Below are 112,562 nucleotides of genomic sequence, written 5' to 3' on the forward strand. Positions count from 1 at the left end.
GGTCGCTGCTCAAGAACGGCGACGACGTCTACGTGTACGGACGCAAGCCCGGCACGTGATCGAGTGACGAGCTTCACGGTCCGTTATGTCGCTCGGTGGGGCTTTGCTCACATCATCTTCACGTCAAGGGCCGTATGCTTCACGACATGAGCACCACTCTTGACAACGACACTCAGCGATCCGCTGCCGAAGTCAACGAGGAGATCCGGGCTCTCTGGTTCCGGGCAGGTGGGTCGCTGAACATGGACGAGCGGCGCGAGTACCAGCGCCTCGTCCTCGAGTGGGCGAAGGTCGCCCCGTCGTCCTCAACGACCCGGGCCGCCTGACCTTCCGCGTCCGGCAGGGCTCCCCGATCCAGGGGAGCCCCCGCCTCGGACCTCGGCACCGGATCTCCGGCGCCCCGGAGCCGGCTCCGTTCACCCGGACCCGACTCCGAACCGCCATCCATGACCACGAACGGCCGGGTCCCCGCTCCATGGAGCGGGGACCCGGCTTCGAACCGCTCGGCCGCGCTCCGTGAGCCCGGTACCGGCCTCGCGGAGCGCTCAGCCCCAACTCTGTGAGTACTGCCGCCGGTAGGCGTTGCGGTCCTGCTCGGTACGGATGAACCGGGTCGCCACGAACGCGATGACGCTTCCTCCCATGATGAGCAGACCAGGGCCGACATTGCCCGGGTCGGTGAGCGCGGAGACGAACGTCTGGGCCGCCCCGCTCTCACCCCCCACCGCCTCCACCGCGCCCGGAGCCGCCGACCCCGGCGCGCCTCCCTGCGAGGCCATCGCCGAAGCCGCCGCCGAGGGGGCCTGGGACGACTGGGCCGCACCGCCGGCGGAACCCTGCGCGGGCTGACCCGCGAGCGTCACCCCCAGCGCCGTCAGCGCCTTCGTGACGGGCTGGAAGAACGTCGTACCGCCGCTCTTGCAGTCGCCGTTGCCGCCCGAGGTCACCCCCAGCGCGATGCCCTCGGAGAACAACGGGCCGCCGCTGTCGCCCGGTTCGGCGCACACCGTGGTCTCGACCAGCCCGGTGACCGTTCCCTCCGGGTAGTTGACCGTCGCGTTGAGCGCGGTCACCTGGCCGTCGTGGAGACCGCTGGTGCTGCCGCTGCGGAACACCCGCTGGCCCACGGTCGGATCGGCGACGCCGGTGATCCGTACGCCGTTGCCGCCGCCGATGGAGACGACGTTGGTCCCGGCCCCGGCCTGCTGCGCGCTGTCGTACTGGATGAGCGAGAAGTCGCTGCCGGGGAACGCCGTGGTGATGGTGCGGCCCACCTGCTGCCGGCCCGTGTTGTCGGAGAACCAGACCGATCCGGCGGGGCCGCAGTGTCCGGCCGTGAGGATGAACGCGCCCTGTGCGTTGGTCACGTTGAACCCGGCCGAGCAGCGTCCGCCGGTCGAGAAGATCGCCTGTGCGCCGTTCACCCGCGTGGTGAACGTGCCCTGGGTCCGCTGCATCCGGACCGAGTCGCCGATGCCGTCGGCCAGCTTCGTCATGCGCTTCCAGTCGGTGGCCGAGACCGTGCTGTCGGCCTGCACCACCACCTCGTTGTTCCGGTAGTCCACCGCCCACGCCGTACCCGGCACCCGGGGCGCCGAACTCAGCTCCTGGGTGGCTGATTTGAGGTCCTGCATGCTGTGTGTGACGACCTTCGGGCGGGCACCCGCCCGCTTCACCGCGTCCGCCGCGTCCGCGTCGGTGACCGCGACGACGGGACGTCCGTCGGCGGCTATCCAGTTGCCGGCCGTCCGTGAGGCACCCAGTCGGGACACCAGTCCGGCGCCCGTGTCCGCCGCGGCCTGGGCCGAACTCGCCGTGGCGCGCGACGCGTCGGACGGTTCGCTCGCCATGGCGCGCGTCACCATGAACCCTCCGCAGAGCAGCCCGCCGACGGCCGCGAGACGCGCCCCTCGTCGGACGATCCGTCGTCGTGCGTGCCTCATTGCATGGGCTCCCGAAGCCGTACGGAGCGGCGTGTCCGCCGCGGAAGGCCCCGGTCGGGGGCCCTCCCCTCATACGTGTGCTCCGGCCCGCGCGTTCACCGCCGGTCACGGCTCTCGCGAAGGTGGCCGGTTCGTGCCGGGAGCGGCCGGGACGATCAGCGCATACGTGTGCCGATGCCGCCTCCCGGCCGCGGCTCCGACGCCGGCGAAGGAGCGGCGCGTCCTGATTCCGCCGGGCAGGGGCCGGAGCCGCTCAGGGTCTGAGCCGCTCAGGGTGTGAGCAGCGCGGCCATCACGGCCGCCACGTACGCGGGGTCGGCCCGTACCGAACCCGGGACGGCGTGGGCCAGTTGGGCGTGGCCCACGTAACTGGTGTAGGCGAGGACGCCGCGCCGCCGGGCCTCGGGCGGCGGGAAGCCGAGCAGTTCGAAGAGGTGGGCGAGGTAGCCGATCCGGCGCTCGGTGACGCGGGCGAGCGCCGCCGCGACCCCGGGGTGGTCGGCGGCGGCGAACAGCCGTACCTCCAGGGGGTCCTCGGTGGCCGAGGCGGTCGCGCCGCGCAGGAGCGCGCCGAGCCGGGCCGCGGGGTCGGGCTCGGTGGCCTCCATGGCCTGGATGATCCGTTCGGTGGACAGCTCCTCCCAGCGGGCGAGGGCCGCCGCGACGAGCGCGTCCCGGTTGGCGAAGTGCCAGTAGAAGCTGCCCTTGGTGGTGCCCAGGCGGACCGCGAGCGGTTCCACGGAGATCCCGGCGAGACCGCGCTCGGCGAGCGCGGCCAGGGCCGCGTCCGCCCAGTCGTCGGCGGTGAGGCGCTTGCGGGCTGGCCGCTTCGGGCGGGCCGACTGCTCGTGCATGTTTCCATACGCTACCGTATGGTCGAACATACGCTCCCGTACGGAGGTGCGGTATGCGCGGCACGCGCACGCTACGCAACGTTCACGAGCGGATCGTCCAGGCCCCGGCCGAGACCGTCGGCGCACTGGTCGACCGGCTCGCCACACCGGACGACGCCCTGTTCCCCACCCCGGTCTGGCCCGGGATGGTTCTCGACCGTCCCCTCGCCGTGGGCGCCGACGGGGGCCACGGCAGGATCCGCTACCGGGTCACCGCCTACGAGCCCGGACGGTCCGTCCGCTTCGACACGACCGGCGACGGCCTCGGCGCCGGCTGGCACCGGTTCGACGTCGAACCCCTCGGCCCCGGCCGCTGCCGGATCTCCCACGTCCTCGAAGTGACCCTGAGCGCGGGCAGGTTCGCCTTCTTCAAGCTGGCGATCGAGCCGGTGCACGACACGATGGTCGAGGAGATCTTCGACAACGCCGAGCGTGCCGTCCTCGGCTCCCTGCCGCACCCGCCGGCCCGTCGGCCGCGGCGTGCCCTGCTGGTCAACCGGCTCCTGTGGGTCCGGCCGACCGGGGTGCCGGTCCCGGCGGACGCCCGGCTGCTCCACGCCGCCTTCGAGCGGCCCGACTTCACCGACGCCTGGCGCATACCGCTCGCCCCGGGCATGCCCCGCGATCCACGGGCCTGGCGGCACCTCCTGCCCTTCACCGAGCGGGGTGCCGAGGGCGACGAGCTGATGCTCGGCGAGGACGCGTCCCACCTGGACTTCCGCGCCTCGGTCCTGGTCGACGACGACTCCGTGACGCTGGCCACCGCCGTACGGCTGCACAGCCCCTACGGTCGGCTCTACTTCGCGGTGGCGAGCCGCGTCCACCCGTACCTGGCCCGCCGCTCGCTCCGCCGGGCCCACCGCCGCGTCGCGTTCGCGGTCCGTCCCGCCGGGGAACGGAACGCGCGGGCCGCCGCCCAGGACTCCTGAAGACCGCACCCGGCACCCGGCACTCCGCGCGCAAGCGCCGCCCCGACCGGCGGCGACGCACGTCAGCGCGGCCCCGACCGGCGGCGACCACTGATCGGCCGTCGCGACACCTCGTCCGCCGGACCTGCGCGTTCGCCGCGGGCCGAGGGACGATCTCGCCATGACGGGCGGGCTCCGGACGCGCCGTGCCGTACCGGGCCGGCACGGTGGCGAACAGTTCTGCGGCCCGGGTGCTCAGGCCGTGGCCGCGCCTCTGACGCCGACGACGCGGTCGGGTCGGCCGAGCCCGCTGGTCTGGATCCAGCCCCGGCCGTACACGTGGCCGGCATCGGTCAGGGCCTGCGCCTGCCCCGGCGGGGCCAGCGTCCGGTCGTAGCTCTGGACCAGCCCTTCCCCGGTGTCCGCGAACAGGTAGCGGCTCGCGTAGACCCGGCCGCCGTGCTCCCACTCATGGCGCACGACCGGTTTCCGCAAGAGGGTCTCGAACCACGCGGCGGTGTGTTCGGCGAGCTCCTGCGGTGACCCGACCGCCTCCATCGCCAGGCCGGTCGGCCGGTCCGGGAGGAAGTAGAGCTGATTGTGGAGGCGGTCGCCGCGGACGGTGGAGCCGACCAGATGCACACCGACGTCGATCAGCGACACCCTGTTGTCCTCGTCCCCCAGGCTCACGCAGGCCAGGAGCGACGAATCGTCCTCGGGCCGGCCGACCCAGCTGGGGGCGTAGGGGACGTCCCAGGACTCGGCCTGCTCGCGGAGGGCTTTCGCGAAGGCGAGTTCGGCCGCGCCGAAGCCGAACTCGTCGTCGGGGCCGTCCATCTCGAACCACGGATTCTCGGGCATGACGATCACAGTAGGGCAGGCGGACGACGGCGTTCGCCCGTGCGCGGACGGCGGCGGAGCCCGCCGCCGTCCGTCTGCCCGTCCGGCCGACCGCTCGAAGCGACGGGCTCAGGCCATGGCGCGGGTCCGGGCGGTCACCTCGTCCCGCGTCAGATACACATCCGTACGCTCGAAGTCCCGCAGGGTCCCCTTGCGGTCCGCGAGGAAGCCGGTGCGGACGAAGTCGTCTCCCGCGACGGCGTTGAGGAGCCAGTTGGCCCCCGTACGGAAGCGGGCGGCGCCCGTGCGCAGGGCGTACAGGTGGTATCCGCGGGCCACCAACTGCGCGGGCGCGCCCTTCAGGTCGATGCCGAGCGGTTTGGACACGGCGTCGTGGCCGCCGAGGTCGACCACCAGACCGAGGTCCTTGTGCCGGTACGGCAGGGTGGGCTGTCCGCGCAGCTTCGCCGCCAGGACCTTGGCCGCGTGCCGGCCCTGCCGGGCCGCGTGCTGGGCGGTCGGCGGGCAAGGGGAGCCGTCGCCCTTGGCCAGGTCGGGCACCGCCGCCGCGTCGCCCAGCGCGAACACCCCGTCGAGCCCCGGGACCCTGAAGTCGGGCTCGGTGACGAGCCGCCCGCGCACGGTCTCCGTGCCCAGCGAGTCGACCAGCGGACTCGCCGCGACACCCGCGGTCCACACCAGCGTCCGTGACGGCAGCACCCGTCCGTCGGTGAGGGTGATCTCCTCCTTGGTGGCGGAGGCGACGGAGGTGCCCAGGGAGATCTGCACTCCGCGGTCGCCGAGCATGCGCAGCGCGCTCTCGCCCAGTTTCTCCCCCAGCTCGGGCAGCAGCTTCGGGGCGACGTCGATCAGATGCCACTTGATGAGACCGGGGTCGATACGGGGGTGGTAGCGCCGTGCCGCGGCGGTGGTCAGGCGTTGCAGACAGGCCGCCGTCTCGGTGCCCGCGTATCCGCCGCCGACCACCACGAACTGGAGTCGCGCGGCCTGCTCGTCGTGGTCCGACGTGGCCGCCGCCAGGTCGAGTTGGGCGATCACGTGGTCGCGCAGGTACGCGGCCTGGGCGAGCGTCTTCATACCGCGCGCCTCCTCTGCCAGACCGGGGATGTCGAAGACGCGGGTCACGCTTCCCGGAGTGAGCACCAGGTAGTCGTAGCGCATGTCGACGAGGTCCCCGGTGATCTTCCGGACGACGCACACCTTGGCCCCCGGATCGACACCGATCACCCCGCCCGGCACCAGCGCGGTGCGGCGCAGCATCCGGCGCAGCGAGGGTGCCACGGACTGCGGTGTGACGACACCGGCGGCGACATGGGGCAGCAGCGGCAGATAGAGCTGGTAGTCGGTGGGGCTGATCAGGGTCACCCTGGCCTCGCCGGGGGTGAGCGTCCGTTCCAGGCTTCTGGCGGCCTCGACCCCGGCGAAACCGGCGCCGACGACGACGATGTTCGGTCCTTGCATCAGAGCAGCCTCTCTCCACTGGTGCCAGCCGCGAGCCCAGGCTCACACGGGTCGCGGACACGTGCCACTGCACCGCGCGTACCCCGATGGAGGGGAAACACGTGTGCCGCGCGCACCCCGAAGCATGTGAAAGTCGATCTCTACCGATCAGTAACTGCCTCTTCCCCCTCCGTACACGCGCTGCCAGGATCATCTCTGCCGTGGCGACGGTCCCGGACACCGTCGCCGTCGTGATGTGTGGGCTCGACCAACTCATGCGATCCGACCGACAGATGTGAAAAGGGGACAGGAATGACGAGACACGGTGTGGCGCGGCGGACGGTCGCGGTGTCGGCGATCGTGGCACTCGGGATCGGGGGGACGGTCACCGCGGCCGGGTCCGCCGCCGCGGCCCCGGCCCAGGCGGTCGCGAGCGCCTCCGCGACGGCCGGCGTCGACTACGCCACCTGGCAGAGCGACGTCCAGGCCGTCATCGACCAGGCGGTGCCGTACGTCGGGCAGCGCACCGCGAACGCCGGCGGACAGAAGCTCGCGGTCGTCTTCGACATCGACAACACCACGCTGGAGACCGACTTCCACCCCTGGTACGAGCTGCCCACCCCGGCGGTCAAGGCCTCGCTGGCCCTCGCCCGCTACGCGCGCTCCCGAGGCGTCGCCGTCTTCTTCGTGACCGCCCGTCCGGGCATCATCGCGAGCGAGACGAAGTGGAACCTGAAGAGCGTCGGCTACCCGGTCGACGGCCTCTACGTGCGTGACCTGCCGGACCTCTTCGACGAGGTCAGCGCCTACAAGACCGGCAAGCGCGCGGAGATCGAGTCCCTCGGGTACACGATCATCGCCAACGTCGGCAACAACACCACCGACCTGGTCGGCGGCCACGCGGAGCGCACGTTCAAGCTGCCGGACTACGACGGCAAGCTCTCCTGACCCGGACGCCCCGGGCGCCGGGGACCGGCCCGCTTACACTTCGGCCATGGACGAGGGCTCGCTGGACGCGCTGGGATCGGGCAAGTACCTGCTGATCACCAGCTATCGCAAGAACGGTACGGGGGTCGCGACGCCCGTGTGGGTGGTGCGGGACGGTGCGGCGCTGGGCGCCTGGACCGTGGCGGACAGCTGGAAGGTGAAGCGCATCCGCAACCGTGCCGACGTCCTCGTGGGTCCGTGCGACGTGCGCGGCAGGCCGACGGGGGAGCCGGTCCCCGCCACGGCCGAGATCGTCGACGCGGCCCGGACCGCCCACTACCGCAAGCTCATCGCCCGTAAGTACGGGGTGATGGGCCGTCTCACCCTGTTCGGCAGCCGTCTGCGCCGCGGCGAGACCGGCACGGTCGGCATCCGCATCACCCTTTCCTCGTGACGCGGCGTCACCACCGTCGGCGGGCCTCGCCGCGAGCCGCCTCACCGTGCGTCGGTGTGCCGTCCTCCGCGCCGCGCGCCGTGTCCCGGGAGGGTGCCCGCAGCACCCTCCCGTCGGCGGGCGCGCGACGTCGGCGGGCATCCACCGGGCGCGTCTCGGCGCGACGGAGTTCAGGGTCGTCCGTCCCGCCCGGCCACTGGTCCGCGCGGTTCTGCTCGACCGCGACCGGTACCTCGACATCCGTCTCGACGAGGACGCCGCGCGGCGGATCGGCGGCCTGTGGACGCTCGCCGCCGCCTCGCCCCGTTCGCTGGTCCACCTGCCGATGCGGGGCAACCGGTCACCGTCCGGTGAGCCGCCGGAGAGCGGCACGCGCCCGCTCGATCTCGTGCTGCTGCACCATTCGCTCCAGTTCGCGCCCTCGCGCTGGAAGGAAGTCCGCGGACGGCTCGGTCCGGGGCGTCCGGAGACCGTGACGCTGTCCGGTCCGGCGGAGGGGGACGGCCTCGTGATCGACCACGAGGCCAGGCACCACCGGGAGAACCGCGATCTGTTCCACCAGCACGTGCACGCCGAGACCCTGTTCATGACCGGCAGCGCGAAGGTGTTCCGGGAGACCGCGCGGCACTTCCTCGACGTCGCCCGGCACGGTCCGGGGCACGCCCCCGCCGGCCCGGAACACCCGCACTTCTGCACGGAGTTCCACTCCTGCGACGGCACGCTCGGCGACGCGCGCGAGCTGCACGTCGAGTACTGCGACCGCTGGGACGCCACGGCCTGAACGGCGGGCCGCGGCCGGGTCCGTCCCGTCGTGCGCCGAGGGGCGGGCGGGGCGAGGGGCATGGGCGGGGCGAGGGAGCGCGTTCGGGCCAGGGGTGGGAGTTGGCCGGATGCGTGCTGCGGCAAGCGTTGACTAGAAAGCGCTTACCGTTTACGTTCCCGTTCAGCAGCGTGACCCGCGTGCGACATCTCGTATACGAGACATCAGCTCTCTGAGCCGCATCACCTGGGCAAGTCGCCATATCCAGCTCATGCTCGGTCCGCAGGTGTCGTGTCACGTACCTTGCGATGTTCAGATACAGGTACGGCGTCTGCGTACATGCCCATGGTCAACTCTGAAGGGACACATCCGCATGTCTGCTCGCCCCCCACGCAAGCGCTCCCGTCTCGCCCTGCTGACGGCCGGCGCCGCAATCTTGGCGGTCACCACGGCACTCGTACTGCCGCAGTCGGCCGGGGCCGCCGAGACCGCGCCGGTCGGCTTCGGCGCGGGGACCACCGGAGGCGGCGGCGCGACCGCCGTCACCGTCACGACACTCGCCGCCTTCAAGACCGCCGTCACCGGTGACACGGCCAAGGTGGTGAAGGTCAGCGGCCTGATCCCGCTCAGTGGTCAGGTCGACATCGGCTCCAACACCACGGTCCTGGGCGTCGGTTCGGCGTCCGGGTTCACCGGTGGCGGACTGCGCCTGAAGAAGGTCACCAACGTCGTCGTCCGCAACCTGAACATCAGCAAGCCGGTCGCGCCCGCCGACGGCATCACCGTGCAGGCCTCGACGAAGGTGTGGATCGACCACAACTCCTTCTCCTCCGACCGCGACCACGGCAAGGACTACTACGACGGTCTGCTCGACATCACCCACGCCTCCGACTACGTCACCGTCTCCTGGAACACCTTCAAGGACCACTACAAGGGTTCGCTCGTCGGCCACAGCGACAACAACGCCGGTGAGGACACCGGGCATCTGCGGGTGACGTACCACCACAACTGGTTCGACAACGTCAACTCCCGCATCCCCAGCCTGCGTTTCGGTACCGGGCACTTCTACGACAACTACGTCGTCGGCGCCGACACCGCGGTGCACTCCCGCATGGGTGCCCAGATGCTCGTCGAGAACAACGTCTTCCGGAGCACGGCGGTCGCCGTCACCACGAACCGCGACAGCGACGTGGACGGCTACGCCAACCTCACCGGCAACGACCTCGGCGGGGCCACGACCGAGATCTCGCAGGTCGGCACGTTCACGAAGCCGTCCTACGGCTACACCGCCGAACCGGCCTCGACCGTCGTCGCCTCGGTGACGTCCGGAGCGGGCGCCGGAAAGCTCTGACGGCCCCGGGCCTTCGGGCACGCCCGCCCGACCGGCCCACCGGGAGAACTGTCACTTCGCCGGAGGACCGGCGACCCCCCACCCCACCCCACCCCACGGGAAGAAGGCATCGGGACATGACGTCATCAGCACGCCCGCGCGCCAGGCGGCGCGCTCTCACCGGCACCCTCGCCGCACTCGGCCTCTCGGCCGCCATGGTGATGGCCGACGGCACCCTGACGCCGGCGAGCGCCGCCACCTGGCCCACCGCGACCGGCAGCCAGGCCGTCTCCTCCACCATCTCGGTCTCCGGCACCAAGGACTACGGGATGAAGCGTCTCTACGGCACCGGTGATCTGGGCAGCGACAGCCAGGACGAGGACCAGGGGCCGATCCTGGAGCTGGCCGCGGGAGCGGTCCTGAAGAACGTCATCATCGGCGCACCGGCCGCCGACGGCATTCACTGCCTGGGCAGCTGCACGCTGCAGAACGTCTGGTGGGAGGACGTCGGCGAGGACGCGGCGACGTTCCTCGGCTCCTCGTCGTCCAACGTCTACACCGTCAGCGGTGGTGGCGCGAAGGCGGCCAGCGACAAGGTGTTCCAGTTCAACGGCGCCGGAACGCTGAACGTCTCGAACTTCGCGGTGCAGACCTTCGGCACGTTCGTCCGCTCCTGCGGCAACTGCAAGACGCAGTACAAGCGGACGATCAATCTCAACACCATCGAGGCGACCTACAAGGGCAGCAAGCTCGTCGGCATCAACACCAACTACGGCGACAGCGCGACCCTGAAGTCCATCAGGATCGTCGGGGACAGCAGCAAGAAGATCGTCCCCTGCCAGAAGTACATCGGCAACAACACCGGCGCCGAGCCGACCACGAACGGCAGCGGCCCCGACGGCACCTACTGCAAGTACGCGACGTCCGACATCACCTACGGCTGACGGTCGTCGCCCGGCGGCCGGACGGTCCGGTCCCGCGTGCCGGTCCGTCCGGCCGCGCACGGCCGTCCGGTCCCGGCCCGCCGCCGCGTGGTCCGCGCGGACAGCGGTCGTGTGCGGGACGCCCGCCTCAGTTCCAGCCGCCGTACGGGCCGTCGGTCAGCTGGAACACCGGCTGCCGGCGCACCGGGTCCTGGGCGGTGGAGAGCTGGACCCGGTCGCCGCTGTGGATGGTGGCGGGTGAACCCATGACCCGGCCCCGGACCGTGAAGCCCTCCGCCATCTCGACGAGGGAGACGTTGCGGGCCGCCGGGGTGTTGCGGTGGATCACCGTGGAGTGGCGCACGACGCCCGTGCCGACGCTCGCCTCCGTACGCAGGTCGCTTCCCCCGCACACATGACACAGGAGACGGTTGTACATGGCGGTGGCGCACCAGTTGCACCGCTGGAAGAGCAGGACGTCCCCGGCGCGTTCCGCCGAAACGGTGTCGAGGCGCTCCACGGAACCTGCGCCGAGCACGTCCGTCGCGGCGTCGAGGCCCGGGTGAAGGGCGATTCCTGGGTGGTACACGATGTCATCTCCCTGCGCTCGGCCGGAATCTGATGTGCGCGGGTCGCCGTGCACGACCACAGGTTATGGCACTGAGTGCCACTCGTAAAGGCACTCCGTACCCTCAAAATAAAGACGGGTGTCGCGATCGGCCCGCGCTCAGTCCCGCGCGAAGGCCGACTCGATCTCCTGGACCACGCGCCACATGGGTGCTCCGCGCCGCGAGACGACGACCACCACGTCCTCCGCCTCGGTGCGCGCCGGTTCGGCGGGCGCGGAGCCGAACGTGCTCTGCACGTACCCGAGGGCCTGGTCGACCGCCGCCTCGGCGTCCTTCGTCCCGTCCGAACGCAGCCACGAGCGCAGGGCGTTGTTGTGCGCGGCGACCACGGCGGCGGCGACGACGTCGGCGCGCAGCGTGTCCGCGCGGGCCCCGGCGGGGCGCCGGCGCAGATACTCGGCGAGGGCGCGCTCGTACCGCCAGACGACCGACAGTTCGTACGCGCGCAGGCCGGGCACCTTCTTGGTGAGGCGGTAGCGCTGGACGGAGAACGTCGGGTTCTCCGCGTACATGCGCAGGACGAGCCGGGCGGCGTCGCAGACGCGCTGCACCGGGTCCTGGACGTCGGCCTCCTCCTCCAGGAACGCCGTCATGTCGGCCAGGCAGCGCTCGTGGTCGGGGAAGACCACGTCCTCCTTGGACGGGAAGTAGCGGAAGAACGAACGCCGGCCGACCCCGGCGAGCGCCACGATGTCGTCGACGGTGGTCTCCTCGTACCCGCGCTCCAGGAACAGCTGGAAGGCGGCTCCCACCAGGGCGTCCCGCATCGGCGGTCTGACGGCGGTCGCGTCGGCGGGTTCGCGGCGCCCCGGTGCCTCGTTCATGGTCGGAAACTAGCATCGAAGCCGGGACGGTGGCACTCGGTGCACATGTGGCAGGGAACTGAGTTCCCTGTTCGATTCGCGGGTGGTCCCGTCGGGCCATGCTCGCGACACCCCCAGGGTCCTCGCCGGACCGACCTCGCCGTACCGCCCCGGAGTGCCGGGCTCCTCATGTGGCCGAAATGTGTTGACGTATGAACTCCGTTTGCGAACACCCGAGTTGACAGCCCATGGGTGGTGATCGACTATGAGGTCGAGCCGTGGCCCGCATGACCGGGGGCCCGGTGTTCTCGGCCACTCGTCCAGGGGCGGGCGCGTCCGCCGCCCCTCACCGGACTGCGGTGGTGCGACCCCGTCGGCGGCCTCGCCGGGACCGGCGGAGGAGGCACCCCGTCGATCGCGGGCGCGGCCGTCCTCGTCGCCGGTGCCGCCATCGCTGTCGCCGCAGGCGTCGGTGTGCGACGGGCGGCCGCTCCCGGCGCACCGGGTCGTCACCCCCGGACGACCCGGTGGGAAGAGCCTCGGCACTCGTTCCCGCACGAGTGCCGAGGCTCGATGTGTTCCCGTCGGCGTCCGCCGGTCCGTTCGGTGGTCGTTTCAGTGGTCGTTGCAGGTCGCGGAGAAGATGTCGTCGCCCGCCATGTGCCCGTTCTGATGGGCTTGCAGGGCGACGCTCACCAGGGTCAGCAGGAGGTCGATGTCCGAGTCGACCTCGAGATGGATGGTCACCCAGCGGGAACCGGGCACCATGCGGACGGCCGTCGAGGTCTTGAGATGGTCCTCGAAGCGCCGGATGGCCCGGTCGGTGAGGTGCAGATCGACGTCGCGATCGGAATGGAAGTGGACGATCTCGCACTGCGCCGCGCACAGTGCACGCCCCGTACCGCAGCTCGGCAGGGACTCCGCGAGGTCCGGCCAGCCGGCCAGGCGCGTCATGGCTCTGGAGGCCAAGGTCATGCGCCCATCATGACGAGCACACCTCCCGGCCACCAGGACTTGGCACGGATGTCATCCCTCGACCGCCTGGGAATGTCCGGTTTTCACCTGGTAATTGAAGACGCTTCAACTTTCCGCACCGCACGGGAGAGAGGAGTGCGGCCCCGGACCCGAGGGTCCGGGGCCGCACTCGGCACCGGGGCCGCATGGACACCGGGAACCGGCCGGAGCCGGTCCGGGTCACGCCATCCAGAAGAAGACGGCGGTCATCCGTTTGTCCTCCATGGTGGTCCCGCAGTAGCCGGTGGCGCTGTGCATCAGGTTGGCGTTGTAGAGGAGCAGCCGGTTGTGGCGGTGCGGGACGCGGATGTCCTCGACGAAGGAGTCCGGCGGGACGAAGCGCGTACCGAGGGCCCCCACCAGGTTGTCGTGCGGCGCGACGACGACGTTCCCGCCCAGCCGCCCGCCGGGCAGGGCCTGCCGGAAGAAGCTCGTTCCGCAGTCCTTGGGGACGTTCGGGTTCAGGTAGAGCACCGCGGCGTAACGGCACAGGGCGCGGGAATCCGTGTGCGGGCGGGGCTCGCCCTCGTCCTCGCCGACGACCTGGACGCAGTTGTGGTTGAGCGTGGCGCCCGAAGGAGCCGACTGCTGCCACAGTTTCCGGGCGCCGGTGGCCTTTCTCACCAGCCGTTCCACGCAGGCCAGTTCGTCCGGTTCCAGCCCCGGCATCGTCCGCAGCCCGGGCCAGCTCTCCGAGGTGTACGGATGGCCCCTGGCCCAGTCGTCCCTGCCGACGCACCGGGCCCGTACGGCATCCGCGTCGGGCAGTACGTCGTCGAAGACCCAGTAGTCCCGGTCGCGGGTGGGTTTCCGGTAGGGGAGCACCGGCAACGCCGGTGACCTCGGGGAGTGTGCGGGCATGTGGTCGACCATATGGACGCGTCCGTCAGCGATCTCCAGGGAATCGGTCAACCTTCCGCCAACTCGCTTCATGGATCCCCCAAGACCGGCCCGGGAGAACCGAGTTCACCCTGCTTCGACGCGGGGGGTGCGGCGGCGCGGTGAACGCACCGGCCCGTGTCCGCGTATCACTGCACAGGGACGGCGGGAGACCGCGTGCACGGAAGGAGAGCAGTGTGCCGACACGGCCCGAGCGCGGGAGGTCCACCGGGCGCTCCGTGATCGAACCCACGCACATCGAGCGTAGCCGCCGCTCGGAGTCCCTGGCGGAGCTGCTCCGGCAGGTGCGCGAGAAGGAGGGGATGACCGACGCGGACGACGGCTACGGGCCGGTCTCCGCACCGACGCCCCCCGTACGGCTCCTGCCCGTCCCGGAGGAGGACGAGACCGAGGAACTGCCCCCGGTCTTCGAAGGGGAGGACTACACGGCCGACACCCCGTCGCCTTTCGTGGCCGCGGCGTCCGACGAGTCGCCCGCCGAGGGCGGACACCCGTCCGGGAAGAGACCCGCAGGCGTCCACGGCCCGGAGCGCGGTGCGGGCCTGCGCCGCGCCGCGATCGCGCTCGCCGTCGTGGCGGCGGGTCTGACCGGCTTCGCCCTCGCCCTCCTGGTGCCGGGCGCGGGCCGACACGACGCGTCCTCGGCGGGAGCCGGGGAACACCGCTCGACGGCGCCGGCCGGTCCCGCCGATCCGGACGGTGCAGGCACCCTCCGGGAGGGCGACAGCGGTCCCGAGGTGACGGACCTTCAGCAACGCCTGCTCCACGTCCCGAACGTGTACGAGAACGGCAGCACCAGCGGTACCTACGACGCCACGCTCGCCGCGGCCGTCGCCCGTTTCCAGCTCTGGTACGGCATCCGGGGCGACGAGTCCGGCGTCTACGGCAACGACACCCGGGCCGATCTGGAATCCAGGACGGCGGCCCCCTGAGACGGCCGGGGCGGCGGCGCGGTGACGGTCGCTCCCTCCGCCCCGGCCCCCCATCGCGCCGCCGCCGGCCCGCGCGTCCACAGCGATCCCGGGCGGCCGACGCCACTTCGTCCCCTCCACGGCCCGTGAAGCGGACCCCGTGCCGGGAGCCCTACTCTCCGTCGGCCGCCGTCCCGTCGGCCGGTGCCGCGACGACCGGCGCCGCGACCACCGCCGGTCCGACGACCAGGTCGGCGCGGTCCCGGGTCGCGGCGACCAGCTCCGCGTTGCGCTGGTCCGTTCCGAGCACCCACGCCACCGCGGTGTCGTGGTCCTTCCCGAACTCCTCGTGGCGCGCGACCAGCCGCCGGACGCGGTCGGCCTCGTCGAGCTCGCAGAACCACACCTCGTCGAGCTGGGCACGGGCCCGCGCCCACGCGTCCTCGCGCAGCAGCAGGTAGTTCCCCTCGGTGACGATCAGACGCGCGGCCCGGGGAACCGCGAGGGCCCCCGCCAGGGGCTGCTCGAGGACCCGCTCGAAACCGGGCGCGTAGACGAGGTCCTCCTCGTCCTCGCGCAGCCTGCGCAGCAGCGCCGCGTACCCCGCCGCGTCGAACGTGTCCGGAGCCCCCTTCCGGTCCCGCCGTCCCAGCCGGTCCAGCTCGGCGTCCGCGAGATGGAACCCGTCCATCGGCACATGGGCGACCCGGAAGGACCCGTCCCCGTCGAGCCTCCTGACCAGCCGCTCGGCGAGCGTCGTCTTGCCCGCCCCGGGAGGGCCGGCGATCCCGAGAAGGGCGCGCCGGCCGGGTCGCACGAGCGCGGCGGCCCGCTCCACCAGATCGTCGAAGGACGGACCGGTCCCGGTCATGCGAGCCCGGACAGGGGCGCGGGGGCGGCGATCTCCATGTCCCCAGTATCGGCGACGCGGGGCACGGGGGAAGTCCCGTCGCCGGACGGGCCGAGGGGCGGTCCGGCGACGGGCGTGGACGGCCCCATCGGCCAGGACGGTGATGTGGCGCTCGCCACCCGGTGGAGACGGCCGACGGGGGCAGACTCCCGGTATGACCGATCTCGGCCTGCCGAAACAGATCCTGGCCTGCCTCTTCGACCTCGACGGGGTCATCACGAAGACCGCCGTCGTCCACGCGGCCGCCTGGAAAAGGACGTTCGACGAATTCCTGCGGGAACGCGACGGCGACGGATTCCGCCCCTTCGACGACGCCGACTACTCCGCGTACGTCGACGGCATGCCCCGCGCCGACGGCGTACGGTCCTTCCTCGCCTCGCGCGGCATCCACCTCCCCGAGGGGACCCCCGACGACCCGCCGGAACGGACCACCGTCCACGGCCTGGGCAACCGCAAGAACCAACTGCTGCTCGACATGATCCGCACCGACGGCGTCGAGGCCTACGACGGCACGCTGCGCTACATCGAGGCCGTCCGGGCGCACGGCCTGCGGACCGCGGTCGTCTCCTCCAGCGCCAACTGCCGGGACGTCCTGCGCTCGGTGGGGGCGGAGGACCTCTTCGACGTACGCGTCGACGGTGTCGTCGCCGCCGAACGGCGCCTGCCGGGCAAGCCGCGCCCCGACACCTTCCTGGCCGCGGCGAAGGACCTCGGGGTCGACCCGTCCGAGGCGGCCGTCTTCGAGGACGCGCTCGCCGGCATGGACGCGGGCCGCTCGGGCCACTTCGGGTACGTCGTCGGCGTGGACCGCGTGGGCCAGAGCGCCGCCCTGCGCGCCCACGGCGCCGACGTCGTCGTACGGGACCTGGACGAACTGGGGGAGCGCACGTGATCACACACACGTCGTACGGGGTCGAGCCCTGGACCCTGCGCGAGAGCGAGCTGCACCTCGGACTGCTGCCGCAGAGCGAGTCCGTGTTCGCCCTCGCCAACGGCCACATCGGCTGGCGCGGCAACCTCGACGAGGGCGAACCCCACGGCCTGCCCGGCTCCTACCTGGGGGGCGTGTACGAGACGCACCCGCTGCCCTACGCGGAGGCGGGTTACGGCTATCCGGAGTCCGGGCAGACCGTCATCAACGTCACCAACGGCAAGATCGTCCGGCTGCTCGTCGACGACGAGCCCTTCGACCTGCGCTACGGACGGCTGCGCTCCCACGAGCGCGTCCTCGACCTGCGCACCGGGCTGCTCACCCGCACCTGCGAGTGGACCTCACCGGCCGGATCCACGGTCCGGGTGCGCTCCACCCGGCTCGTCTCCTTCACCCAGCGGGCGATCGCGGCCGTCGCCTACGAGGTGGAACCCGTCGACAGCCGGATCAGGGTGGTCGTCCAGTCCGAGCTGGTCGCCAACGAGCAACTGCCCGGCCGCGACGGCGATCCGCGGGCGGCGATCGCCCTGGAGTCCCCGCTGGAGGCGGAGGAGCACTTCGCGGCCGGAGGGCGGCTGCGGCTCGTGCACCGCACCCGCCACAGCGGCCTGCGGGTCGCGGCAGCCGCGGACCACCTGGTCGAGGGACCCGAACGGACCGCCCTGAGCAGTGAGAGCAGCGACGACCTCGCCCGCCTCACGGTCACCTCCGTGCTGGAGCCGGGCCGCACCCTGCGCCTGGAGAAACTCGTCTCCTACGGCTGGTCCGGCAACCGCTCCCTGCCCGCCCTGCGCGACCAGGCCGACGCGGCCCTCGCCGCCGCCCGGCACAGCGGCTGGCGGGAACTCGTCGACGAACAGCGCGCGTACCTCGACGACTTCTGGGCCCGCGCCGACGTCGAGGTGGACGGCGACGAGGAGATCCAGCAGGCCGTCCGCTTCGCCCTCTTCCACGTCCTCCAGGCGGGCGCCCGCGCCGAACAGCGCGCCATCCCCGCCAAGGGACTGACCGGTTCCGGATACGACGGCCACGCCTTCTGGGACACCGAGACCTTCGTCCTGCCGCTGCTCACCTACACCTCGCCCGGCGCCGTCGCCGAGGCGCTGCGCTGGCGCCAGAGCACCCTCCCGGCCGCCCGCGAACGGGCCGTCCAGCTCGGCCTGCGCGGGGCCGCGTTCCCGTGGCGGACCATAGCGGGACCGGAGGGTTCGGCGTACTGGCCGGCCGGCACCGCCGCCTTCCACGTGAACGCCGACATCGCCGACGCCGTCGTCCGCTACACCGCCGCCACCGGCGACACGCGCTTCGAACGCGACACGGGCGTCGAGCTGCTGACCGAGACGGCACGGCTGTGGCGCTCCCTGGGCCACCACGACCACCAGGGGAGGTTCCACATCGACGGGGTGACGGGACCCGACGAGTACAGCGCCGTCGCCGACGACAACACGTACACCAACCTGATGGCCCGCGCGAACCTGCTGGCCGCCGCCGACGCCGTCGAGCGGTACCCCCGGCGGGCCGCCGAACTCGGCGTCGACGAGGAGGAGAGCGCGGCCTGGCGCGACGCCGCCGACGCCATGCACGTCCCCTACAACCACGAACTGGGCGTCCACGAGCAACACGCCGGGTTCACCCGCTACCAGCGCTGGGACTTCACCTCCACCCGCCCCGACCAGTACCCGCTGATGCTGCACTTCCCCTACTTCGACATCTACCGCAAACAGGTCGTCAAGCAGGCCGACCTCGTGCTCGCCCTCTACAAGTGCAGCCCCTTCTTCGACGACGAGCACAAGGCCCGGAACTTCGCCTACTACGAGCCCCTGACCGTCCGGGACTCCTCCCTGTCGGCCTGCTGCCAGGCCGTGATCGCCGCCGAGACCGGCCGTCCCGGACTCGCCTACGACTACCTGGTCGAGGCCGCGCTGATGGATCTGGAGGACCTGGAGCACAACACGCGCGACGGTCTGCACATCGCCTCGCTCGCCGGGACCTGGACCGCCCTGGTCGCCGGCTTCGGCGGACTGCGCCACCACGGGGACACCCTGGAGTTCGCGCCCCGGCTGCCGGAACGGTTCAGCCGTCTCGCCTTCTCCCTGGAGGTCCTCGGCCGCCGGCTGCGCGTGGAGATCGGCCAGGACACCGCCACCTACACGCTCGCGTCCGGGGAGCCACTGGAGATCCGCCACCACCGCGAACCCTTCACCGTCGACGCGGACAAGCCGCAGAGCCTGCCCATCCCGGCACAGAGGCTGCGTCCCGCCCCGGACCAGCCGCCGCACCGGCGGCCGAACTCCCGGGGCTGAGACGCGGAGCGGGCCTTCGGCCCGTCAGTCGAGGGTGACCGAGGGCGCGATGTCCTCGTGCCGCTCCAGGGGGGCCGTGTCGGGCGCGACGGCCCGTGCCGCGGCCCTGGTCGCGGGCTTGCCGCAGAACGCGGGCTCCAGGGTGCGGTACATGGTGTTGAGCACGGTGGTGTTGTTGGAGGTGTTGGCCAGGGCGGTGAGACTGCGCTTGCCGTCCTTCGTGGTGAAGGCGTACGTGTAGTAGCCCTGCACGGTGCCGGTGTGCCCGTACACGGAGATCCCGCACGACAGGTCGCGGCGGCGCAGTCCGAGGCCGTAGGACGTGGTGCTGTTGACCCGGGTCCACTTCGTCATCTGGGTGAGCTGAGCGGCGGACACGAGCTTGCCGCGCAGCAGCGCGGAGAAGAAGACGTCCAGGTCGTGCGGGGTGGAGATGATGGCGCCCGCGCTCTGGGCCCAGGAGGCCGTCTGCTTGGTGGAGTCGACCAGGGCCCCTCCCGCGGTGTCGGGCGTGAGGTAGCCCTTGGCGTGGCGGCCCGGGATCGCGGTGGCGGGATGGACGTAGAAGGTGTCGGCCAGGCCCAGCGGGGTGAAGACGCGCTTCTGGTACTCGGTGGCGACGGTGTGCCCGGTCAGCTTCTCGATCAGCATGCCGGCGACGACGAAGTTGGTGTTCGAGTACGCGTAGGCGGCCCCCGGCGCGTTGGTGCGCGGCTTCCGCAGCGACAGCTTCACGAGGTCGCGGTAGCCGAACACCTTGTCGCGGACCGCCTCGAAACCCGAGACGGACCGGGCGAACATGTCGTCGGTGTAGTCGTACAGACCGCTGCGGTGGCTCAGCACGTGCCGCACGGTGATCCTGTCGTCGGGCAGCAGGCCCGGCAGATAGGTGTTCACCGGCTTGTCGAGTTTCAGCCTGCCCTCGTCGACCAGTTGGAGCAGCACCACGGTGGAGAAGGTCTTGGTGACGCTGCCGACGCGGAACCGGTCGTTCGTGCTGATGGTCCGTCCGGTGGCCCGGTCGTCGACGCCCTCGACCAGCCGGTGCACGGTGCCGTTGTCGTCGATCCTCGCCATCGCGCCGGGTGCCCCCTGGGCGCGTGCCGTCCGCAGGATCGCCCGCAGGCCCGAGTCGTCGGGCGTCGCGGCGGCGGCCACCGTGCTCCGTCCGGCACCGGCGCGTGCCGTGCCCGCCGGTGTCACGGCCTGGGCCGGGGCCGTCAGCAGGGACACCATGACCGCGCCCAGCGCCGTCCCCGTAACCGCCGTTGCTGAGACCATCTGATTCTCCCGAGTGCCATCTGCCGGTTCGACGTCCCGGCCCGGACCGCGCCGCGGACGCGGGCGACGGCACCATCTGTACGCGCTGGAGGGGCGCGGGGGTCGCATTGCCGGGAGGTGGAACGGAAACGGCGGGGCGGAATCGGTGAATTGGCGGAAAGACGACGTGCCGGTGCCGTCCGGCCCGTCGGCGGCCGAGGGCTGACGCCGGCTCAGCCGCCGAAGAGCTGGGTCCAGTACGTACCCGCCCTGCCGCCGCCGGCCAGGCCGATGCCTATGTGGGTGAAGTCGGGCTTGAGGATGTTGGCGCGATGGCCGGGACTGTCCATCCAGCCCCGGACGACCTCGGCGGGGGATCGCTGTCCGCAGGCGATGTTCTCGCCGATGGCGCGGTGCGTGCAGCCCGCGGCGGCGGCACGGTCCCACGGCCGGCCGCCCTCGGGGGCGGTGTGCGCGTAGAAGTCGCGGGCCACCATGTCGGCGCTGTGGGCCTGGGCCGCGGCGGTGAGCCTCACGTCCGCGGTGAGGGGCGCGAGCCCGGCCGAGGCCCGCTCGGTGTTGGTGAGCGCGATGACCTCGCGCGCCGTCCGGTCCAGGCCCGCCTGGCTGAACGGCGTCGCCCACAGCGCCGTCCAGTACGGGTCGCCCGTGCGGGGGTCGGGGACGCGGGCCAGTCCCGCCTGGTCGAAGGCCGGATCGCACAGCGTGCGCCGTGACCGCTCGGCGGAGAGGCAGTACTCGACGAACTCGCGCGGGGTGCGCGGGCCGGAGACCAGGTGCTCGCCGATGGTCAGATAGGAGTAACCGGCCGCGAGGACGCGCTGGTGGACGGAGACGCCGTCCGGGCTCTCGGAGGCGAGGACGCCGTGGGCCGCCATGGCGCCGGCGTGGGCGTGCGCCGCAGCGGTCAGCCGGGCGTCGAGGCGGACGGGCGGGGAACCGGCGGCGGCGCGCGCGGAGTTCACCGGTCCCAGGAATCCGTCGGGGTCGGGGCCGCTTCCAGGCGTCCCCGGTGACGCGCCCCGCGCGGCCGCGACCGGCCCGGTGCCCGGCTGGACGGCCGGCACTCCGCCCGGCGGCGTGCCGTCCTCGGTGACCTCGACCCCGAAATCCCGCGCGACCCCCGCCAGTCCGTCCGCGTAGCCCTGTCCGAGGGCGCGGAGTTTCCAGGCCGTGCCGCGCCGGTACAGCTCGGCGAGGAGCAGCACGGTCTCCCGCTGCGGCCGGGGCGGGGTGAACCGGGCGAGGGCGCGGCCGTCCGCCGCGGTGACCTGGACCGTGGGGGAGGGCCCCCGGCCCAGGGGGGTCGTGAGGTCGGCGGGGCTGACGACGAGGGTGACGCGGGACGCTCCGGGCCGCAGCCGCGGCGGATCCACGGTGAGACGGTCGCCGTCGAGACGGACGCCGGGCGCGGCCGGCTGGTTGTAGAACACGAAGTCCCCGTCGCCGCGCACCTTGCCGCCGTCGTCGGTGACGAGCGCGGACACGTCGAAGGGGCCCGGGACCCTGAAGGTCAGGATCCCGTCCGGCAGGGGCGTGTTGCCCCCGGGAACCAGCTCGCTCATGCCGCCGCCCGTCGAGGTCGTGAACCGTGCTCCCCGCCCGGGGGGCGGAACACGGGCCGTCGACCGCTCAACGGACCACCCGCGTCCTGCGGTTCCCGGGACCTACCGCTTCTGCGCCCTGCCCGTGACCGGGCGGGTGCCGTGCGGGGCGGGAGCGGCGGGCGGCCGGAACGGCACGGGGGGCACGGCCGCGCGCAGCGAGCGCAGGGCGAGCAGCAGGATGCCGATGTCGTCCAGGTAGACGGGGTCGGGCAGCAGGTCGACCGGCAGCACGAGATAGGCGACGGCGCCCCAGAACACCCAGCGGGGCCCGGTCGGCAGTCCGGCCCGCCGCAGGTCACGGCGGGTACGGACGAGCCTGCGCAGCAGTACCGCCGCGGCCACGAGCGCGACGGCGGCGAGTACCGCGACGATGACGAGGACCAGGGTCCACGAGGTCGAGTCCATGCTTCCGTCCAGAGAGGTCGTCGGGTGCGCTTCCTTCCCGTGTGCCCGCCCGCGCTCGGCTTAGAGCCTGTCCGGCGGATCCTGCCGGAGAGGCGAGGCTACACGGCACCGTGGGCTTCCTCCGACCTGATCCGCCGGACAGGCCCTGTCTCCCCGGGCGGGGCCTGTCCGGGTGTGCGTTTTCTCACCGGTGCGGGTCGCGGAGGCAGAGGACGAAGTCGTCGAAGACGTGCCGGCCGGGTCGTGGACCGACGGACTCGACGGCCCGGCGGATGTCCAGGAGCTGGGCCGTGGTCATCTCGAGCGGCGGCTCGTCGGGCTGGTAGGTGGTCCGCACGGGGTAGTCCCGCCCCGGTTCCCGGGTCATCTCGATGTGGCAGCCGAGGACGTGGGTGACCGGGCGGCTCCCGCAGAAGTCGATCAGCCGGTCGACGGTGCGGGCGAAGGCCGGCCCGTCCTCGACGTACAGGCGTCCGGGATAGACCGTGTCACCGGTGAACAGGATCCCGGTCCAGGGGTCGTAGAACGTCACCGAGGCCTCGTGGTGCCCCGGTGTGGCCAGGCATTCCAGCACCCGGCCGCCGAGATCGACCCGGGCGACGGCGTCGGGATCGGCGTGGAACCCGAAGAAGTCCCAGGCGCTGTCGAGGGCGGCGTCCACGACCTCGGTGCCGGGACGGCCGGTGAACTGGCCGTCCCCGGCGATGTGGTCGCCGTGCGGATGGGTGTGCAGCACCAGCAGCCCGTAGTCGTCACGGGGGTGTCCGGCCAGCCAGGACTCCATCACCTCGTCGACGACCCGGCGCAGCGGGAAGTGGTCGGCCGAGGCCGTGGCGCCCGTGTCGATCAGGACGGCCCGCGCGGTCCCGAACAGCAGGAACATGAAGGGCGCCTCGTAGTCGATCGCCATGTTCTGGCGAAGGATCACCGTGTTCTCGTCGTAGGCGTGGACCTGGACGTCGGGGTCCGTGTTGTGCTTGGCCGAGGACGAGCCGTGGATCCACCGCACGTCGAGCGGTGCGACCGGCGCGCGGTCACCGCCCCCACGGGCGCGGTCGGTCTGCTGTCCGGCACTGTCCACGCCGTCTCCCTCGGTCTGGGTCCCACCGGTCCGGTGGCGGGGCCCGGGACCTCAGTGTCGCGGATGCGCGTGACCCGCGAGCGCCTGGGACACCGTACGGATGCTCCGGGCTATGTGCTGGAGCTGCATCACCTCGGCGGCGTACATCTTGATCGAGTGCTCGATGACGCCCTCCGGCAGGCCGAGACCGGGCAGCTCGGAGCGGGCGGTCTGCAGGGCCGTGCGCGCGACCCTGATCTCCTGCTGCACCTGGAGGTGCGCGTGGCGGGCGAGCAGGACGGGGTGCTTGTGCAGGACGGGGTAGCTCGCGTAGCGGCTCGGCACCAGCTCGCGCAGCCACTTCACCGCCGACCGCTCCCAGTCGAAGCTGCCTGGGGTCTTGACCTGGCACGGCCAGTCCGAGGTGATCGGTGAATACGTCAGGGCCATGTTCATCGCTTCCGGGTTACGTCGGCGGGGGACTCTGGGGCGGCCCCGGCATAGGGGTACCGGGGCCGCCACCACAGGTCTCGCGGGCGAGACCCGTTCGAACACACGGGACCCGATGCGGGTAGGAGCGGACGGCCCCGGGTGTTCATGGGTCGTGACCTGGAAGCCTCCGGGGCACGATCCGAAAGAAGTATTTATATATGCCGCCAGAAGCGCAAGGACATGAAAACATTCATGCGTGCTTTGTTGTGAATGATCCCGTGATGCCGGGGTGACAGTGCGTGTGGGTGTAACGTCCGCGTGATACAGGGCCCCCGTTCGTGACAGGGGTCCGTCCGCGGGACGGCGGGGCTTCCTGCGCCCGCCCCCGGTGCCGGGGGCGGTGCCGGGGGTCAGTCCCTCAGGAAGAACTGGTGCTGCTCGGCCACCTGCTCGTACTCCTCCAGGCGCGCCTGCGTGCGCTCCGGATCGGCGTCGGTCATGGCCTGGAGCAGTGCCGCCGACAGCACCACGGGCGCCGCGTAGGAGTCGAAGACCAGGCGGGAGCCGGTGCCGGTGGCGAAGGTGACGTCGGCCTCGTCGGCCAGCGGGCCGAGCCCGAGGTCGGTGACGAGGGCCACCCGGAGACCCGCGCTGCGCGCCACCCGCATGGCCGTGAGCGTCTCCTGCGCGTGCCGGGGCATCCCGAAGGCCAGGACCCAGCTGCCGCCCGCCTCCCGGGACTGGAGCAGCGCGTCGTAGGCGACCGAGCCGCCACGCGTCACCACCCTCACGTCAGGGTGGATACGGCGGGCGGCGTACGCGAAGTACTCGGCCAGCGAGCCGGAGATCCGCAGCCCGAGGACCGTCAGCGGCGTCGACTCCGACAGGGCCCGGCCGACGCGGATGATCTGGTCGGGATCGGTGAAGTCCCGCCGCAGGTTCTCCAGGTTCTCGATCTCGGCGTCCACCGCGGCCTGGAGCTCGTTGCTGGTGACCTCGGCCGGGGTTCCCGGCGTGCTGCCCAGGGTGCTGAGCGCGATGGCCTGGAGGCTCTCGCGCAGCGCGGGGTAACCGCTGAAGCCCACCGCCGCCGCGAAGCGGGTCACGGAGGGCTGGCTCACGCCCACCCGTTCGGCGAGGTCGGTGATCGACAGGAAAGCGGCTTCGGTGATGTGCTCGATCAGGTACTGGGCGATGCGCCGCTGGCCCGGGGAGAGCCGGGGGCCGTCGAACAGCTCCCTGAGCTGGGACGTGGGCGCCACGCCCGCCTCGGGCGCCGTTTTTCCCGAGGTGATCGCGGATGCCTGTGCGCGTGCCTGCTGCGGCGATGGCACCGGTGTGCCTCCTTCACGTCCCACGAGAACTCAACATAGCTCACGGACCTTTCTGACCTGGGCCGGTAAGGGCGCAACCAATGCGTGCGTTCCTCGTTTCGCGCCTGATCGCTGGGTACTCGCACCATCGTCGCGGCGTGCTCGTCCGCGGGCGCGTCCGTCTGTTCGCCGACGCGAGGGAGAGGGTTTTCATGAGCGTGCAACAACTGCCCGCGTCAACGGTTCACGTGATGCTCGGTGACTGTTCCGCGGCCGACGCCAAGAGCGTGCTCGGTGTCCTGTGCGGCCGCTTCACGGCGGACCGGGAGGGCGCGGACGAGCCCCACGAGTCCGGGAGCGGGAGGCCGACGGTGTGGACCGTGCTGTTCGACACCGCCGGTGACCCCGGTGGGACTCCCGGGCCTGTCGTGGAACTTTCGGGGCAGCCGACCGTGGAGGCGCAGGGCGGCCCCCTGGCGACACGACGTCTGCGGGAGGCCCTCGACGCCGTCTTCACCGTGCACGAACTGGGCACGGAGGCCGGTGACCAGGAGGTTCAGATGAAGCTGAGGCTGGATTCGCGTACCGCGCACGAGACGCGGCCCGTGTGAACGCCGGGGCGGCGGTCCGCGACGGGGAGATCGGCGCCCGCCGCGCGGCGACCGGCTCGGCGCGTGAGGGCGCGGCCCGTGCGGGGCTGGCCGCGCGGGGGGTGATCTACGTCCTGGTCGGCCTGCTGGCCCTGCGCATCGCCTTCGGCGACAGCGGCGGGCGGCAGGCCGACCGGGGCGGGGCCCTTCAGGAGATCGCCACGAAGCCGTTCGGGGCGGTCCTGCTGTGGGCACTCGGCGCCGGGCTCGTGGGCATGGCGCTGTGGCGGCTGTCCGAGGCCGCCTTCGGCTCGGCCGGGGAGGACGGCGGCAAGGCGGGCAAGCGCCTGGCGGCGGCCGGGCGGTGCGTGTTCTACGCGTTCGTCGCCTACTCCGTGCTGGCCTTCGCGGCCGGCGCGCGCGGCAGCGGTTCGGGCGACCGGCAGTCCCGGGACGTCACGGCCAAGGCGCTGGGGATACCCGGTGGCCAGTGGATCGTCGGCGCCGCCGGAGCGGGTCTGGTCGTCGCGGGTGTCTGGATCGCCGCCCGGGCCGTCATGCGCAAGTATCACAAGCACCTCAAGCTCGGTGAGATGTCGCGGCGGGTGCGCAGGACGGTCGACACGGCGGGCGTGGGCGGCGGGGCCGCGCGCGGCGCGGTGTTCGCGGGGGCGGGAGTCTTCGCCGTCCGGGCCGCCGTGAAGTACCAGCCCGACCAGGCCAAGGGCATGGACGGCACGCTGCGGTCCTTCGCCGGAACGCCGATGGGCCCGTGGCTGCTGGCCTGCGTCGCCGCCGGTCTCGTCCTGTTCGGGCTGTTCTCCTTCGCGATGGCCAGGTGGCGGAAGGTGTGAGGCCGGGCCCTCGCGGCCGCGCGACGACGGACGTCCGGGTGTCTTTGCCGCACGTGCGGCAAAGACACCCGGACGTCCGCGCGCCTGTCAGGGCCGCGCGGCGAGCGCGAAGCTCTGGGAGGCCGACCCGTCACAGCCGCGCTGGGTGAGCTGTACGCCGTTCGCGGCGGAGCCCGCGGAGCTCAGGCACTTGCCGCTGTGACGGGCGACGAAGTGATAGCGGCCCGTGCTCTCCCGCACCGGCTGCCACTGCTGGTTCTGGCCGCTCGACCAACTCCACAGCTGTAGCGGGGCGTTGTCGGCCGTCGAGCGGTCCGTGACGTCGACGACCTGCTGCGGGTTCAGCCGCAGCGCGATCCGTGTGTAGCCGCCGTCCGTCGGGCGGAACTGGAACTGCTGCGCCTGCGTGCCGTTGCAGGCGTACTGCTGGATCGCGGTCCCGTTCGCCGTGCCGGCCGAACGGGCGTCCACACAGGTGCCGTTGCCCGCGGCGGCCAGCGTGTACCAGGCGGTCTCGGAGATCGGGTCCGCCGGCGGCACCGACGTGTCCGCCCCGCCGAGCCATTTGATCCCGTCCAGCAGGAACCGGTTCTGCGTCGCGCTGGCGAACGTCGACGACAGGGTGGTGTTCGTCGCGTAGTCCATCGCGTTGTGGCCGAAGTTCGCGTACAGCATGCGGTACTTCGTGTTGGTCCACAGGATCGGGTAGTAACCGCTGTTCCACGTCTGGGCGGGATCCGTGCCCAGCGGGAAACTGCTCGGGTCGACCGATGCGAGGACCTTGATGTCCGGGTTCTGCCGCAGGTCTTCGGACCAGCTGTACCACTCGCTGACCGACGAGGTGAAGGTGGCGGGCAGGTTCGCGGTGGCGGGGTGCGTCCGGTCCTCGACCTTCAGGACGGCGGTGGTCGGTCCCCAGGTGTTGGACCTGAAGTTCCCGCTGCCGAGGAACTGGTCGTGGTACCAGGACCAGCTCTGCGCGTCGGTGGTGAAGGCGGAGACGTGGAAGCCCATCCATCCTCCGCCCCCGCGCATGTACTGCTCGAAACCGGCGCGTTGGGCCGGAGTCTGCGGCAGGTCGTCGAGGAACAGGACGACCTGGTACGCCTTCACTCCTCCGTCGGCCAGCAGGTCCCAGTCGTTGCTCGCGGTGTAGGTGAAGCCGTTCGCCGCGGCCTGGCGGGGGAACCAGTCGTTGGCCTCGTGGACGAAGCTGATGTGGGCGGCGTCCCAGGTGCCGCTGTAGAGGGCGAGCACCTTGAACGGGGCCGCCGAGGCGTTCGCGTGCGCGGCGGGCGGCGCCGCGAGGCCGAGCAGGACCGCCAGCAGGACGAGGACCCGCAGGACCCCGCGTGCCGGTACGGACGGGCTGATGCGCATCCGGCTCTCCTTTCCGTACGTGTCGGGGCCGGTCACGGGTAGCTGACGAGGTCGGCCACGTTGGTGGAGGAGTTGGACGGACCGCCCCGGTCGTTGACGACGTGCCGGATGGTGCCCGTACCGCCCAGGGAGACGGTCACCATGTCCTTGAAGCGCACGTTCGCGTTGTTCGGTGCCTCGATGGCGTGCTCCGCCGCGACGGAGGGGTTCACGTTGAAGTAGCAGTAGCTGCCGAAGCCGTACACCTGATGGCTCGTCACGGACGGCGCGACCTTGTAGGCGGCGTAGCCCTGGGTCGAACCGCTCGTCCAGGCCGCCTGGTCAGGCGGGTCGTAGGGCATCTCGTTCTGGTAGAAGTACGTGCGGCCGCCGTTGCCGTTCCAGACGGTCTGGTACTTCTGGTAGTGCTCGACGAACAGGCCGTACATGGTCACGTCGTCGCCGTTGACGACCAGCCCGGTGTCGGCGGTGTTGCTGGTCCAGCCGACCCCGCTGCCGTGGTCCGCGCGCCACAGCCACAGATGGTCGCCGATGACGTCGTCGCTGTTGACGGTCAGGCTGGTGGTGGCCTTGCCGACGCCCGCGCCGCCGACGCGGAAGAACACGTCGTGCAGGGAGCTCGGGTCGGCGCCGTGGTCCGCGGAGGAGCCGCTCGGTCCCATCTCCAGCAGCTGCGCGGAGTTGGTGGTGCCCGCGTCGATCAGCAGCCCGGCGAGCTGGACGCCGTTCACGTCGGCCACCGTCATGGCGGTCACGCCGTTGTCGGGGACGAGGGTGGCGAGACCGAGTCCGAGGACCACGGTGTCGGCCCGGGTGACCCTGAGCGTCCGGTCCAGGTGGTAGACACCCGGCGTCACCAGCAGGTTCTTGCCCTGGGCCAGCGCGTCGTCCATCTGCGCCGCCGTCGCGCCCGGCTTCACCACGAAGAAGTCGGAGAGCGGCAGGGAGGTACCCGCCGGGGCCCCCGAACCCCAGCTCGTGCCGCTGGAGTCGGTGCGCACCGACGGCACGAACACCTTCCAGGCGCCCGCCGTGTCGACGTACAGGAAGGGCTTCTCACGGGAGACCGGTGTCCGGTCCACCGTCGTGTACGGAGGGTTGGGGAAGCTGTTGCCGGGCGCGTTCCTCGCGCCGACGAACACCATGTTCCAGTTGGACCCGGTCCAGCTCGACCAGTCGGTGTTGCGCGACAGCCACTGCTGCTGCGAACCGGAGTTCACCTGACCGTCGATCCTGGTGTCGGCCATGTAGCCGCCGCTGGACCAGCCGCCGTCGTCCAGCGCCAGGTTGCCGCGCAGGTGCACGCGCCGGTAGGGCGCCGCCTGCGACACCGCCCAGCGGTCCGACCCGGACGGGGGAGTGACCGACAGGTTCTCCGCCGAACGCCAGAAGTTCTGGGTCGCGTTGCCCTGGAACCAGTCCGCCTCCGCGTGCACGGTGCCCCGGATGGTGACGTCGTCGGGGGACAGGCCGAGTCCCGCGACCTGGGTGTAGAAGCCGACGTTCGCGTCGGCGCTGTAGGTGCCGGGTTTGAAGAGGAAGGCCTTCCGGGCCGTGCCGAACTGGTTGGTCTCCTGCTGGGCGAACGCCGAGTCGAGGCTGCTCCGGATGGTCGCGGCCGGGGTCGACGGGTCGAAGACGGTGACGTTCGGGCCCAGGTCCGGCGTCCCGGGCGGCTGTTGGGCGCCCACCGTGTCGACGCGGAAGGACTGGGCCGCCGTGCCGTTGCAGGCGTACTGCTGGAGCTGCACGCTGTCGGCGGTGGAGGCGCTCGGCACGTCGAGGCACTTGCCGCTGTTCCGGTTCACGAAGTGGTAGGTGCCGCCGGCCTCCGCCACGGGCTGCCACTGCTGGTTGGCGCCGCCGCCGTACGTCCACAGCTGTACCGGCGCGCCGTCCGCGGTCGAGACGCCGGTGACGTCCCACGCCTCGGTGGAGTCGGCCCGGTTGCCGACCTGGGAGTACCCGCCCGACGTGGCGGCGAACCGCCACTGCTGCGCCTGGCTGCCGTTGCAGGCGTACTGCTGGACCGCCGTGCCGTCGGCCGTACCGGCGGCACGGGCGTCGACGCACTTGCCGCTGCCCGCGTTGACGACGGTGGCCCAGTCGGCCGGTACCGCGGCCGACTGCGCGAGAGCGCCGTTCCGGGCGGCGTCGTCCTGCGCGGCGGCGCTCTGCGGGGCGGCCGTCAGGCCCGACACCGTGGTCGCCACGAGAGCGGTCACGGTCAGCAGCCCGGCCGTTCTACGGCGCCCGGAATCCCTTCGGGATCCGGGCAGGGGAAATCTGGACATGCGGGACACTCCTGAATCAGTGGGGGGTTCATGTCCGTGAACATCGAATGCATCCATGGAGTCATGGCGATCGGTGAACCTAAAGGTCTGCACCACAGGCGTCAAGACGTGAAGCAGAGAACGCTTCCAAATCACCTGCGGTTGTTAGGAGTTGAAGGGTTCTGTGAGGAAGTGACGTTGAACTCAGCTGTATCGCGGTGCTGTTCACCTGGGTGAGGTCGAAGCGGCGTGACCTCGCTTCGCGGTTCGCGTTGTGAGGGTCAGTCACATGCCGTGGAAAGGAGGGGAGTTTGTGTTGATCATCGGGTTGCGTGGAGGTGACCCGGCATGGCCGACCGGCACTCCGACGCTCTCGGACGGCGTCTCCGGGCGCCGTGCCGGATGTGCTGTTCCTTACAAGGTGATGACATGGCGGCGAATCACACACGCCACACCCGCCTCGGAGGGCACTCTGGTTCCGGGTCGGTGGCTCCTGCTCTGGAGAGGCACGGAGTTCCACCGGCCACCGCGCCGACCGGCACCGCCGGTTCGTGTCCTGCGGCGAGGGAAGCGGCTGCCGCGGAACAGCGCCCCGGAGCACTCCGGGGCGCCGTGCGTGCCGCCGCTCCCGGAGCCAGGCGGCACGGCCGGGCGCCCGGGCCGTTGCTCCGCCGGAGGGACCCGGCTACTTCCAACGGCCGAGCGGGGCGGGTCCGCCGTCGCCGACCTCCGGCGGGAGTGGTTGCCTCGGTGCGGGGCCGCCGAACCCGAAGCCGCCCCGACCACGGCGGACGGGAGACGGCAGTGACCTCAGGCACGGACACCGCCGCGCAGCTGGCGGCACTGCCGCTGCTGCGGGGCCAGAAGGCACTGGTGACCGGCGCGAACTCCGGCATCGGACTGGCGACGGCGGTCGCGCTGGGCCGGGCGGGCGCCGATGTCGTCGTCAACTACGTCTTCGGCCAGGAGGCCGCCGAGGACGTGGTCCGGCAGATCCGGGGCTTCGGTGTGCGGGCCTTCGCGTGCGAGGCGGACGTGTCCGACGAGCGCCAGGTCGTCGGGATGTTCGCCCGCATGCTGGAGGAGTTCGGCACGATCGACATCCTGGTGGCCAACGCCGGTCTGCAACGGGACGCGCCGGTGACGGAGATGACCGTCGAGCAGTGGCACAAGGTCATCGACGTGAACCTCACCGGTCAGTTCCTGTGCGCCCGGGAGGCGACCAAGGAGTTCCTGCGGCGCGGGGTCGTGCCCGAGGTCTCCCGCTCCGCCGGGAAGATCGTCTGCATGAGCTCCGTGCACCAGATCATTCCGTGGTCCGGTCACCTGAACTACGCCGCGTCCAAGGGCGGTGTCCTCATGCTCATGCAGACGCTGGCACAGGAGCTGGGTCCGCACGGGATCCGGGTCAACGCGGTCGCGCCCGGCGCCATCCGGACCCCGATCAACCGCAGCGCCTGGGAGACCCCCGAGGCGGAGGCCGAACTGCTCAGACTGATCCCCTACCGCAGGGTGGGCGACCCCGACGACATCGCCGCCGCGGTGACCGTACTGGTCTCGGACCTCATGGACTACGTCGTGGGCACGACCTTGTTCGTCGACGGCGGGATGACCCTCTTCCCCGGCTTCGCCACCGGCGGCTGAGACGGTGGGCGCCCGCGCCCCACCGCCCTTCCAGGGCACCACCGCCACCGCCGACACCCGGGCCGGCACGACCTCCCTGCCTCGTGCCGGCCTCCCTGACCCTCCAGGAGGCGGATCGCGACGGACCAGCCGTCGGCCGACACGACCGGCAGGAGACAGCCATGACGGAGAATCAGATCCTCCAGGGCCTCGGACTGATCGCCGTCCTCGCCGTCGGCTCCCAGCTCGTGGCGAGCAGGCTGCGGATCCCCGCCCTGATCATCCTGCTGCCGGTCGGCTTCGCCGCGGGCGCGCTGACCGACATCGTCGACCCCGACAAGCTGCTCGGCGACGCCTTCTCCCCGATGGTCTCGCTCGCCGTCGCGGTGATCCTCTACGAAGCCGGACTGGGCCTGGACATCAACGGGCTGCACGGACACATGCACCGGGTCGTGGTGCGGCTGATCTGGATCGGCGTCCTGCTCACCTGGGGAGCCACCGCCGTTCTCGCGGTACCGCTGCTGGGCATGTCGAAGAGCTCGGCGGTCATGCTCGGCGTGATCCTCGTCGTCTCGGGTCCCACCGTCGTCGGACCACTGCTCCACTTCGTGCGTCCGACCGAACGCCTACAGCGCATCCTGATCTGGGAGGGGTCGCTGATCGATCCGGTCGGCGGCATCCTCGGCGCGCTCGCCTTCCACGCCGTCGTCGCGAGCGGCAGCAGCGACCTGCGCGGCAAGATCGGCCAGTTCGCGGCGAGTTCCGTCGTCGGACTGATCGGGGGCGCGGTGGGCGCCGCCGTCCTGTGGCTCCTCCTCAGCCGCCTGCACCTGGGCGAGGTCCTGGGCACGACGGCCCAGCTCGCCGCCGCGGTGGGCGTGGCGGCGGCCTGCGACGCGATCCGGGACGACACCGGGCTCATCGCCGCCATCGTGATGGGGATGGCCCTCGCCAACCTGCCGGGCGTCTCCCTCCCGGCGCGCCGCCCCTTCCTGGAGACCCTCGTCTCCCTGATCATCGGACTGCTGTTCATCTCGATCTCGGCCACGGTCACCCCCGCGTCCCTGCGGCATGTCGTCCTGCCCACGCTCGCTCTCGTCGCCGCCCTGGTCCTGGTGGTCAGACCACTGGTCGCGCTCCTGTCGACCCTGCGCACGGACCTGCTCCGCGGCGAGAGGGCGTTCATCGGCTGGATGGCACCCCGCGGGATCGTCGCCGCGTCCACCGCCTCGACCTTCTCCGCCGCCCTCGTGGCCGACCACGTCGACGGTGCCCAGAAGATCCTGCCCGCCACCTTCCTGGTGATCGTCACCACCGTGACGCTGTACGGGCTGAGCGCGCACCCCGTCGCCCGGCGGCTCGGCGCGCTGCGCCCGGCGCGGGCCCGCCCGCTGCTCGTGGGCGGCGATCCCTGGGCGATCGACCTGGGCAGCGCGCTGCGCTCCGCCGGCCTGGACGTGCTGATGTGGGCCGGCCGGGAGGACCAGCGCGCCCTGATCCGGGCCGCCGGACTGCCCCTGGCACCGGGGGCACTGCTCGCCGCGGCCACCGGCGAGGGAGCCGAACTCGAAGGGATCACCGGCGTCCTGCTGCTCACCGAGGAGGACGACTTCAACGCGCTGGCCGCGGAGACCCTGCGCGGCACGGTCGACGGGTTCGTCCACCGGCTGGGGCCGCCCGGTCTGAGCCACGGCGTGGTCGCGCCCTACGCGGGGGGCGACACCCTGTTCGGGGCCGAGCTGAACAGACCCGGGCTGGCCCGCCGTTACGAGGACGGCGCCCGGATCGTCCTCCGCCCCGTCGCGGACGGCATCCCGGACGGACACGCGCTGCTGTTCCTCGTGCGCCCCGACGGGCGGCTGGACCCGGTCACCGGCACCCGCACCCCGCGGCCGGAGGCCCGTGACGCCGCGGTCCTGCTCTCTCCGGTCCGGGCACCGGGTCCGGTGCCGGCGGGCTGACGGCGTCCGGTGCCCCGGCCCCGTCCGGTCCCTCCGACACCAACGGTCCAGTGCGGATTGCGGTCCGCCCTCCGGCTGGATCTCATGGTTCTCATGCAGCGACAAGTTTCCGATCCGGACGACCTCGTACCGCCGATGGAGCGTTCGCACTGGGTGGCCTTCGCCGGGATCCTGCTGATGGTCAGCGCCCTGTTCAACCTCCTCACCGGCTTCGTGGCGATCTTCAACCACGGCTACTACTCGAAGGTGTACTCCCAGGGCAACCGGCTGCTGATCCTCAACTACACGGCCTGGGGCTGGATCTTCGTCGCCATCGGCATCGTCATGGCCCTGCTGGCTCTCGGCGTGCTCGTGGGCTCCAGAGGAGCACGGCTGGCGGGCATCTGCCTGGCCGCGTTCTGCCTGGTCGCGCAGATGATCTTCCTGCCGGTCTACCCGTGGTGGTCGCTGTTCACGATGCTCGTGTCCCTGCTGGTCGTCTACGGCCTGCTGGTCGAGCCGAAGCACGTGCACGGGGTGCGGGTGTAGCCCGTCCGGCGCCCGGCGTCTTTGCCCGGCCGCGTCTTCGCTCAGCCGCGCCGGCGGTCGAGCGCCTCGTCGAGCGTGGTGGCGGCCATGATCAACGACAGATGGGTGAACGCCTGGGGGAAGTTGCCCAGCTGCTCGCCGCTGGGACCCACCTCCTCCGCGAAGAGCCCGACGTGGTTCGCGTAGGTGTGCATCTTCTCGAACGTGTAGCGGGCCTCGGCCAGCCTGCCGGAACGGGCCAGCGCGTCCACGTACAGGAAGGTGCACAGACTGAACGTCCCCTCCGAGCCGCGCAGGCCGTCCGGGGAGGCGGCGGGGTCGTAGCGGTAGACGAGGCTGTCGGAGACCAGTGTCCGGCCCATCGCGTCGAGCGTCGACAGCCAGGTCGGGTCCTTGGCGCCCAGGAAACCGACCCGGGGGGCGAGCAGGAGCGAGGCGTCCAGGACACCGCCACCGTAGTACTGGACGTACGCCTTCTCCTTCTCGTTCCAGCCGCGCTCCATCACCTGCTCCAGGACGGTGTCCCGGGCCCGGGTCCAGCGCTCGGTGTCCGCCGGCCGGCTCCAGTCGCGGGCCAGCCGCAGGCCGCGGTTGAACGCCGCCCAGCACATCACCCGGCTGTACGTGAAGTCCTTGCGTCCGCCGCGGGTCTCCCAGATGCCCTCGTCGGGGCGGTCCCAGTTGTCGGCGAGCCAGTCCAGGGTGCGGGAGACGGCCTTCCATCCCCTGTGGTCGGCCTGGATGCCGATCTCACGGCTCTCCGAGAGGCCGTAGAGGGCCTCGCCGTAGATGTCGAGCTGGAGCTGGTCGGCGGCGGCGTTGCCGACGCGCACGGGGAAGGAGCCGCGGTAGCCCTCGAAGTGCTCCAGGATCTCCTCGCCGTCCAGCGGGGTGCCGTCCACCCGGTACATGATCTGGAGCCGCTCGCCGTCCTGGTCCAGGCGTTCCATCAGCCGTTCGCGCAGCCAGTGGGTGAACGCCGTCGCCTCCTCGGTGAACCCGAGGTCCAGCAGGGCGCGCAGCGACAGGGCTCCGTCCCGGACCCAGGTGTAGCGGTAGTCCCAGTTGCGTTCGCCGCCGATCTGTTCCGGCAGTCCCATGGTGGCCGCCGCGACCGGGGCGCCGGTGGGGGCGTAGGTCAGGAGCTTGAGGGTGATGGCGGAGCGGTGCACCATGTCGGGCCAGCGGCCCCGGTACCGGGAGTTGCGCACCCAGTTCTGCCAGAACTCGACGGTTTCCGCCAGGTCCTCCTCGATCTCCGGCGCGGTGGGCGGCGGCGGCGCGCCGGCGTCCGCGCCGTCCACCGTGAACACGGCCGCGGCCCTCTCGCCGGCCCTCAGGGTGACGGTGCCGCGGACGTCCTGGCCGTCCCGTTCCAGGGGGAAGGCGCTTTGCAGGAACGCGGTGATCCCCGGGCCGCGGAAGGCGGCGCCGTCGGGGCCGAGGACGAGTTCGTGACGGGCCCGCCCGTAGTCGAAGCGCGGCCGGCACTCCAGGGTGAACTCCATCGTCCCCCGCACCGTCCGCACGGTCCGGACGAGGCGGTGCCGGGCGGAGGCGGTCCCGGAGCGGTCCGGCGGCATCCAGTCGAGGACCTCGCCCACCCCGTCGGGCGACATGAACCGGGTCACCAGCACGGCCGTGTCCGGGTAGTAGAGCTGCTTCCAGGTGCCTTCCGTGCTGGAGGGCGCCAGCCGGAACCAGCCGCCGCGGTCGTGGTCGAGCAGCGCGGCGAAGACGCTGGGGGAGTCGAAGCGCGGGGCGGCGAACCAGTCCACGACGCCCTTGGCGGACACCAGGGCGGAGCACTGGAGATCCCCCACCAGGCCGTGGTCGGCTATGGGCGGATAGCGGTCCATGCTGATCCAATCTCGAGGATCCAGGCATCTTCACTATCCGACATGGCGGGCATGTGTGCTTGTTCGTCCCCGGGGGGAACCGTTCCATGCCGGCGAGGCGCGCGGGGCGGGGACGTCCGGTCCGGCCCGGGGGAAGTGACAGACTGACGCCATGGACGAGCGCACATTCGACAGGTCCGGCCAGCACGCTTCCGTCGTCGGCCTCGGCACCTGGCAGCTGGGAGCCGACTGGGGCGACGTGAGCGACAAGGACGCCCTGGCCGTGCTGGAGACGGCGGCGGAGTCGGGAGTGACCTTCTTCGACACCGCCGACGTGTACGGCGACGGGCGGAGCGAGGAGACCATCGCCGGCTTCATGCGCGGCAGGCCGGACCTGCACGTCATGGTCGCCACCAAGATGGGCCGCCGCGTCGACCAGATCCCGGAGAACTACGTTCTCGACAACTTCCGTGCCTGGAACGACCGTTCGCGCCGCAACCTCGGTGTCGACCGTCTCGACCTGGTGCAGCTGCACTGCCCGCCGACGCCCGTGTACTCCTCGGACGCGGTGTACGACGCCCTCGACACGCTGGTCGAGGAGGAGCGGATCGCGGCGTACGGCGTGAGCGTCGAGACGTGTGACGAGGCACTGGCCGCCATCGCCCGCCCGAACGTGGCGAGCGTCCAGATCATCCTCAACCCCTTCCGGATGAAGCCCCTGCGCCAGGTCCTGCCGGCGGCCCGGGAGGCGGGCGTCGGCATCATCGCGCGCGTCCCGCTGGCCTCCGGGCTGCTCTCGGGCAAGTACACCAAGGACACCGTCTTCGCCGCCGACGACCACCGGACGTACAACCGCCACGGGGAGGCCTTCGACCAGGGCGAGACCTTCTCCGGGGTCGACTTCGCGACGGGCGTGGAGGCGGCGGCCGAGTTCTCCGCCCTCACCCCCGAGGGGTACACGCCGGCCCAGCTCGCGCTGCGGTGGATCGTCGCGCAGCCCGGAGTGACCACGGTCATCCCGGGAGCCCGGTCACCCGAACAGGCCCACGCCAACGCGGAGGCCGCGAAGCTGCCGGAGCTCTCCCGCGCGACGCTGGACGCGATCGACGAGCTCTACGAGCGGCGGATCAAGGAGCAGGTGGAGAGCCGCTGGTGACGGCGGGCGGGACCCGGCGCCGCGTCGGCTCCCCCGGAGCGTCGCCCGGCCGGGTCCCCTGACCCGTCCGGTGGCGGCGCCCGTCCGGCCCGGGGACGTGCCGCCGGGGCCGCGGCCGTCCGGTGTCACCGGGCGGCGATCCGTCCGGTGGCGGCCGTCCGGGCCCGGTGCCCGCCGTCGGGCGGTGCCGTCCGGGCCGCCGCCGCGTCCCGGATCCGGGCGGGCCGTGCCCCGGACCGGGTCGTGCCCCGCCGAGGCCCGGCGCCGCGAGGTCCCTCCGCCCCGGAGGGCCACGCCGCCGGCGGTCTCAGTCCCCGGAGGGCCGCGCCGCCAGGGCGTCGAGCTGGCGGTCGTGCACGCGGCTGAGCACCAGCACGGAGACGGTCGCGCCGATCAGGGCGCAGAACATGTCCCACTGGGTGTCCCACACGTCGCCCTGGGTCGCCAGGAAGGCGTCCGCGCCGTGGCCGCCGATCACGGCGGCCGCCCACTCGAACATCTCGAAGAGGGCGCTGAAGGCGAGGCAGGCGCACACCGTCAGGGGCGCCAGCCACCTGCTGCCGCGCAGCGGTGACGTCCTGCCGAGCAGTTCCCGCACCAGGACGGCCGGCACGAAGCCCTGCATGAGATGTCCGAACCGGTCGTACGGATTGCGGGCGAGCCCGAACGTGTCGCGCACCCAGTCGCCCAACGGCACCTGTGCGTAGGTGTAGTGGCCGCCCACCGCGAGGACCAGCGCGTGCGCCGCGAGGAGGCAGTACAGCAGGCTCGTCAGCGGGAACCTCCGTCGGCCGAGTACCACCAGCGGCAGCCCGACGAGCACCCACACGGTCTCCAGCAGCCAGGTCGTCCCGTCGTGCGCGTGCCACGCGGAGAGCGCCATGCCCGTGACGACCACCGCCACGAGCACGGCCGGGAGGGCCTTCCGCGGGGCGCGCCCGGGGAGGGCGCGGCGCGGGTGGTGCGAGGGCTGATCCGTGCATGGCGGGCTCCTTCGTCCAGGTCGCCCCATCGTGGTGGAGCGCCGGGGACGGTGGCATGAGTACGCGTACTCACCCGGTCACCGCGGCTTCACTCCCGACGGCCTTCCGCGGTGGCCGCGCGGCCGTGCGGGAGCACCCGTTCCGCGCGGCCGCGCGGCCCCTCACTCCCGGCCGGCGGCACCGCGCAGCGCCGTGATGGCGGTGCCGATCGCCTGCTGGAGCTCCTCCAGACGCTGCACCATGTCGTCCTCGTAGATGTCGTCGGCGTCGTCGAAGGTCAGCTCCTCGAACACCTTCGTGGCCTTCTGCAAACTGCTGTAGAACTTCGTCCGGCGTTCCTGGACGCGCAGTTCGGGGTCCGCCTCCACCGTCTCGACGACGAGGTTCTTCATCGTGTCGTACGCCTCCGCGGCCCACTCGCCCGCGTCCTCGCCCTCGTCGAGCTCGTCGAGGAGGGACAGGTGCCGCTCGGCCTCGGAGCGCAGCCGTGCCGGAGCGTCCAGGGTCTGTCCGGCCGGTGTCCTGATCTGGCCCTTCTCCGCGATCTGGCGCACGTAACCGATGCGGTCGGCCGCCCTGTTCTCGGTGGCGACCGCCTTCTTCAGCTCATCCGTGCGGGCGATGTCACGGGCCAACTCGGTCTGGAGCGCCGGGTCTTCCTTCACGCGGTCCAGCAGGGCGGCCCGCGCCGCCTTCGCCGTGGAGGGGTCGGCGAGGATCGCCGCCCGCAGGGCGGTCGGGTTCTCGGCCACCTCCAGGGCCTTGGTGGGGCGGATGCCCTCGGCCTCGGCGGCCTCGGTGATGGCGGTGCCGCGCTCGGAGGCGGCGCTGGAGCGGGAGGCGTAATAGGCCGACCAGGCGTCGGAGTCCGGCAGTTCGACGTCCGCGCCGGGGAGCAGGGTCTCGAAGTGGGGGACCAGGCCGTCGTCGGCGGCCCTGTCCCAGGCCTTGTAGTAGCGCATGACCCGCTCGGGCGAGCATCCGGCCAGCTCCGCGAACTCCTTGGCGGACACCTTCCGCATGTCGTCGGGGGACTGGCCGCCCGGACGGACGCTGCGCGCGACCTTCAGCGCGAAGGCCCAGCCGCCGTTGCGCGCGTAGGCGCCGAAGTCGTGCGCGTCGCGCTCGATGAGGTCCGGAACGCCGGGCCGCGTGGCGGCGTCTTCGGATGAGGTGATGGCTGCGCTCACCGGGAACTCTCCTGGGATGGTGGGGCGTTGATGTCACGGAGGATGAAGCTATGGCCTAAGGTCTGCGTGGAATCAAGGTGACACTCGGAGACCGCGGCCAAGCGGACATCCCAGTAAATCCGAAATGTGCAAGCCCAGAAACAACGCGATGTGATGACCTTCACCCCGATGTGGCAGAAAGTGATGAATTCCTTACGGCCGTGTCACGTACGGGTGTGTGTTGGCCATCACGCGACCGCGGGAGGATCTTTCGTGCGACCGTTCACTCTCAACTACGCCCGGCCCTCAGGGCAGTCGGCCGCAGTACCCCCGTACCACTTCGACGTGTCCCTGCAACTGAACGTGCTGCCCGACGGCAGACCGGCCGTCAGCGACCGCGCGCTGCTGATGGCCACCGGCACCACGACGTCGACCGCCGGCTCCCAGACGCACTTCGACGACTGACGGATGCCGCGCGCATGACGGTTCTCATACTCACGGCCGAACAGGACGTCACCGCCGACATGGTGGTGGCCCGACTGCACGAGCGGGGCGTGCCCATGGTGCGCCTCGATCCCGCCGACGTGCCCGGCAAGGCGGTGCTGTCAGCCGACTACGCCCACGGCGACTTCGACGGCTATCTGTCGGTCAACGGCCATGTGCTCAGCATGGGGGGCCTGCGTTCGGTGTGGGTGCGCAGGCCGGGCGAACCGGCGGCCCACGCCGCCGAACCCTCGGCATGGCTCACCGCCGAGACCAGGCAGGCCCTGTTCGGCATGCTCTACTCCGCCTCGACCCGCTGGATGAACCACCCGCGCCGCGCCGAACAGGCCCGGCACAAGCCCTGGCAGCTGCGGGTGGCCCACAACAGCAAGTTCGCCGTGCCGCCCACCGTCATCACGACCGCTCCCCGGGTGGCCGAGCAGTTCGTCCGGGAACACGGTGAGGTGGTGGTGAAATCGGCCTCGGGGCCGCCGCCCGGCGAGCCTCCGGCGGCCCTGCCCACCACACTGGTCGGACCCGGCACGGACTTCTCCGGTGTGGCGGCCGGTCCCGCGCTGCTCCAGCGCTACATCCCCAAGCGGGCCGACATCCGGCTCACCGGCATCGGCACCCGGATGTTCGCCGCCCGCAAGGCCGCCGAGCCCGGTCAGGTCGACGGCCGGTTCGGCGAGACGGGGAACGGCTGGGAACCCACGCCGGTGCCCCACCGCATCGCCCGTTCGGTCCACGACTACCTGGCCTTCACCGGACTCGCCTACGCGGCCTTCGACTTCGCCGAGGACGAGGACGGCATCTGGTGGTTCCTGGAGTGCAACCAGGGAGGCCAGTTCGGCTTCATCGAGCTGGAGACCGGACAGCCGATCGCCGACGAGGTCGCCGTGTGGCTGGCGCAGCGGAGTCCGGGTCTGCGCATCCCGGAAGGGCACTGACATGAACACTCGGTGACGGACAGTCACTCCTCGCCCGTCCGGAAGGAGTCGAGGAAGGCCCTCAGCGCCTGCCGGTTGGCGGCGGTGTCCCAGTCGTCCGCCGGGGTCGTCCAGCGCAGCGAGAAGCCCCGGTGGCCCCCGATGAGGAAACCGCGGCCGAGGGTGCGCACCCGCACGCCCCCGACCACGGAGTACCACTCCATGTCGGCGCCCTTCATGCCGTGGTAGGTCACCGGCCGGATGGCGCCCACGCGTTCGTAGCCGGTGGACACGGCCCGCAGGTTCGGCTCCTTGGCGCTCCAGACGGCGACGGGGTCCGGTCCCAGCCGGGTGCTGTAGGTGACGGCCAGGGTGCGCGGATCCCCGCTCGCCCCGAAGGTCACCCGGTAGGCGAGGTCGTCGGAGGACTGCGTCTCCAGGGGCTTCCAGCCCGACGGCAGGGCGACGGCGAAGCCCTGGGGCGCCCGGTAGAGGGAGAAGCCGGACGGCAGCGTGGAGCCGGCGGTGGGCGAGGGGGAGGGGGACGGCTTCGAGGACGCCGTGGGCGTCCGGCCGGCGGGCGTGTCGGCGGTGGCGGCCGCGGACGGCGCGCCGGCGGCGGCCCGTGACGGCGCCGGGCCGGACGCGGCGTCGCCGTCCCCGCCCGGCAGCCCGGCCGTCACGGCGAACACCAGGGCGGTGACGACCGTGACGGCGAGGGCCGCGCCCAGCAGGACCGGACGGCGGACGGGCGGACCTCCCGGAGCGCGTTCCGCGCTCCCGCCCTCCGCGCCCCCGTCGCGGTGGTCCCCGGCGGGACCGAGGAGGTCGGGCAGCGGCTCGGGGGGCGTGACCTCCTCGAAGTTCTGCCGGAGGATGCGGGTCAGCGCCTCGCGCACGACGGCCTCGGGCACCCGCTCCACGGCGTCCCAGCGCAGCAGGCCCAGGATCGCGGGCGCGAGCGGGCCCGCGTTCCGCGGCGCCCTGACCGGCAGCCGGTCCACCGCCCGGAACGTGGCCTCCGCCTCGCCCCGGTCCCGTACGGCCGGCCGGCCCTCGACCAGCGCGTACATCATCGCGCCCAGCGCCCAGAGGTCCGCCGCGGGCGTGCCGCCCTCACCGCGGGCCTGTTCCGGGGAGGCGTACGCGGGGGCGGTGACGCGGGGTGCGTCGGCGGACGCCGCCAGGCCGAACCCGGTCACGGTGACCGTGCCGTGCTCGTCGGCCCACACCTGGCTCGGGCCGAGTTCGCCGTGCGTGACCCCCTCGTGGTGCGCGGCGCTGAGGACGTCGAGGACGCCGAGCCCGATGCCGGCCACCCGGACGTGATCGACGGGGCCGTGCGGAAGGAGCTCGGACAGCGGGTCACCCGGCGGCCGCTCCGTGACGGTCCACAGGAAGCCGGGTTCCTCGACCACGTCGAGGACCGCGGCCACCCCGCCGTGACAGGCCGGACCGAGGATCCCGGCGATGCGCAGGATCCGGTCGGCGGCGGGCTCCGACGCCTCCTCGCCCGGCTGCCCGGCGGCGCGTGAGCGGGTCAGGACGACGGGCCGTCCGAAGGCGGTGTCCTCGCCGTGCCACAGGGCTCGGCCCTCTTCGCGCAGGAGGACGTCGAGCAGCCGGTATCTCCCGGCGATCAACTCGCCCGCGGAGTCATGTGCCTTGGCCATCGTCATCCCTCGTCGTGTACCGGACATTCGCCTTTCCCAGAAGTACGCGGGAGGTGACGAAGAGTGTTCAACGGGAGACGGCTGGAGATGAATGTTTTTATTCGGTCACGTCGTCTTCGGGCGCCCGTACGAACAGTTCAGGCCGGTGTTCCCCGTCGGTCCACCGCCCGGCCTCCTGGCCGGGGTGAAGGCGCGCCCCTTGTCGATTCCGTCAACTCGCCGTTCAGTAAAGGCAGTTGGCGCAAAGGTGAGGGTCCCGGGGCGTCGAGGCCGAGAACCGGGGGTGCCGTCGCCGCCGGGACGTGGACACCGGAGGGCCGGCCGGGAAAGATGCCAGATGCACCCAGTGCCCCGTCCACCGTTCCCAGCCGCCAGCCGCCAGCCGCCAGCCGCCAGCCGCCAGCCGCCAGCCGCCAGCCGCCAGCCGCCAGCCGCCAGCCACCAGCCACCAGCCACCAGCCACCCGAGCCACCCGGAGGCCGCCCGTATGAGTGCCCGACCGCTGCCCCAGAGCCCGCCCGCCGAGCAGGGAGTCGACGCCTCGGGCATCAGCGCGTTCCTCGACGCCGTCGAGGCCGACCCGGACATCGAACCGCACAGCCTGATGATCCTGCGCCACGGACACCTCGTCGCCTCCGGCTGGTGGGCGCCGTACACCCCCGGGCGGCTCCAGCTGCTCTACTCGCTCAGCAAGAGCTTCACCTCCACGGCCGCCGGGTTCGCCGTGGCCGAGGGCCTGTTGGACCTCGACCGCCCGGTGATCTCGTACTTCCCCGAGTTCGAGGCCGACATCACCGATCCGCGCAGCCGTGCGATGCTCGTCCGGCACGTCGCGGCCATGGCCAGCGGTCATCTCACCGAGACCTGGGCCGACGCGCTGCGGCTGGACCGGGCGGAGGCGGTGCGCGGCTTCCTGCTGATCCCGCCGGACCGCGACCCCGGCACCGTCTTCGCCTACAACCAGTCCGCCACCTTCACGCTCGCCACGATCCTCCAGCGGGTGACCGGTCTGTCGCTGACCGCCTACCTGCGGCCCCGTCTGTTCGACCCGCTGGGCATCGGGGAGACCGCCTGGACACGGAACCGGGCCGGCCGGGAGATCGGCTTCAGCGGGCTGCACGCCGCGACCGACGCCGTCGCCCGGCTCGGCCAGCTGTATCTGGACGACGGTGTCTGGGAGGGACGGCGGCTCCTGCCGGCCTCCTGGATCGCGGAGGCGACCCGCGCGCACGTCGCGAACGCCGACGGCACCCCCGAGGGTGCCCGCTCGGACTGGCAGCAGGGCTACGGACTCCAGTTCTGGCGGGGACGGCACGGATACCGCGGCGACGGGGCGTTCGGACAGTTCTGCGTCGTGCTGCCCGGACACGACGCCGTGATCGCGACGACGGCGGCGACCGACCGGATGCAGGAGCTGCTGGACCTGATGTGGCGCCATCTGCTGCCCGCGTTCGGGACGGCGCCGTCGGCGGCGGGCGAGCGCGACGAGACGCTGCGCCGACGGCTCGCCCGGCTCGCCCTGCCGCCGGTCGAGGCCGCGGCGGAGCCCCCGGAGCCCGCGGACGCCTGGTCGCGGGCGGAGTTCGTTCCCGCCGGAGGCGTCTGCGCGGCCCAGCGGACGCTGACGGGCGTGGTCGTCGCCGAGGACGGCAAGGGCACCGGCGTCACCCTGGTCGAGGACGGCCGACGACTGGAACTGCGGCTCGAAGGAACCGGCTGGAGCGTCGGTACCGGTCCGACGCCGACGGCGGTGAGCGGAGGCTGGACCGACCGGGACACCCTGCGCGTCGACGTGCTCTTCCTGGAGACCCCGCACCGGCTGACCGTGGAGTGCGCCCTTCCCGGCCGTACCTTCACGGCCCGCTGGCACACGACCCCCCTCCACGCCCGCTCCCTGGAGTCCCTCCGCGCCCCGTCACCACGGCCGTCGACCGGCCGGCGGAAAACGCCACACCCCGCCACCCCTTCCGCCACGTAGAGATATCCACCACCATGCGTATGCCGAGGTCCTGACGGACGACCGCGGGTCCTTCGGTCTGTGCCTCCCGCGTACCTGCCGGGCGGAGGGAACCATCTCCGGGGTGATGCATGACGAACCTGATGTGGGCGCGGAGCGTGGAGTGGCTGGCGGCGGCCGCCACGAATCCGGGGGCGTGCAAACGCCAGTGGGACCAGGGGAGCGGCAGTGCGCTCCTGGAGGCCGGGCGTTACTGGGACGTGCTGAGCGTGCCCGAGCAACTCGGCCTGCTCGCGCTCGACATCCTGTGGTCCGACCCGCTCCAGGTGCCGGGTCCCACGCTGGCCGACTGCGCGGCCCGGCGCGTGGGCTTCTTCCTGCCGCCCGACCCCGCGAGCCGGTGGGAGGGTTCGGGGCTCCGCCACCTCGGCAAGGGCTCCTGGATCGCCGTACCGCCCCCCTACCGTTCGGCGGGACCGCTGGAGTGGATCGTCCCGCCCGACGGGACGGGCGTGCTGCACCCCGCCCTGTCACTGGAACTGGCGTTGCGCCAGGCCAACGGGACACTCGTCGTCCTGGAACCGCCGGCCGGGGAGCAGCCCCCCGCGGCCCGCCGGCCCGGGTGAGCACGCCCCGTACGGAGCGGCACCGGGGCCCGGGGATCCCGGGGAGTCCCGCCCGCTATCCGGTGCCGTAGAAGTGCGCCTGGCCCCCGCGCCACTTCACCCATGCCGGATCGTCCAGCAGATCCTCCGCGTCCGGCAGTCCGGCCCGGCCGAGGAACTCCAGGAGATCCTCGTCCGAGAACGCCACGCCGAGGTTCTCACCCCGCGCGGTCACCTCGCGGCCGCTGGTATCCAGGGCCGGATGCACAACCAAAGGAGCCCGTCCGGACATGTATCCAGGATCGTCCCTCGCGCCGCGCCGCGCATCCCGGCGGGCGGACACGGGCGGACGCCGGCCGCCGGACGGTGTGAAAGTGGTTGTATTCGGTACTGAGCACGTCGACGGTTCTCCAGGTGAGGAGCTTGTGATGGGTGCGACGGACCTGCCTGCGATCGAAGCGGAGCGTCAGCGGATCAGGGACGCCCATCTGAACCCGGAGAGGCCGGAGAGCACGGCCCGCGGCGTGCACCACGTCGCGCTGCTCTCCTCGGACGTGGAGCGGACCGTACGGTTCTACCAGGGCGTCCTGGGCTTCCCGCTGACCGAGATGATCGAGAACCGGGACTACAAGGGCTCGACCCACTTCTTCTTCGACCTCGGCAACGGCAACCTGCTCGCCTTCTTCGACTTCCCCGGCCTCGACCTCGGCCCCTACGCGGAGGTCCTCGGCGGGCTGCACCACCTCGCCATCTCCGTCGACCCCGGCACGTGGCGCCGACTGCGCGAGCGGCTCGACGCCGCCGGGGTCGAGTACATGGAGGAGAGCGGCACCTCGATCTACCTCCGCGACCCCGACGGCGCCCGGGTCGAGCTGCTCGCCGACCCGCTCGGCGAGATGTACGGCAACAAGGTCCTCTGAGGCCGCGGCCGGGCCCCGGCCGGGGCCTCAGCGCAGCGTCTGGGCCCAGTCGGCCGGAACACGTCCGGCGGGGCCGGGCGCGGGCTGGTCGAGCGGACGGCTCACCGGGGGAGCGAGCTCGGGACCGGCCTCGTAGAGCTCCGAGGTGTCGTAGTCCCAGAACCAGTCCTCACCCGGTTCGAAGCTCTGGATGACCGGGTGCCCGGTGCTCCGCGCGTGCGCGGTGGCGTGTTTGGCCGGGGAGTCGTCGCAGCAGCCGATGTGCCCGCACCGGGCGCAGCGCCGCAGATGGACCCACCATCCGCCGGCGGCGTCGCACTCGGCGCAGCCGGTGCCGCTCGGCGGTACGGACGGGTCGATTCCGTTCGGCGTGGTCATGACGGCTCCTCGGAGGATTCCGCGGTGGTCAGGGGCAGGCGTACCTGGAAGCGGGTGTCGCCGGGCACGGAGTGCACCATCAGACTGCCGTGGTGCTTGTTGACGACGATCCGCCAGGAGATGTCCAGGCCGAGCCCGGTCCCCTCGCCCACCGGCTTGGTGGTGAAGAACGGGTCGAAGATCCGGTCGCGGATCTCCTCGGGCACCCCGGGCCCCGTGTCACGGAACTCGACGAGCAGATGGTCGCCGTCCGGAGCGGTGCGCACCGTCAGCGTCCCCTCGCCGGCCATCGCGGAGGCGGCGTTGTCGATGAGGTTCGTCCACACCTGGTTCAGCTCACCCGGATAGGCGGGGATGCGGGGCAGCGTCCGGTCGTACTCCTTGACGACCTCGATGCCCGAGCCCATCTTGCCGGCGAGCATCATCAGGGTGCTGTCGAGCAGGTCGTGCACGTCGGCGACCTGGTAGGGCGCGCGGTCCATCTGCGAGTACTGCTTGGCCGCGTCCACGAGGTGCGAGATACGGGTGGTGGAGTCCTCGATCTCGTTCATCAGCAGCTCGGTCTCGACCGTGTAGTTCAGCCATCGCACCGCGCCCTCGAGGGTCGGCCCGTCCACGGCCGCCGCGACCTGGTCCAGCCAGGCGGTGTCGAGCCCCGCCTGCACGAACGTCGGGGCGAGCTGCCAGCCGCCCGCGATGTCGTGGTCGTCGAGCCAGTCGGCGAGCGCGTCCTCCCGGTCGGAGGCCTCCAGCGGGCTCAGCGGCGTGGCCTTGGCCACCTGCTCGGCGGTCCGCTCCTGGATCTCGACCAGCGTCTCCAGGGCGTCGCGCGCGTACGGTCCCGCGGCGATCATCCCCAGCTTCTGCCGCATGTGGGCCACCCGGTCGCGCAGCGCGGAGGTGGCCCGCACCGCCGCCGCGGCCGGGTTGTTCAGCTCGTGCGTGAGCCCGGCCGACAGCGAGCCGAGCGCCAGCAGCCGCTCACGCTGCCCGACCGTGCGCTGGGCGTTCTGGCTGCCGAAGAACATGCCCTCCAGCAGATGGACGGCCATCGGGAACCAGTCCCGCAGGATGGCGGCGAACGTGGCCGCGGGCAGGATGAAGAAACGTGACGGCTCGGTGACCCGCATGGAGCCCTTGTACCGCGCGTCGTCCGGGCTGCTGAGATACGCCTGCATCGCGCCCGCGTACACCCCGCGTTTGGAGGTGCGGCTGATCTCCACGTCGTCCCCGCCGACCCGGCGCGACATCACGACCGTGCCCTCCAGGAGCACGTAGAAGCAGGTGGCCGGATCGCCCTCGGTGTACACAGGTCCGGGATCGAACTGTTCCGTCCGGCCCTCCCGGCACAGCCGCTCCAGCTGGTCGCCGTCGAGCTTCTCGAACAGGAACAGCGTGCTCAGCTCCGCCGCGTCGCACGGCACCGGCCGCCCGCTCACGACTGCTCCAGGTAACGGTGGACGAGCATGACGGCCATGGCTCCCTCTCCGACCGCGGACGCGACCCGCTTCGCCGACTCGGCGCGCGCGTCCCCGGCCACGAACACGCCGGGCACATTGGTTTCCAGGTGGTACGGAGGCCGGTCCAGCTCCCAGCCGCGGGGAGGCTGCCCGTCGGGTGTCATGTCCGGGCCCGCCAGGATGAATCCGCGGTCGTCCCGCAGGACCGTCTCGCCCAGCCAGTCGGTGAGCGGGGCCGCGCCGATGAACACGAACATCCACTGCGCGTCGACGAGTTCGGTGTGGCCGCTCTCCACGTCGCGCAGCGTCAGCTGCTCCAGATGGCCGTCGCCGTGCGCGGACTCCACGACCGTGCCCGTGCGCACCGAGATGTTCGGCGCCTCGCCGATCTGCTCGATCAGATAGTGCGACATCGAGGCCGACAGCGAGGAGCCGCGCACCAGGACGGTGACCGACTTGGCGCCCCTGGCCAGGTACATCGCGGCCTGGCCGGCCGAGTTCGCGCCGCCCACGATGTACACGTCGTGGCCCTGGCAGGCGGCCGCCTCGGTCAGCGCCGAACCGTAGAAGACGCCGCAGCCCGTCAGTTCGGCCAGACCCGGTGCCTCCAGCTGCCGGTACGACACGCCGGTCGCGAGGATCACCGCGTGGGCGGAGATCGCGGAGCCGTCGGAGAAGCGGATGGTGCGCGAGGCCCCGGTGACCTCCAGCCCGGTCACCTCGCGCGCGGTGAGGATCTCGGCGCCGAACTTGGCCGCCTGCCGTCGCGCCCGGTCGGTGAGCTGTCCCCCGGAGACGCCGTCGGGGAAGCCGAGGTAGTTCTCGATCCGGGAACTCTGGCCCGCCTGTCCGCCGGTCGCGGACCGCTCCACGAGCACGGTGCGCAACCCCTCGGACGCGCCGTACACGGCCGCCCCGAGCCCGGCCGGCCCGCCGCCGATGACGACGAGGTCGTAGAACTCCGAGGTGGGGGTCGTGGCGAGCCCCACGTGCGCCGCGATCTCCGGGTCCCGGGGCTCGACGAGCGGCGTGCCGTCCGGGGTGACCACCAGCGGCAGCCGCTCACCGTCCTGCCCGGCGGCGCTCAGCAGACGCTGTCCCTCGGGGGTGTCGGACGAGTACCACCGGTAGGGGACCTGGTTGCGGGCCAGGAACTCGCGGACGCCCGACGATCGCGCGGACCACCGGTGCCCGACCACCTTGCAGGCGCCCACGGGCCGGTAGTCGCTGACCCGCCAGGCGTCCAGGAGGTCGTCGACGACCGGATAGAGCTTCTCCTCCGGCGGGTCCCAGGGCTTGAGCAGATAGTGGTCGAGGTCGATCACGTTGATCGCGTCGATCGCCGCGTTGGTGTCCGCGTACGCGGTCAGCAGCACCCGGCGCGCGCCGGGATACACGTCGAGGGCCTGTTCCAGGAACTCGATGCCGTTCATCTGCGGCATCCGGTAGTCGGCGAGGATCACCGCCACCTGGTCACCGCGCAGCTTCAGCTCGCGCAACGCCTCCAGCGCGGCCTCCCCGGACTCGGCGCGCACGATCCGGTGCCCCTCGCCGTAGCGGCGCCTGAGGTCCCGGGCGACGGCCCGCGAGACCCCGGGGTCGTCGTCGACGGTCAGAATGACGGTCCGCGCCGGACTGGCGGCCTGGGTCATACCTCTCCCACCCCGAGCAGGTCAGTTGCGTTCCGGCCGAGCGGACGCCGCGGGCGCCGCAGGGCGGATACAGAGCCAATCGTATGTACGATCGGTCACCTTTGCTCGGGAACCGGGCACCCGTCGGGCGCTCCGGCGCGTCCCGGGGACCGGCGGTGGGGCGCGGACCTCCGGGGGACGTCCGTGCCGTGGTCCTGCACGGCCGCGGCCGGCGTGCGGTCGTCCTGGGAGGCCGTCCGGTTCCGCGGGCCGCTTCCGGCGGGCCGGACGCCGGTCGGGGTCCCGGCGGCTACGGACGGCCGTCCAGCCGGAAGACGCGCCGGGCGTTGTCCGACAGGAACAGCCCGGCGGTCTCCTGGTCCAGGTCCAGCTCGTCGAGGTGTTCCAGGGCCCGACTCGGCTCGATCATGGGGTAGTTGGAGCCGAACAGAACCTTCCGCCGTCCCCGGCCGCGCAGATACGCGACCAGTTCCGGGGGGTAGCGGCGGGCGGTGTAGGCGCTGGTGTCGATGTACACGTTCTCGTGCTTGTCGGCGACCGCGATCATCTCCGTGGTCCACGGGTAGCCGATGTGCCCGCAGACGATGGTCAGTTCGGGGAAGTCGAGCGCGACCTGGTCGATGTAGGGGATGGGCCGGCCGGTCTCGGAGGGGCGCAGCGGCCCGGTGTGCCCCACCTGGGTGCAGAAGGGGACGCCGAGCTCGGCACAGGCGGTGTACAGCGGGTAGTAGAGCCGGTCGGTGGGCGGCAGCCGCCACAGCCACGGGATGATCCGCAGGGCCACGAAGCCCAGTTCCCCGACGGCCCGCCGCAGTTCGCGCACCGCGGCGACGGGGCGGGTGAGGTCGGCGCCCGCGACCCCGCGCAGCCGGCCGCCCGACCGCGCCACGAATCCGGCGACCTCGTCGTTGGTGATCAGGGCGCCCTCGGGCCCGTACCAGGCAGAGGACAGGCCGGTGTCCACGTCGGCCGCCGCCAGCGCGGCCAGGGTGACCTCGACCGGCAGCTCCTCCTCCAGCGTCCTCATGCCGGTCCAGCGGCGCAGTGACGCGAACATCTCGTGGTTGGAGTGACGGAGAGTGGGGTGCTGCATCCACGCGTCGACGACCGGCATGCTCCTGTGCCCTCCCCGGGCCGATGGCTGAGCGCTCGCTCACCCTCGACCCTAGAGTGCCCGGCCCTCCACGGCTACCTGCTCAGGGTGCCGACGCTGCGGGTCCACTCGTCCACGGCGTCCACGAGCGCGGTCAGGGCCGCGGCGAGACGGGGGAACCCCGGGCCCACCGGGCCTCCCGGCTCCTTCATGTACGTGTCCCTCCGGATCTCCACCATGAGCGCCGTGACCCCCGGCTCCCGCTCGTAGTACCGCAAGGGGACGTACGCGCCCGAGAACGGGCTGTCGATCCCCACACCGCCGAGCCCGGCGAACGCCTTCTCCGCGAGCGCGACCAGTTCCGGCGGGGTGTGGAAGGCGTCGGTTCCCAGGCACACCGGCGGCCGGGGCCCGTCACCGTGCAGTTCGTAGGGCAGCCGGGCCGTCGGGTACGAGTGGACGTCGATGATCACGGCCCGCCCGGTGGCGGCCAGCCGGTCGGTCACCGCCTCCGTCATCGCCCGGGCGTAGGAGTGGAAGTAGCGGTCGATCAGCGGCCGCGGATCGGCGTCCGCGGGCCGCAGCGGCGCCCGGTGCGTCGTCCGCGTGTAGACCGCGCCCATCCCGACCGCGAGCATCTCCTCCCGCTCGTCCGGGAAACGCTCCGGATCGACGACCAGTCGTGACAGCCGGTTGACGAACCGCCACGGCCTGAGCCCGGCCGCCTCGGCCGCCTCCGAGGCCAGTTCGGCGGTGTGCGCGTCCGTGATGTGGTCCAACTCGCTCTCCAGCGACGTGTCGTCGAGGAGGATGCCGTCGCGGACCGGTGCCGGGATCTCCCGGGAGGAGTGCGGCACGTGCAGGATCACGGGCGAGTGGACCGCTCCGGGCAGGAGCGCGAAGGAGCCGGGGCCGTTCGGGGAACCAGGATCGTCGTTCATGGGACCACTGTCGCAGCCGGGTCTGACAGTGGGCGGGACCGAGTTCCGGCCCCGCCGTCTCAGCGGCCGCCTCCGTGGCGCGCGTAGTGCTCGATGAGCGCCGCCCGGGTCGTCTCGAGACGGTGGGCCAGGATGGCGCCGATCGTCCGGGTCAGCGACAGCTCCAGCGTCGGATCCTGGTCGCACAGGGTCCGTACCTCACCGGCGTCGAACTCGTACGCGCGCACCGGGCTGAACGCCTCGGCGCCGAAGTCCCAGGTGTGCGGGCGGAAGAGCCAGGACCAGCCGAGCAGATCGCCGGGCCCGAGCTGGGCGACGGTGATCTGTCTGTCGGCGATCACCTGCTGGTACAGGGAGACCGTTCCCGAGCGGATCACCCAGAAGCGGTCGGCGGTGCCCCCCGCCTCGAAGATCTGTCCGTCCGCGGGGAAGGACACCTCGCGGGCCACGCTCATCAGCCGGTCGCGGTGTTCCGGGGAGAGCGCGTGCAGGAGCCGGAGAGCAGTGGGCATCGCGGACCTCCATCGGGTCGCCGCGCGGCCACGGGGGCGGCGGCTCCTGTCGTGCCGGTGGTATCCCGTCATCCTCCATTGGAGCCCTGACGGAGCGATCCGTCGCGTCGTGGGCGGGACGACTTCGCCGCAGGACGGTCGTGGGCACTGCCTCCGCCGCGTCACCGGGCGGTTCGCGAGGTCACCGAGAAGCGGGCCCCGTCGGGGTCGATGACGAGGGCCTCCACCGAGCCGATGCCCTGCTGGTGCGCGGCGCCGCCGTGGGCACGCGCCGCGCGGACGCAGGCCTCCACGTCGTCGACCGTGAAGTGGACCTGCCAGTGCGGTCTGAGGGCGGGGTCGGGGGCGGCGCCCAGCGCGCCGGAGTGGATCCGGGCCACCACGTCGCCGAAGCTGCGCAGGACGACCTCGTTCTCCTCGTAGTCGACCTCGCAGCAGCCCGGGTCCGAGGTCGCCCACTTCAGCACCTCGCCGTAGAAGATGGCGGCGTCGAAGGCGTCGCGGGTGTGCAGGCGGATGAAGGAGGGGGCCGCGTTGCGCCAGCGTTCCCAGCCGGCCACCAGGTCGCCCTCCCAGATCCCGAAGACCGCGCCGTCGCGGTCGGCCAGCAGCGCGGCCCGGCCCGGGGGCAGTGAGATCGGGCCCACCGCGGTCGTGCCGCCACGTTCCTGACTGCGGGCGACGGTCTCGTCGGCGGAGGCCACGGCGAAGAAGGCGGTCCAGGCGACCGCCGTCTTCGCCACGAAGTCGGTCTTGGAGATCCCGGCGACCGGAACCCCGTCGACGCTGGCGACGCGGTAATGCTCGCCCATCCTGGTGCCCGGGGCCCACCGCCAGCCCAGCACCGCGCTGTAGAAGTTCTGGGCGGCCCGCAGGTCGCGGGTGGTGAGACTGACCCAGCAGGGCGCGCCGAACACCGACTGGCTGGTGACGACACCGGTGTGGAGTGTTCCGTCGCTCTTCATCGCCGCCCGTCCTGGCCGATTGGTCGGCAGCGGTCTCGCGGGGTGCGGGACCCTCGGAGGGTTCCCGGACGTGGGTCCAGCCGTGAGAGGCCTTCCGTGCCGAAAGGCCTCCGACGGCGTCGGTGGCACCTGCGGATCCGCTGTCCCGTCACCAACAGCATCTCCCGCTTCGGCGCCGCGCGCACCACACGACCGCTACACGCGCGGTCGCTCCAGGGTGAGCAGCAGTCCCTCCACGGCACCGGGGCCTATGCGGCCCTTGACGTCCGCGGCCGTGATCGCCTTGAGCGCCCACCCGTCCTCGGCGTGCTTGTTCAGGACCTTTTCCAGCTTGTCGCTGTCCAGCGCGTCGCCGATCAGCGACTCGCGGAACGTGACGACCTTGTATTCGAAGGTGTACGGGGTGCTCATGGTTGTGGAGCTCTCCTGGGTGTCGGACGGCATGGCCGACCCCACCCAATCATCCTTCGCGGCCGTGGCACAGGGACGAACGGGACTGCGGGGACACCTTTGTTGAAACTTCAGGAAGCGTCTCGCCGGGCAGGCGTCCGGCCGGCCGGACGGACGGAGGGCCGGAGGGGGGTCCCGGCGAAGGCGTCGTAGCGTGGACAGGGGCCGACGGGAAGCCGTGACGGCGGATTCAGGGGGACGCGATGTGCTGGAGCGCGACGGCCGATCTGGTGGCCGGTACCGGGGTCGCCGCGGTCGGGGCGGCCTGTGTGATCCGGACGCGGCGGAGGGCCGATCTCCCCCTGGCCGCGCTGCCGTTGCTGCTCGGTACCCATCAGGTCGTCGAAGCCCGGGTCTGGGACACCGGTGGCGGTACGGGTCCCGCCACCGTGGCCTGGGCCGTGATCGCCCTTCCCCTGCTGGCGGTGTGGGTGCCGGCGGGCGTGCTGTGCGCGGCGCCGGGCCGCGCCCGGCGCCGGCTGCTGTTCCCGCTCGTGACCGGTGCCGCGACCGCGGCCGCGCTCGCGCACGCCATGGCCGTCAGCCCCGTCAGGGCCGAGATCCGCGGCCACACCATGGGCTACGTCGTCGACCTGCCCCGGCCCGAACCGGTCATCGTGGGCTACCTGTTCGCCACCGTCGGCGCGCTGCTGCTCTCCGGCGACCGCGGGCTGGTACTGCTCGGCGTCCTGACCGGGGCGGGCGCGGCGGTCTGCTGGTGGCTGTGGGAGACGGAGTTCGTCTCGACGTGGTGCGCGTGCGCGGCGGTCGTCTCGGTGACCCTGCTGGGGTGGGTGAACGCGCGGGAGCCCGTCGCCCCGCCGGAACGGGTGGGCCACCCGTGACGGGACGGACCGCGCGGGATCTCCACGGCCGGGCGAGGAGGTGGTGATCCGCCGTGTTCCGGGTACGCGGCGAACCGTGAACGACCTGACGAGTTCCTCATACGTGTCGGCCAGGGTCGACGCATGATCAGTCCCGCACACCGTGTCCGGGCGGCGATCGTCGCCGTCTCCCTCCTGCTCGCCGGCTGCGGCGGCGGCACGGCCGAGAAGCTCGGCCCCGGAGCCGGCGGCCCGCCGGCGCGTCACGGCGAGGCCGCACCGGCGCCCGCGCCGACCGCCTCGCACACGGCGGCACCGGGACGGCTGCCGGGACTCGGCACCGAAACCCTGGCCGCGATCCCGTCGCGGACCCGTCAGGCCTTCGTGGTGACCGGCCGGGGCAGGAACTCCTCGGTGTCCACCGCGGTGCTGTACGAGCGCACGGAGACGGGCTGGCGCGCCGCGGGCCCGAGCAGGCCCGCGCGCAATGCCCTCAGGGGCTGGACCGGCCACCATCGCGCCGGTGACCTGCGGTCCCCCGTAGGCGTCTTCACCCTGACGGACGCCGGAGGGCTGCGGCCCGACCCCGGCACCCGGCTCCCGTACGACCGCTCGGGCGCCTTCACCTCACCCGGCACGGGCTTCGAGGGCGAACCGCTGGCCGGCTCCTTCGACTACGTGGTCGCCGTCGACTACAACCGCAGGTCCGGCACCACGCCCCTGGACTGGACCCGGCCGCTGGGCGCGTCCCGCGGCGGGGGCATCTGGCTGCACGTGGACCACGGAGGCCCCACGCACGGGTGCGTCGGTCTGCGCGAGGACGACCTGGTGCGCCTGATGCGCGCCCTGGACCCCGCGCTCCACCCCGTGGTGGTCATGGGGGACGCGGCCTCGCTGGCACGCTGACACCCCCGGGCGGGGCCCTCGGCCGGTGCCGGACCCACCCGCAGTGTCCCGGGAGGATGTCAGGAAGGTGTCAGGGTGTGGGAAGCCCCTCTCCCCGGCCGATTCACGGTCCGGGGCCCCTAACATCGGCCGCGTGTGCGCATATGTGCTGGTCGCGGAGGACGACGAGAAGCAGGCGGAGTTGATACGCCGCTCGCTGCTGGGCGAGGGGCACACGGCGGCCGTGGTCCACGACGGCCGGGCCGCCCTCGACGCGGTCCGAAGACGGCGGCCCGACCTCGTCGTCCTGGACCTGATGCTCCCGGTGGTCGACGGCTTCGGAGTGTGCCGGGCGCTGCGGGAGGACGACGACGTCCCCGTTCTCATGCTGACCGCCCGGTCCACCGAGGACGACGTCCTGCTCGGCCTGGAGCTCGGCGCCGACGACTACATGACCAAGCCGTACAGCCCGCGCGAGCTCATGGCCCGGGTCCGTACGGTGCTCAGGCGCGCGGGACGGCCCACGGACGGACTGCGCGGCGATCCGGTCGTCAGGGCGGCGGGGATCGCGGTGGACCCGCTGCGGCACACGGTCCTGTGCGACGGCTCGCCGGTGGACTGCACCCCGGGCGAGTACGAGATCCTGCTCGCGATGGCAGCCGAACCCGAACGGGTCTTCTCCCGGCGGCAGTTGCTGCATCACACCCGGGGCATCGACCGGGCCTCGACCGAGCGGGCCATCGACGTGCACATCATGAACCTGCGCAAGAAGATCGAGACGGACCCGCGCCGGCCGACGCGTCTGGTGACCGTGTTCGGCATCGGGTACAAGCTCAGGGGCGACCGGGCGTGAGCCGCGCCCTGCCCCTGCGCAAGAGCCTGCTGGTGCGGCTGCTGATCACCTCCGTGGTCGTCGCCCTGTGCTCCGTGGCCGCGACCGCCTGGCTCGCGGTGCAGACCACGACCCGGGCCATCCAGGAGGAACAGGGCCAGGTGCTCGCCGAGGACATGGACATCCTCCGGCAGCTCAGCGGATACGCGGCCACCCACCGCGACTGGTCCGGTGTCACCGGGACACTGCGCGCCCTCTCGCACCGCACGGGACGGCGTATCGCCCTGACCGCGGGCGACCGCACCCCCTTCGCCGACTCCGCCGCCCGCGGGACCTCCCTGCCGCCCCGGGCCGCCGCCACCGTCGACCCGCTGCGCACCGACACCTACACGGAACCCGGAGCGCAGCTCACCGGTGTCGACCCGCGCGCGGTGGGACCGTACCGGCTGACGGCGAACGAGCGCCTGAAGGTGGCCAAGCTGGCCGTCGTGCGCCAACTCTGCTTCGAGCGCAACGGTGTCCGGACCCGCACGGAGGAACTGCCGAGCGGCCGGACCGTGTTGAAGGGCGTGGACGGGACGCTCGACCCCGGCTACGTGCCGACCGAGTGCGCCGACGGGAGGCTCAACACCCCGACCCCGACCGAGCGGAAGGCCCTGGACGCCCTGTCGGCGCTCAGCCGGGCGTGCCTGGACCGGCACGGGGCGCACCTCGACCACCCCCTGGCACTGCCGCTGGAGGCCGCGAGCGGAGCCACCGCGGTTCCCTATCTGACGGGCAAGAGGCCGGTCGACCGGGACGGGCCACCGGCCCGCACGGCGAACGCCTGCGTCGCCGAGGCCCGGCGCACCCAACTCGCGCCCTACGTCGCCCCGGTGGCCGAACTCTTCCTCGGCACGGGGGACAGGCCCGTCCCCCGCTTCGACATGTCGGCCGCCAACAAGGCCAAGGTGTTCGGTGTCGCCGGACTCGTCCTCGCCCTCACGGTGGCCGTGACCGCGCTGGTCGCCACCCGGCTCGTACGCCCTCTGCGCGCGCTGACCCAGGCGGCGCAGCAGCCGCCGGAGCGGCACGTGCGGGTGCCCGTCACCACCCGGGACGAGACCGGCATCCTGGCGCTCGCCTTCAACGAACTGACCGAGCGCCGCGAGCGGTTGGAGGAGCAGCGCAAGGCGATGGTCAGCGACATCGCGCACGAGCTGCGCACGCCGCTCACCAACATCCGCGGCTGGCTGGAGGTGGCCCGCGACGGCCTCGTGGACCCCGACCCGGAACTGCTGTCCTCCCTGCACGAGGAGGCCGTGGTCCTGCAACGCGTCATCGACGACCTCCAGGACCTCGCCGCCGCCGACGCGGGCACGCTGCGACTGCACCGCGAGGAGGTGCGCGCCGACGAACTCCTCGAACAGGTCGCCGCGGCACACCGGGTCGGCGCGGAGAGCGCCGGCGTCCGGCTGGTCACCGAGGTGACCGGTGCGCCGCGGCTGGACGCGGACCCGGTGCGGATGCGGCAGGCGCTCGGCAACCTGGTGTCCAACGCGGTCCGCCACACCCCGGCCGGCGGCACGGTCACCCTCTCCGCGCACCGCGAGGAGGACGAGGTCGTGTTCGCGGTGGCCGACACCGGCGGCGGCATCGCTCCCGGAGATCTGGACCGCGTCTTCGACCGGTTCTGGCGGGCGGAGAAGTCCCGCAGCAGGCGCACCGGCGGCAGCGGCCTGGGCCTCGCCATCGTCCGGCAGCTGGCCGGTGCCCACGGCGGAACCGTCCTCGTCACCAGCGAGGCCGGCGCCGGCTCGGTCTTCAGCCTGCGGCTGCCCCGCACCCAGGAGCCCGCCACGCCCACCACCGGTTCCGGCTGACGGGCCCGTGAGAGACCGTCAGCGGTGTCAGCGGAACACGTTGTCGGAGTCGTCCAGGATCGACGGATCGCCGATCGACGCCTCCCGGGGAAGGCGCGAGGAGGTCTGGTACATCGCCTCGATCTCGGCCGCGTACCGCTGGGCGATCGCGTCCCGGCGCAGTTTCAGCGAGGGCGTCAGCAGCCCGTTGGACAGGTCGAAGGGTTCCGGGAGGACGCGGAAGACCCGGATGGACTCGGAGCGGGAGACGGTGCTGTTGGCCGCCGCGACCGCGCGCCTGACCTCCTCGCGCAGCTCGTTCTCCTCGCGCGCGTCCCGGGCGGGCGACTCCCCCTTGGCCCGGGCGGCGCGCCAGTGCGACAGGAACTCGGGGTCCAGGGTGATGAGGGCGCCCACGCAGGGCCTGTTGTCGCCCACGACGGCCGCCTGGTGGATGAGCGGATGGACGCGCAGCCGTTCCTCGAGAGCCGCGGGGGCCACGCTCTTGCCCCCGCTGGTGATGATGATGTCCTTCTTGCGCCCGGTGATGGTCAGATAGCCGTCGGAGTCGACCCGGCCGAGGTCCCCGGTCGCCAGCCAGCCGCCCCGGAACGAGGCGGCGGTCGCCGCGGTGTCGTTGATGTAGCCCTGGAACACGGAGGGCCCCCACACGAGGATCTCCCCGTCGTCGGAGACCTGTATCTCGGTGCCCGGCAGCGGTCGGCCGACGGTGCCGAACTTCTCCCGGCCGATGGGCTGGGCGGTGATTCCCCCACTGGTCTCCGTGAGCCCGTACCCGTCGTGGACGAAGATGCCGATCCCCGCGAAGAACAGGGCGAGTTCACGATTCAGCGGGGAGCCGCCCGAGACGGCTCCGCACACCCGTCCGCCCAGTGCGGCGCGCAGCCGCCGGTACACCGTCTTCTCGTAGAGGGAGTGCTGGAGCCGCAGATCGAAACCCGGGCCCGGACCCGTGCCCAGCCGCTGCTGTTCCTCGGCCAGGGCGAAGTCCTGCGCGGTGCGCACGGCGCGCTCGAACAGCACGCCCCGGCCCGCTCGTTGGGAGGCCCGCACGAAGTTCTTGTAGATCCTCTCGAAGACGGACGGGACGGCGTACAGATAGGTCGGCCGGAAGGAGAGCATGGCCTCGGAGAGGGTCTCCTCCCGCAGGTCCGGTTCGTGCCCCATCAGGATGCCGCCGCGCAGGCAGATCCCCTGGACCATCAGGCCGTACGCGTGGGAGAAGGGCAGGAAGGCGAGCACGGCCGGCTGGGTGCCCGGCGGGGCCGCCGTCTGCCGCCAGCCCTCGAGCAGCGTGTCGCAGGGGCTCGCCAGGCTGCGATGGCTCAGGGCGCAGCCCCTGGGCTGTCCCGTGGTGCCGGAGGTGTACGCGACGACCGCGGTGGAGTCGGCCAGCACGATCCGGCGCAGCGAGTCGACCGCGGTCGCGGGTATCGTCCGGCCGCGTTCCACCAGCTGGGCCATCGCCCCGGTGTCCAACTGCCAGACGTGGCGCAGGAACGGGAGCGCGGCACACGCCGAGCCGACCGTCATGATGCCCTGCTCGTCCTCGACGACCACACCCACGCAGTGCGCGTCCTGCAGGATCCACGCGACCTGTTCGTGCGACGACGTCGGGTAGACCGGAACGACCTCGGCGCCCACCGACCACAGGGCATAGCTGAGCACCGTCCACTCGTAGCGGGTGCGCGCCATGATGGCCACACGGTCGCCCGGCCGGATGCCGGACCGGACGAACCCCCGTGCCACGTCGACCACTTCGTCCCACAGCTCGACCGCCGTCACCTGGATCCAGCCCCCCGGGTGCCCCTCGGCGCGGCGCGCGAGCTGCGGCAGATCAGGGGTGCTGAGGGCCGCTTCGCGGAGGCTGTCGGCGAGTCCCCCCTGGGTGGGCGCGGCCGGCGGTGCGGAAAGGTGGGACTGATGCATTCGCCGCTCCGGAGTTCTCCTCGACGTGACCTCACCCCCGGAGGCGCCGATGCCAAGGGTTCCCGAATGTAGCCCACACGGGGCGCGGCCCGCGCCCCATTCCGGCATGCGTTCGCCCGCCGCTGAGTCTTCGCCGTTCCGCCTTCCCCTCCGCCCGGCCGAAACACCGTCAGCCGCCCGCCCGGAAGCCGCCCCGGTGGTGCCGGCGCCGTGCTCCGGTGCTTCATCCGTCACTCGGGCGACTGATCACTCGCTCACCCTTCCGGGAAGAGGGCCCGGGCTGACAGACTCCGCTGGTGCGCGACTTCGACATGATTGTCATCGGATCCGGCCCGGGCGGGCAGAAGGCCGCCATCGCCGCGGCGAAGCTCGGCCGTCGGGTCGCCGTCATCGACCGCCCCGACATGGTCGGCGGGGTCTCCATCCACACCGGGACCATCCCCTCCAAGACCCTGCGCGAGGCGGTGCTGTACCTCAGTGGGATCGGCCAGCGGGATCTGTACGGCCAGAGCTACCGCCTGAAGGAGGACATCACCGTCGCCGATCTGACCGCTCGCACCGAGCACGTGGTCAGCCGCGAGGTGGACGTCATCCGCAGCCAGCTCTCCCGCAACCACATCTCCCTGTTCGCCGGCATCGGCCGCTTCGTGGACGACCACACCGTCGCCCTGGTCGAGGCGAACGGCAACGAGAAGCGGCTGAGCGCCGACCACATCGTCATCGCCACGGGCACGCGTCCGGCACGGCCCGAGTCCGTCGCCTTCGACGGGCGGACGATCATGGACTCGGACAACGTCCTGAACCTGGAGCAGGTGCCGCGCTCCATGGTCATCGTCGGCGCCGGTGTGATCGGCATGGAGTACGCCTCCATGTTCGCCGCCCTCGGCTCGAAGATCACGGTCGTCGAGAAGCGGGCCGGGATGCTCGACTTCTGTGACGTCGAGGTGATCGAGTCGCTGAAGTACCACCTGCGGGACCTGGCCGTCACCTTCCGGTTCGGCGAGACGGTCGCCGCCGTGGAGAGCCACGCCCGGGGCACGCTCACGGTCCTGGAGAGCGGCAAGAAGATACCCGCCGACGCGGTCATGTACTCGGCCGGACGACAGGGCCTGACCGACGAACTCGACCTGGGCAAGGCGGGGTTGTCCGCCGACCCGCGCGGCCGGATCACCGTCGACGAGCACTACCGCACCGAGGTGCCGCACATCTACGCCGTCGGTGACGTCATCGGCTTCCCGGCGCTCGCGGCCACCTCGATGGAACAGGGCCGTACGGCGGCGTACCACGCCTGCGGCGAGCCGGTGAACCGGATGCACGACCAGCAGCCGATCGGCATCTACACCATCCCGGAGATCAGCTTCATCGGCCGCACCGAGGACCAGCTCACCGAGGACCGCGTGCCGTTCGAGGTGGGCATCTCCCGCTATCGGGAACTGGCCCGGGGGCAGATCATCGGCGACTCGCACGGCATGCTGAAGCTGCTGGTCTCGCCCGAGGACCGCAAGCTCCTCGGCGTCCACTGCTTCGGCACCGGCGCGACCGAGCTCATCCACATCGGCCAGTCCGTCATGGGCTGCGGCGGAACCGTCGACTATCTGGTCGACGCCGTCTTCAACTACCCGACCCTCGCCGAGTCCTACAAGGTCGCCGCGCTGGACGCGACCAACAAGATCCGGCAGATCGACCGCCTCAGGGACTGACCGCGGTACGGGACTTCGCGAAGGAACTGCGCGACACGGTCCCGGCGTGGGACCGTGGACACCGGGTCTGGCCCGTCGCTCCCCCCGTGGTGACGGGCCAGACCTTTTCGCCGTGAACGGCCGACGCCCGCTCGCTCACCGCCGGGGACCGCCCGCGGCGGCACCGGACGCGGGCCCGGCAGGAAAGCCGCCGGTGCCGGAACTATCGTGAGGAACGGCCGGTCCGTGCCGGAGCCCCAGGACCCGACGGGACCGACTCGACGGCGGCCGTGTGCCGTCCCGAGGAGGAGGATCCTGATGAACGGCACGATGCGCGCGGTGCGCGGCCATCGCAGGGGCGGGCCCGAGGAACTGATCTACGAGGACGCGCCGAAGCCGGTTCCGGTCCACGGCGACGTGCTGGTCGAGGTGCGGGCGGCGTCGGTCACCCCGGGGGAGCTCGGCTGGGACGCGACCTGGACCGACGGCCTCGACGGCGGCAGCCCGCGCCTGCCGGTCGTACCCTCCAAGGAGGTCTCGGGGGTGGTGGCCGAACTCGGCCACGGAGTCACGGAGTTCAGGCCCGGCGAGGCGGTGTACGGCCTGATCCCCTTCACCCGGGACGGGGCGGCCGCCGAGTTCGTGACCGTTCCCGCGGGGGTGCTCGCCGCGAAGCCGGGTTCGCTCGACCACGAGCGGACGGCCGCGCTGCCGCTCGCGGGCCTCACCGCCTGGCAGGGGCTGGCCGACCACGCGGGCCTCACGTCGGGAGCGCGCGTGCTGGTGCACGGCGGCGCGGGCGGGGTGGGCTCGCTCGCCGTGCAGGTCGCGGCCGCGCTGGGGGCCCGGGTGACGGCCACCGCCTCGGCCGGCGACCTGGACTTCGTGCGGGGCCTGGGCGCGGACGAAGTGATCGACTACGCGGGGCAGCGCTTCGAGGACGAGGTGAAGGACGCGGACATCGTCTTCGACACCGTCGGAGGGGACACCCTGGCCCGGTCCTGGGAGGTGCTGCGTCCGGGCGGAGTCCTCGTGAGCGTCGTCGAGCCGCCCGAGCCGCCGGCCGGGGCGGACGCCCGCGCGGTGTTCTTCGTGGTCGAGCCGGACCGCGCCGGTCTGGAAGAGCTGACGGCACTCGTCGAGGCGGGCCGGCTGATCCCGCAGGTCGACCGGATCGTTCCCCTGGAGAGCGCCCCGGGGGCCTACGCGGCCCTCGAACGCGAGCACCGGCGGGGCAAGATCGTACTGCGGGTTTCCTAGGCCCTGGCCGGGCCTGCTTCCCGGGTCCCCGGGCCGGGAAGCAGGCCGCTCCGGGCGTTCCCGTGCCGACGGCGACGGCCACTCCTGTGCCGTGGGGCCGCCGCCCGGGGCCGTCGCTCCCGTTCCGGGGACCGCCCGTCGGACCGTCGCTCCCGTTCCGGGGCCGTCCCCGCGGCCGCCGCCTCCGCGCCGGAGCCGTTCCCGGCGGCAGTCGCTCCGTGCCGTGGGGGCCGTCACACGTGACAGCGGGGGTGAACAAGCGCTTAGATAGTGAGCCCGACCTCGTCCGCGCGCGTGCTGGAGGCCCCGTTGCTGTTCACATCCGTCGACGACGTCTCCGCACGCCTCGCCGACGCGGGCTATCTGGCGTCGCCCGCCGTCGCCACCACGGTCTTCCTGGCCGACCGGCTCGGCAAACCCCTTCTGGTGGAGGGTCCGGCCGGTGTGGGCAAGACCGAACTGGCCAAGGCCGTCGCCGAGGTCGCCGGAGCCCGCCTCGTCCGCCTCCAGTGCTACGAAGGCGTCGACGAGTCACGGGCGTTGTACGAGTGGAACCACGCCAAGCAGCTCCTGCGCATCACCGCCGGCCGGGACGAGACGTGGGACGAGACGCGCACGGACATCTTCTCCGAGGAGTTCCTGCTGCCGCGCCCGCTGCTGACCGCCATCCGCGGCGACGACCCCAAGGTCCTGCTGATCGACGAGACCGACAAGGCCGACATCGAGATCGAGGGCCTGCTCCTCGAAGTGCTCAGCGACTTCCAGGTCACCGTCCCCGAACTGGGCACGATCACGGCGACCAGCCGCCCCTTCGTGGTGCTCACCTCGAACGCGAGCCGTGAGCTGTCCGAAGCCCTGCGCCGCCGCTGTCTCTTCCTCCACATAGGCTTTCCCGAGGAGGAGTTGGAGCGCCGGATCGTCGGGCTGAAGGTGCCCGGACTCGACGAGGCGCTCACCGAGTCAGTGGTGCGGGTCGTCGGGGCGCTGCGGGAGATGGACCTGCGCAAGGCCCCCTCCGTCGCCGAGACCGTCGACTGGGCCCGCACCCTGCTCGCACTGGGCGCCTCCACCCTCGACGAGAACGTCGTGCGCGACAGCCTCGGCGTGATCCTCAAGCACCAGGACGACGTGCTGAAGGCGGCGGCCAAGCTCGACCTGGGCGCCGTGTGAACGCCGCCGCGCCGGCGGACGGTGCCGCCGACCGGCTGACGGGACTCGTCGGCGCGCTGCGCTCGCACGGCGTGCGGATCGGCACCGGCGAGACCGTGGACGCCGCTCGGGCGGTGGCCGCGCTGGGCTTCGCCGACCGCGACCGGCTGCGCGAGGGACTGGCCGCCACCCTGCTCCACAACCCGGGACAGCGCCGGGTGTTCGACCCCGTCTTCGACGTGTACTTCCCGCGCGGCGTCGGCGGGCCGGACGGCGGGGCGCCCGCGGACCGGGAGGAGCTGCGGGACCGGCTCACGGCCGCCCTGGCCGCGAACGACCAAGCCCTGCTGGGGCAGTTGGCGATCGAGGCCGTCGACGGTTTCGGCGGCTACGGGGGCACGGCGGCTACGGACGGCTGGTCCTCGTACCAGACGCTCGACCGGTTGCGGCCGCAGACGCTGATGGTCCGTGTGCGGGACGCCGTCCGTGCGCAGGGGGGCGCGGCGGGGTTCACCGACCGGCTCCTCGAGGACGAGGTCCGGCGGCGCATCGAGGTGTTCCGCGGGCAGGTCGCGACGGAGGCACGGCGCCGGATCGCCGAGCGGCGCGACCGTGACGAGATCGCCCGGCGCGCGGTGGCCCCGACCGCCGACCGCGTCGACTTCCTGTTCGCCGGCCGCGACCGGCTCGCCGAACTGCGCAGGGCCGTACAGCCGCTCGCGCGCAAACTGGCCACCCGCCTCGCCGCGCGCCGCCGCCGGGCCCGCCGCGGCACGATCGATCTGCGCCGGACCCTGCGCGGATCGCTGTCCACGGGCGGGGTGCCGATGCGCCCCGTGCTGCGCAGACGCCGTCCCGTGCGGCCCGAACTGGTGCTGCTGTGCGACGTGTCGGGGTCGGTGTCGGGTTTCTCGGACTTCACGATGCTGCTGGTGCAGGCGCTGCGCGACGAGTTCAGCAAGGTGCGGGTGTTCGCCTTCGTCAACCGGGTCGACGAGGTGACCGGGCTGATCGGGCCCGGCGCCGCCGACCCCGAGGGGCTGAGCGCCCGGATCCGCGCGGAGGCGGCGATCACGGGTTGGCACGGCAGCAGCGACTACGGCGTCGCGTTCGGCGAGTTCGCCGAGCGGTACACCGGCGCGGTCGGCTCCCGGACGACCGTCTTGGTGCTCGGGGACGCCCGTACGAACATGAGTGATCCCAATCTGCCCGCCGTGCGGCAGCTCACCCGGCAGGCCCGCCGCTTCCACTGGCTGAACCCCGAGGCGCGCTCGCAGTGGGGCACGGGCGACTCGGCGGCCCTCGCCTACGCCGAGCTCGTGGAGATGCACGAGTGCCGCAACGCCCAGCAGCTCAGCGCGCTGATCGGCCGTCTGCTGCCCGTCTGAGGCGCCCGCGGGCGCGACGGGGGCGCCAGGTTCTCACCGCGGCCGGCCGTCACGACGCCAGGAGTCTGCGCAGCCAGGCGATCCGGGCGGCGCGGGCGGTCCGGGCGAGCACGGTGTGCGGGGCGAAGGCGTCGAAGCCGTGGAAGCCGCCGGGCCACACGTGCAGCTCGGCCACCCCGCCCGCCCGCCAGATCCGCGACGCGTAGTCGACGACCTCGTCCCGGAAGGTCTCCGCGGAGCCGACGTCGAGGAAGGCCGGGGGCAGCCCGGACAGGTCCGAGGCCCGTGCCGGGGCGGCGTAAGGGGGCACGTCCGGGCCGCCGCGGGCGTCGCCCAGCACGGCGGTCCAGGCGGTTTCGTTGGCCGTACGGTCCCAGGCGCCGACGCCCGCCATCTGGTGCGCGGACGTGGTGTCGTTGCGGTCGTCGAGCATCGGGTACATCAGGACCTGCCCGAGCGGTCGGGGCCCCTCGCGGTCCCTGGCGAGCAGGGTGAGCGCCGCGGTGAGGCCGCCGCCCGCGCTGGCCCCCGCGACCACGATCCGTTCCGGATCGCCGCCGAGCTCACCGGCGTGCCGCGCCGTCCACAACAGACCGGCGTAGACGTCCTCCACCCCGGCCGGATACGGGTGTTCGGGGGCCAGCCGGTACTCCACGGACACGACGACCGCGTCCAGTTCCCTCGCCCACTCCAGGACGAGCTCCACCCCGGCCCGGTTGTTGCCGAGGACCATGCCGCCGCCGTGGGAGTGGTAGATCACCGGGCGGGGCCCGTTCCCCGGGGGCGCCAGGGGGCTGATGACGAGCAGCGAGATGTCGGGAGAGCCCTCGGGCCCCGGCACCGTCAGGTCCGTGGTCGTGAAGGCGCCGCCGTCGGTGAGGTCGTACGCGGGTACGGCGGATTCGGGGACCGCGCGCAGGGCGGCGATGTCCGCCAGGCTCGGCCCGGACGGCGCGGACGGTCCGACCGCCGCGAGCGCGGCGGCCAGCTCGGGGTCGAACGGGGGCGGTACCAACAGCATGACGTCTCCTCGCGCCGAGCCCGGCGGCTCCCGGATCCCATGATCGGGCGCCGTGCTCCCGGACCGGGAGCCGCCGTACGGCGGAACCTGCCCGCGACCCGGCCGGCCATGCGCGCCCCGGTGACGCCCGAAGGCGCCACCGGGGCGAACGGCGGAGCGGGTCCCGAGGGGAAGGGTCAGCCCTCGATGCGGTGCGTCGTCCAGAACGACGTCAGGTCCGTGGTCGTGGCGGCCTGGGCGGCCGCCTTGAACTCGGCCGTGGTCGAGACGCCGTACCAGTGCGAAGTGGCGTAGCTCTTCAGCAGGTTGGCCATCGCGGTGTCACCGAGGAGACGGCGCAGGTCGTGCAGGGCGCACTTGCCGTAGCCGTAGACGACGGTGGAGTAGCGGGAGGAGTGGGCGTCCCAGTACGCCATCGAGTTGGTGATCTTCTCCGCGGACGAGGCCCAGGAGACGCTGCTCCAGCAACTGGTCCCGGTCTTGCCCTGCGCCAGGTCGGTGGCGTAGTCCGTGAACGCCTCGTCGAGCCACGGGCTGTTGTACTCGTCGTCGCCGACGATCCCGTAGAACCACTGGTGGGCGATCTCGTGGGTGAGCGCCGTGGTGCTGACCAGGTCGAGGACGAACCCGGGGTACTCCATGCCGCCGAACCAGTAGTTGTTGTCGATCACGGCGTCCAGCTCGCCGTACGGGTACGCGCCGAAGCGTGCCGCGTGGGCGTCCACCGCGGACTTGGCGGTGGAGAGCATCGACTGGGCGTCGGAGGAGCTGATGCCCGTCACGGAGTAGATGTTGATCGCGGTGCCGGCGGCGGAGGTGCCGGAGATCTTGGTGAACGGCCCGGCGGCCCAGGCGAAGTCACGGACCTTGGAGGCCGTCGCCGTGGTGACCGTACGGCCGCTCGATCCGGCGGTGTCGACCGAGGTGCCGGTGGCCGGGACGAGGAGGCTCGTCGGGTGGTCGAGGGTCACCTTGAAGTCGGCGGCCAGGGAGTAGAACGACTCACCGTTGTTGGTGTACGGGTCCAGGTGCCAGCCGGAGCCGTCCTTGACCGCCAGGACGGGCAGGGCGTTGCCGATGTTGACGAAGGAGCCGTCGTAGCCGAAGCGGTCGGCGCCGCTGGGCACGGTGACGGCCAGGTCGAAGCCGATCGTCGCGCTCTGGCCCTGGGCCACCGGCGACGCCAGGCTGATCTGCAGGGCCGTGCAGCTCACCGAGAGCGAACCGGCGGTGCCGCCGCTGACGTTGCTGACGACGATGGGCATCGCGGAGCAGGTGCCGTGGTAGTTGTCCCACAGCCTCAGGTACACCTCGCTGAGCGCGGTGGAGGAGGCGTTGGTGAAGGTCACGCTCTCGTGACCGGTCCAGCCCTTGCCGGTGGTGTTGCTGGTCAGGTTCACCGTGTACGCGGGGGCGGAGGGCGTACGGGTGGAGTCCGCCGGCGGGGTCGTGTCACCGGAGGTGTTCAGCGCGATGTCGTCGAGGACGAAGCTCGTCTGGAGGCTGGAGTCCTCCGTGCCGGTGAACGCGAGGGTGACGGTCTGGCCCGCGAACGCCGAGACGTCGAACGTCTTCTGGGCGTACCCGGAGGCCTTGTTGAGGTTCGAGTACGTCGCCAGGGTCGTGCTGCCGATCTTCGCCGTCAGCTTGTCGTAGGCCGTCGACGAGGTCGTCTCCGTCGTGTCGATGTGCAGCCAGAACGTGAGACTGGCGCTGCTGCACCCGGACGGGATCGTCACGCTCTGCGACAGCGTGTCGGTGTGGGTCCCGCCGGTGCCGTCCAGCCAGGCGAAGCTGGTGCCGCCGTGGGCACTCTGGCCGGCGCGGCTGGTGATGACGGTGGTCGAGGACTGGGTCCAGGGCGAAGTTCCGCTCTCGAAGCCGCCGTTGGTCACCACCTGGGCGGGTGTGCAGGCGGCCGCGGCGGCCGGCGCCGTGTCCGGTGAGGCTGTCGCGGGGGTGCCGGGGAGCGAGACTGCGGCCAGGGCGGCGACGGTGAGGACGCGTGCCGCCAGGGCCTTGAGGGGGGTCGGTCTCACACGAAACTCCTTTGAGGCGGCCGGGATTCCGGCCTGCTCGGTGGCCGTCCGGGACGACTGGGGTGCGCCGCTGGCCGGCCGCGGCCGCGTGCGGGTGCGCGCGGTCGCCTGGTGAGATTTCCGTGCCGTCGCCCTGGGGTCAGGACGACGGCACCGGAAAGCCTCGCAGATTTGACCGAGACATGCCATCCATCTGCGGAAAGGGAACCGGACTCCCCGTTCGCTCAGGCTCCCCGTTCGCTCAGGGCGGGTGTCAACCGCGCCCATGGATTGGGGAGTTCGCCCGTCACGGGCCCGGCCACCGCCGCACCGCGGTCACGCGCGGTGCGGACGGCGAGCGGGACGAGGGCCTCGGGAACGCCGTAGACGAGATGACAGAACAGCTCGGGCGGGTGGCGTGCGGTCCACACCGGCCTGCTGAACGCCGACACGTAGGTGGACCAGTGGCCCTCGAACGTGACGATCAGGTCGGCGAAGCGGGTGTACCCCGGGGCCGGGTGGACGCCCATGTTCAGCACGACCGGAGCCGTCCCGAGCCGGCGCAGGCCCTGCACCAGCCGCCTGCAGCCGGGCAGCGCCGCCGGGGTCGGCGCCACCCGGTCCAGGAAACACCCCTGCGTTCCGTACCAGTCCCGGTGCCGCGCGACCTCGTCGGCGACGAGCTCCGGATCGCGCGCGCCGTAGTCGGTGTCGACGTAGCCGAGCAGCCGGGCACCCGCCGAGTGCAGCGCGTCCGCCGCCGCGGTGAACGCGGGATCCGGGCCCTCGCCCGGCCCGTCGGCCGGGTTGATGACGACCCCGTACGTCCGGTCGGCCGCCCCGATCAGCCGGTGCCAGGAACCCGGGTCCTCTCCCGGATGGACGTACAGCGGAATCAGCAGGCTCATGGCGTCCGGCCGTCTCCGGCCCGCGGTAGGGGACCGGTCCCCGTCACGGCCGTCCAGAGCGCGGCCAGCGAGTCGTCGAGCGTCAGCTCCGGCCGCCAGCCGAGGGCCTCCCCGGCGGCGGTGATGTCGGAGCACTGCCACGACACCTCGCCCGAGCGGGCCGAACCGCCGCCGTTCTCCTCGATGCGCCCCCGGAACCCGGCCACGCGCGCCAGGCCGCACACTAGGTCGCGCACCGGGACGGCCTTGCCGCCCCCGATGTTGAGGATCCGCGGCAGCTGTCCGGAAGCCGTCGCCGCGGCGGCCGCCGCCCGTGCCACGTCGCGCACGTCCACGAAGTCGCGGTACGCCGAGAGGTCGCCCAGCCGGACGACCGCGTCCGGGTCCGGACCGGCCTCGCGGAGCAGTCCCGCGATCCGGCCCGGCAGCCCCGTGGACGGCGCGCCCGGACCCACGGGGTTGCCCACCCGCAGCACCACCGCGTCGAGGCCGGAGGTGGTGACGGTCACCGTGCCCGCGAGCTTGGTGGCCCCGTACGGGGTCAGGGGACGGGTGGCCGCGGACTCGGCCGTGACGGTGTCCGGGACGCCGGGACCGTATTCGGCGGCCGAGCCCAGATGGACCAGCCGGGCGGTCGGTGCCGCCTCGCGCAGCGCCGCGCAAAGAGCCGCGGGTCCACGGGAGTTGACCTCCGCGAGGGTCACGGCGTCGCCGCCGGTCGCGCCGGCGCAGTTGATGACGGCGTCGGGTTCGGCCGCCGTCAGGGCCGCGGCCAGCCGCTCCCGGGGGGCGGTGGCCAGGTCGATGCCGAACTCCGCGGCGGGCGAGCGCCCGGCGCCGAGCACCCGCACGCCCGTGAGGGTGCGCAGGTGCTCGACGACGTGGCCGCCCAGATAGCCGGTGAAGCCCAGGACGAGAATGCGCATGCGGTGGTCAGGCTCCCTTGAGCAACAGCGACTTGCGGGTGGTGAACTCGGCGTTGGCCCGGTCGTAGTCGTCCGGGCGGCCGATGTCGAGCCAGTACCCGTCGAACTCGTAGGCGTGCGGCTCGTCGCCGCTTCGCAGCAGGTCGAGGACCAGCTCGTCGAAGCCCAGCGGCAGCCCCGGTGTGTAGCCCTCGAGCGTGGAGCGCGACAGGCCGTACACGCCCATGGAGACGCGGTAGTCCATGCTCGGCTTCTCGGTGAAGGCGACCACCTTGCGGTCGTCGGTGGTCAGCACGCCGAAGTCGATGCGCACCTCGCGCGCGTACGTCGCGATCGTCAGCGGCGCGCCCGAACCGCGGTGCTGCCGCAGGACGTCGCCGAAGTCGAGATCGGTGAGCACGTCGCCGTTCATCACGAGGAACGACTCGGGCAGCCGGTCACGCATGGTCAGCAGCGGCCCCATGGTGCCGAGCGGACTCTCCTCGGTGGAGTAGTCGACGGCCACGCCCCATCGGGACCCGTCACCGACGTAGGCGCGGATGATCTCGCCCAGGTGGCCGATGGCGATCGTACAGCTGGTGAAGCCGGTCGAGGCGAGCTGGCGCAGCACGATCTCCAGGATCGCGTGCTGGTCGCCGATGGGAACGAGCGGTTTGGGCAGCGCGGTGGTGTAGGGCCGCAGCCGGACGCCCTTGCCTCCCGCGAGAATCACTGCGTGCATGGGGTTCTTCCTTCGTGGGACGTGCCGGAGGGGTCAGATGTTGTAGATGCCGGTCTTGTAGCGGGCCAGGTTCGCCGGTTCCCGGAAGAACTCGACGGTCCGGGCGAGCCCTTGTTCCAGGTCGTGGGCAGGGCTCCAGCCGGTCGCCCCGGCCAGCCGGGTCGCGTCGGCGACCAGCCGCATCACCTCGGAGTTGGCGGGCCGGACGCGTCCCGCGTCCTCGCGCACGTCGAGGGCGGTGTCCATCACCTTGCCGATCAACGCCACCAGGTCGCCGACCGAGATCTCGCCACCCGTACCGGCGTTGAAGGTCCTGCCCACGACCCGGTCCGCGGGCGCCGTGCCCACGGCGAGGAACGCCCGCGCGGTGTCCTCGACGAAGGTGAAGTCGCGGGTGGGCCGCAGATCGCCGAGGGTGATGGCGCGTTCGCCCGCGGCCACCTGACCGATGACCGTGGGGATGACCGCGCGCATCGACTGGCGCGGGCCGTAGGTGTTGAACGGCCTCAGCGTCACCACCGGTGTGCCGAAACTCGCGTGGTAGCTGTCGGCCAGCCGGTCCGCGCCCGCCTTCGAAGCGGCGTACGGGGACTGGGTGTTGATGGGGTGGTCTTCGGTGATCGGCACGGTCCGCGCGGTGCCGTAGGTCTCGCTGGTGGAGGTGTGCACGAGCCGGGGCGTGCCGAGCGCGCGCACCGCCTCCAGCACGTTGAGGGTGCCGGTGACGTTGGTGTCCACATAGCTGTGCGGTGCCTGATAGGAGTACGGGATCGCGATGAGCGCCGCCAAGTGGTAGACGCAGTCGGCGCCTTCGACCAGACCGCGGACCGAACCCGGGTCCCGGACGTCACCCAGGACGATGTCCACCTGGTCCAGGACGTCGGGGCGCAGGGTCTCCAGCCAGCCGTACGAGGAGAAGGAGTTGTACTGCGCCATGGCCCTCACCCGATGCCCGGAGGCGACCAGTGCCTCGGTGAGGTGGGAACCGATGAAACCCTCGGCTCCGGTGACGGCGGCGAGTGGTTGGGTAGTCAACTCGTGTGTCCTTCCGGTTGGTTGCTCATGTGACGGGTGATGCGGACAAAGGCACGGCGGTCCTCCGGACGCGTCCGGAGAGGCTGTGCGGGGTGGGGTGGTTCAGGCGTGCGGCGCGGGCCGTCCCAGCAGCCGCACGGCACAGACCGTGAGGCAGAGGCAGGCCGTGCCGCAGGACAGGACCAGTGCGACGGCTTCCGGCAGGGAGCGGAGCGCCGTGGCCGAGGCGGCACCGCAGGCCGCCGCCAGGCAGACCGCGGCCGGCTGCCAGGCGGCCCCGAAGGCCTGGAGCAGCAACGCGGTCCACAGCGTGGCCGCGAGCAGCAGCAGCGGGGCCGGCTCCGCGCCGGCCAGCAGCGCCGCGGGCAGCAGCGGGAGCACGTAGGACAGCAGACAGAGGCCGAGGACGCCGGTCGAACGCAGGCGGAAGGCGGCCGGGGTCGCCGTCGCCCGCAGCGCCGCCACCGCCATCCCGCGGTACCGGTACAGCAGCCACTCCGCCGGTCCCATGCTCACGGTCAGCACGACCACGGCGTACGGGTGCTGCCGGCCCTCCAGCAGCACCAGCACTCCGGCGGACAGTCCGAACACGCCGTACGGCAGCGACCGCAGCGCTGACGGGCGGGCTCCGCCCGGTGCCGGGGCGGTGGTGAGCGTGGCCCGCAGCGCCCAGCCGGCCGCGGCCACCGCGCCGAGCACGGACAGCAGCGGCAGGGCGAGGCGCGGCACGGTCCCGGGGTCCCACCAGGGCAGCGCCGCGGCGCCGACGGCGAGCGGGGCGAGCGCGGCCAGCAGGAGCCGTTCCCCGCCCAGCACGAGCAGCACCCCGGCCGCCGCGAGATACACCGACTGGGCGGCGGCGATCCCGGCCGCGACGCCGGATCCGCCGGTGAGCGCCCCGGACGCCGTCGCGACGAGCGCGCCGAGCGGCGCCCCCTTGAGCAGGGTCAGGCCCGCCTCGCGGCGGCCCGTGGCCATGCGCAGGTGGGCGCGGTGCCCGAGCGCCTGGCCCCATGCCCAGGAGACGAGGCCGGCCACGACCAGGACGTCGAGGTCCCGGCCCGCGTGCCACAACGGTCCGGTCAGCAGATAGGCGAGGCCCGGCAGGGCGAACAGCGCCCCGCGCAGTCCGCAGCGCACATGGTCCGGACGCCACGGGTCGGCCGCCCGGGGCGGCTCCGGAAAGGTGCGCGGCACCCGTTCGTACAGCGCGGAGGCGAGCGAGAAGAGGTTCGGATGCCCGTACCGCTCCTGGATGATCTCGGCGGTCAGCCCCTGCGACTCCAGCAGGGCCGCCACCTCGTACGGGTGGACCGCCGGACCGATGTCCTCCGCGAGCTCGGCGGCGAGCCGGTCGACCGCCTCCCCGTCCGTGTCGTGACCGGGCGCGCGCCGGGCGGGCGTACGGTCCCCGGCGAGCCGCAGGGACAGGGTGTCGCCCCCTGCGCCACCGGGTTCCAGGGCCATGGGTCCGCTCATCCGGCCAGGCTCCTCGACCTGGACGCGGCCGCCCGGCCGCCCGGCACCGCGAGCGGGGCGTCGGGCGGCCCGGGGACGTCCGGGACGATCCGGCCGAGCGCCGACAGTTCCAGGTAGACGGTCCGGAAGGTGTCGACGGTCTGCCGCAGGGTGAACTGCTCGATGACCCGCAGCCGGGCCGCCTCGCCCATCGCCGTGCGCCGCCCGGTGTCGCCGAGCAGTTCCAGTGCGGCCGCGGCCATGGCTCCCGGATCGCGCGGCGGGACGACGAGACCGCTGTCGCCGACGGCCTCGCGCACCCCGCCCACGTCCGTGGACACGGTCGCCCGCCCGCACGACATGGCCTCGATCAGGGTGAACGGGAAGCCCTCGCTGATGCTGGAGAGCATCACGACGTTGCCCGCCGCGTAGGCGTCCTTGATGTCGTCCACCCGGCCCTCGAAGCTGACCGCCTCCGCCTGCCCCAGCTCGGCGGCCAGCGCCTCGCAGCGCTCGCGGTAGGCCTCGCCGCCGCGCGGTGTGCCGCCGAACAACCGCAGCCGTGCGTCCGGGAGTTGCGCCCGCACGAGGGAGAACGCCCGGATCAGCGTCTCCAGGTCCTTGATCGGATCGACGCGGCCGGCCCAGCTCAGCGTCGGCCGCTCCGGCTCCGGACCGGCCGGCGGGAACGCGGCCGGGTCCACGCCGTTGTAGACGGTGCGGATCGACTCGGGTGCGGCACCGCCCTGTTCCTCCCACAGCCGGTTGTAACGGTTGCCCGGGGTGATCAGGGCCGCGCGCCGGTACGTCTCCTCCGCGAGCAGCCGGAAGAAGCCCAGCACGACCGCCTTGACCGGCCAGCGGTACGGGGCGGTGCGGTAACCGAGGTAACGCTCACGCAGATAGACGCCGTGCTCGGTCAACAGCAGGGGGACGCCGTGCCGTTCGAGCGCGGCCAGGCCCGGCAGCACGGCGACGCCGCCGCTGACCGCGTGGGCCACGCCGTGCTCGGGCAGCGGCGCGGTCAGCGGGCGCAGCGCGTGCTCCAGCAGGGCGGTCGCGGTGACGGCGTCGTGCAGGGTCGGCCGGGCCTCGCGGACGGCCAGTCCGGGGCGGTTCCACACCCCGGTCAGGACGCCGATCGCGCGGTCACCCCGCAGGAAGGGACTCAGCATCCCGTCCGCCGCGGCCCGCGCCATCGTGTACAGGGCGGTGGCGAAGCGGTCCTCGGCGCACGGGTCGAGCAGGGCGGTCAGGAACTGTTCGTAGGCGGAGGTGAGTTGGTTGCGGCGCCGGCCGCGGGGCGGGCGGCCCCCGGGTGCGGGGCCCCACATGGGGACCGCGACGACGTCCGAGACCTGTGCGGGGAGGTCCCACACGATCGGTTCACGTCCGGTGCCGGTCACGGCGATGACGCCGAAGTCGACGTCGGGCATGCCGTCGACGAGTTGGTCGCACCAGACACTGACACCGCCGTGACTGTGCGGGTAGGTGCCTTCGGTGAGCAGGGTGACGCGCGTCGAGGTGAGACTGCGCGCGTCGCGGGGAACGTGCATGGATGTGCTCCACGGCCGAGGTCGGGGTGGTCGGGCCCGTCCCGGCCGCGCGGGGCGCGGCCGGGACCTTCGGTCGGTGTACGGCTCAGCGGTCCGGGCTGTGGAGGACCCGCTCGGGGACGTCCGCCGGCACACGGGTGCCGTCCGGGCCGAACGGGTCGATGAGCGCGCCCCGTGCGGGCGCGGTCGGATGAATGGTCCGCTTCATGCGGTGAAGTCCCCTCCCCGGGCAGGGGTGAGCGCCGCTCTCCTGGAGCGTCCACCCCCTGGCGCGACGCCACAGCCCCCCTCAGACGTGGTCGTCACGCGTTCGTCGCGTCACATAGTGGTGTCTCTGTGGAGTTTTCGTGCGCCTGCCGCGAAACGTGACGGAAAAGCGCGTCCACCGAACGGGTGGTCATCGGGTACTGCGACGAAGACGCGATCCTCACCCTGGGGGTTCGTGTGATTACCCAGTGAAACGTTACTGTGCTTGCCTCGCACGGGCTGGCCCAGAAGTGGAGCGAAGCGGTCCGCCCTGCCGGGGTGTCGGTGGTCCAGACCGCAACGCATTCCGGCTGGATCGTCGGTTTCCGGCCACTCCGAACCGGTTCTGTGAAGAACCTGTGTGCGGGCGGGCTCGTTCCGGGCGGTCGCGCATGAAGCGGGGGAGCGCGGGCACGAGGGGTCGCGGACCGCCCGCGGACGCCTCCCCCCGGCGGCCGCGGGCTCCTCCTCGGCCCCGCCCTCGACCCCCCTTCCCCGGATCGAGGGGCGGGGCCGTCGCCGTCCTCGCGGATCGGCTCCGAGGAGCGCGCCGGGTCGCAGGGGCGCGTCCGTGTTCGTGGCCGTTCGTGGCCGTTCGTGGCCGGGAAACTCGAGGATTCTCCGGTGGGCGGGTGTCGGCGGCCGAGAAGGGGACACCCGTCGGACTCCGGCGGAAAGCGTGCCGGGAAACGGTGACCGCGATCCGGTCATCGACGGGCGCGCCGGCTGATCCGTCCGGGACCGCGGCGCGCATCCGCGGACGAGTGGGAGGAATTCTTCGTGAACGAGAACCTCTGGGGTTACGGCCCGACCAGTGGACACACACCCGACGACGATCTCTCCGGCTACCGGGTGGAGGCGCTCGACGGTCACATCGGGAAGGTCGACAAGCACTCCGACGAGGTCGGTTCCCAGTACATCGTCGTCGACACCGGCGTCTGGATCTTCGGCAAGGAGGTCCTGCTGCCCGCCGGGACGATCACGTCGATCAGTCACGAGGACAGGACGATCCATGTCGCCCGGACCAAGGACGAGATCAAGGCGGCGCCGGAATTCGACAAGGAGAAGCACCTCGGGGACCCGCACTACCGCGATCAGCTCGGCGGTCATTACGGCTCCGGTCACTGACGCGGCACCGGCGGTTTCCGCTGTCGGCGGTTCCCGCTGTCATCGGGCGGCCCGTTCGCCGGACGGCGTGGAAAACGGCGCCGTGCGTCAGGGGACCCCGGCTGGACGGGGGAGACCAGCCGGGGCCGCTTACCTGGTGTGCGGAGGCCGCTCCGCGTCACATGTAGGAGAACATCAGGCCATACCGTCCTATTCCTGCCTGGAGTCCCCGGAGTCCCCGGAGTCCCCGGAGTCCCCGGAGTCCCCGGAGTCCCCGGAGTCCCCGGAGTCCCCGGAGTCCCCGGAGTCCCCAGAGTCCCCGGAGTCCCCGGAGTCCCCAGAGTCCCCGGAGTCCCTGGAATTCCGTGGTCCGTGACGCGGCGCCCCGGACACGCGGCACGGTCCACCGGCGTGGCCCCGCATCCGCCCGGCGGCCCCGGCGGGAAGATCGGTTCGGGAGGGCGCGTGCGACGGCGCGGGACCGCCGGCCCGCGCCCGGACCACCCACGCGCGCCCGCCGGCGCGCGGACGGACCGGTTGCCCGGAGGACGGTGCCCATGACGGCGAAGCGCGATGTGTCCGATGTCCTGATCGTCGGCGGCGGGCTCGCCGGTCTGGCGTGCGCCCGTGATCTCGCCGGGTACGGCTTCGCGGTCCGGCTCCTGGAGGCCTCGGACGGGGTGGGCGGCCGGATGCGCTCCGACACGCACGAGGGTTTCGTCGTCGACCGCGGCTTCCAGGTCTTCAACACGTCCTACCCGCAGGTCCGGCGCCGACTCGTCCTGCGCGACCTGCGGCTGCGGCCCTTCACGCCCGGCGTCCTCGTCCACACGGAGGACGGGCCGCTGCGCTTCGAGGACCCGACCCGCGGCCGGAGGCGACTGGGCGACCTGCGTCCGGGGCGGCTCGCGGGAACCCGTGACCTGCTCGCGCTGGCCGCCCTGTCCGGCCGGGACATGCTCGCTCCCGCACGGTGGCTCAAGCGCGGAGAGGACCGTACGACGCGCACCGCGCTGGCCGCGGCCGGATTCTCCGAGGAGTTCGTCGAGCGGTTCTTCCGGCCGTTCCTGTCCGGGGTCTTCCTGGAGGACCAACTGGAGACCTCCGGCCGGGTGTTCCACCTCGTCTGGCGCAGCATGCTGCGCGGCACCCTGTGCCTGCCAGGTGCCGGCATCGGGGCGGTGCCGCGTCTGCTGGCCGAGGAACTGCCTCCGGGGACCGTACGTCTCGGTACCCCGGTCACGCGCCTCACGGACGACGGGGTCGAGGTGGACGGCGGGGGCGGACTCGCCGCGCGGGCCGTGGTCGTGGCCACGGGGCCGGGCCCGGCCGCCCGGCTGCTGCCCGGCCTCGACCTCCCGGCCTACCGCGTCGTGACGACGTACTACCACGCCGCGACCCGTTCACCGCTGGCCGAGCCCGTCCTGCTGACGGACACGAGAAGGCGTTTCCTGAACACCTGCGTCCTGAGCGAAGTGGTCCGCGGCTACGCCCCGCCCGGGATGTCGTTGATCGCGACCTCGGTCCTCGGGTCCGACCGGGAGGGCGGGGAGACACGGCTGCGCGAGGCGCTCTCCGAGGTGTACGGCACCGGGACCGCGGACTGGGACCTGCTGACGGTCCGCACCGTTCCCGACGCCCTGCCGGCGATGCCGCCCCCGCAGCCGCTCGGACGGACCGCCCGGGTGGCCCCGGGCCGCTATGTGTGCGGGGACCACCGGGCCACGGGTTCGGTCCAGGGCGCGCTGGCGTCGGGAGCCCGCGCGGCGCGCGAGGTCGCGGCCGACCTGGCACGGTAGGGGCGGTACGCCGGACGGCGCGTCCGTGGTCCGTGGTCCGCGGCCGGCGGGTCCGGCCGCCGGAAGGCGGTGCGCCCGCGGCCGGGGAGGCGGTGCGCCCGCGGCCGGGAAGGCGAGGCGGCGGTGGTCGGGGAGGCGAGGCGGCGGCGCGAGGCGGTGGTCCTTCCCGCGCGCCGCCCGCACGACGTCAGTCGCGGGCCATGTCCGACTCGGCCGAACTCGCCGCGGACTCCGCGCCGTCGACCAGTTTCTGTAGACGGGCGACATCCGTGGAGGCGGGGCCCGGCGGCGCGGGGGCGTTCCCGGCGTCACCGTGACCGCCGCACGCGGTCAGGAGCAGCGCCGTCACGGCGAGCGCCGCCGCCGCACGTCCCGCGCGCATCAGGAGCCGGCTCCGTCGTGGTGGCTCGCGCACCACTTCTCGACGTCCGTCAGATCCTTCTGCCGGCTCTCCAGCGTCGGGACGAGCGAGCGCCTGAAGGTGAGCCGGTGGTCGAGGTACGTCTCGATCTGCGTGTGCCCCGCGGACTTGGCGTTGGCGACCCGCTGCTCCAGCCGGGCGATCGAACCGCGCTGCGAGGCGTCCCCGTTCAGCCGGTCGAGGATGCGGTCGATCCGCTGGTCGATCTTCGGCGCGCGCTTGCAGAGCGCCTTGGCGCCGTCGCCCGTCGGCGCACCCGAGGGCTTCGTCCCGGCGCCGTCGGCCGACGCGCCGCCCGCGGCGCCGAGCAGGGCGCCGACCGCCAGCAGCGAGACGACGGCCGTCCTGGTCCTCGACGTCGCCGACGTCGTCCTCGGTGTCCTCGGTGTGCTCGCCATGCTGAACTCCTTCTCGTTCCGGGGCGGTTGCCCGCACGTCCGGAACGCTAGGAGCGCTCTTTGTGGAATTCTTGTGGCCGGGTGCCGGCGGTCGTGATCACCCAGTTGCGTTGCAGGGGCAGCGTCGCCTCGACGTCGTCCGCGCCGCCCGGCAGCGGGAGCCGGACCTCGATGCGGGTCCCCGTGCCGGACGGTGGATCGAGGACGCGGACGCGACCCCGGTGCAGGTCGACCTGCTGGGCGACCAGGGTGAGTCCGAGGCCCGACCCCGGACTGTCCGGGCGGCGCACGAAGCGCTCGAAGACCGTGCCCCTGCGCTCGGGTGCGATGCCCGGCCCCTCGTCGTCGACGAACAGGAGGGCGTGGTCGCCGCTCGCGCGCACCGTGACACCGACGCGCGCGGGGCGTCCGTCCGGACATCCGCCGTGCACCAGCGCGTTGACGAGGAGATTGTCCAGGACCGTGCGCAGTCCGGGTTCCCAGCCGTGGACCCGCAGCCCCGGCGGACAGTCGGCCACGATGTGCGCGAGCGGACGGCGCCGCCGCTGCTCCCGCACGCTCGCCTCGACGACGTCCGCCAGGTCCACGGGGCCGAAGGCGTCCGCCTCGACCAGGTCGCCGCGGCCGAGCTCGCGCAGCATGACCAACAGCCCGAGCAGCCGGGCGTGTTCGCGCCTCAGGTCGTCGAGGACCTCGTCACGGTCGGGTGCGGGAAGGCCCGGATGCTCGGTGAGGATCTCCAGATTGGTCTGCATGCTCATCAGCGGGGTGCGCAGTTCGTGCGCGGCGGCCGAGGCGAACGAACGGGCGGTGGCGAGCGCCTCCTCGGTCCTCGCGGCCTGTTCGTCGTAGCGGCTCAGGACCGTCCGGAGGGTGTGTGCCAGATCGTCGACCTCGGCGATCCGGGCCGGCGTGTGGTCGAGACGCGCGGCGCTGGTCCGCGGATCCAGGCCGCTCGCGCTGTCCCGCAGCCGCCGCAGCGGACGGCTCGCGCGTCCGGCCACCGCGCCGGCCAGCAGCCCCGACAGCGGAGCGGCGAGCAGCGCCACGGTCACCACGCGCCTGCGCACCAGGCGCAGCTGGGTGCTCGCCGCGGTGTCGGGTGCGAAGAGCCAGAGCGTGCCGCGCACCCTGGGACGGGTACCGGCCACCCGCGTCGACAGGATCCGCCAGGAGTCCCCGCCGGCCCGCAGCGTGACCGGCACCGGCGCGCTCGCGGGAAGCGCCACCCCCTGGTCCGGCTGCGGGCCGCCCGTGAACGTCTCCGACGGGCCGACCAGCCGTACGCCGACGTCCAGGGCGGACGTGAACAGCCGCCTCTGACGGGCCTGTTCGATCCTCGCCGACCGGTCGGCGGCACTCGCGCGCAGCAGACCGCGGGCGTCCTTCGCCACGGCCGCCGCGCTCTGCCGCAGGTGCGCGTCCTGCTGGTCGTGCAGATCCGCCGCGACCAGCCGCAGCAGCAGCCAGCCGGTGGCCATCACCAGGACCGGCACGGTCGCCCCGACGGCGAGGGCGATGCGGGTGGACAGCCTCATCGCCCGGCCTCCGGTCCGTCGTCGCGCAGCACGAACCCCACACCCCGCACGGTGTGGACGATCCGGGACCGGCCCGCCGCCTCCAGCTTGCGCCGCAGATAGCTCACGAACGTGTCCACCGCGTCGGTGCGCACGTCGAAGTCGTAGCCCCAGACCCGGTCGAGGAGCTGGTCACGGCTGAGCACGATGCCCGCGTTGCGTGCCAGGACGTGAAGCAGCTCGAACTCCCTCCGGGTCAGCTCCAGTTGCCGTCCGTCCAGGCTGACGGTGCGCGCCCCGGGATCCAGCGACAGTCCGCCCACCCGCACGAAGTCGGTTTCCCTGGGCGGCCGGCGGCGCAGCAGTGCCTGGAGCCGGAGCACCAACTCCTGCAAGGCGAACGGCTTCACGAGGTAGTCGTCGCCGCCCGCCTGGAGCCCCGCGATCCGGTCGGCGGTCTCGTCGAGCGCGGAGAGCATCAGGACGGGTACGTCGTCGTCCTCCTCGCGCAGCGTCCGGCACACGTCGATGCCGCTGAGGCCGGGCATGGAGACGTCCAGCACGATCGCGTCCGGAGGGGTCCGCCGGGCCATGTCCAGCGCGGGCCCGCCGCCGTCGGCGAGATCCACCGCGAAACCGCTCAGCCGCAGACCGCGTTCGAGTGACCGCCGTATCGCCGCGTCGTCGTCGACGACCAGGACCCGGCTCCGATCTCCGCCCATCACCACACCCCAGCTCGCAGGAACGGTCCGGTCGGGCCGGGCCGTTTCGTCGCCCATGGTGCACCAGCGGCCTCGCGGTGGACGCCCGCGGTCCACCCGCACAGGCGCCGGCCAGGCACAGTACGGTAACGAAGGGGATTGTGAAGGGTGTGTGAAGGTCTGCTCGGCGTAGTGTCCCGCCTTGCCCGGGTGCTCGTGGGGGGTGACCCGGCGTGGGGAGGGAAGTGTCATGGCCGCCATGACGCAGGTGAGAAGCATGCCCGGCAGCGCGCGGAGACGGCTGACGGCGGTGGTCTGCGGGGCGCTGCTCTGCGCGTCCCTCGCCGGGTGCGGGCACGGCGGCGCGGCGGCGTCCGACGCCTCGACGGCCTCCGCCGGCACCCTGGCGTCGGCGGCGCCGTCGTCCGCGGCCGCGTCCACGCCCGAGCCGACGCCTTCGGCCGGCGAGCCGGCGCCGCCGACGGAGACGGAGACTCCGGCCACGGAGGAGGCCACGACGGCCGCCGTCTCGCAGGAACCGGCACAGACGGGCGGTTCGGGGGCCTCGGCCCTGTGGGGCAAGGCCTACAGCGGCACGGCGAGCATCTCCGTCGACGTCTACGACTACTGCTCCACCGACGGCTCCCGCAGGCCGGCGGGCAGTCAGACCTACTCCATGAACAGCACGCTCCGTCTCGACCGGCCGCGGACCGGCGGCGACCAGACCGAGAACAACCCGTTCTCGATGCTGTTCGCGGCGGGAGACCCGTCCCAGGCCGGCGCGGTGTCCTTCTGGTCCTCGTCGGTCAGCACGGTCTCCAGCCAGGACCTCGCGGGCAACTACCGGGATCCGAACCTCCTGCTGACCTACTGGCACATCGGCTGGTCCGACGGGCGGATGGACGCCACCCTCACGGACCCGCACGCCCGCGAAGCCGTCGTCCTGAACCTGCTCAACTGGCCCGGACCGCTGGTCGCCTGCCGCTCCGACCTCGGCCGGCTGCCCGGTGGCTTTCCGCACGCGCTGGCGGCCGGCACGACGTTCACGGGTCGACTCGACGGCTCCGGTGCCTCGCTCACCGCCCGGGGCGGCACCACCGACGGCGTGGTGCAGTTCCGGTTCACGTTCTCCGGCACGCCTTCGTGACGCGGGGCCCGGCCCCGTCCCCCGGCGGACCGGGCCCCTTCTCGGCCGGCCTCGGGGAGACGGAGCCGGGCCGCCGTTCGGACCGGCGGCCCGCGGTGATCGGATCCCCGGTCGGTCACCGTCGTGTCACAGCCGTGTCCGCAGGTGAACCAGGCACGCCGTCCCTCGATCTGTAGCGACGAGTGCCGGTGAACGACCGGTGCCTGAACATCTTTATCGGGGGACCTCATGCAGTACGGGATGCACTTCGGGTCGCGTTTCCGCGGAGCCGCTCTGGCCATGGCGACCATGTCGGCGGCCACCCTCCTCATGACCGCCTGTCAGCCGGGTTCGGACGCGGCGGATTCCACCGCCACGCCGGTGGGCGGTGGCGCGACGAAGCCGGCGGCCTCGTCCTCCGCCTCCCCGAAGCCCACCACGCCCTCGGGCGGGACGGGAGCCTCGGCGAAGCCCGCGGGCGACTCCACTCCCAAGGCCCCGGCCTCGACCCCGGCCGCCACCGCGACACCGGCGGCGACGACGAAGACGTGTGCCGCGGAGTCCTTGAAGGCCTTCATGTACCAGGCCGCCGTGCGTCCCCCGGGCACCGGAACCGGCGCCGCGATCGTCGAGTTCACCAACATGTCCGGAGCGTCCTGCGCCCTGCAGGGGTACCCGACCGTGGCGGGGGCGGCCAACGGCTCGCCGGAGAAGAACCGTCCACTGACCGTGACCCGGACGGGCCCCTCGTCCAAGGTCGTGCTCGCGCCCGCCGCGAAGGCCTGGGTCAAGCTGACGTTCGTCCAGGTCCAGGGCGAGGCCGACGGCTACTGCGTGTCCGGGTCGGACCCGGTCTCCTACCCGACCCTGGTGGTGGGCCTGCCCGGCAGCGGAGCGAACCAACTCGCCCTGGAGGACGGCGTGCTGGCCGAGTGCGACAACAAGGTGACGGTCACCGCGGTCACCGCGACGAAGCCGTCCTGACCGTCGCCGGTGCGCCGTCGCCGCCGCCCGGCGGCCTCGGCCGGGTACGGCGCCGGCGCACCGGAGCGGCTGTGCGGGAGGCCCGTCCGAGGAGGGAGTGCGGGGACACGGTCCGTAGGCTGCGGGAGCGGACGACGCGCGGATCGCCTGCTCCCGGCGCGTTTTCGTGCCGCGGTCCGGGCGACCGCGGGGCCGGACCTACGGACCGGTCCGAACTCCGACCCACGGACGGACGGGCGCCGGCCCGGCCCGGACGTGGGGTCCGGGCGGGAGGCGGGCTCGGCCGCGTGCGGTGGCCTGCGGGCGGGCGCCGCCTGGATGGGGTGTTCGGACGGCGAGCGGCCTCGACCCGCCCGGTGAACGGGGGCGGCGACGGGTTCTCGCCCCGGCCCGTGCACCGGTACCGGCACGACCCGGCCCGGAGGCTTCGGAGCGGCCGGCCCCGGGGCGGTCACGCCGGGACGGTTCTCGGCGCCGTGAGCGCCACGGTCGTGTACGACACCGTGAAGCGGCCTCCCAGCGCGTCGACGGCGGCGCCCACCTCGTCCAGCACGGCCGCCAGCGCGTCGGCGGGAAGCCGGGTCAGGGTGCCCTGGGTCGGCATCACGTCCAGCCACGCCTCCCGGGTGTAGGACCACTCCCAGGTGAAGCTCCATTCCTCCGGCTCGCCGAAACCGCCCGCCGCGCGGATGCCGTCGGCCGCCGTGCCGAGCACGGGCCGGTACGCGTCCACGGCCGGGCGGGTCACGGCGTCGAAGTCGAACGGGGAGTCGGGCATCGCGCTCCGGCAGGCCGCGGCGGTGGCCCGCGCCACCTCGGGCGGCAGCTGGAAGGTGTTCCAGAACGCGGCGAACCGTCCGCGCGGCCGCAGCACCCGCCGCACCGCGACGGCTCCGGCTACCGGATCGACCCAGTGCCAGGACTGGGCGGCGGCGACCGTGTCGAACGTACGCCCGGCCGCGTCCCAGTTCTCGACCGTCGCCACCTCGACCTCGGTGCCGAGTCGACGGGCCGTCGCGGCCATCCGCGGGTCGGGATCGACGCCGAGGACGGTGCAGCCCGCGGCCCGGAACTGCCGGGCGGCGATCCCGGTGCCGCAGCCGACGTCCAGGACGTCGGGGCCGGGGCTGCCGGAGACGATCCGCTCCACGAGCGCTCGCGGATAACGCGGCCGGGCCCGGTCGTAGCGTTCGGCGTCGGAGCCGAACGACTCCGCGGCCTGCCGGTACCGGTGCGGCTCCTGGGCGGAGGGACGCGATCCCTCGGAAGCTGGAGTGGGCATGCGCCCACTATGAGTGGGCGCATGCCCACTCGTCAACGCGTGAGCGCCGCGGGCCGGCACCTCCGGGCGGGCGCACGCCCGTCCGTGGCCGGTGGGTAACCTCGCGAGGAGAAGGACGACCCACGTCCGTACGGAAAGGCCGATGCACGCATGCCGACCGGCGTAGCCCTGCGCGACGCGCGCGAGCAGCTCTTCGCGGCCGCCGAGCGCGTCCTGCTGCGGGACGGGCCGAACGCGCTGACCAGCAGGGCGGTCACCGCGGAGGCGGGCTGCGCCAAGGGCGTCCTGCACCGGCACTTCGCCGACTTCGACGCGTTCCTCGTCGAGCTCGTACGGGACCGGATCGCCCGCCTCGACGTCCGGGCCGCCGTCCTGCGCGAGGCCGCCGGTACCGGCACGGTCGTCGGCAACCTCACGGACGCCCTGGAGGACGTGTTCGGGTCGCTCGCCCTGGGGATCCTCGGCCTCGTCATCGCCCGTGACGAACTGCGCGCCCGGCTGCGGGCCACCACCCCGGCGGGCCTCCCGCTGCTGACCGAGGCGGCGGCCATGATCGGTTCCTATCTCCGGCGGGAGCGGGACCTGGGCCGTGTCGCGGGGGAGGCGGACGTCGACACGCTGGCGCTCACGCTGATCGGGACCGGGCACCTGCTGTTCGCGGGCCGCGAGGACGCCCCGCCCGACCCGGACGACGTCCGGCGGACCGTGGGCTCGGTGGTCGCCGGGGCGGTACGCGCGGTGTAGCGGCAGAGGGGCGGGGCGGCCCGGCGCGTCGCGCTCCGCCCGGCCGGCGACCGGCCGGAACCTCCGCCGCGGCGTGTCGCGCGTCACGCCCGACGGCCGGGAATGCGGACGCCGGGTCCGCTGTTGCAGAGCACGTAACTGATTGGCATGCGCGAGTCAAGGCTCGCGCGTGGGCGAAGGAGGACCTCATGGCCCGCAGTACCGCGCGCCCCGTCGTCACGCTGAGGTCGACGGCCGGGACCGGCGCCACGTACGTGACGCGCAAGAACCGCGGCAACGACCCCGACCGGCTCGTCCTGCGCAAGTACGACCCGCTGGCGGGCAGGCACGTCGCGTTCCGGGAGGAGCGCTGACCGCACGCCGGACACACCCGGTGACGTGACCGTCGTATCCGCGGACATACCCGCCGTAACCGAGGAGGAAGCCGCATGAGGCCCGACATCCACCCCGAATCCCGTCAGGTCGTCTTCCGGGACCGGTCCGCGGGCGTCGCGTTCCTGACGCGGTCCACCGCGCACTCCACGAAGACGATCGAGTGGGAGGACGGTGTCGTCCGTCCGCTCGTCGACGTGGAGATCTCGTCGGCGAGCCACCCGTTCCACACCGGGACCTCGAGGGTCCTGGACACCGCGGGCCGAGTGGAGCGCTTCGAGCGCCGCTACGGCCGCGCGGCGTCGAACCGGGGCTGACCGCCGGAGCACGCCGAGTCCGGCAGGAGGAGGACAGAGTCATGAAGGTACGCAAGTCGCTGCGCTCGCTGAAGTCCAGGCCCGGGGCCCAAGTGGTCCGCAGGCGCGGCGTGGTCTTCGTCGTGAACAAGAAGAATCCCCGTCTGAAGGCCCGCCAGGGCTGACGGCACATCAGGCGGAGGGCATCCGGTCCGGCCGGCGCACCGCGCGCCGGCCGGACCGGCCGTACGCGGGCCGTTCCCGGCCGCCCGCTTCCCGCCGGTTCGGGCGGGCCCCGCCGGGCACCGGCGCCGACCGCGGGGGCCCGGATGCCGGGACCCTCTTCGGGAACGCGGCCACGAAGATCATCGCATCATGGCATCTCTTCACTCCGCCGACGGAGCCCGCGGCTCGATGACGCACCGGTCCGCCGGGAGTTACGATCACGACCGTGACGTGCCCTTCCTCCGCGGGCGACCGGATCGCCCGCGGAGGGCGGCGCGGTGGATGCGCTGGATCCGATGCGTGACGGTCGCGCCGGGCGAAGTACTCCGAGGGGAGCCGTTCGTGACCACGGCCAGGGACTTGTTCATCATCACGATGGACAAGGAGCCGGAACGTTCTGTGGGGCAGGGCGATCTGTCGCTCGCCCTCGCCGGAGCCGAGGTGATCGATCTCCTCGCCGGCGAGGTCATCACCCTGGACGGTGACAGGATGACACCGGCCAGGCAGCCGGCGACGGACGACCGTCTTCTGGGCGAGGCCGCGTCCTCGCTCGTGCGGCAGGTCCCGTACGAGCGGGTCGAGGACTGGCTCTGGCGCAGGGGCCGCGATCTGGCCAAGGCCTACCAGGCCGACCTCGAACAGGCGGGCCAGCTCACCCGGCAACGACGGAGCCGACTGCCGTTCGGCGGCGAGCGGATGGAACTGGTGGACTCACCGGCCCGTAGCCGCGCGATGCATCGCTGGGCGGCGGACGAGCCCGTCCTCGCCGCGCTCGCCGAGGTCGTCGGGATCCCCTCCGAACAGACCGACGACACCTCGTCGGTCGAGGACGAGGCGGTGACCACCGTCCTGGTCGCCGTGCACGACGCGGTGATGGAACTGGAAGCCGTCCGGCAGCGCCGGGCCATCGAGAACGCGGCGTTCGCCAACATCTGGCGCGGCGCCTGACGGAACCCGCACCGAGGGGCGGGCCCGTACGGAAGGGACGGTCCGTGGACGGCGACGGCCCGCCCGCGAGCGGTCCGGGCACCGGGGAGCGATCGGCGCCGCGAGCCGTCGGTTCGGTCGTACGAGGTGACCGGGCGGCCGACGCCGACGATCCGCCCGACGGCCACGAGAGGCCGGTCCGGTCGTGCGGGGGCCGGGCCCGGTGCCGCGAGCCCCGGTGCGAACGGTGAGGCGCGCGGGTGTGAACGGTGAGGCACGGGGCCGGAGCGGCACGCGCACCGCTCCGGCCCCGCGGGAGGTCACTCGGAAGCCTCGCGGGCCCGTTGCTCGCTCGCGCGCGCTTCCTGGAGGTGGGCGTCGACGCGTTGCGCCCGCCGGGGCAGCAGCGAGTCCGTGACGCGCTGGAGCGTCTTCGTCAGCGGGTGCTTGTCCTGCCCCCGGGCGGAGTCCCGCACGGCGGACGCCGCGTCACGGTACTCGGCCATCTCGGCGAGCGCCGCGTGGGCGAGTTCGGTCGCCTCGCGGTACAGGTCGCGCGACTTCGTCATGGCTTCGAGGGCCTCCGAGTACGAGGCCACCAGGGCGCGCGCACGGGTGAGTTCCTCTTCCATGGTCAGCAACTGCCAGTCCTCGCGCAGTGCCGTGAGCGCCGCCGCCGCCTCGTCCGGCAACGGCCAGGGGAGTGCCGCGAACTGCACGATCTTGTCGAGGAGTTCCGTCGGTTCGGAGCCGTCGAGGAAGACACTGCGCACCCTGAACGCCTGCTCGTCGAACCCGACGCGGGCGGGTGTGCCGGACAGGACGACGGCCCCGCCGCGCGGCACGGACGTCCCGAGGTCGCCGAGCGCCCAGTTGACGGCGTGGAACTGCTCGGGCGTGGCCCGGTGTTCCACCACGCGATGCCGCAGGGCGGGCGGCAGCAGCCGGGTCAGCGGGAGGCGGCCCTCGGCGTCGGGGGTCATGGCCTCGTGGACGACGACGTTGATGCTCCAGCTGTGCCGGGCGATGTCCTTGAGCAGGCGGCGCAGCGCCGCGTCGTCCTTCGGCAGCGGGTTGATGTCCTGGAGCAGCAGCCCGGCCGCGGCGTCACGGTCCCAGGAGAGGTCGCTCCGCTCGGGCCAGAGCAGCGCGGCGGGGGAGGGCCACCCGGGATCCCAGGGCCGCTCCGCCTCGGCCGCCAGCGTCCAGCGCCGCTCGCCGTCCACGTGTTCACGTCCGTCGGTGGCGAGCCGGGCCCGCACGGTGACGTCGTCGTCGACGAACCAGCGCGCCTCGAAGACGTGGCCGTCCGGCGTCGTGGTGTTCTCCTTCTCCAGGAAGTCCTGGATCTTCTCACTGTTCTTCAGTTCCCGCAGGTGTTCCCGGAGAGCGCTCTGCGGGGCGGGGCCGGTGTGGCGCCCCGCGGCCAGCCAGACTGTTTCCGGGGCGGTGGGACGCTCTGTGGAGGACTTCGGCATGAGTCACTTTGCTGGTGGGGTGCGGTGTGCCCTCCCAGTATGGTCGCCTTTGGCCACGAGCCGGGAGGCGAGGCCCCCTGAGATCACGGACTTCCGCCATCGGGTGACTACGGATATTTCGTTGACGGTTGACCGTATTGGGGCATTCGCGAAGAATCCGAGCGGGCCGCCGATCACGGCGGCGGCTCCGCCGTGACGGCTCGCGCGGCCGGCCCGCCGGGGGCGCGGACCTGCGCGGACCTGGGGCGGGCCGCGACCGGCCGGGACGTCACCGAGGGGCGGGCGCCGGTAGGGTTGCGGTCGGAGAAGGGGCGGACGCGGATGCGGCAACGGGTGACCATGAGCGACGTGGCGCGGGTCGCGGGAGTCTCGTCCGCGACCGTTTCGTACGTGCTGAGCGGAAAGCGTCCGGTCACGGAGGAAACCCGCAGATCGGTCGAATCGGCCATCGAGCAGCTCGGCTTCAGTCTCAATCCCGTCGCCCGGAGCCTTCGTACGGGCAAGTCCACCATGGTCGCCCTCGTCGTACCGGACATCGCCAACCCCTTCTACGCGCTGCTCGCCCGCTCGATCCAGGACGAGCTGCGCGGCCGGGGCTATCACGTGCTGGTGAGCAGTACGGGAGCGCGACGGGACGAGGAGGAGGCGCTGCTGCACGAGGTGGTGCACCAGAGGTTCGCCGGTGTGGTGATGACGCCGTTCAGGCTCGCCACCGACGCCTTCGACGTGTTGCGCTCCGCCGGTATCCCGGCGGTGGTCAGCGCGGACGTCTCGTTCGGTGACGTGGACCTGGTGACTCCCGACGCCGACGGCGCGGTCCGCGAGACGCTGGCGCACGTGGCGGCCACCGGCCGACGGCGCATCGGTGTGCTCGCCGGGCCGCTGGACGCCACGGGCGGCGATCCGCGCCTGGAGCGCATCCGGGAACACGCGGCCGGGGCGGGGCTGCGCATCGACCGGGAGCACGTGGTCCACGGCGAGCACACGCGCGAGGCGGGAGCGGAGGGCTTCGAGCGGCTGATGCGTGCGAGGACCCGGCCCGAAGCGGTGCTGTGCGGCAACGACATCACGGCCGTCGGCGCGATGGACACGGCCGAGCGCCTCGGGCTCGACATCCCCGGCGACGTGTCCCTGGTGGGGCACGACGACATCGAGTTCGCCTCGCTGGTCCGGCCGCGTCTGACGACCATCCGCTACCCGGCGCGCGAGGTGGGCCGCGCCGCGGCCGGGCTCCTTCTGGAGCAGATCGACGGCCGGACGCGGCGAAGGACCGTGCGGGTCGCCGCGGCCTTCGTGGCGCGCGCGTCGGTCTGACACCGCTCCAGTGCCGGTCCGGCAGCTCCGGTACCGGCCTGACAGCTCCGGTACCGGCCTGGCGCCGGCGACCGCCTCTCCCGTCGCGCCTGTCTCCGCCGCGCGTCTTTGCCGGATCGATGTCGAGGGGCCGTAGCGTAATCGATTACGTTGCGCGAAACTGAGCGGCGGGAGGCCGCCCGGCCGGGGGTGCCCGGCCCGTGATCCGCCGTCGATCTGTCGCATTCGGCAGGGAATGGTCAGCGAGTCGATTTGGGTTGCCCGTAAATAAAAACAAACATCAGATGTTTGCTTTTGATTGGACGCATCCCGAAAGCCAACATCGTCAATACGGTCAGGGTGCCTGTCGCGTGCCGGTTCTCGTGTCGGGCGGGGTTGGGGGCAGGGCGGCTCGCGCCGATCGCTGCCGCCCGTTTTCTGCGTGCTTGTCGAGGGGTTGACCCCCTGGCGGCAGTGGCCCGTGAGGTGTCGGTCACGTTTCGGGTACGGCGGGTACGAGGTCTTGACGCGGTGGCGACATGGGGCTGTCATTACGCCCACGTTGTTCGGTCGAGTTGGTTTCTGATCGATTTCGGCCTCCTCGCCGTCCGACCCGATCGAGCCCCAGCCCTCAGGAGCCGTCATGCACCTTCCCCTCTCGGGACCGTTCGCCCCGACGCCCAGCCGTCGCACCCTCCTCCGCGGAATGGGCGGCGCGGCCGTCCTCGGCGCCGGCATACCCCTGCTGAGCGCCTGCGGCAGCACGGACGCGGCCGCGGACCCGAAGACGGTCACCGTCGGCTCCAACGCCTCCGACGCCGTGCCGAAGAAGGCCTTCGCCGACGTCTACGCGGCGTTCAAGAAGCAGTCCGGCATCACGGTCGACGTGAACACCAAGGACCACAACACCTTCCAGGAGCAGATCAACTCGTATCTGCAGGGCACCCCGGACGACGTGTTCAACTGGTTCGCCGGGTACCGCATGCAGTTCTTCGCCGCCAAGAAGCTCGCCGCGCCCATCGACGACGTGTGGGACAGGATCGGTGACAACTTCCCCGACGCGATGAAGAAGCTCAGCAAGGGCGAGGACGGCAAGTACTACTTCGTCCCGATGACCACGTACCCGTGGGCCGTCTTCTACCGCAAGAGCGTCTTCCGGCAGCACGGCTACAAGGTCCCCACCACCTGGGACGAACTGATCGCCCTGTGCAAGCAGATGAAGAAGGACAAGCTGGTCCCGATCGCCTTCGGCGACAAGGACGCCTGGCCCGCGATGGGCACCTTCGACCAGATCAACTTCCGTCTCAACGGCTACGACTTCCACGTCCAGCTGATGGCGGGCAAGGCCTCCTGGACCGACGCCAAGGTCAAGGCCACCTTCGACCACTGGGCCGAGCTCCTCCCGTACCACCAGGACGGCTTCATGGGCCGCACCTGGCAGGACGCCGCGCAGACGCTCGTGGCCAAGAAGGCCGGCATGTACCTCCTCGGCACCTTCGTGGCCCAGCAGTTCACCGACAAGGACGACCTGGACGACCTCGACTTCTTCCCGTTCCCGGAGATCAACTCCGCGTACGGCCAGGACACCGTGGAGGCGCCCACCGACGGTCTCATGGTCAGCAAGGCCCCCAAGAACCGTGCCGGTGTCCTCAAACTGCTGGAGTACATGGGCAGCCCGGCCGCCGAGGAGCTCTACCTCAAGGGCGACCCGAGCGTGGTCGCCGCCTCCAGCAAGGCCGACACCTCCGCGTACTCGCCGCTCCAGAAGAAGGCCTTCGACATGATCGGGGGTGCCAAGTCCCTGACCCAGTTCATGGACCGCGACTCCCGGCCGGACTTCACCGCGACGGTGATGCAGCCCGGACTCCAGAAGTTCCTCCAGAACCCCAAGGGCGTGGACGGCCTGCTGGCGTCCATCGAGCGCCAGAAGAAGCAGATCTTCGCGACCTCGTGAGCGACCTCATGACCACCGACACCACCACGAAGTCCCCGGAGGCGGCCAGCGTGCCGCCTCCGGGCGCTGCCCCCGCGCCGAAGCGGGCCGCACGCGGCCACCGCCGTCTGCTGACCCGCCGTGACCGGTTCACGCTCGCCCTCATGGCGGGCGTGCCCACGGTCCTGCACGTGGCCCTCGTCTGGGTCACCGCCCTCGCCTCCATCGCCCTCGCCTTCACCACCTGGGACGGCATCGGCTTCGACTCGATCAAATGGGTCGGCCTGGAGAACTTCAAGCAACTCTTCAACGACAACCCGCAGTTCTGGCCCGCCGTCCAGCACAACGTCATCTGGTTCGTCGTCCTCATCCTGATCCCCACACCGCTCGGCCTCTTCCTCGCCGTGCAACTGGACAAGAACATCCGCTTCAGCCGCGTCTACCAGACCGCGTTCTTCCTGCCGGTCGTCATCTCGATGGCCTGCATCGGCTTCGTCTGGCAGCTCGTCTACAACCCGGACACGGGTCTGATCAACAGCATCGTCGGCGCCAACAAGCCGGGCCACTACATCGACTGGATCGGCGACCCCGACCTCAACCTCTGGGCCGTCCTCGTCGCCGCCTCCTGGCGGCACACCGGCTACATGATGATCCTGTACCTGGCGGGCCTCAAGGGTGTCGACCCCTCGCTCAGGGAGGCCTCCGCGCTGGACGGCGCCAACGAGTGGCAGACGTTCAAGAACGTCATCTTCCCGACCCTGCACCCCACCAACACGGTCGTCCTGGTCGTCACCGTCATCGAGGCCCTGCGCGCCTTCGACCTGGTCTTCGTCTTCAACAAGGGCGCCCAGGGAACCGAGTTGCTCTCGATCCTGGTGACCAACAACATCATCGGCGAGTCCAGTCGCATCGGGTACGGCTCCGCCATCGCGGTGGTCCTGCTGGTCATCTCGCTGGTCGTGATCGTCCCGTACCTGGTGGCCACCTTCCGGAAGGAGCGGCGATCATGAGCGCCCCCACCCTCGCGTCCGGGGCGCCCGAGCGGCGCGCACCCGTCCGCCCCGCCCGCGTGCTCCTGCACGTCTTCCTCGCCGGCACCGCGCTCGCCTGGCTCGCCCCGCTGCTGTGGGCGATGTTCTCGGCCCTGCGCCCGTACGGCGAGACCAGCGCCAAGGGCTATGTGTCCTGGCCGGACACCCTGAACCTCGACAACTTCAAGAACGCGTTCGTGCAGTCGGACATGACGCACTACTTCGTCAACACCCTGCTCATCGCGGTGCCGGCCGTACTGCTCACGCTGTTCCTGTCGTCGATGGTCGCCTTCTACGTCAGCCGCTTCGACTTCCGGCTCAACCTCGCGCTGCTGCTGGTCTTCACGGCCGGCAACCTGCTCCCGCAGCAGGTCGTCATCACCCCGCTGTACCGGATGTACCTGCTCACCGACCTGCCGGGCATCACCGAGAGCGGCAAGCTCTACGACTCCGCGCTCGGTCTGGTGCTGATCCACGTGGCCTTCCAGTCCGGGTTCTGCGCGTTCGTGCTCAGCAACTACATGCGCTCGCTGCCGCACGAACTGACCGAGGCCGCGCTCGTGGACGGGGCGTCCGTGTGGCGGCTGTACTGGCAGATCACCCTGCCGCTGTGCAAGCCGGCGATGGCCGCCCTGGCGACCCTGCTGTCGATCTGGATCTACAACGACTTCTTCTGGGCCCTCGTCCTGATCTCGACCGGCGAGAACATGCCCATCACCTCGGCCCTGAACAACCTCTCCGGCCAGTACTTCACGGACCCCAACCTCGTCGCCTCCGGCGCCCTGCTCACCGCGATCCCCACGCTCGTCGTGTACTTCGCGCTCCAGCGGCAGTTCGTCGGCGGTCTGACCCTCGGCGCCAACAAGAGCTGAGACGACACCACCCGAAAGACTCCAGGCGGCTCCACGTGAAAGAGAACGACGTGTCCCAAGCCTTCACCCCCGTAGCCTCCGTCCCCGTGGACCCGAGCACCGCGCGGGTCCACGAGGAGGGCTGGCAGTCCTGGAGCCCCAGCGGCTCCTACGCCCTCGACACGACCCCGTACCGCCCGACGAACGACAACTGGGCGACCGTCTGCTACCGGCCCGGCCGCAGCGTGCCGCCCGGCACCTTCCAGGGCGAGGGACTGCTCGCGCTGGACCCGGGCGACGGTTCCCCGGTCCGCCTGTGGGCGGCCCCGGACCCGGCGGGGGCGGTCCCCTCGATCCGGCTGACCGTCCGGGACGGCCGGGCCGAGATCAGCGCCGACGGCCCGGTCACCGGGTCCTCCCACCCCGGGCCGGACGGTATCCAGGGCGCGCTCGCCGCCTGGGCCGATGCCCTCGCGCTCCCCGCCCCGCGCCCCGCGCCCACGGTGTGGTGCTCCTGGTACGAGTACTTCACCGCCGTCACCGAGGACGACATCCACGAGAACCTCCGTGCGATGGACACCCTCGACCTGCCCGTCGACGTCGTCCAGATCGACGACGGCTACCAGAGCGCGCTCGGCGACTGGCTCACCCTCTCCGGCCGCTTCCGTTCCCGCGCGGCCCTGGCCGACGCCATCCGGGGGCGCGGCCGCCGCGCGGGCATCTGGACCGCCCCGTTCCTCGTCGCCCCGCACAGCGAACTCGCCGCGCGGCACCCCGAGTGGCTGGTCCACGACGCGGACGGCGCGCCCCTGCACGCGGGCCACAACTGGAACCACGACCTGTACGTCCTCGACACCACCCACCCCGAGGCCCGGGCGTACCTCTCCGAGGTGTTCACCACCCTGCGCGCCGAGGGCTACGACTACTTCAAGACCGACTTCCTCTACGCGGGCGCCCTGGACGGCGCCCGGCACTCCGGAGCCGACGCGCTGAGCGCCTACCGCGACGGCATCGCCCTGATCCGCGAGGCCATCGGCCCCGACGCCTACCTCCTCGGCTGCGGAGCCCCGGTCCTGCCGTCCATCGGCCTGTTCGACGCCATGCGGGTCAGCGCCGACACGGCCCCGCACCGGCGCCCCGAGGCCGGCGACTACAGCCAACCCGGCCAGGACGCCGCCGAGTTCACCGGCGAGGGCCGACAGTGGCAGCACCGGCGCCTGTGGACCAACGACCCCGACTGCCTGCTGGCCCGCCCCGCCGTCGAGACCCGCGAACGCTGGGCCGCCCACGTCGAGGCCACGGGCGGCCTGATGGCCTCCAGCGACCGGCTGCTGTCCCTCGACGAGTGGGGCGCGGCCACCACCCGCCGCCTGCTGTCCTCGGGAGGGGCCGCATGACCACCCCCGAACGCACCCTGTCCGTCCCCGGCATCGTCTACGGCGGCGACTACAACCCCGAGCAGTGGCCCGAGGAGACCTGGGCCGAGGACATGCGCCTGATGCGCGAGGCCGGCGTCACCATGGTCAGCGTCGGCATCTTCTCCTGGGCCCTCATGGAACCCTCCGAGGGCACGTACGACTTCACCCGCATGGACCGGATCCTCGGCCTCCTCCACGAGAACGGCATCGCCGCCGACCTCGCGACCCCCACGGCCGCGCCGCCCGCCTGGTTCTTCCGCGCGCACCCCGAGGCGCTCCCGGTGGACCGGGACGGGCGCACCCTGACGTACGGCAGCCGACAGACGTTCTGCCCGAGCAGCCCCGCCTACCGCACGGCCGCCCTGCGCGTCACGGCGGCTCTCGCCGAACGCTACGCCGGGCACCCGGCCGTGGTGATGTGGCACGTCCACAACGAGTACGGCTGCCACAACGCCGCCTGCTACTGCGACACCAGCGCCGGGGCCTTCCGCCGCTGGCTGCGCGACCGCTACGACGACGACCTCGCGGCCCTCAACCACGCCTGGGGCACCACGTTCTGGAGCCAGTGGTACCACGACTGGGAGGAGGTCCTGCCGCCCCGCGCCACCGGTGCCGTCCCCAACCCCACGCACCAGCTCGACTGGCGCCGCTTCTGCTCCGACGAACTGCTCTCGCTGTACACGGCGGAGCGCGACCTCCTGCGCGCCGCCGCGCCCTCGACACCGGCCACCACCAACTTCATGGTGATGGACGTCTTCGACGCGCTCGACTACTGGCGGTGGGCCCCGGAGCTCGACATCGTCTCCAACGACCACTACCTGATGTCCGCCGACCCTGCCTCCGAGATCGACGTCGCCCTCTGCGGCGACCTGACCCGGTCACTGGCCGGCGGGCCCTGGCTGCTCATGGAGCACTCCACCGGCGCCGTGAACTGGCAGTCCGTCAACCGGGCCAAGGCCCCCGGCGAGATGCGCCGCAACGCCCTCGCCCATGTGGCCCACGGCGCCGACGGCATCGCCTACTTCCAGTGGCGGGCCGCGAAGGCGGGCGCCGAACAGTGGCACTCGGCGATGCTCCCGCACGCGGGCACGGACAGCCGCATCTGGCAGGACGTGGTCCGCCTCGGCGCGGACCTGAGGGCCCTGGCCGAGGTGCGCGGCAGCACCGGCACGGCCGAGGTCGCCATCGTCTGGGACTGGAACGCCCGTTGGGCACTGGAACTGCCCTCCCAGCCCAGCGGCGACCTGAAGTACAAGGATCTGGTACGCGCCTGGTACGAGCCGCTGTGGCGGTCCGGCACGGCGGTCGACTTCGTACGCCCGGACGCGGACCTCTCCGCCTACCGCCTGGTCCTCGCCCCGGGCCTCTACCTCGTGGACGAGGCGGGCGCGGCGAACCTGACGGGTCATGTCGAACGCGGTGGCACTCTCGCGGTCGGCTTCCACAGCGGAGCCGTCGACGAGAACTGCCATGTCAGGCTGGGTGGTTACCCGGGAGCGTTCCGCGAGACCCTCGGCATCCGCAGTGACGAGCTCTTCCCGCTGCTGCCCGGAGAGTCGGTCGGTCTGACCGGCCAGGTGCCCCCGGGCGCCACCGCCACCCTGTGGTCGGAACGCGTGCGGCTGAACGGCGCCGAGGCGGTGGCGACGTACGCGGACGGCCCCCTGGCCGGGGTCCCGGCGGTGACACGGAACTCCCGAGGCCGGGGTGACGCCTGGTACGTGGCGACCCGTCCCGACCCGGACACCCTCGCCGCGCTGCTGAGCCGCATCCGTACCGAGGCGGGGGTCGTCGGCGCCGGTGACGCACCACCGGGGGTGGAGACCGTCCGCCGCCGCGGCCGGGACGCCGACTACGTGTTCCACATCGACCACGCGGGCCGGGGCGCGGAGATCCCCGTCCCGCCGGGCGCCACCGAACTCCTCACCGGCAAAACCCTGTCGGGCTCGGTGCGGGTCGATCCCGGCGAGATCGCGGTGGTGAGGGAGCCGCGCGCGGCGTCGTGACCATCACCGGTGGAGGCGATCCCCGGCCGCCCCACCGGTCGTCACGCCCGGATGTCGTCGTCGGAGTCGAACTGATGACGGTCGGACGCCTCGTTCCGGAGCGCCGTCGGTTTCGCTCCGGTCAGCCACGGGCCGGCGCGGATCAGCCGGACGGAGGCAGCAACGGGCCCAGCGGGCCGAGGTCGAGGTTGAGGTCCTCCAGGGTGAGGCCGTGGCTCTCGCACAGGGCCGCCATCCGGTCGTGCAGGACCATGAGCGTTTCGCCCAGGCGCTCCTCGTCCTCCTCGCTGAGATCACCCTGGTCGACCCGGCGCAGCGCCTGCCGTTCCATGACCTGGCGCAGCAGTTCGACCAGCGTCAGGACCAGCCGCAGCAGGTCGCGTTCCACCGTGTCGGGGTCGGTGTTGATCCGGCCGGCCACGCGGTGGTCCCGCGCACCCGGCGGCGGCCCGTCCGCGGGCTCGACCGGGAGCAGCCGGAAGGCGCGGGCCGCGGCCTCGGCCGCCGCTTCCAGGGGATCCCCGGGTCCCGGGGCGCCGTCGCCGTCAGCGGCGGTCATGACCGTCTCGCGGGGGGCCGGAGTACTCGAAGGGCGACGGGTTCTCCGGGTCGACGGACACGATCAGCGCGCGCAGCGAGACGCGTACGAGATCGATGTCGGCGATGGACAGCACCACGTCACCGGCCAGGACCACCCCTCCGGCGAGGAGCCGGTCCAGCAGGTCGACGAGCGCGATCTGACGGTCCGGCAGTGCTTCGGCGGCGGCCGGGCGGCCGGGCCCGTTCACGGCGCGACACCTCGTACCGTGTCGCCGCTGTCGCCGCTGTCGTCACCGCCGTCGGCGTCGGCCGTGTCGGTCGTGCTCCTCGTGTCGTCCGTACCCCGCGTGCCCCTCCCGTCGTCCTGGGGCACGGCGAAGGAGTACGGCGCCCACGGACCCGTGACCTCCACGCGGACCCCCGCCAGTCCGTGGCCCGCTCCGGCGGCCTCGGAGCGGAAGGCCTCGCTCCGTCCGCGGGGCACCAGGAAGGCGTCGTTGAACACGTTCTCTCCCGCGTCGCCCGCCAGGACGCCCTGCTGGGGCCGGTGGGTCGCCCGGTCGGTCGCGTGGGCGCGTGCCGCGTCCGCCACGCGCTCGGCCGCCTCCTGGGCGGCCCGGTAGGCGGCCTCCCGGTCGTTGCGCTGCCGTCTTCGGGCGCTGAGGTAGGCGCGTCCCGGTGTGAGGTCCCCCGCCGGGGCGGATCCAGGGGTGGCCTCCGCGGCGGGCGCGGTCGCCTCGACGTAGATCTTCACTCCCCACTCGACCTGGTCGGCGAGGTGGTCCAGGCGCTCGGAGAACAGCCGTACCGCGGAGCGCAGCATGCCGCGCGCACTGCCGTCGTCGAGATAGACGGTCGCCAGCCGCAGCGGGAGCGCGGGGGTACGGGCCGCGACCGCCTCGACGACCGCGTGGTGCGCCCGCGCGACCGCCTCCAGCCAGCCCAGGTCCTCCAGGTGCCGTCTGAGCCCCTCCTCGCCGAAGTCCGCCGCCGACACCGGGCTCACCACGAGCACGACGTCCCCGCCCCCCTCCTCCCCGGCACCCTCGGCGACCATGTGGACCGGGGCGTCGGCCACCCCCACGAGTCCGGTCAGGGACCGTGCCAGGTCCGGGTGCGCACGCGCCACGGCGTACGCGTAGGTGACCGGTTCACTCGGGCTCGTCGTCATCGTGTTCAGCCCTTCGGCCGGTGGTGCCGTGCGGTTCCGCCTCCACCTCGGGGATGCCCCTGTCCCGGCGCAGGGCGTTCAACTCGGCGCGCAGCCGGCGGTTCTGCTCGGCCAGCGACCGGTCGTCCCGGGCCCGTGACGACAGCGAGGGGTCGTGTTCCCACCAGTCGATGCCCATTTCCCTGGCCTTGTCGACCGAGGCGACCAGCAACCGGATCTTGATCGTGAGCAGTTCGATGTCGAGGAGGTCGATCCGGATGTCGCCCGCGATGACGATGCCTTTGTCGAGGACGCGTTCCAGGATGTCGGCGAGATTGGCGGACGAGCCCTGTGCGTACGGCGGAGCGGCCCGGGACGGATAGTCGCCCATTCGCCTGGAGAGGGGTTCGCTCACGACGGACCGCCCTGTTCGTGGAGCTTGATCTCCTCCAGGCGGTCGAGCAGTTGGTCCTCGAGCCGGTCGAACGTCTCCTCGTCGATCTCACCGGCGACCAACTGCTTTTCCAGCTGCGCGAGTTGGAGTCGAATCGGCTCCGGGTCGTAGTACTCGGCCTCCGCGGCCTCCAGGACCCGGTCCATCACCCAGGCGACCCCGCGCACGGGTGCCAGGGGGAGCGTGACGAGTTGGGTGAGCAGTCCCATGACGTCTCCGTCAGCTGAAACTGTACGGAGGGAGCGGACCGTTGAGCCGGAACTCGAATCCCTCACCCAGTTGGTGCGCGAGGCTCAGCTCCGTGGCGAGGAAGAGCTCGTCCTGGTCGCCGCTCACCAGGAACGAGACGCTGAGGAAGTCCTCTCCGGTGGGCGGGGAGGAGTCGATCTCCCGGGAGAACGGGCGGAGCGCCTCGATCACGCCCGAGGCCAGGGACTCCTGGCGGGCCCGCACCTCGCCCGCGACCATCTCGCCGAGCCGCAGTGCCGCGTCGGGACCCGCGGTGCCGGCGCGGATCTCGTCGTTGAGCCGCCGGGCCGCCTCCGACTGCGTGAGGATCTCCCGCAGCAGCATCTCCTCGTTCTGCGACGCCTTCAGGTTGTACTCGGCACAGCCCTCCACCCGGCGTAGCCGGTCGGCGTACTCGTCACCCCGTTCCTCCAGGGCCTGCCTGACCGCGCTCTCGTCCGGGGCCGTGTAGCCGAACCTCAGGGGCAGCACGGTGCCGTCCTCCAGCAGGCGCTGCTGGACCTCCTGGTGCCGGCCGATGTCCCTGCGTTTGGGACGCAGCTCCTCCGGCGCGTCGCTCACGACCGCGCAGAGGGGTCCCGCGGTCACCGTGCGCAGCGGAGGGGACGAAGGGCCGACTCCCTCGAGACCGTCGAGGCGCAGCGGGTGGTCCTTGGTCGTGATCGAGTAGATGTATACGGCCATGGCTCACTCCTCCTCGCGAGACGCGCTTTTCTCCCGCCGGGAGGAGCGCCGGGCCGGCCGCCGCCGCTCGGTCGTCTCTTCCTCCTGCTCGTCGTCCTTGCCCGTCACGGCCCGGATCGTCTCGGTGATCGCATCGGTGGCGCCGCTCAGGGCTCCTTTGGACTTGCCCCGTGCGCCGGACTCCAGGGTGTCGCCCACGAGGTCGGTCAGCTTGGAGGGGGCCTTTCTGCCGGACTCCAGGTCGAGACGGTTGCACGCCTCGGCGAAGCGCAGATAGGTGTCGACGCTGGCCACGACGATGCGCACGTCGATCTTCAGGATCTCGATGCCCACGAGGGACACGCGGATGAAGACGTCGATCACGAGCCCGCGGTCGAGAATGAGTTCCAGAACGTCGTAGAGATTGGCGGATCCGCCGCCGCCTCGGGCCAGGCCGCCGCCACTCTGCGGCACCACAGTCATGGTGCCTCCCTTCACCGGCTGTGATGTCTCAGCGCCGGTCGATTTGTCCACGCGTGTAGCGATGTTTCCTCTCGTAGGCCACCAGGTCGCCCTCCTCGTCCAGAGTCACTCGGTAGGTGGCCATCACGCTGGTGGTCTCCGGGATGCGCTCCAGTTCGAGTACCTCCACATCGGCCTCCCAACCGCCGTCCGTGGGTTTGATCGCGGAAACGGACTCGGGGGCCCGGCCGAGCAGCAGACCGAGTTGTTCCACCGCCGAACGGATGGCCCGAGCGGGGCTGCCGGAGCGGGACGGGGCCGTCTTGCCGTCGGCGGACCGCCGCGTCGTACCGCGGCCGGCGCTCGGGCGCCGTTTGGCGGGTTCTGCTGCGGCCATGGTGTCTCCGGTCGTCGGAACGGACGCCGTACTAGGACATCAGCGTGCAATCTCATCATATAGGGGTACTTGGGGCGTCAGGTATGGATGGCTTCCCTCGAGGCCGCCCGTCGAGCGCGCGGTTCCAGGGGAGGCGCGGGCTGCGTGCTCGAAGGGAAAAGGTCCATGGATGACACAACCAAGATCGCTCTGGCCGCGGCTGTCGCCGGAGGCTATCTGCTGGGGCGTACGAAGAAGGCCCGCCTCGCGTTCGGCTTGGCGACCTATATCGCCGGCCGCAGAGTCGGGCTCGACCCGAAGCAGTTGGCCACGGAGGGCCTGAAGAGGCTCTCGGACGTTCCGGGTGTCGCGGACCTCCAGGAGCAGGTGCGGGGCGAACTGATGGACGCCGGCCGTCACGCGCTCAAGGCCGCGGCCGACCGCCGTCTCGGCGACCTGGCCGACACCCTCCACGAACGGAGGCTGCGCATCGGTGAGAAGGACGAGAAGGGGGAGCAGGACGACTCGGAGGAGGACGAGTACGAGGAGGAGCCGGAGCAGGAGGCCGACCGGGACGAGTACGACGAGGAGGACGAGGAGCCGGAGGACGAGGCCGAAGAGGAGGAGCCGGAGGAGGACGAGGAGCCGCAGGACGAGGCCGAAGAGGAGGAGCCGGAGGAGGACGAGGAGCCGCAGGACGAGGCCGAAGAGGAAGAGCCGGAGCGGCCGCGAAGGCAGCGCCGGAGCACCGGGAGCGCGACGAGCAGGCGTGCCCCCGCATCCGCTTCCCGCAAGGGGACCGCCAAGAAGGCCGCCAAGAGGACCGCGTCCTCGGGAACGGGCGGTTCGGGCAGGCGGCCCGCGGCCAGGAAGGCGCCCGCGAAGAAGACGGCGGCCAAGAAGACCGCACCGGCAAAGAAGACGGCGGCCAAGAAGGCGGCGGCGAAGAAGACCGCACCGGCCAAGAAGGCGCCCGCCAAGAAGGCGGCGGCGAAGAAGACCGCTCCGGCCAAGAAGGCGCCCGCGAAGAAGGCCGCCACGAAGAGATCTTCGTCCAGGACGGCCAAGAGCACTTCCGGACGCCGGAGGTAGTGTCATGGCGACCAAAGAACGGGACAAGGACGACACGGAACTCTCGGGCCTGGACGCACTGCGCGAAGAGTTCACCGACTACCTCGGTGCCCAGCTGGAACACCTGGCGGACAAGGCCGGGGACAAGGTCGCGGACGCGACCGACCACCTCTTCGACGTCGCCGAGAACGGCGGCCCCCTTCTGAAAGCCGGTTCTCGCATTCTGCAGGGGGACTCCCCGCTGAAGGCGATCGTGGGGGAGAAGGCCAAGAGCGCCAAGGACAGCGTCGTCGACAAGGTCAAGGGGGCTTTCGGCGGCAAGAAGGGGGGGCGGGGCAAGGGCAAGTCCGGCAGCACCAAGACCATGAACATGATCGAGGTGCTGGACGTCGGCGTACCGATCCGGAAGGCCTACGACCACTGGTGCCAGTACGAGAAGTTCAGCAGTTTCACCAAGGGGGTGCGCAGCGCCTCCCAGGACGGCAAGGGCGGCAGCGACTGGAAGGTGAAGGTCGGTCCGTCCACCCGGGGTTGGAAGGCGACCGTCCGGGAACAGATCCCGGACGAGCGGATCGAGTGGAGTTCGGAAGGCGCCAAGGGCAGCACGCGCGGCTGCGTCAGCTTCCACGAGATCACACCGACCCTGACCCGCATCGTGCTCGTCGTCGAGTACTACCCCTCCGGCTTCTTCGAGAAGACCGGCAACCTCTGGCGTGCCCAAGGCCGCCGTCTGCGGCTGGACTTCAAGAACTTCCAGCGCTACGTCACGCTCACCGACGAGGAGGCCGAGGGCTGGCGCGGCGAGATCCGCGGCGGCGACGTGGTCCGCACGCACGACGAGGCGCTGGAGGAGGAGGAAGCGGCTGCCGGCGACGAGGAGGAAGGCGCGGAGGACTACGACGGCGAGGAGACCCCGGAGGGCGAGGAGGAAGGCGCGGAGGAGTACGACGGCGAGGAGATTCCGGAGGGCGAGGAGGACGAGGAAGGGGAGGAAGAAGAACTCCCGGAGGAGGACGAGGAGAGTCCGGAGGACGGCGACGAAGCGGAGGAGGAGTACGACGAGGAGGACGGGGAGTACGACGACGAGGAGGAGTGAGGGACCGGCGTACGAGGGCGCCGCGACCGGATGCCCGGGTGGTGTCAGGGCACCGGCCCCCGCCACCCGGCCTCGGGTCCGTTCCGTCGTGATCCGTTCCGTCGCGACGTGCGCGTGCGGGGCCGGGCCGTCGCCCGCCCGCGCGGCGCGTGAGCCGGGGACGCGGGGCCCTCAGGTCTCGTCCTCCAGGCGGATCACCTTCCTGAGGTCCTCGTGCGCCTTGCCGGGTGCGCCTTCCTGCGCCTCCAGCAGCGCCGAGGCGATGGCGTCCAGCTTGCGCTGGATCGCCCGCTCGGACCGCAGCTCGGAGTTCTTCAGCAGCGCCAGGAGCAGCAGCGTCACGGCGGTCATCGCGTCGCCGGCGAGGAGGAGCCATTCCCCGGCGAGGCCGGCGACGTGGACGGCCACCGTCAGCGAGACCAGTCCGACGCAGAACGCGAAGAAGGCGGGCGAGCTGGTGAACCTCGACCCGGCCTCGGCGAGCCGCTCGAACCTGCCGCGCTCTTCGCCGCCGCGGTCGGCGGGATGCTGGAAGGTCATGGTCAGTGCTTGGCCCACTTGCGCACGCGCGCCGAGGCCTTCTCCGTCATCTCCTGGGCCTTGCCGCGCAGTTGCTCACGACGGCCCGCCCGCTGCACCGAGGTGTCGCCCAGTGCCTTTCCGACGGACTCCTTCACCTTTCCCTTGATCTGCTTGGCCTTCGCGTTGCCCTGGAACATCGTCGTCGCCGTCCTCCGGGTGCGCGCCGTGCCACGACACGGCGGATCGGTTCCCCTTCCTCACCGTGTGGCCTCGCGGACGGCACCGCAAACCGGCCTGTCCGTCCCGCGTCGGCGCCCCGGGACGCGTGGCCGGTTCCTCCCCGCGGCGGCGCGCGGACGGTTTCTCCCCGACACGGAGGGGGACCCGATGACGACAGCCCGGAGTCGTGAGAAGGGCCGGCCCCGACGGGGCCGGACGCGTAAGGAGCCGGGCCGGACAGCGAAAGGACGAAGGAGAGTCATGACCGCGGACGTCGGTACCAGGAACACCTCGCAGCCGGAGACGGGATGGGCGAAGGCGCGCCGCCTGAGGCGGGCCGGCCCGCGGACCTGCCTTCCGGCCACGGCCGGTGAGACGGCACGTCACGACCGGAGCACCCCGGAGGGGAACATCATCAGGGGTGAGGACTGACCGTCCGTCACCCCTTCGCCGGTGGCCGCGCCGTCACGAGCCCGAGGAAGCGGAGTCCGTCTCGGAACGCAGCCGGCGGACCTCGTCCTCGGGAGGGCGGCGCAGGTCCTCGTCCAGCAGGCGCTCGGGTATGTCGTCGTCGGGGATCAGGTGGGCGGCCGGCTGTCCCTCGGGGTCCGCTTCGCCGTCGACGCCGTCGATGCCGGTGTCCTCGGCGATCATGTCGTGCTCGGCGTCCTGATGGGCGCCCACGTCGAGGGCCAGGAGTCGTTCCTCGGGGTCCTCCGCGCCGACCTCGTCGTCCAGGAACTCGCCTCCGTCGCCCGTCAGGTCGTCCACGCCGTCGTCCTCGTCGGGGTCCCCCAGCGCCGGGTCGATCCGCTCCTCGGCCAGCTTCTCGTCCAGGCTCTCCCCCTCGCGCTGCTCACGCACCGTGGTGCCCCGGTGGTCCACCGCGAACGGGCGCTCGGGGGGCGACCACCCTTCGTCGAAGGGATCCGCGCCCCTGTCCTCGAGGGTGTCCTCCGGATCGAGGATGCCTTCGTCCTCGCGGATGTCGGGACCTCCCGGCTGGTAGACCTCATCACCCATGACGTCGTCCTCGCTCTGGCTGCCCGAGATGGGCACGACCCTCCGGACGGATCCGAGTGTCATCGGCCCATGTCTCCAGGCTCACCCAGCCCACCCGTTCCGGCATGCCGGAAACCCGCGCGACCACGGAGGGTGACCGGAAGGCCGGGCGGTGATTCTCGATCTCCACGTTTGGCACCGGCCGGACGGGTCACTCGTTGCCTCGACACTCGAAGCCGATCGTGATGGGGAAGTGAGACATCGTGAGTGGCGAGCAGAAGGCCAAGGCCAAGATGGAACAGGCCAAGGGCAAGACCAAGGAAGCAGCCGGGCGCGCCGTCGGCAACGAGCGGATGACCGCCGAGGGCCGGGCCGAGAAGGCCAAGGGCGACGCACGGCAGGCCAAGGAGAAGACGAAGGACGTCTTCAAGGACTGAAGGCCGCCCTGGCGGGGTCTGACGGCCCAGGTCCAGGGATCCCGGCCCGGCCGCCGGGCCGAGTCACCACGTGGGGTCCGTTCCGGGGAACGGGCCCCACGGCCGTGCGCCCGGCGTGAGAGCGGACCCCGTGTTGCCGTACGCCTCCGCGGGCCGAAGATGGTGGGGGTGGCGGAGAGGAGTCCCCGGCGTGGAACCGGACGCGCAGACGGACGGACGGGGGGACCGCGTGCCGGGGACGGCCGAGGGGGCCGATCCGCGCCGGTGGCGCGCCCTGTGGGTCACCTTGACGGCGGGGTTCATGAGCCTGCTCGACGTCACCATCGTCGCCGTCGCACTGCCCTCCATGCAGCGGGCCCTGCACGCCTCCGCCCCGTCGATCCAATGGGTCGTCTCCGGGTACGCCCTCACCTTCGCCCTGGTTCTCGTGACGGCGGGACGGGTGGGCGACGCGATCGGCCGCCGACGGATCTTCCTGCTCGCCCTCGCCGCCTTCGTCCTGTGCAGCGCCGCCGCCGGAGCCGCGCCGACCATCACGCTCCTCGTCGTGGCCCGGCTGGCCCAGGGCATGGCCGCGGGGTGCCTGGCACCGCAGAACTCCGCCCTCATCCAGCAGATGTTCCGGGGAGCCGAGCGGGGGCGGGCGTTCGGGCTCTTCGGGGCGACCGTCGGGATCTCCAGCGCGGTGGGCCCCGTCATCGGCGGCCTGATCCTGATGCTCGCCGACGGCCCCCAGGGCTGGCGCTGGATCTTCTACGTGAACGTGCCGGTCGGAGCCGTCGCCTTCCTGCTGGGGATGCGCCTGCTGCCCAAGGCCGCCCCGCGCCGCCGGGAGCGGCTCGACCTGCGGGGCGTCCTGCTGCTCGGCTGCGGGGTGCTGGCGCTGATGCTTCCGCTGATCCTGGCGGAGTCCGGCGGCGTACGAAGGCTGTGGTGGCTCTTCCCGGCGGGGCTGGGCCTTCTCGTGGTGTTCGCCTGGTGGGAGCGGCGCCTGACCGCGGCCGGCGGGCAGCCGCTCCTGGATCCGCGCCTGGTGACGAGCACGCGGGGTTACGCCGCAGGGGCGGCCATCGCGGCCCTGTACTTCGTGGGCTTCAGCGGGGTGTGGCTGGTGTTCGCGCTGTACTTCCAGAACGGCCAGGGCTACTCCCCGCTGCGATCGGGGCTCGCCGTGACGCCCTTCGCCGTCGGTTCGGCCGCGGCGGCCGTGGTGGCCGGACGGCTCGTCGAGCGGCTGGGCCGGCTGCTGACCGTCTGTGGTCTCTCCGCCGTCGCCCTGGGACTGGGCGGCGCCGTGCTGGTCCTGCGCCTCGCACCCGGGGATCCGGCCGTGTGGTACGCGGCTCCGGCCCTGTTCGTCGGCGGACTGGGCAGTGGCTGCGTCATCTCGCCGAACGTCACGATGACGCTCCGGGACGTGCCGGTGCGGATGGCGGGCGCGGCCGGCGGAGCCCTGCAGACGGCCCAGCGGCTGGGCGGCGCCGTCGGCACGGCGGCGCTGCCCGGGCTGTTCTACGTGGTGCTCGGCACGGGTCGGCACGACTTCCGCTCCGCCGTGGCGATCGCCGTCGGCTCCGGGATCGTGGCCATCCTCTGCGCCCTCGGCCTCGCCGTCCACGACTGGCTGCGCGACCACGGGCCCCGGTCGCCGGGCCGCCCTTCCGGGACGTCGCACGACCACACCCGCGCGAGTCGTCCCTGAGACGGACGCGCGAGACGCGGTGTCGTAGGCGCACGGGCCGGCCGGACACGTCCACAGCCCCCTCACAGCGGCCGAAAAGGTGTGACGGGCGGATGAACTCCCAGTAGACGATGATCAGTTCAAGCCGTTGTCTTGTCGTCTCCATGACAAGACTGCCGGAATGGTGTCACGCTGCTGTCGGACGCTCACACTTCGTTCACACCCCCTCCACCCCCTCCGTGTCACGCGCCCCTCCGCACCACCACTCCCTCCGTACCCCCACCGCCCCTCCACGCCGTCACCCCCACCCCACCCCTCGGCCCCTCGCCGTCTTCGCGTCCTCCAGCCCGGCCCGGCCCCGCCCCCCGTGCGGCCCGGTCCCCGCCGGTGCCCCCGCACCCTCGCGATCCACGCGCCACCGACTCCGCGAGCGTCTTCGTGCGGCACCCCGTGCTGCTCCGCCCGCTCGGCCCTCCGACCTCCGTGGACCGGTCGTACCCCGCCGGCCCCGGACGCCCGGGGCACCCCCCGGGCCAACCCCCCGCAGAAGGAGATGGCATTGAACCGGCAACACACCTCCGTCCGCCGCCGCAGACGCGCCACGGTCCTCGCGCTCACCGCCGCGAGCTCCTTACTGGCGCTCGCCGTCCGGCCGGACCTCGCGTCCGCCGCCTCCGCGGACCCCGTGCCCACCAGGACCGTCACCGGGATCCCCGCCTCCGGGCACCCGGTCGCCGCCCGGATCGTCTCCGAGCCCCGGTCCGGCGCCCTCCAGGCCCCGCTGTCGCCCACCCGGCGCGCCGCGCTCGTGGAGAGCGCCGGAGCGGCGGCGGGCGCCACCGCGAAGCGGCTCGGGCTCGGCGCCCGCGAGCGGCTCGTCGCCAAGGACGTCGCCCAGGACCGGGACGGTACGACCCATACGCGGTACGAGCGCACCTACGCGGGACTGCCGGTGCTCGGCGGTGATCTGGTCGTGCACCTGAAGGACGGCCGGAGCACCGTGTCCGAGGCGCACCGGGCCGCCGTCACCGTGCCGAGCGTCCGGCCGGGGATTCCCGCCGGCGTCGCCGCGGCGAAGGCCCTCGCGGTGAGCCGGAAGGCGGCCGTCACGCGGTCCCGTGCCGACGGGGCGCCCCGGCTCGTCGTCTGGGCCGCGGGCACCCGCCCGGTCCTGGCCTGGGAATCCGTGATCGACGGCGTCCAGCGCGACGGCACACCCAGCGAACTGCACGTCATCACCGACGCGACCTCCGGCAAGACCGCCTCCCGGTACGAGGGCGTCGAGACGGGCACGGGAACGGGCCAGTACGTGGGTACGGTGCCGCTCTCCACCACGCCGTCCGGATCGTCGTACCAACTGGTCGACGGTGACCGTGCCGGCCATCGCACCTACGACCTCAACCAGGGAACCTCCGGCACCGGAACCCTGTTCACGGACGACAACGATGTCTGGGGCAGCGGCGCCCAGAGCGACCGGCAGACCGCCGGCGTCGACGTCGCCTACGGTGCGGCGGCGACCTGGGACTACTACAAGGAGGTCTTCGGCCGCAACGGGATCCGCAACGACGGGGTCGCCGCCTACAGCCGGGCCCACTACGGCAACAACTACGTCAACGCCTTCTGGCAGGACAGCTGCTTCTGCATGACCTACGGCGACGGCTCGGGCAACACGCACCCCCTGACCGCCCTGGACGTCGCCGCCCACGAGATGAGCCACGGCGTGACCGCGGCCACCGCCAACCTCACCTACTCGGGGGAGTCGGGCGGCCTCAACGAGGCGACGTCGGACATCTTCGCCGCGGCCGTGGAGTTCCACGAGAACCTCGCGGCCGACGTGCCCGACTACCTGGTCGGCGAGAAGATCGACATCCGTGGCACCGGTGCGCCGCTGCGCTACATGGACAAACCCTCGAGGGACGGGTCCTCCCGCGACTACTGGGACTCCTCGCTGGGCGGCATCGACGTCCACTACTCCTCGGGGCCGGCGAACCACTTCTTCTACCTGCTCTCCGAGGGCAGCGGCGCGAAGACCGTCAACGGGGTGTCGTACGACAGCCCGACCCGCGACGGTCTGCCGGTGACCGGCATCGGCATCGAGAACGCCGCCGCGATCTGGTACCGCGCGCTGACGACCTACATGACGTCGACGACCAACTACGCCGGTGCCAGGGTCGCCACCCTGAAGGCCGCGGGCGATCTCTTCGGGGAGTACAGCCCCACGTACCTCGCCGTCGCCGACGCCTGGGCGGCCATCAACGTCGGTGACCGCATCGCCCTCGGGGTCAACGTCGCCCCGGTCGCCGACCAGACCTCCGGCGTCGGCCAGGAAGTGTCCCTCCAGGTCAACGCGTACACCACCAACACCGGCGCGAGCCTGACCTACACGGCCACCGGACTGCCCGAGGGCCTCGCCGTCGGTGACACCGGGCTGATCTCCGGCATCCCCGTCGCGCCGGGGACCAGCGACACGACGGTCACCGTGACCGACAGCACCGGCGCGACCGTGTCGGTGGCCTTCCACTGGCGGATCGCGTACGTCTACGCCAACGGCACGCGCGTGGACATCCCCGACCTGGGTCCCGCGGTCGAGTCGCCCATCACGATCACGGGCCGGCCGGGCAACGCCTCGGCGACCACCGAGGTCTACGTCAACATCGTCCACACCTACCGCGGTGACCTGACGGTCGATCTGGTCGGCCCCGACGGAACCGTGTACTCCCTGCTGAACCGCAGCGGGGGCTCGGCCGACAACGTGGACCAGACGTTCACGGTGGACGCCTCCGCGCAGCCGGTCGACGGCACCTGGAAGCTGCGGGTCCGCGATCTCGCGTCGATCGACGTCGGCTACATCCAGCAGTGGAGGATCACGCCCTGATCCAGGACTGACCCGATCCCGTCCGGACCGCCCCCGCGGTCCGGACGGTCCGCCGTCCGCGCCGAGTGGCCGCGGGCGTCCCGCCACCCGGTGGCGGGACGCCCGCGGCCACTCGGCGTCTTCAAGCCTTGACGGATCCGAACGGCCCCCCGCCCGTTCGCGGCGCACCTTGTCCAGGTCGGGGCCCTTTTGGTGATCGGCCAACGAGGGTCCGGCGCACACGAGTTGAAGAAACTCACGTCACGGGACTTGCCACCCCGATGGTTCATTACTTAAATCAAAGCGTGAACTAAGAATGCCGGAAGGCCGGTTCACGTTTCTCCCCTCGTAAGCGGCTGTTCCCTCAGTCGCTCAACAAGTGTGTCCACTCCGCTCGTCACCCCACCCGCATGGAGTCACGGCATGAAACTCAGAACCCTGGGTGTCGCGCTGGCCGCAATGGCCGCGCTCGTCACCCTGCCCTTGCAGCAGAGACCGGCCGCCGCGGCCGATCTCCCGCTGTCCCAGGGCAAGACGGCCACGTCCTCCTCGGACGAGAACGGCGGCACCCCCGCCGCCTACGCCGTCGACGGCGACACCGGCACCCGGTGGTCCTCGGCCGCCACGGACGCCCAGTGGCTCCAGGTCGACCTCGGGGCCTCGGCGACGATCACCAAGGTCGTCCTCAACTGGGAGGCCGCGTACGGCAGCGACTACCGCATCCAGACGTCGCCGGACGGCAGCACCTGGACCGACATCAAGACGGTGACCGGCGGCGACGGAGGCACCGACAGCCTCGACGTCTCCGGGCAGGGCCGCTACGTCCGGATGTACGGCGTCCACCGTGCCACCCAGTACGGGTACTCCCTCTGGGAGTTCCAGGTGTTCGGCACCGGCGGGACCGGCACCCCCACCACCTGTGACACCGCCAACGCGGCGCGGGGGAAGACGGCCACCGCCTCCTCCGCCGAGAACGCGGCGAGCTCCGCCTCGGCCGCCTTCGACGGCGACACCGCGACCCGCTGGTCGAGCGCCTTCGCCGACCCTCAGTGGGTCCAGGTCGACCTGGGCGCCTCCAGCGACCTGTGCCGGGTCGACCTCAACTGGGAGGCCGCGTACGGCAAGGCCTTCCAGATCCAGTCCTCCACGGACGGCCAGAACTGGACGATCCTCAAGTCCGTCACGGACGGCACCGGGGGCACCGCCTCCTACGACGTCTCCGGCAAAGGCCGCTACGTACGCATCTACGGGACGACCCGGGGCACCGCGTACGGGTACTCGCTGTGGGAGGTCGCCGTCCACACCGGAACGGGCACCAGCGTCCCGCCCGTGCAGGGCGGCGGGGACCTCGGGCCCAACGTCATCGTCGTGGACCCCTCGACGCCCGGTCTGCAGGCCAAGTTCGACCAGGTCTTCGCCCAGCAGGAGTCGAACCAGTTCGGCTCCGCCCGCTACCAGTTCCTGATGAAGCCCGGCACCTACAACAACATCAACGCCCAGGTCGGCTTCTACACCTCGGTCTCGGGCCTCGGGCGGAACCCCGACGACGTCCACATCAACGGCGACATCACCGTGGACGCGGGCTGGTTCAACGGCAACGCCACCCAGAACTTCTGGCGTTCGGCGGAGAACCTGTCGATCACCCCGTCCAACGGCACCGACCGCTGGGCCGTCGCCCAGGCGGCCCCCTTCCGCCGCATCCACGTCCAGGGCGGGCTCAACCTGGCCCCGAACGGCTACGGCTGGGCCTCCGGCGGCTACATCGCCGACTCCAAGATCGACGGCACCGTCGGCCCGTACTCCCAGCAGCAGTGGTACACCCGTGACAGCTCCGTCGGCGGCTGGACCAACGGCGTCTGGAACATGACCTTCACGGGCGTCCAGGGAGCACCGGCGACGAACTTCGACTCCGGTCCGTACACCACGCTGGACACCACCCCGGTCTCGCGCGAGAAGCCCTACCTCTACCTGGACGGCAGCACCTACAAGGTGTTCGTGCCCTCCAAGCGCACCAACGCGCGCGGTGTGTCCTGGCCCGACACGGCCGGTACGTCCATCCCGCTCGACCAGTTCTACGTCGTCAAGTCCGGCGCGACCGCGCAGACCATCAACGCGGCGCTCGCCCAGGGCCTCAACCTGCTGTTCACCCCGGGCGTCTACCACCTCGACCAGACGATCAACGTGACCCGGGCCAACACCGTCGTCCTGGGCCTCGGCCTCGCGACGATCGTGCCGGACAACGGCATCGACGCGATGCACGTGGCCGACGTGGACGGCGTCAGGCTCGCCGGATTCCTCATCGACGCCGGGCGCTCCAACTCGAACACGCTGCTGCAGATCGGCCCTTCGGGTTCCTCCGCGGACCACTCGGCCAACCCCACCACCATGCAGGACGTGTTCGTGCGCATCGGCGGCGCGGGTCCCGGCCTCGCCACCAACTCGGTCGTGGTCAACAGCGACGACGTCGTGATCGACCACACCTGGCTGTGGCGCGCCGACCACGGCGAGGGGGTCGGCTGGGACACCAACCGCGCCGACTACGGCCTCGTGGTCAACGGTGACGACGTCCTGGCGACCGGCCTGTTCGTCGAACACTTCAACAAGTACGACGTGCTGTGGAACGGCGAGAACGGGCGCACGATCTTCTTCCAGAACGAGAAGGCGTACGACGTGCCCAACGCCGCCGCCGTCACCCATGACGGCATCGTCGGATACGCGGCCTACAAGGTCGCCGACTCCGTGAGCGCGCACGAGGCATGGGGCCTGGGAAGCTACTGCAACTTCACCTCGGACCCGTCGATCGTCCAGGCGCACGGCTTCCAGGTCCCGGTGAAGACCGGGGTGAAGCTGCACGACATCCTGGTGATCT

At 72.1% G+C, this 112,562-nt stretch carries 109 protein-coding genes (2 of these 109 cut by a window edge); 51 read left to right on the plus strand and 58 right to left on the minus strand.

Translation table 11 applies throughout. From position 1 onward, the window contains the following. Positions 1-59, plus strand: the end of a protein-coding gene (locus CW362_RS01450; RefSeq protein WP_103547417.1) for a L,D-transpeptidase family protein. The gene continues 637 nt to the left of window position 1, outside the view; only the last 59 of its 696 coding nucleotides appear in the window; the start codon falls outside the window, past its left edge; its stop codon occupies positions 57-59. A 75-nt stretch (positions 60-134) separates the two neighbouring features. After that, positions 135-326, plus strand: coding sequence for a hypothetical protein (locus tag CW362_RS01455; protein ID WP_103547418.1), 192 nt, complete (start codon positions 135-137; stop codon positions 324-326). Positions 327-545: 219 nt separating this feature from the next. Here the strand turns inward: CW362_RS01455 and CW362_RS01460 are convergent, their stop codons facing one another. Together CW362_RS01460 and CW362_RS01465 are read right to left on the minus strand one after the other, a co-directional pair. Next, positions 546-1,943, minus strand: coding sequence for a S1 family peptidase (locus CW362_RS01460; protein WP_103547419.1), 1,398 nt, complete (start codon positions 1,941-1,943; stop codon positions 546-548). Between the two features lie 269 nt (positions 1,944-2,212). Then, positions 2,213-2,797: a TetR/AcrR family transcriptional regulator gene (locus CW362_RS01465; RefSeq protein ID WP_103547420.1), complete on the minus strand. Its 585-nt coding sequence runs from the start codon at positions 2,795-2,797 to the stop codon at positions 2,213-2,215. A gap of 53 nt (positions 2,798-2,850) precedes the next feature. On the opposite strand from CW362_RS01465, the gene CW362_RS01470 reads away from it, so the two are divergent. Continuing rightward, positions 2,851-3,765, plus strand: coding sequence for a DUF2867 domain-containing protein (locus CW362_RS01470; RefSeq protein ID WP_103547421.1), 915 nt, complete (start codon positions 2,851-2,853; stop codon positions 3,763-3,765). A 234-nt stretch (positions 3,766-3,999) separates the two neighbouring features. Here the strand turns inward: CW362_RS01470 and CW362_RS01475 are convergent, their stop codons facing one another. Together CW362_RS01475 and CW362_RS01480 are read right to left on the minus strand one after the other, a co-directional pair. After that, positions 4,000-4,605: a hypothetical protein gene (locus CW362_RS01475; protein ID WP_162683933.1), complete on the minus strand. Its 606-nt coding sequence runs from the start codon at positions 4,603-4,605 to the stop codon at positions 4,000-4,002. Between the two features lie 108 nt (positions 4,606-4,713). Continuing rightward, positions 4,714-6,066, minus strand: a complete 1,353-nt coding sequence (locus tag CW362_RS01480; RefSeq protein WP_103547423.1) for an NAD(P)/FAD-dependent oxidoreductase — start codon at positions 6,064-6,066, stop codon at positions 4,714-4,716. Positions 6,067-6,357: 291 nt separating this feature from the next. On the opposite strand from CW362_RS01480, the gene CW362_RS01485 reads away from it, so the two are divergent. The 5 genes from CW362_RS01485 to CW362_RS01505 all read left to right on the plus strand — a co-directional run bounded on the left by CW362_RS01485 (position 6,358) and on the right by CW362_RS01505 (position 10,460). Continuing rightward, positions 6,358-6,993 (plus strand): HAD family acid phosphatase, encoded by a 636-nt coding sequence (locus tag CW362_RS01485; protein ID WP_103547424.1) that lies wholly within the window; start codon positions 6,358-6,360, stop codon positions 6,991-6,993. Between the two features lie 46 nt (positions 6,994-7,039). After that, positions 7,040-7,426, plus strand: coding sequence for a PPOX class F420-dependent oxidoreductase (locus CW362_RS01490; RefSeq protein ID WP_103547425.1), 387 nt, complete (start codon positions 7,040-7,042; stop codon positions 7,424-7,426). Positions 7,427-7,472: 46 nt separating this feature from the next. Beyond that, positions 7,473-8,207, plus strand: a complete 735-nt coding sequence (locus tag CW362_RS01495) for a hypothetical protein (protein WP_338069043.1) — start codon at positions 7,473-7,475, stop codon at positions 8,205-8,207. Positions 8,208-8,559: 352 nt separating this feature from the next. Beyond that, positions 8,560-9,537 carry a pectate lyase family protein gene (locus CW362_RS01500; RefSeq protein WP_103547426.1) on the plus strand — a complete coding sequence of 326 codons (978 nt, stop codon included), beginning with the start codon at positions 8,560-8,562 and terminating at the stop codon, positions 9,535-9,537. 116 nt (positions 9,538-9,653) lie between these two features. Continuing rightward, a complete protein-coding gene (locus tag CW362_RS01505; RefSeq protein ID WP_103547427.1) occupies positions 9,654-10,460 on the plus strand; it encodes a pectate lyase in 807 nt (268 codons plus the stop codon). A 127-nt stretch (positions 10,461-10,587) separates the two neighbouring features. Here the strand turns inward: CW362_RS01505 and CW362_RS01510 are convergent, their stop codons facing one another. The 4 genes from CW362_RS01510 to CW362_RS01525 form a co-directional block, all read right to left on the minus strand. Then, entirely contained in the window at positions 10,588-10,959 is a 372-nt protein-coding gene (locus tag CW362_RS01510; RefSeq protein WP_376450818.1) for a Zn-ribbon domain-containing OB-fold protein, read from the minus strand. Positions 10,960-11,166: 207 nt separating this feature from the next. Further along, positions 11,167-11,835, minus strand: a complete 669-nt coding sequence (locus CW362_RS01515) for a TetR family transcriptional regulator (protein WP_162683940.1) — start codon at positions 11,833-11,835, stop codon at positions 11,167-11,169. A 651-nt stretch (positions 11,836-12,486) separates the two neighbouring features. Next, the gene (locus CW362_RS01520; protein ID WP_103547429.1) at positions 12,487-12,846 is read right to left on the minus strand and encodes a luciferase domain-containing protein; all 360 of its coding nucleotides are present in this window, start codon (positions 12,844-12,846) and stop codon (positions 12,487-12,489) included. A 219-nt stretch (positions 12,847-13,065) separates the two neighbouring features. Next, on the minus strand, positions 13,066-13,746 hold the full coding sequence (locus CW362_RS01525) for a DUF6445 family protein (protein WP_103547578.1): 681 nt from the start codon (positions 13,744-13,746) through the stop codon (positions 13,066-13,068). 215 nt (positions 13,747-13,961) lie between these two features. Between CW362_RS01525 and CW362_RS01530 the strand changes: the two genes are divergently transcribed. Beyond that, on the plus strand, positions 13,962-14,717 hold the full coding sequence (locus CW362_RS01530) for a peptidoglycan-binding protein (RefSeq protein ID WP_206300826.1): 756 nt from the start codon (positions 13,962-13,964) through the stop codon (positions 14,715-14,717). A gap of 151 nt (positions 14,718-14,868) precedes the next feature. Here the strand turns inward: CW362_RS01530 and CW362_RS01535 are convergent, their stop codons facing one another. Beyond that, positions 14,869-15,567: a nucleoside/nucleotide kinase family protein gene (locus CW362_RS01535; RefSeq protein WP_103547430.1), complete on the minus strand. Its 699-nt coding sequence runs from the start codon at positions 15,565-15,567 to the stop codon at positions 14,869-14,871. Between the two features lie 193 nt (positions 15,568-15,760). On the opposite strand from CW362_RS01535, the gene CW362_RS01540 reads away from it, so the two are divergent. Together CW362_RS01540 and CW362_RS01545 are read left to right on the plus strand one after the other, a co-directional pair. Continuing rightward, positions 15,761-16,498 carry an HAD family hydrolase gene (locus tag CW362_RS01540; RefSeq protein WP_103547431.1) on the plus strand — a complete coding sequence of 246 codons (738 nt, stop codon included), beginning with the start codon at positions 15,761-15,763 and terminating at the stop codon, positions 16,496-16,498. Beyond that, positions 16,495-18,840, plus strand: a complete 2,346-nt coding sequence (locus tag CW362_RS01545; RefSeq protein WP_103547432.1) for a glycoside hydrolase family 65 protein — start codon at positions 16,495-16,497, stop codon at positions 18,838-18,840. The genes CW362_RS01540 and CW362_RS01545 overlap by 4 nt, the downstream gene beginning before the upstream one ends. A 24-nt stretch (positions 18,841-18,864) precedes the next feature. On the opposite strand, the gene CW362_RS01550 is transcribed toward CW362_RS01545, so the two are convergent. The 6 genes from CW362_RS01550 to CW362_RS01575 form a co-directional block, all read right to left on the minus strand. After that, positions 18,865-20,121 (minus strand): serine hydrolase domain-containing protein, encoded by a 1,257-nt coding sequence (locus CW362_RS01550; RefSeq protein ID WP_103547433.1) that lies wholly within the window; start codon positions 20,119-20,121, stop codon positions 18,865-18,867. 212 nt (positions 20,122-20,333) lie between these two features. Further along, positions 20,334-21,686, minus strand: a complete 1,353-nt coding sequence (locus CW362_RS01555; RefSeq protein ID WP_103547434.1) for a CAP domain-containing protein — start codon at positions 21,684-21,686, stop codon at positions 20,334-20,336. 102 nt (positions 21,687-21,788) lie between these two features. Further along, positions 21,789-22,133: a DUF1232 domain-containing protein gene (locus CW362_RS01560; protein ID WP_103547435.1), complete on the minus strand. Its 345-nt coding sequence runs from the start codon at positions 22,131-22,133 to the stop codon at positions 21,789-21,791. 184 nt (positions 22,134-22,317) lie between these two features. After that, the gene (locus CW362_RS01565; protein WP_103547436.1) at positions 22,318-23,214 is read right to left on the minus strand and encodes an MBL fold metallo-hydrolase; all 897 of its coding nucleotides are present in this window, start codon (positions 23,212-23,214) and stop codon (positions 22,318-22,320) included. A gap of 51 nt (positions 23,215-23,265) precedes the next feature. Beyond that, entirely contained in the window at positions 23,266-23,649 is a 384-nt protein-coding gene (locus CW362_RS01570) for a hypothetical protein (protein ID WP_103547437.1), read from the minus strand. A 386-nt stretch (positions 23,650-24,035) separates the two neighbouring features. After that, the gene (locus CW362_RS01575) at positions 24,036-24,959 is read right to left on the minus strand and encodes a MurR/RpiR family transcriptional regulator (RefSeq protein ID WP_103547438.1); all 924 of its coding nucleotides are present in this window, start codon (positions 24,957-24,959) and stop codon (positions 24,036-24,038) included. Positions 24,960-25,150: 191 nt separating this feature from the next. Here CW362_RS01575 and CW362_RS01580 point away from each other — a divergent pair, with 191 nt between their 5' ends. Both CW362_RS01580 and CW362_RS01585 read left to right on the plus strand, forming a co-directional pair. Next, complete coding sequence (locus CW362_RS01580; RefSeq protein ID WP_103547580.1) at positions 25,151-25,549, plus strand: hypothetical protein; 399 nt, start codon at positions 25,151-25,153, stop codon at positions 25,547-25,549. Next, entirely contained in the window at positions 25,546-26,382 is an 837-nt protein-coding gene (locus CW362_RS01585) for a DUF1206 domain-containing protein (RefSeq protein WP_103547439.1), read from the plus strand. Before CW362_RS01580 ends, CW362_RS01585 begins: the two co-directional genes overlap by 4 nt. 87 nt (positions 26,383-26,469) lie before the next feature. Here CW362_RS01585 and CW362_RS01590 read toward each other — a convergent pair whose 3' ends face one another. Both CW362_RS01590 and CW362_RS01595 read right to left on the minus strand, forming a co-directional pair. Then, positions 26,470-27,762: an RICIN domain-containing protein gene (locus CW362_RS01590; protein ID WP_103547440.1), complete on the minus strand. Its 1,293-nt coding sequence runs from the start codon at positions 27,760-27,762 to the stop codon at positions 26,470-26,472. A gap of 32 nt (positions 27,763-27,794) precedes the next feature. Beyond that, positions 27,795-30,056 (minus strand): RICIN domain-containing protein, encoded by a 2,262-nt coding sequence (locus CW362_RS01595; protein ID WP_103547441.1) that lies wholly within the window; start codon positions 30,054-30,056, stop codon positions 27,795-27,797. A gap of 828 nt (positions 30,057-30,884) precedes the next feature. Here CW362_RS01595 and CW362_RS01600 point away from each other — a divergent pair. From CW362_RS01600 to CW362_RS01610, 3 genes are all read left to right on the plus strand, one after another. After that, positions 30,885-31,679, plus strand: a complete 795-nt coding sequence (locus CW362_RS01600; RefSeq protein ID WP_103547582.1) for an SDR family oxidoreductase — start codon at positions 30,885-30,887, stop codon at positions 31,677-31,679. Between the two features lie 161 nt (positions 31,680-31,840). Continuing rightward, positions 31,841-33,619 carry a cation:proton antiporter gene (locus CW362_RS01605; protein ID WP_103547442.1) on the plus strand — a complete coding sequence of 593 codons (1,779 nt, stop codon included), beginning with the start codon at positions 31,841-31,843 and terminating at the stop codon, positions 33,617-33,619. A gap of 93 nt (positions 33,620-33,712) precedes the next feature. Then, positions 33,713-34,147 carry a DUF7144 family membrane protein gene (locus tag CW362_RS01610; protein ID WP_162683934.1) on the plus strand — a complete coding sequence of 145 codons (435 nt, stop codon included), beginning with the start codon at positions 33,713-33,715 and terminating at the stop codon, positions 34,145-34,147. A 41-nt stretch (positions 34,148-34,188) separates the two neighbouring features. Here the strand turns inward: CW362_RS01610 and CW362_RS01615 are convergent, their stop codons facing one another. Continuing rightward, a complete protein-coding gene (locus tag CW362_RS01615) occupies positions 34,189-36,012 on the minus strand; it encodes a glycoside hydrolase family 15 protein (protein WP_276313633.1) in 1,824 nt (607 codons plus the stop codon). 145 nt (positions 36,013-36,157) lie between these two features. Here CW362_RS01615 and CW362_RS01620 point away from each other — a divergent pair, with 145 nt between their 5' ends. After that, positions 36,158-37,141 carry an aldo/keto reductase gene (locus CW362_RS01620; protein WP_103547445.1) on the plus strand — a complete coding sequence of 328 codons (984 nt, stop codon included), beginning with the start codon at positions 36,158-36,160 and terminating at the stop codon, positions 37,139-37,141. Positions 37,142-37,448: 307 nt separating this feature from the next. Here the strand turns inward: CW362_RS01620 and CW362_RS01625 are convergent, their stop codons facing one another. Together CW362_RS01625 and CW362_RS01630 are read right to left on the minus strand one after the other, a co-directional pair. Next, entirely contained in the window at positions 37,449-38,024 is a 576-nt protein-coding gene (locus tag CW362_RS01625) for a DUF2238 domain-containing protein (RefSeq protein WP_240657612.1), read from the minus strand. 261 nt (positions 38,025-38,285) lie between these two features. Then, the gene (locus CW362_RS01630; RefSeq protein WP_206300827.1) at positions 38,286-39,314 is read right to left on the minus strand and encodes a hypothetical protein; all 1,029 of its coding nucleotides are present in this window, start codon (positions 39,312-39,314) and stop codon (positions 38,286-38,288) included. A gap of 252 nt (positions 39,315-39,566) precedes the next feature. On the opposite strand from CW362_RS01630, the gene tgmA reads away from it, so the two are divergent. Together tgmA and tgmB are read left to right on the plus strand one after the other, a co-directional pair. Continuing rightward, positions 39,567-39,758: a putative ATP-grasp-modified RiPP gene (gene tgmA / locus CW362_RS01635; protein ID WP_103547447.1), complete on the plus strand. Its 192-nt coding sequence runs from the start codon at positions 39,567-39,569 to the stop codon at positions 39,756-39,758. Positions 39,759-39,772: 14 nt separating this feature from the next. Beyond that, positions 39,773-40,726: an ATP-grasp ribosomal peptide maturase gene (tgmB, locus tag CW362_RS01640; protein ID WP_103547448.1), complete on the plus strand. Its 954-nt coding sequence runs from the start codon at positions 39,773-39,775 to the stop codon at positions 40,724-40,726. 23 nt (positions 40,727-40,749) lie between these two features. Here tgmB and CW362_RS01645 read toward each other — a convergent pair whose 3' ends face one another. Continuing rightward, the gene (locus tag CW362_RS01645) at positions 40,750-42,378 is read right to left on the minus strand and encodes a protein kinase domain-containing protein (RefSeq protein WP_338069044.1); all 1,629 of its coding nucleotides are present in this window, start codon (positions 42,376-42,378) and stop codon (positions 40,750-40,752) included. Between the two features lie 487 nt (positions 42,379-42,865). On the opposite strand from CW362_RS01645, the gene CW362_RS01655 reads away from it, so the two are divergent. Then, on the plus strand, positions 42,866-44,356 hold the full coding sequence (locus CW362_RS01655) for a serine hydrolase domain-containing protein (RefSeq protein WP_103547450.1): 1,491 nt from the start codon (positions 42,866-42,868) through the stop codon (positions 44,354-44,356). A gap of 110 nt (positions 44,357-44,466) precedes the next feature. Continuing rightward, positions 44,467-44,961: a hypothetical protein gene (locus tag CW362_RS01660; RefSeq protein ID WP_103547451.1), complete on the plus strand. Its 495-nt coding sequence runs from the start codon at positions 44,467-44,469 to the stop codon at positions 44,959-44,961. Between the two features lie 55 nt (positions 44,962-45,016). Here the strand turns inward: CW362_RS01660 and CW362_RS01665 are convergent, their stop codons facing one another. Then, positions 45,017-45,232 (minus strand): hypothetical protein, encoded by a 216-nt coding sequence (locus tag CW362_RS01665; protein WP_037617573.1) that lies wholly within the window; start codon positions 45,230-45,232, stop codon positions 45,017-45,019. A gap of 136 nt (positions 45,233-45,368) precedes the next feature. Between CW362_RS01665 and CW362_RS01670 the strand changes: the two genes are divergently transcribed. Continuing rightward, positions 45,369-45,860 carry a VOC family protein gene (locus CW362_RS01670; RefSeq protein ID WP_103547452.1) on the plus strand — a complete coding sequence of 164 codons (492 nt, stop codon included), beginning with the start codon at positions 45,369-45,371 and terminating at the stop codon, positions 45,858-45,860. A gap of 27 nt (positions 45,861-45,887) precedes the next feature. On the opposite strand, the gene CW362_RS01675 is transcribed toward CW362_RS01670, so the two are convergent. The 8 genes from CW362_RS01675 to CW362_RS01710 all read right to left on the minus strand — a co-directional run bounded on the left by CW362_RS01675 (position 45,888) and on the right by CW362_RS01710 (position 53,272). Then, positions 45,888-46,238 (minus strand): UBP-type zinc finger domain-containing protein, encoded by a 351-nt coding sequence (locus CW362_RS01675; protein WP_103547453.1) that lies wholly within the window; start codon positions 46,236-46,238, stop codon positions 45,888-45,890. Next, on the minus strand, positions 46,235-47,677 hold the full coding sequence (locus tag CW362_RS01680; protein ID WP_103547454.1) for an ATP-binding protein: 1,443 nt from the start codon (positions 47,675-47,677) through the stop codon (positions 46,235-46,237). The genes CW362_RS01675 and CW362_RS01680 overlap by 4 nt, the downstream gene beginning before the upstream one ends. Then, positions 47,674-49,350, minus strand: coding sequence for an NAD(P)/FAD-dependent oxidoreductase (locus CW362_RS01685; protein WP_103547455.1), 1,677 nt, complete (start codon positions 49,348-49,350; stop codon positions 47,674-47,676). Before CW362_RS01685 ends, CW362_RS01680 begins: the two co-directional genes overlap by 4 nt. Before the next feature lie 289 nt (positions 49,351-49,639). Then, the gene (locus tag CW362_RS01690; RefSeq protein WP_103547456.1) at positions 49,640-50,464 is read right to left on the minus strand and encodes an amidohydrolase family protein; all 825 of its coding nucleotides are present in this window, start codon (positions 50,462-50,464) and stop codon (positions 49,640-49,642) included. A 74-nt stretch (positions 50,465-50,538) separates the two neighbouring features. Then, positions 50,539-51,384, minus strand: a complete 846-nt coding sequence (locus tag CW362_RS01695) for an N-formylglutamate amidohydrolase (RefSeq protein ID WP_103547457.1) — start codon at positions 51,382-51,384, stop codon at positions 50,539-50,541. Positions 51,385-51,443: 59 nt separating this feature from the next. After that, positions 51,444-51,896, minus strand: a complete 453-nt coding sequence (locus tag CW362_RS01700; RefSeq protein WP_103547458.1) for a cyclic nucleotide-binding domain-containing protein — start codon at positions 51,894-51,896, stop codon at positions 51,444-51,446. Positions 51,897-52,057: 161 nt separating this feature from the next. After that, positions 52,058-52,861, minus strand: coding sequence for a VOC family protein (locus CW362_RS01705; RefSeq protein WP_103547459.1), 804 nt, complete (start codon positions 52,859-52,861; stop codon positions 52,058-52,060). Between the two features lie 195 nt (positions 52,862-53,056). Beyond that, positions 53,057-53,272 carry a DUF4177 domain-containing protein gene (locus CW362_RS01710; RefSeq protein WP_103547584.1) on the minus strand — a complete coding sequence of 72 codons (216 nt, stop codon included), beginning with the start codon at positions 53,270-53,272 and terminating at the stop codon, positions 53,057-53,059. A 242-nt stretch (positions 53,273-53,514) separates the two neighbouring features. Here CW362_RS01710 and CW362_RS01715 point away from each other — a divergent pair, with 242 nt between their 5' ends. From CW362_RS01715 to CW362_RS01730, 4 genes are all read left to right on the plus strand, one after another. Then, the gene (locus tag CW362_RS01715) at positions 53,515-54,156 is read left to right on the plus strand and encodes a DUF6629 family protein (RefSeq protein WP_103547460.1); all 642 of its coding nucleotides are present in this window, start codon (positions 53,515-53,517) and stop codon (positions 54,154-54,156) included. A gap of 123 nt (positions 54,157-54,279) precedes the next feature. After that, positions 54,280-55,041 (plus strand): L,D-transpeptidase family protein, encoded by a 762-nt coding sequence (locus tag CW362_RS01720; RefSeq protein ID WP_103547461.1) that lies wholly within the window; start codon positions 54,280-54,282, stop codon positions 55,039-55,041. A gap of 133 nt (positions 55,042-55,174) precedes the next feature. Then, positions 55,175-55,873 (plus strand): response regulator transcription factor, encoded by a 699-nt coding sequence (locus tag CW362_RS01725; protein ID WP_103547462.1) that lies wholly within the window; start codon positions 55,175-55,177, stop codon positions 55,871-55,873. Further along, positions 55,870-57,714, plus strand: coding sequence for a sensor histidine kinase (locus tag CW362_RS01730; protein WP_103547463.1), 1,845 nt, complete (start codon positions 55,870-55,872; stop codon positions 57,712-57,714). Before CW362_RS01725 ends, CW362_RS01730 begins: the two co-directional genes overlap by 4 nt. Positions 57,715-57,741: 27 nt before the next feature. Here CW362_RS01730 and CW362_RS01735 read toward each other — a convergent pair whose 3' ends face one another. Continuing rightward, positions 57,742-59,643 carry an AMP-dependent synthetase/ligase gene (locus CW362_RS01735; RefSeq protein WP_103547464.1) on the minus strand — a complete coding sequence of 634 codons (1,902 nt, stop codon included), beginning with the start codon at positions 59,641-59,643 and terminating at the stop codon, positions 57,742-57,744. Positions 59,644-59,939: 296 nt separating this feature from the next. Here CW362_RS01735 and sthA point away from each other — a divergent pair, with 296 nt between their 5' ends. From sthA to CW362_RS01755, 4 genes are all read left to right on the plus strand, one after another. After that, positions 59,940-61,343 carry a Si-specific NAD(P)(+) transhydrogenase gene (gene sthA, locus CW362_RS01740; RefSeq protein ID WP_103547465.1) on the plus strand — a complete coding sequence of 468 codons (1,404 nt, stop codon included), beginning with the start codon at positions 59,940-59,942 and terminating at the stop codon, positions 61,341-61,343. Positions 61,344-61,640: 297 nt separating this feature from the next. Continuing rightward, the gene (locus CW362_RS01745; RefSeq protein ID WP_103547466.1) at positions 61,641-62,582 is read left to right on the plus strand and encodes an NADP-dependent oxidoreductase; all 942 of its coding nucleotides are present in this window, start codon (positions 61,641-61,643) and stop codon (positions 62,580-62,582) included. Positions 62,583-62,894: 312 nt separating this feature from the next. Next, complete coding sequence (locus CW362_RS01750) at positions 62,895-63,752, plus strand: AAA family ATPase (protein WP_103547585.1); 858 nt, start codon at positions 62,895-62,897, stop codon at positions 63,750-63,752. Continuing rightward, positions 63,749-65,119, plus strand: a complete 1,371-nt coding sequence (locus CW362_RS01755; protein WP_103547467.1) for a vWA domain-containing protein — start codon at positions 63,749-63,751, stop codon at positions 65,117-65,119. Before CW362_RS01750 ends, CW362_RS01755 begins: the two co-directional genes overlap by 4 nt. Before the next feature lie 49 nt (positions 65,120-65,168). Here CW362_RS01755 and CW362_RS01760 read toward each other — a convergent pair whose 3' ends face one another. From CW362_RS01760 to CW362_RS45230, 9 genes are all read right to left on the minus strand, one after another. Then, positions 65,169-66,140 carry an alpha/beta hydrolase gene (locus CW362_RS01760; RefSeq protein ID WP_103547468.1) on the minus strand — a complete coding sequence of 324 codons (972 nt, stop codon included), beginning with the start codon at positions 66,138-66,140 and terminating at the stop codon, positions 65,169-65,171. A 176-nt stretch (positions 66,141-66,316) separates the two neighbouring features. Beyond that, on the minus strand, positions 66,317-68,179 hold the full coding sequence (locus CW362_RS01765; protein ID WP_103547469.1) for a M1 family metallopeptidase: 1,863 nt from the start codon (positions 68,177-68,179) through the stop codon (positions 66,317-66,319). A 224-nt stretch (positions 68,180-68,403) separates the two neighbouring features. After that, on the minus strand, positions 68,404-69,066 hold the full coding sequence (locus CW362_RS01770; RefSeq protein ID WP_103547470.1) for a spherulation-specific family 4 protein: 663 nt from the start codon (positions 69,064-69,066) through the stop codon (positions 68,404-68,406). Further along, the gene (locus CW362_RS01775) at positions 69,063-69,992 is read right to left on the minus strand and encodes an NAD-dependent epimerase/dehydratase family protein (protein WP_103547471.1); all 930 of its coding nucleotides are present in this window, start codon (positions 69,990-69,992) and stop codon (positions 69,063-69,065) included. The genes CW362_RS01770 and CW362_RS01775 overlap by 4 nt, the downstream gene beginning before the upstream one ends. A 7-nt stretch (positions 69,993-69,999) precedes the next feature. Beyond that, positions 70,000-70,713, minus strand: a complete 714-nt coding sequence (locus CW362_RS01780) for a sugar phosphate nucleotidyltransferase (protein ID WP_103547472.1) — start codon at positions 70,711-70,713, stop codon at positions 70,000-70,002. Between the two features lie 33 nt (positions 70,714-70,746). Next, positions 70,747-71,748 (minus strand): SDR family NAD(P)-dependent oxidoreductase, encoded by a 1,002-nt coding sequence (locus CW362_RS01785; RefSeq protein ID WP_103547473.1) that lies wholly within the window; start codon positions 71,746-71,748, stop codon positions 70,747-70,749. A gap of 102 nt (positions 71,749-71,850) precedes the next feature. Then, entirely contained in the window at positions 71,851-73,227 is a 1,377-nt protein-coding gene (locus tag CW362_RS01790) for a hypothetical protein (RefSeq protein ID WP_103547474.1), read from the minus strand. Beyond that, the gene (gene pelF, locus CW362_RS01795; RefSeq protein ID WP_240657602.1) at positions 73,224-74,762 is read right to left on the minus strand and encodes a GT4 family glycosyltransferase PelF; all 1,539 of its coding nucleotides are present in this window, start codon (positions 74,760-74,762) and stop codon (positions 73,224-73,226) included. Before pelF ends, CW362_RS01790 begins: the two co-directional genes overlap by 4 nt. An 85-nt stretch (positions 74,763-74,847) precedes the next feature. Continuing rightward, positions 74,848-74,970, minus strand: coding sequence for a hypothetical protein (locus CW362_RS45230; protein ID WP_276313631.1), 123 nt, complete (start codon positions 74,968-74,970; stop codon positions 74,848-74,850). Positions 74,971-75,788: 818 nt separating this feature from the next. Here CW362_RS45230 and CW362_RS01800 point away from each other — a divergent pair. Further along, positions 75,789-76,136: a PRC domain containing protein gene (locus CW362_RS01800; RefSeq protein WP_103547475.1), complete on the plus strand. Its 348-nt coding sequence runs from the start codon at positions 75,789-75,791 to the stop codon at positions 76,134-76,136. A 536-nt stretch (positions 76,137-76,672) separates the two neighbouring features. Next, on the plus strand, positions 76,673-77,914 hold the full coding sequence (locus CW362_RS01810) for an NAD(P)/FAD-dependent oxidoreductase (protein WP_103547476.1): 1,242 nt from the start codon (positions 76,673-76,675) through the stop codon (positions 77,912-77,914). Positions 77,915-78,101: 187 nt separating this feature from the next. Here CW362_RS01810 and CW362_RS01815 read toward each other — a convergent pair whose 3' ends face one another. From CW362_RS01815 to CW362_RS01830, 4 genes are read right to left on the minus strand one after another with little or no spacing between them, the layout of a single operon-like run. Further along, complete coding sequence (locus CW362_RS01815; protein WP_103547477.1) at positions 78,102-78,296, minus strand: hypothetical protein; 195 nt, start codon at positions 78,294-78,296, stop codon at positions 78,102-78,104. After that, a complete protein-coding gene (locus tag CW362_RS01820; RefSeq protein WP_206300828.1) occupies positions 78,296-78,733 on the minus strand; it encodes a hypothetical protein in 438 nt (145 codons plus the stop codon). The genes CW362_RS01815 and CW362_RS01820 overlap by 1 nt, the downstream gene beginning before the upstream one ends. A gap of 47 nt (positions 78,734-78,780) precedes the next feature. Next, positions 78,781-80,271 carry a sensor histidine kinase gene (locus CW362_RS01825; protein WP_103547478.1) on the minus strand — a complete coding sequence of 497 codons (1,491 nt, stop codon included), beginning with the start codon at positions 80,269-80,271 and terminating at the stop codon, positions 78,781-78,783. Beyond that, positions 80,268-80,972: a response regulator transcription factor gene (locus CW362_RS01830; protein WP_103547479.1), complete on the minus strand. Its 705-nt coding sequence runs from the start codon at positions 80,970-80,972 to the stop codon at positions 80,268-80,270. The genes CW362_RS01825 and CW362_RS01830 overlap by 4 nt, the downstream gene beginning before the upstream one ends. 238 nt (positions 80,973-81,210) lie before the next feature. Between CW362_RS01830 and CW362_RS01835 the strand changes: the two genes are divergently transcribed. Then, positions 81,211-82,098: a hypothetical protein gene (locus CW362_RS01835; protein WP_162683935.1), complete on the plus strand. Its 888-nt coding sequence runs from the start codon at positions 81,211-81,213 to the stop codon at positions 82,096-82,098. A gap of 320 nt (positions 82,099-82,418) precedes the next feature. Here CW362_RS01835 and CW362_RS45440 read toward each other — a convergent pair whose 3' ends face one another. Further along, entirely contained in the window at positions 82,419-82,721 is a 303-nt protein-coding gene (locus CW362_RS45440; protein WP_338069048.1) for a hypothetical protein, read from the minus strand. On the opposite strand from CW362_RS45440, the gene CW362_RS45445 reads away from it, so the two are divergent. Then, positions 82,654-83,061, plus strand: coding sequence for a DUF4232 domain-containing protein (locus CW362_RS45445; protein ID WP_338069045.1), 408 nt, complete (start codon positions 82,654-82,656; stop codon positions 83,059-83,061). The genes CW362_RS45440 and CW362_RS45445 overlap by 68 nt on opposite strands. 451 nt (positions 83,062-83,512) lie before the next feature. On the opposite strand, the gene CW362_RS01845 is transcribed toward CW362_RS45445, so the two are convergent. Beyond that, the gene (locus CW362_RS01845; protein ID WP_103547481.1) at positions 83,513-84,343 is read right to left on the minus strand and encodes a class I SAM-dependent methyltransferase; all 831 of its coding nucleotides are present in this window, start codon (positions 84,341-84,343) and stop codon (positions 83,513-83,515) included. 150 nt (positions 84,344-84,493) lie between these two features. Between CW362_RS01845 and CW362_RS01850 the strand changes: the two genes are divergently transcribed. The 5 genes from CW362_RS01850 (at position 84,494) to CW362_RS01870 (ending at position 86,928) form a co-directional block, all read left to right on the plus strand. Beyond that, on the plus strand, positions 84,494-85,087 hold the full coding sequence (locus CW362_RS01850; protein WP_103547482.1) for a TetR/AcrR family transcriptional regulator: 594 nt from the start codon (positions 84,494-84,496) through the stop codon (positions 85,085-85,087). A 188-nt stretch (positions 85,088-85,275) separates the two neighbouring features. Next, the gene (gene rpmG, locus CW362_RS01855) at positions 85,276-85,440 is read left to right on the plus strand and encodes a 50S ribosomal protein L33 (protein WP_103547483.1); all 165 of its coding nucleotides are present in this window, start codon (positions 85,276-85,278) and stop codon (positions 85,438-85,440) included. Between the two features lie 75 nt (positions 85,441-85,515). Beyond that, a complete protein-coding gene (locus tag CW362_RS01860) occupies positions 85,516-85,776 on the plus strand; it encodes a type B 50S ribosomal protein L31 (protein ID WP_103547484.1) in 261 nt (86 codons plus the stop codon). A gap of 41 nt (positions 85,777-85,817) precedes the next feature. Then, positions 85,818-85,940, plus strand: coding sequence for a type B 50S ribosomal protein L36 (gene ykgO / locus CW362_RS01865; protein ID WP_103547485.1), 123 nt, complete (start codon positions 85,818-85,820; stop codon positions 85,938-85,940). Positions 85,941-86,322: 382 nt separating this feature from the next. Further along, positions 86,323-86,928: a GOLPH3/VPS74 family protein gene (locus CW362_RS01870; RefSeq protein WP_103547591.1), complete on the plus strand. Its 606-nt coding sequence runs from the start codon at positions 86,323-86,325 to the stop codon at positions 86,926-86,928. Between the two features lie 299 nt (positions 86,929-87,227). Here CW362_RS01870 and CW362_RS01875 read toward each other — a convergent pair whose 3' ends face one another. After that, positions 87,228-88,385 (minus strand): hypothetical protein, encoded by a 1,158-nt coding sequence (locus tag CW362_RS01875; RefSeq protein WP_103547486.1) that lies wholly within the window; start codon positions 88,383-88,385, stop codon positions 87,228-87,230. A gap of 339 nt (positions 88,386-88,724) precedes the next feature. Between CW362_RS01875 and CW362_RS01880 the strand changes: the two genes are divergently transcribed. From CW362_RS01880 to CW362_RS01905, 6 genes are all read left to right on the plus strand, one after another. After that, a complete protein-coding gene (locus tag CW362_RS01880) occupies positions 88,725-89,699 on the plus strand; it encodes a LacI family DNA-binding transcriptional regulator (protein ID WP_103547592.1) in 975 nt (324 codons plus the stop codon). Positions 89,700-90,321: 622 nt separating this feature from the next. Next, positions 90,322-91,632 carry an ABC transporter substrate-binding protein gene (locus tag CW362_RS01885; protein ID WP_103547487.1) on the plus strand — a complete coding sequence of 437 codons (1,311 nt, stop codon included), beginning with the start codon at positions 90,322-90,324 and terminating at the stop codon, positions 91,630-91,632. Between the two features lie 8 nt (positions 91,633-91,640). Beyond that, positions 91,641-92,621, plus strand: a complete 981-nt coding sequence (locus tag CW362_RS01890; protein ID WP_103547594.1) for a carbohydrate ABC transporter permease — start codon at positions 91,641-91,643, stop codon at positions 92,619-92,621. Continuing rightward, positions 92,618-93,514, plus strand: a complete 897-nt coding sequence (locus CW362_RS01895; protein ID WP_103547488.1) for a carbohydrate ABC transporter permease — start codon at positions 92,618-92,620, stop codon at positions 93,512-93,514. Before CW362_RS01890 ends, CW362_RS01895 begins: the two co-directional genes overlap by 4 nt. A 50-nt stretch (positions 93,515-93,564) precedes the next feature. Continuing rightward, positions 93,565-94,890: a glycoside hydrolase family 36 protein gene (locus CW362_RS01900; RefSeq protein ID WP_103547596.1), complete on the plus strand. Its 1,326-nt coding sequence runs from the start codon at positions 93,565-93,567 to the stop codon at positions 94,888-94,890. Continuing rightward, on the plus strand, positions 94,887-96,917 hold the full coding sequence (locus CW362_RS01905; RefSeq protein ID WP_103547489.1) for a beta-galactosidase: 2,031 nt from the start codon (positions 94,887-94,889) through the stop codon (positions 96,915-96,917). The genes CW362_RS01900 and CW362_RS01905 overlap by 4 nt, the downstream gene beginning before the upstream one ends. 142 nt (positions 96,918-97,059) lie before the next feature. Here the strand turns inward: CW362_RS01905 and CW362_RS01910 are convergent, their stop codons facing one another. From CW362_RS01910 to CW362_RS01945, 8 genes are read right to left on the minus strand one after another with little or no spacing between them, the layout of a single operon-like run. After that, positions 97,060-97,476, minus strand: coding sequence for a gas vesicle protein K (locus tag CW362_RS01910; protein ID WP_103547490.1), 417 nt, complete (start codon positions 97,474-97,476; stop codon positions 97,060-97,062). Further along, positions 97,463-97,705, minus strand: coding sequence for a gas vesicle protein (locus tag CW362_RS01915; protein ID WP_103547491.1), 243 nt, complete (start codon positions 97,703-97,705; stop codon positions 97,463-97,465). Before CW362_RS01915 ends, CW362_RS01910 begins: the two co-directional genes overlap by 14 nt. Continuing rightward, positions 97,702-98,628 (minus strand): GvpL/GvpF family gas vesicle protein, encoded by a 927-nt coding sequence (locus CW362_RS01920; RefSeq protein ID WP_103547492.1) that lies wholly within the window; start codon positions 98,626-98,628, stop codon positions 97,702-97,704. Before CW362_RS01920 ends, CW362_RS01915 begins: the two co-directional genes overlap by 4 nt. Then, a complete protein-coding gene (locus tag CW362_RS01925) occupies positions 98,609-99,022 on the minus strand; it encodes a gas vesicle protein (RefSeq protein ID WP_376450582.1) in 414 nt (137 codons plus the stop codon). The genes CW362_RS01920 and CW362_RS01925 overlap by 20 nt, the downstream gene beginning before the upstream one ends. Continuing rightward, positions 99,019-99,270 (minus strand): gas vesicle protein GvpG, encoded by a 252-nt coding sequence (locus tag CW362_RS01930; RefSeq protein WP_103547494.1) that lies wholly within the window; start codon positions 99,268-99,270, stop codon positions 99,019-99,021. The genes CW362_RS01925 and CW362_RS01930 overlap by 4 nt, the downstream gene beginning before the upstream one ends. 10 nt (positions 99,271-99,280) lie before the next feature. Further along, positions 99,281-99,994, minus strand: a complete 714-nt coding sequence (locus CW362_RS01935; RefSeq protein ID WP_103547495.1) for a GvpL/GvpF family gas vesicle protein — start codon at positions 99,992-99,994, stop codon at positions 99,281-99,283. 3 nt (positions 99,995-99,997) lie between these two features. Next, on the minus strand, positions 99,998-100,456 hold the full coding sequence (gvpJ, locus tag CW362_RS01940) for a gas vesicle protein GvpJ (protein WP_206300829.1): 459 nt from the start codon (positions 100,454-100,456) through the stop codon (positions 99,998-100,000). A gap of 28 nt (positions 100,457-100,484) precedes the next feature. Further along, positions 100,485-100,832 carry a gas vesicle protein GvpO gene (locus CW362_RS01945; protein ID WP_103547497.1) on the minus strand — a complete coding sequence of 116 codons (348 nt, stop codon included), beginning with the start codon at positions 100,830-100,832 and terminating at the stop codon, positions 100,485-100,487. A 165-nt stretch (positions 100,833-100,997) separates the two neighbouring features. Here CW362_RS01945 and CW362_RS43175 point away from each other — a divergent pair, with 165 nt between their 5' ends. After that, entirely contained in the window at positions 100,998-101,903 is a 906-nt protein-coding gene (locus CW362_RS43175; protein ID WP_162683936.1) for a histone protein, read from the plus strand. A 4-nt stretch (positions 101,904-101,907) separates the two neighbouring features. After that, positions 101,908-102,978 (plus strand): SRPBCC family protein, encoded by a 1,071-nt coding sequence (locus CW362_RS01960; RefSeq protein WP_103547498.1) that lies wholly within the window; start codon positions 101,908-101,910, stop codon positions 102,976-102,978. Between the two features lie 171 nt (positions 102,979-103,149). On the opposite strand, the gene CW362_RS01965 is transcribed toward CW362_RS01960, so the two are convergent. The 3 genes from CW362_RS01965 to CW362_RS01975 form a co-directional block, all read right to left on the minus strand. Beyond that, complete coding sequence (locus tag CW362_RS01965) at positions 103,150-103,518, minus strand: low affinity iron permease family protein (RefSeq protein ID WP_103547499.1); 369 nt, start codon at positions 103,516-103,518, stop codon at positions 103,150-103,152. A gap of 2 nt (positions 103,519-103,520) precedes the next feature. Continuing rightward, on the minus strand, positions 103,521-103,697 hold the full coding sequence (locus CW362_RS01970) for a CsbD family protein (RefSeq protein WP_103547500.1): 177 nt from the start codon (positions 103,695-103,697) through the stop codon (positions 103,521-103,523). A gap of 487 nt (positions 103,698-104,184) precedes the next feature. Further along, positions 104,185-104,805, minus strand: coding sequence for a hypothetical protein (locus CW362_RS01975; protein ID WP_338069046.1), 621 nt, complete (start codon positions 104,803-104,805; stop codon positions 104,185-104,187). A 179-nt stretch (positions 104,806-104,984) separates the two neighbouring features. Here CW362_RS01975 and CW362_RS01980 point away from each other — a divergent pair, with 179 nt between their 5' ends. From CW362_RS01980 to CW362_RS01995, 4 genes are all read left to right on the plus strand, one after another. Beyond that, a complete protein-coding gene (locus CW362_RS01980; RefSeq protein ID WP_103547501.1) occupies positions 104,985-105,158 on the plus strand; it encodes a CsbD family protein in 174 nt (57 codons plus the stop codon). 190 nt (positions 105,159-105,348) lie between these two features. After that, positions 105,349-106,860, plus strand: a complete 1,512-nt coding sequence (locus CW362_RS01985) for an MFS transporter (RefSeq protein ID WP_167455601.1) — start codon at positions 105,349-105,351, stop codon at positions 106,858-106,860. Between the two features lie 532 nt (positions 106,861-107,392). Then, entirely contained in the window at positions 107,393-109,714 is a 2,322-nt protein-coding gene (locus CW362_RS01990) for a M4 family metallopeptidase (protein ID WP_206300830.1), read from the plus strand. A gap of 402 nt (positions 109,715-110,116) precedes the next feature. Continuing rightward, on the plus strand, positions 110,117-112,562 hold the 5' portion of the coding sequence (locus CW362_RS01995; RefSeq protein ID WP_103547503.1) for a discoidin domain-containing protein. It continues 101 nt past the right edge of the window; the window shows 2,446 of its 2,547 coding nt (coding positions 1-2,446); the start codon lies at positions 110,117-110,119; the stop codon falls past the right edge of the window.

Origin of the sequence: Streptomyces populi (assembly GCF_002911015.1) — a bacterium.
In the GTDB taxonomy this organism is placed as follows: Bacteria; Actinomycetota; Actinomycetes; order Streptomycetales; family Streptomycetaceae; genus Streptomyces; species Streptomyces populi.

Bases quoted from the DNA above. Each gene is read 5' to 3' on its own strand.
- CW362_RS01455 (WP_103547418.1), top strand. From the start codon at position 135: ATGCTTCACGACATGAGCACCACTCTTGACAACGACACTCAGCGATCC.
- CW362_RS01460 (WP_103547419.1), bottom strand. From the start codon at position 1,943: ATGAGGCACGCACGACGACGGATCGTCCGACGAGGGGCGCGTCTCGCG.
- CW362_RS01465 (WP_103547420.1), bottom strand. From the start codon at position 2,797: ATGCACGAGCAGTCGGCCCGCCCGAAGCGGCCAGCCCGCAAGCGCCTC.
- CW362_RS01470 (WP_103547421.1), top strand. From the start codon at position 2,851: ATGCGCGGCACGCGCACGCTACGCAACGTTCACGAGCGGATCGTCCAG.
- CW362_RS01475 (WP_162683933.1), bottom strand. From the start codon at position 4,605: ATGCCCGAGAATCCGTGGTTCGAGATGGACGGCCCCGACGACGAGTTC.
- CW362_RS01480 (WP_103547423.1), bottom strand. From the start codon at position 6,066: ATGCAAGGACCGAACATCGTCGTCGTCGGCGCCGGTTTCGCCGGGGTC.
- CW362_RS01485 (WP_103547424.1), top strand. From the start codon at position 6,358: ATGACGAGACACGGTGTGGCGCGGCGGACGGTCGCGGTGTCGGCGATC.
- CW362_RS01490 (WP_103547425.1), top strand. From the start codon at position 7,040: ATGGACGAGGGCTCGCTGGACGCGCTGGGATCGGGCAAGTACCTGCTG.
- CW362_RS01500 (WP_103547426.1), top strand. From the start codon at position 8,560: ATGTCTGCTCGCCCCCCACGCAAGCGCTCCCGTCTCGCCCTGCTGACG.
- CW362_RS01505 (WP_103547427.1), top strand. From the start codon at position 9,654: ATGACGTCATCAGCACGCCCGCGCGCCAGGCGGCGCGCTCTCACCGGC.
- CW362_RS01515 (WP_162683940.1), bottom strand. From the start codon at position 11,835: ATGCGGGACGCCCTGGTGGGAGCCGCCTTCCAGCTGTTCCTGGAGCGC.
- CW362_RS01520 (WP_103547429.1), bottom strand. From the start codon at position 12,846: ATGACCTTGGCCTCCAGAGCCATGACGCGCCTGGCCGGCTGGCCGGAC.
- CW362_RS01525 (WP_103547578.1), bottom strand. From the start codon at position 13,746: ATGCCCGCACACTCCCCGAGGTCACCGGCGTTGCCGGTGCTCCCCTAC.
- CW362_RS01535 (WP_103547430.1), bottom strand. From the start codon at position 15,567: ATGACCGGGACCGGTCCGTCCTTCGACGATCTGGTGGAGCGGGCCGCC.
- CW362_RS01540 (WP_103547431.1), top strand. From the start codon at position 15,761: ATGACCGATCTCGGCCTGCCGAAACAGATCCTGGCCTGCCTCTTCGAC.
- CW362_RS01550 (WP_103547433.1), bottom strand. From the start codon at position 20,121: ATGGTCTCAGCAACGGCGGTTACGGGGACGGCGCTGGGCGCGGTCATG.
- CW362_RS01555 (WP_103547434.1), bottom strand. From the start codon at position 21,686: ATGAGCGAGCTGGTTCCCGGGGGCAACACGCCCCTGCCGGACGGGATC.
- CW362_RS01560 (WP_103547435.1), bottom strand. From the start codon at position 22,133: ATGGACTCGACCTCGTGGACCCTGGTCCTCGTCATCGTCGCGGTACTC.
- CW362_RS01570 (WP_103547437.1), bottom strand. From the start codon at position 23,649: ATGAACATGGCCCTGACGTATTCACCGATCACCTCGGACTGGCCGTGC.
- CW362_RS01580 (WP_103547580.1), top strand. From the start codon at position 25,151: ATGAGCGTGCAACAACTGCCCGCGTCAACGGTTCACGTGATGCTCGGT.
- CW362_RS01590 (WP_103547440.1), bottom strand. From the start codon at position 27,762: ATGCGCATCAGCCCGTCCGTACCGGCACGCGGGGTCCTGCGGGTCCTC.
- CW362_RS01595 (WP_103547441.1), bottom strand. From the start codon at position 30,056: ATGTCCAGATTTCCCCTGCCCGGATCCCGAAGGGATTCCGGGCGCCGT.
- CW362_RS01605 (WP_103547442.1), top strand. From the start codon at position 31,841: ATGACGGAGAATCAGATCCTCCAGGGCCTCGGACTGATCGCCGTCCTC.
- CW362_RS01610 (WP_162683934.1), top strand. From the start codon at position 33,713: ATGCAGCGACAAGTTTCCGATCCGGACGACCTCGTACCGCCGATGGAG.
- CW362_RS01620 (WP_103547445.1), top strand. From the start codon at position 36,158: ATGGACGAGCGCACATTCGACAGGTCCGGCCAGCACGCTTCCGTCGTC.
- CW362_RS01625 (WP_240657612.1), bottom strand. From the start codon at position 38,024: ATGGCGCTCTCCGCGTGGCACGCGCACGACGGGACGACCTGGCTGCTG.
- tgmB (WP_103547448.1), top strand. From the start codon at position 39,773: ATGACGGTTCTCATACTCACGGCCGAACAGGACGTCACCGCCGACATG.
- CW362_RS01645 (WP_338069044.1), bottom strand. From the start codon at position 42,378: ATGGCCAAGGCACATGACTCCGCGGGCGAGTTGATCGCCGGGAGATAC.
- CW362_RS01655 (WP_103547450.1), top strand. From the start codon at position 42,866: ATGAGTGCCCGACCGCTGCCCCAGAGCCCGCCCGCCGAGCAGGGAGTC.
- CW362_RS01660 (WP_103547451.1), top strand. From the start codon at position 44,467: ATGACGAACCTGATGTGGGCGCGGAGCGTGGAGTGGCTGGCGGCGGCC.
- CW362_RS01665 (WP_037617573.1), bottom strand. From the start codon at position 45,232: ATGTCCGGACGGGCTCCTTTGGTTGTGCATCCGGCCCTGGATACCAGC.
- CW362_RS01670 (WP_103547452.1), top strand. From the start codon at position 45,369: ATGGGTGCGACGGACCTGCCTGCGATCGAAGCGGAGCGTCAGCGGATC.
- CW362_RS01675 (WP_103547453.1), bottom strand. From the start codon at position 46,238: ATGACCACGCCGAACGGAATCGACCCGTCCGTACCGCCGAGCGGCACC.
- CW362_RS01685 (WP_103547455.1), bottom strand. From the start codon at position 49,350: ATGACCCAGGCCGCCAGTCCGGCGCGGACCGTCATTCTGACCGTCGAC.
- CW362_RS01690 (WP_103547456.1), bottom strand. From the start codon at position 50,464: ATGCCGGTCGTCGACGCGTGGATGCAGCACCCCACTCTCCGTCACTCC.
- CW362_RS01695 (WP_103547457.1), bottom strand. From the start codon at position 51,384: ATGAACGACGATCCTGGTTCCCCGAACGGCCCCGGCTCCTTCGCGCTC.
- CW362_RS01700 (WP_103547458.1), bottom strand. From the start codon at position 51,896: ATGCCCACTGCTCTCCGGCTCCTGCACGCGCTCTCCCCGGAACACCGC.
- CW362_RS01705 (WP_103547459.1), bottom strand. From the start codon at position 52,861: ATGAAGAGCGACGGAACACTCCACACCGGTGTCGTCACCAGCCAGTCG.
- CW362_RS01710 (WP_103547584.1), bottom strand. From the start codon at position 53,272: ATGAGCACCCCGTACACCTTCGAATACAAGGTCGTCACGTTCCGCGAG.
- CW362_RS01715 (WP_103547460.1), top strand. From the start codon at position 53,515: ATGTGCTGGAGCGCGACGGCCGATCTGGTGGCCGGTACCGGGGTCGCC.
- CW362_RS01720 (WP_103547461.1), top strand. From the start codon at position 54,280: ATGATCAGTCCCGCACACCGTGTCCGGGCGGCGATCGTCGCCGTCTCC.
- CW362_RS01735 (WP_103547464.1), bottom strand. From the start codon at position 59,643: ATGCATCAGTCCCACCTTTCCGCACCGCCGGCCGCGCCCACCCAGGGG.
- CW362_RS01745 (WP_103547466.1), top strand. From the start codon at position 61,641: ATGAACGGCACGATGCGCGCGGTGCGCGGCCATCGCAGGGGCGGGCCC.
- CW362_RS01760 (WP_103547468.1), bottom strand. From the start codon at position 66,140: ATGCTGTTGGTACCGCCCCCGTTCGACCCCGAGCTGGCCGCCGCGCTC.
- CW362_RS01770 (WP_103547470.1), bottom strand. From the start codon at position 69,066: ATGAGCCTGCTGATTCCGCTGTACGTCCATCCGGGAGAGGACCCGGGT.
- CW362_RS01775 (WP_103547471.1), bottom strand. From the start codon at position 69,992: ATGCGCATTCTCGTCCTGGGCTTCACCGGCTATCTGGGCGGCCACGTC.
- CW362_RS01780 (WP_103547472.1), bottom strand. From the start codon at position 70,713: ATGCACGCAGTGATTCTCGCGGGAGGCAAGGGCGTCCGGCTGCGGCCC.
- CW362_RS01790 (WP_103547474.1), bottom strand. From the start codon at position 73,227: ATGAGCGGACCCATGGCCCTGGAACCCGGTGGCGCAGGGGGCGACACC.
- pelF (WP_240657602.1), bottom strand. From the start codon at position 74,762: ATGCACGTTCCCCGCGACGCGCGCAGTCTCACCTCGACGCGCGTCACC.
- CW362_RS45230 (WP_276313631.1), bottom strand. From the start codon at position 74,970: ATGAAGCGGACCATTCATCCGACCGCGCCCGCACGGGGCGCGCTCATC.
- CW362_RS01810 (WP_103547476.1), top strand. From the start codon at position 76,673: ATGACGGCGAAGCGCGATGTGTCCGATGTCCTGATCGTCGGCGGCGGG.
- CW362_RS01815 (WP_103547477.1), bottom strand. From the start codon at position 78,296: ATGCGCGCGGGACGTGCGGCGGCGGCGCTCGCCGTGACGGCGCTGCTC.
- CW362_RS01820 (WP_206300828.1), bottom strand. From the start codon at position 78,733: ATGGCGAGCACACCGAGGACACCGAGGACGACGTCGGCGACGTCGAGG.
- CW362_RS01825 (WP_103547478.1), bottom strand. From the start codon at position 80,271: ATGAGGCTGTCCACCCGCATCGCCCTCGCCGTCGGGGCGACCGTGCCG.
- CW362_RS01830 (WP_103547479.1), bottom strand. From the start codon at position 80,972: ATGGGCGGAGATCGGAGCCGGGTCCTGGTCGTCGACGACGACGCGGCG.
- CW362_RS01835 (WP_162683935.1), top strand. From the start codon at position 81,211: ATGACGCAGGTGAGAAGCATGCCCGGCAGCGCGCGGAGACGGCTGACG.
- CW362_RS45445 (WP_338069045.1), top strand. From the start codon at position 82,654: ATGTACCAGGCCGCCGTGCGTCCCCCGGGCACCGGAACCGGCGCCGCG.
- CW362_RS45440 (WP_338069048.1), bottom strand. From the start codon at position 82,721: ATGTTGGTGAACTCGACGATCGCGGCGCCGGTTCCGGTGCCCGGGGGA.
- CW362_RS01845 (WP_103547481.1), bottom strand. From the start codon at position 84,343: ATGCCCACTCCAGCTTCCGAGGGATCGCGTCCCTCCGCCCAGGAGCCG.
- CW362_RS01850 (WP_103547482.1), top strand. From the start codon at position 84,494: ATGCCGACCGGCGTAGCCCTGCGCGACGCGCGCGAGCAGCTCTTCGCG.
- rpmG (WP_103547483.1), top strand. From the start codon at position 85,276: ATGGCCCGCAGTACCGCGCGCCCCGTCGTCACGCTGAGGTCGACGGCC.
- CW362_RS01860 (WP_103547484.1), top strand. From the start codon at position 85,516: ATGAGGCCCGACATCCACCCCGAATCCCGTCAGGTCGTCTTCCGGGAC.
- ykgO (WP_103547485.1), top strand. From the start codon at position 85,818: ATGAAGGTACGCAAGTCGCTGCGCTCGCTGAAGTCCAGGCCCGGGGCC.
- CW362_RS01875 (WP_103547486.1), bottom strand. From the start codon at position 88,385: ATGCCGAAGTCCTCCACAGAGCGTCCCACCGCCCCGGAAACAGTCTGG.
- CW362_RS01880 (WP_103547592.1), top strand. From the start codon at position 88,725: ATGAGCGACGTGGCGCGGGTCGCGGGAGTCTCGTCCGCGACCGTTTCG.
- CW362_RS01885 (WP_103547487.1), top strand. From the start codon at position 90,322: ATGCACCTTCCCCTCTCGGGACCGTTCGCCCCGACGCCCAGCCGTCGC.
- CW362_RS01890 (WP_103547594.1), top strand. From the start codon at position 91,641: ATGACCACCGACACCACCACGAAGTCCCCGGAGGCGGCCAGCGTGCCG.
- CW362_RS01895 (WP_103547488.1), top strand. From the start codon at position 92,618: ATGAGCGCCCCCACCCTCGCGTCCGGGGCGCCCGAGCGGCGCGCACCC.
- CW362_RS01905 (WP_103547489.1), top strand. From the start codon at position 94,887: ATGACCACCCCCGAACGCACCCTGTCCGTCCCCGGCATCGTCTACGGC.
- CW362_RS01910 (WP_103547490.1), bottom strand. From the start codon at position 97,476: ATGACCGCCGCTGACGGCGACGGCGCCCCGGGACCCGGGGATCCCCTG.
- CW362_RS01920 (WP_103547492.1), bottom strand. From the start codon at position 98,628: ATGACGACGAGCCCGAGTGAACCGGTCACCTACGCGTACGCCGTGGCG.
- CW362_RS01930 (WP_103547494.1), bottom strand. From the start codon at position 99,270: ATGGGACTGCTCACCCAACTCGTCACGCTCCCCCTGGCACCCGTGCGC.
- CW362_RS01935 (WP_103547495.1), bottom strand. From the start codon at position 99,994: ATGGCCGTATACATCTACTCGATCACGACCAAGGACCACCCGCTGCGC.
- gvpJ (WP_206300829.1), bottom strand. From the start codon at position 100,456: ATGACTGTGGTGCCGCAGAGTGGCGGCGGCCTGGCCCGAGGCGGCGGC.
- CW362_RS01945 (WP_103547497.1), bottom strand. From the start codon at position 100,832: ATGGCCGCAGCAGAACCCGCCAAACGGCGCCCGAGCGCCGGCCGCGGT.
- CW362_RS43175 (WP_162683936.1), top strand. From the start codon at position 100,998: ATGGATGACACAACCAAGATCGCTCTGGCCGCGGCTGTCGCCGGAGGC.
- CW362_RS01960 (WP_103547498.1), top strand. From the start codon at position 101,908: ATGGCGACCAAAGAACGGGACAAGGACGACACGGAACTCTCGGGCCTG.
- CW362_RS01965 (WP_103547499.1), bottom strand. From the start codon at position 103,518: ATGACCTTCCAGCATCCCGCCGACCGCGGCGGCGAAGAGCGCGGCAGG.
- CW362_RS01970 (WP_103547500.1), bottom strand. From the start codon at position 103,697: ATGTTCCAGGGCAACGCGAAGGCCAAGCAGATCAAGGGAAAGGTGAAG.
- CW362_RS01975 (WP_338069046.1), bottom strand. From the start codon at position 104,805: ATGACACTCGGATCCGTCCGGAGGGTCGTGCCCATCTCGGGCAGCCAG.
- CW362_RS01990 (WP_206300830.1), top strand. From the start codon at position 107,393: ATGGCATTGAACCGGCAACACACCTCCGTCCGCCGCCGCAGACGCGCC.